At 32.9% G+C, this 115343-nt stretch carries 92 protein-coding genes, 1 tRNA gene, 1 other RNA gene and 2 pseudogenes (1 of these 96 running past the window's edge); 44 read left to right on the forward strand and 52 right to left on the reverse strand.

Annotation, left to right across the window (positions count from 1 at the left end):
- Positions 1 to 154, reverse strand: a pseudogene (locus Q4548_RS11445) (transposase); the annotation flags it as partial.
- Between the two features lie 361 nt (positions 155 to 515).
- Here Q4548_RS11445 and Q4548_RS11450 point away from each other — a divergent pair.
- The 8 genes from Q4548_RS11450 (at position 516) to Q4548_RS11485 (ending at position 12227) form a co-directional block, all read left to right on the forward strand.
- Positions 516 to 3053 (forward strand): M1 family aminopeptidase, encoded by a 2538-nt coding sequence (locus Q4548_RS11450; RefSeq protein ID WP_303455109.1) that lies wholly within the window; start codon positions 516 to 518, stop codon positions 3051 to 3053.
- A gap of 136 nt (positions 3054 to 3189) precedes the next feature.
- A complete protein-coding gene (rlmF, locus tag Q4548_RS11455; protein WP_303455112.1) occupies positions 3190 to 4131 on the forward strand; it encodes a 23S rRNA (adenine(1618)-N(6))-methyltransferase RlmF in 942 nt (313 codons plus the stop codon).
- 23 nt (positions 4132 to 4154) lie between these two features.
- Complete coding sequence (locus Q4548_RS11460) at positions 4155 to 5159, forward strand: bifunctional oligoribonuclease/PAP phosphatase NrnA (protein ID WP_303455113.1); 1005 nt, start codon at positions 4155 to 4157, stop codon at positions 5157 to 5159.
- A 42-nt stretch (positions 5160 to 5201) separates the two neighbouring features.
- The gene (locus tag Q4548_RS11465) at positions 5202 to 5528 is read left to right on the forward strand and encodes a hypothetical protein (RefSeq protein WP_303455116.1); all 327 of its coding nucleotides are present in this window, start codon (positions 5202 to 5204) and stop codon (positions 5526 to 5528) included.
- Positions 5529 to 5900: 372 nt separating this feature from the next.
- Positions 5901 to 7097, forward strand: coding sequence for a hypothetical protein (locus tag Q4548_RS11470; RefSeq protein WP_303455117.1), 1197 nt, complete (start codon positions 5901 to 5903; stop codon positions 7095 to 7097).
- 6 nt (positions 7098 to 7103) lie between these two features.
- Positions 7104 to 7676 (forward strand): condensin complex protein MksE, encoded by a 573-nt coding sequence (locus Q4548_RS11475; RefSeq protein WP_303455120.1) that lies wholly within the window; start codon positions 7104 to 7106, stop codon positions 7674 to 7676.
- The gene (locus tag Q4548_RS11480) at positions 7660 to 11373 is read left to right on the forward strand and encodes an ATP-binding protein (RefSeq protein ID WP_303455122.1); all 3714 of its coding nucleotides are present in this window, start codon (positions 7660 to 7662) and stop codon (positions 11371 to 11373) included. The genes Q4548_RS11475 and Q4548_RS11480 overlap by 17 nt, the downstream gene beginning before the upstream one ends.
- On the forward strand, positions 11373 to 12227 hold the full coding sequence (locus Q4548_RS11485; protein ID WP_303455125.1) for a hypothetical protein: 855 nt from the start codon (positions 11373 to 11375) through the stop codon (positions 12225 to 12227). Before Q4548_RS11480 ends, Q4548_RS11485 begins: the two co-directional genes overlap by 1 nt.
- A 292-nt stretch (positions 12228 to 12519) precedes the next feature.
- On the opposite strand, the pseudogene Q4548_RS11490 reads toward Q4548_RS11485, so the two are convergent.
- Positions 12520 to 12849, reverse strand: a pseudogene (locus Q4548_RS11490) (transposase); the annotation flags it as partial.
- A 170-nt stretch (positions 12850 to 13019) separates the two neighbouring features.
- Here Q4548_RS11490 and Q4548_RS11495 point away from each other — a divergent pair.
- The 3 genes from Q4548_RS11495 to Q4548_RS11505 all read left to right on the forward strand — a co-directional run bounded on the left by Q4548_RS11495 (position 13020) and on the right by Q4548_RS11505 (position 14659).
- A complete protein-coding gene (locus tag Q4548_RS11495; RefSeq protein WP_303455127.1) occupies positions 13020 to 13625 on the forward strand; it encodes a TetR/AcrR family transcriptional regulator in 606 nt (201 codons plus the stop codon).
- 58 nt (positions 13626 to 13683) lie between these two features.
- The gene (locus Q4548_RS11500) at positions 13684 to 14088 is read left to right on the forward strand and encodes an OsmC family protein (protein ID WP_303455129.1); all 405 of its coding nucleotides are present in this window, start codon (positions 13684 to 13686) and stop codon (positions 14086 to 14088) included.
- Between the two features lie 136 nt (positions 14089 to 14224).
- Entirely contained in the window at positions 14225 to 14659 is a 435-nt protein-coding gene (locus Q4548_RS11505) for an RbsD/FucU family protein (protein ID WP_303455131.1), read from the forward strand.
- Between the two features lie 179 nt (positions 14660 to 14838).
- Here Q4548_RS11505 and Q4548_RS11510 read toward each other — a convergent pair whose 3' ends face one another.
- The 8 genes from Q4548_RS11510 to Q4548_RS11545 form a co-directional block, all read right to left on the reverse strand.
- The gene (locus Q4548_RS11510; RefSeq protein WP_303455134.1) at positions 14839 to 16089 is read right to left on the reverse strand and encodes a glycoside hydrolase; all 1251 of its coding nucleotides are present in this window, start codon (positions 16087 to 16089) and stop codon (positions 14839 to 14841) included.
- A gap of 133 nt (positions 16090 to 16222) precedes the next feature.
- On the reverse strand, positions 16223 to 17818 hold the full coding sequence (locus Q4548_RS11515) for a sulfatase (RefSeq protein ID WP_303455137.1): 1596 nt from the start codon (positions 17816 to 17818) through the stop codon (positions 16223 to 16225).
- 33 nt (positions 17819 to 17851) lie between these two features.
- A complete protein-coding gene (locus Q4548_RS11520; RefSeq protein ID WP_303455139.1) occupies positions 17852 to 18961 on the reverse strand; it encodes a glycoside hydrolase family protein in 1110 nt (369 codons plus the stop codon).
- A gap of 144 nt (positions 18962 to 19105) precedes the next feature.
- Complete coding sequence (locus tag Q4548_RS11525) at positions 19106 to 20422, reverse strand: TolC family protein (RefSeq protein ID WP_303455140.1); 1317 nt, start codon at positions 20420 to 20422, stop codon at positions 19106 to 19108.
- Between the two features lies 1 nt (position 20423).
- Positions 20424 to 21539 (reverse strand): efflux RND transporter periplasmic adaptor subunit, encoded by a 1116-nt coding sequence (locus Q4548_RS11530; RefSeq protein WP_303455142.1) that lies wholly within the window; start codon positions 21537 to 21539, stop codon positions 20424 to 20426.
- Positions 21540 to 21548: 9 nt separating this feature from the next.
- Positions 21549 to 22808, reverse strand: coding sequence for an ABC transporter permease (locus Q4548_RS11535; protein WP_303455145.1), 1260 nt, complete (start codon positions 22806 to 22808; stop codon positions 21549 to 21551).
- Entirely contained in the window at positions 22801 to 24048 is a 1248-nt protein-coding gene (locus Q4548_RS11540) for an ABC transporter permease (protein ID WP_303455148.1), read from the reverse strand. The genes Q4548_RS11535 and Q4548_RS11540 overlap by 8 nt, the downstream gene beginning before the upstream one ends.
- The gene (locus Q4548_RS11545) at positions 24041 to 24742 is read right to left on the reverse strand and encodes an ABC transporter ATP-binding protein (protein ID WP_303455151.1); all 702 of its coding nucleotides are present in this window, start codon (positions 24740 to 24742) and stop codon (positions 24041 to 24043) included. The genes Q4548_RS11540 and Q4548_RS11545 overlap by 8 nt, the downstream gene beginning before the upstream one ends.
- Before the next feature lie 411 nt (positions 24743 to 25153).
- Here Q4548_RS11545 and Q4548_RS11550 point away from each other — a divergent pair, with 411 nt between their 5' ends.
- From Q4548_RS11550 to Q4548_RS11575, 6 genes are all read left to right on the forward strand, one after another.
- Positions 25154 to 26224, forward strand: a complete 1071-nt coding sequence (locus Q4548_RS11550) for an ABC transporter permease (protein WP_303455154.1) — start codon at positions 25154 to 25156, stop codon at positions 26222 to 26224.
- A gap of 5 nt (positions 26225 to 26229) precedes the next feature.
- Positions 26230 to 26730 (forward strand): thioredoxin family protein, encoded by a 501-nt coding sequence (locus Q4548_RS11555; protein ID WP_303455157.1) that lies wholly within the window; start codon positions 26230 to 26232, stop codon positions 26728 to 26730.
- A 6-nt stretch (positions 26731 to 26736) separates the two neighbouring features.
- On the forward strand, positions 26737 to 27495 hold the full coding sequence (gene tpiA, locus Q4548_RS11560; protein ID WP_303455160.1) for a triose-phosphate isomerase: 759 nt from the start codon (positions 26737 to 26739) through the stop codon (positions 27493 to 27495).
- An 80-nt stretch (positions 27496 to 27575) separates the two neighbouring features.
- The gene (gene prmA, locus Q4548_RS11565; protein WP_303455163.1) at positions 27576 to 28403 is read left to right on the forward strand and encodes a 50S ribosomal protein L11 methyltransferase; all 828 of its coding nucleotides are present in this window, start codon (positions 27576 to 27578) and stop codon (positions 28401 to 28403) included.
- Between the two features lie 20 nt (positions 28404 to 28423).
- A complete protein-coding gene (locus Q4548_RS11570; RefSeq protein ID WP_303455166.1) occupies positions 28424 to 28699 on the forward strand; it encodes an ATP-dependent Clp protease adaptor ClpS in 276 nt (91 codons plus the stop codon).
- 1 nt (position 28700) lies between these two features.
- Positions 28701 to 28973 (forward strand): hypothetical protein, encoded by a 273-nt coding sequence (locus Q4548_RS11575; protein ID WP_303455169.1) that lies wholly within the window; start codon positions 28701 to 28703, stop codon positions 28971 to 28973.
- Here the strand turns inward: Q4548_RS11575 and Q4548_RS11580 are convergent.
- From Q4548_RS11580 to Q4548_RS11590, 3 genes are all read right to left on the reverse strand, one after another.
- The gene (locus tag Q4548_RS11580; protein ID WP_303455172.1) at positions 28970 to 29890 is read right to left on the reverse strand and encodes a phosphatase PAP2 family protein; all 921 of its coding nucleotides are present in this window, start codon (positions 29888 to 29890) and stop codon (positions 28970 to 28972) included. The two genes, Q4548_RS11575 and Q4548_RS11580, sit on opposite strands and share 4 nt — an antisense overlap.
- A 15-nt stretch (positions 29891 to 29905) precedes the next feature.
- A complete protein-coding gene (locus Q4548_RS11585) occupies positions 29906 to 30823 on the reverse strand; it encodes a phosphatase PAP2 family protein (RefSeq protein WP_303455174.1) in 918 nt (305 codons plus the stop codon).
- Positions 30824 to 30920: 97 nt separating this feature from the next.
- Positions 30921 to 30994 (reverse strand) — tRNA-Arg (locus Q4548_RS11590).
- 252 nt (positions 30995 to 31246) lie between these two features.
- On the opposite strand from Q4548_RS11590, the gene Q4548_RS11600 reads away from it, so the two are divergent.
- Positions 31247 to 32191: a calcium/sodium antiporter gene (locus Q4548_RS11600; RefSeq protein ID WP_303455176.1), complete on the forward strand. Its 945-nt coding sequence runs from the start codon at positions 31247 to 31249 to the stop codon at positions 32189 to 32191.
- A gap of 74 nt (positions 32192 to 32265) precedes the next feature.
- Here Q4548_RS11600 and Q4548_RS11605 read toward each other — a convergent pair whose 3' ends face one another.
- Positions 32266 to 33363, reverse strand: a complete 1098-nt coding sequence (locus tag Q4548_RS11605; protein WP_303455178.1) for an OmpA family protein — start codon at positions 33361 to 33363, stop codon at positions 32266 to 32268.
- Between the two features lie 309 nt (positions 33364 to 33672).
- On the opposite strand from Q4548_RS11605, the gene Q4548_RS11610 reads away from it, so the two are divergent.
- On the forward strand, positions 33673 to 34080 hold the full coding sequence (locus Q4548_RS11610; protein WP_303455180.1) for a group III truncated hemoglobin: 408 nt from the start codon (positions 33673 to 33675) through the stop codon (positions 34078 to 34080).
- A gap of 3 nt (positions 34081 to 34083) precedes the next feature.
- On the opposite strand, the gene Q4548_RS11615 is transcribed toward Q4548_RS11610, so the two are convergent.
- Together Q4548_RS11615 and Q4548_RS11620 are read right to left on the reverse strand one after the other, a co-directional pair.
- The gene (locus Q4548_RS11615) at positions 34084 to 35631 is read right to left on the reverse strand and encodes an SDR family NAD(P)-dependent oxidoreductase (protein ID WP_303455183.1); all 1548 of its coding nucleotides are present in this window, start codon (positions 35629 to 35631) and stop codon (positions 34084 to 34086) included.
- 147 nt (positions 35632 to 35778) lie between these two features.
- Positions 35779 to 36453, reverse strand: coding sequence for a class I SAM-dependent methyltransferase (locus tag Q4548_RS11620; protein WP_303455185.1), 675 nt, complete (start codon positions 36451 to 36453; stop codon positions 35779 to 35781).
- Positions 36454 to 36644: 191 nt separating this feature from the next.
- Between Q4548_RS11620 and Q4548_RS11625 the strand changes: the two genes are divergently transcribed.
- The gene (locus Q4548_RS11625) at positions 36645 to 38774 is read left to right on the forward strand and encodes a M3 family metallopeptidase (RefSeq protein ID WP_303455187.1); all 2130 of its coding nucleotides are present in this window, start codon (positions 36645 to 36647) and stop codon (positions 38772 to 38774) included.
- An 82-nt stretch (positions 38775 to 38856) separates the two neighbouring features.
- Here the strand turns inward: Q4548_RS11625 and Q4548_RS11630 are convergent, their stop codons facing one another.
- The 8 genes from Q4548_RS11630 to Q4548_RS11665 all read right to left on the reverse strand — a co-directional run bounded on the left by Q4548_RS11630 (position 38857) and on the right by Q4548_RS11665 (position 51407).
- A complete protein-coding gene (locus Q4548_RS11630; RefSeq protein WP_303455190.1) occupies positions 38857 to 39495 on the reverse strand; it encodes a hypothetical protein in 639 nt (212 codons plus the stop codon).
- 85 nt (positions 39496 to 39580) lie between these two features.
- Entirely contained in the window at positions 39581 to 40645 is a 1065-nt protein-coding gene (locus Q4548_RS11635; RefSeq protein ID WP_303455192.1) for a DUF6242 domain-containing protein, read from the reverse strand.
- Positions 40646 to 40730: 85 nt separating this feature from the next.
- Complete coding sequence (locus tag Q4548_RS11640; RefSeq protein ID WP_303455194.1) at positions 40731 to 42047, reverse strand: RagB/SusD family nutrient uptake outer membrane protein; 1317 nt, start codon at positions 42045 to 42047, stop codon at positions 40731 to 40733.
- A 13-nt stretch (positions 42048 to 42060) separates the two neighbouring features.
- Positions 42061 to 45354 carry a SusC/RagA family TonB-linked outer membrane protein gene (locus Q4548_RS11645; protein WP_303455196.1) on the reverse strand — a complete coding sequence of 1098 codons (3294 nt, stop codon included), beginning with the start codon at positions 45352 to 45354 and terminating at the stop codon, positions 42061 to 42063.
- Between the two features lie 3 nt (positions 45355 to 45357).
- Entirely contained in the window at positions 45358 to 47919 is a 2562-nt protein-coding gene (locus Q4548_RS11650) for a zinc-dependent metalloprotease (protein WP_303455198.1), read from the reverse strand.
- Between the two features lie 90 nt (positions 47920 to 48009).
- On the reverse strand, positions 48010 to 49647 hold the full coding sequence (locus Q4548_RS11655) for a histidine kinase (protein ID WP_303455201.1): 1638 nt from the start codon (positions 49645 to 49647) through the stop codon (positions 48010 to 48012).
- Between the two features lies 1 nt (position 49648).
- Positions 49649 to 50422, reverse strand: coding sequence for a LytTR family DNA-binding domain-containing protein (locus Q4548_RS11660; RefSeq protein WP_303455203.1), 774 nt, complete (start codon positions 50420 to 50422; stop codon positions 49649 to 49651).
- A gap of 115 nt (positions 50423 to 50537) precedes the next feature.
- Positions 50538 to 51407, reverse strand: coding sequence for an AraC family transcriptional regulator (locus Q4548_RS11665; RefSeq protein ID WP_303455205.1), 870 nt, complete (start codon positions 51405 to 51407; stop codon positions 50538 to 50540).
- Between the two features lie 127 nt (positions 51408 to 51534).
- Here Q4548_RS11665 and Q4548_RS11670 point away from each other — a divergent pair, with 127 nt between their 5' ends.
- The 6 genes from Q4548_RS11670 (at position 51535) to Q4548_RS11695 (ending at position 62116) form a co-directional block, all read left to right on the forward strand.
- Entirely contained in the window at positions 51535 to 54774 is a 3240-nt protein-coding gene (locus tag Q4548_RS11670; protein ID WP_303455208.1) for a DUF1553 domain-containing protein, read from the forward strand.
- A 27-nt stretch (positions 54775 to 54801) separates the two neighbouring features.
- On the forward strand, positions 54802 to 56319 hold the full coding sequence (locus tag Q4548_RS11675) for a DUF1501 domain-containing protein (protein WP_303455210.1): 1518 nt from the start codon (positions 54802 to 54804) through the stop codon (positions 56317 to 56319).
- A 25-nt stretch (positions 56320 to 56344) separates the two neighbouring features.
- Complete coding sequence (locus Q4548_RS11680) at positions 56345 to 57454, forward strand: twin-arginine translocation signal domain-containing protein (protein ID WP_303455212.1); 1110 nt, start codon at positions 56345 to 56347, stop codon at positions 57452 to 57454.
- Positions 57455 to 57543: 89 nt separating this feature from the next.
- Positions 57544 to 58926, forward strand: a complete 1383-nt coding sequence (locus Q4548_RS11685; RefSeq protein ID WP_303455215.1) for a c-type cytochrome domain-containing protein — start codon at positions 57544 to 57546, stop codon at positions 58924 to 58926.
- Positions 58927 to 60084 (forward strand): cytochrome-c peroxidase, encoded by a 1158-nt coding sequence (locus Q4548_RS11690; RefSeq protein ID WP_303455217.1) that lies wholly within the window; start codon positions 58927 to 58929, stop codon positions 60082 to 60084. It begins immediately after the preceding gene.
- Positions 60085 to 60196: 112 nt separating this feature from the next.
- Positions 60197 to 62116 carry a mechanosensitive ion channel domain-containing protein gene (locus Q4548_RS11695; protein WP_303455219.1) on the forward strand — a complete coding sequence of 640 codons (1920 nt, stop codon included), beginning with the start codon at positions 60197 to 60199 and terminating at the stop codon, positions 62114 to 62116.
- Between the two features lie 108 nt (positions 62117 to 62224).
- On the opposite strand, the gene Q4548_RS11700 is transcribed toward Q4548_RS11695, so the two are convergent.
- Positions 62225 to 63394 (reverse strand): class I SAM-dependent RNA methyltransferase, encoded by a 1170-nt coding sequence (locus Q4548_RS11700; protein WP_303455222.1) that lies wholly within the window; start codon positions 63392 to 63394, stop codon positions 62225 to 62227.
- 103 nt (positions 63395 to 63497) lie between these two features.
- Here Q4548_RS11700 and Q4548_RS11705 point away from each other — a divergent pair, with 103 nt between their 5' ends.
- From Q4548_RS11705 to modA, 4 genes are all read left to right on the forward strand, one after another.
- On the forward strand, positions 63498 to 64229 hold the full coding sequence (locus Q4548_RS11705) for a bifunctional 2-polyprenyl-6-hydroxyphenol methylase/3-demethylubiquinol 3-O-methyltransferase UbiG (RefSeq protein ID WP_303455225.1): 732 nt from the start codon (positions 63498 to 63500) through the stop codon (positions 64227 to 64229).
- Positions 64226 to 64933, forward strand: coding sequence for a ZIP family metal transporter (locus tag Q4548_RS11710; RefSeq protein WP_303455227.1), 708 nt, complete (start codon positions 64226 to 64228; stop codon positions 64931 to 64933). Before Q4548_RS11705 ends, Q4548_RS11710 begins: the two co-directional genes overlap by 4 nt.
- 106 nt (positions 64934 to 65039) lie before the next feature.
- Positions 65040 to 66308: an alginate export family protein gene (locus tag Q4548_RS11715; protein ID WP_303455230.1), complete on the forward strand. Its 1269-nt coding sequence runs from the start codon at positions 65040 to 65042 to the stop codon at positions 66306 to 66308.
- Between the two features lie 88 nt (positions 66309 to 66396).
- Complete coding sequence (gene modA / locus Q4548_RS11720) at positions 66397 to 67062, forward strand: molybdate ABC transporter substrate-binding protein (RefSeq protein WP_303455233.1); 666 nt, start codon at positions 66397 to 66399, stop codon at positions 67060 to 67062.
- A gap of 16 nt (positions 67063 to 67078) precedes the next feature.
- Here modA and Q4548_RS11725 read toward each other — a convergent pair whose 3' ends face one another.
- The 5 genes from Q4548_RS11725 to Q4548_RS11745 form a co-directional block, all read right to left on the reverse strand.
- Complete coding sequence (locus tag Q4548_RS11725; protein ID WP_303455235.1) at positions 67079 to 67732, reverse strand: HPP family protein; 654 nt, start codon at positions 67730 to 67732, stop codon at positions 67079 to 67081.
- 210 nt (positions 67733 to 67942) lie between these two features.
- Entirely contained in the window at positions 67943 to 68500 is a 558-nt protein-coding gene (locus Q4548_RS11730) for a YbhB/YbcL family Raf kinase inhibitor-like protein (RefSeq protein WP_303455237.1), read from the reverse strand.
- Positions 68501 to 68571: 71 nt separating this feature from the next.
- Positions 68572 to 70797, reverse strand: a complete 2226-nt coding sequence (locus Q4548_RS11735; RefSeq protein ID WP_303455239.1) for a S9 family peptidase — start codon at positions 70795 to 70797, stop codon at positions 68572 to 68574.
- 133 nt (positions 70798 to 70930) lie between these two features.
- On the reverse strand, positions 70931 to 71800 hold the full coding sequence (locus Q4548_RS11740; RefSeq protein ID WP_303455241.1) for a cation diffusion facilitator family transporter: 870 nt from the start codon (positions 71798 to 71800) through the stop codon (positions 70931 to 70933).
- 187 nt (positions 71801 to 71987) lie between these two features.
- Complete coding sequence (locus Q4548_RS11745) at positions 71988 to 72182, reverse strand: KTSC domain-containing protein (RefSeq protein ID WP_303455242.1); 195 nt, start codon at positions 72180 to 72182, stop codon at positions 71988 to 71990.
- Positions 72183 to 72550: 368 nt separating this feature from the next.
- Here Q4548_RS11745 and Q4548_RS11750 point away from each other — a divergent pair, with 368 nt between their 5' ends.
- Positions 72551 to 73939, forward strand: a complete 1389-nt coding sequence (locus tag Q4548_RS11750; RefSeq protein ID WP_303455244.1) for a GH1 family beta-glucosidase — start codon at positions 72551 to 72553, stop codon at positions 73937 to 73939.
- On the opposite strand, the gene Q4548_RS11755 is transcribed toward Q4548_RS11750, so the two are convergent.
- Both Q4548_RS11755 and nadC read right to left on the reverse strand, forming a co-directional pair.
- Entirely contained in the window at positions 73928 to 74899 is a 972-nt protein-coding gene (locus Q4548_RS11755) for a YihY/virulence factor BrkB family protein (protein ID WP_303455246.1), read from the reverse strand. The genes Q4548_RS11750 and Q4548_RS11755 overlap by 12 nt on opposite strands.
- A gap of 4 nt (positions 74900 to 74903) precedes the next feature.
- Entirely contained in the window at positions 74904 to 75764 is an 861-nt protein-coding gene (nadC, locus tag Q4548_RS11760) for a carboxylating nicotinate-nucleotide diphosphorylase (RefSeq protein WP_303455247.1), read from the reverse strand.
- A gap of 169 nt (positions 75765 to 75933) precedes the next feature.
- Between nadC and Q4548_RS11765 the strand changes: the two genes are divergently transcribed.
- The 5 genes from Q4548_RS11765 to Q4548_RS11785 are packed head-to-tail and all read left to right on the forward strand — an operon-like array spanning position 75934 to position 79249.
- Positions 75934 to 76308 (forward strand): SnoaL-like domain-containing protein, encoded by a 375-nt coding sequence (locus Q4548_RS11765; protein ID WP_303455250.1) that lies wholly within the window; start codon positions 75934 to 75936, stop codon positions 76306 to 76308.
- Positions 76309 to 76361: 53 nt separating this feature from the next.
- Entirely contained in the window at positions 76362 to 76835 is a 474-nt protein-coding gene (gene rlmH / locus Q4548_RS11770) for a 23S rRNA (pseudouridine(1915)-N(3))-methyltransferase RlmH (RefSeq protein WP_303455252.1), read from the forward strand.
- Positions 76836 to 76873: 38 nt separating this feature from the next.
- Positions 76874 to 77446: a non-canonical purine NTP diphosphatase gene (locus tag Q4548_RS11775; protein WP_303455255.1), complete on the forward strand. Its 573-nt coding sequence runs from the start codon at positions 76874 to 76876 to the stop codon at positions 77444 to 77446.
- 7 nt (positions 77447 to 77453) lie between these two features.
- A complete protein-coding gene (locus Q4548_RS11780; RefSeq protein WP_303455338.1) occupies positions 77454 to 78476 on the forward strand; it encodes an iron ABC transporter permease in 1023 nt (340 codons plus the stop codon).
- Positions 78473 to 79249 (forward strand): ABC transporter ATP-binding protein, encoded by a 777-nt coding sequence (locus Q4548_RS11785; protein WP_303455258.1) that lies wholly within the window; start codon positions 78473 to 78475, stop codon positions 79247 to 79249. Before Q4548_RS11780 ends, Q4548_RS11785 begins: the two co-directional genes overlap by 4 nt.
- A gap of 102 nt (positions 79250 to 79351) precedes the next feature.
- Here Q4548_RS11785 and Q4548_RS11790 read toward each other — a convergent pair whose 3' ends face one another.
- The 6 genes from Q4548_RS11790 to holA form a co-directional block, all read right to left on the reverse strand.
- Positions 79352 to 81622, reverse strand: coding sequence for an aconitate hydratase (locus Q4548_RS11790; protein ID WP_303455260.1), 2271 nt, complete (start codon positions 81620 to 81622; stop codon positions 79352 to 79354).
- Positions 81623 to 81866: 244 nt separating this feature from the next.
- Entirely contained in the window at positions 81867 to 84644 is a 2778-nt protein-coding gene (locus Q4548_RS11795) for a bifunctional aconitate hydratase 2/2-methylisocitrate dehydratase (RefSeq protein WP_303455262.1), read from the reverse strand.
- A gap of 245 nt (positions 84645 to 84889) precedes the next feature.
- Positions 84890 to 85221: RNase P RNA component class A (rnpB, locus tag Q4548_RS11800), an RNA gene on the reverse strand.
- 171 nt (positions 85222 to 85392) lie between these two features.
- Positions 85393 to 86526 (reverse strand): molecular chaperone DnaJ, encoded by a 1134-nt coding sequence (dnaJ, locus tag Q4548_RS11805; protein WP_303455264.1) that lies wholly within the window; start codon positions 86524 to 86526, stop codon positions 85393 to 85395.
- A gap of 137 nt (positions 86527 to 86663) precedes the next feature.
- On the reverse strand, positions 86664 to 87215 hold the full coding sequence (locus tag Q4548_RS11810) for a nucleotide exchange factor GrpE (RefSeq protein WP_303455269.1): 552 nt from the start codon (positions 87213 to 87215) through the stop codon (positions 86664 to 86666).
- 172 nt (positions 87216 to 87387) lie between these two features.
- Positions 87388 to 88392 (reverse strand): DNA polymerase III subunit delta, encoded by a 1005-nt coding sequence (gene holA / locus Q4548_RS11815; RefSeq protein WP_303455270.1) that lies wholly within the window; start codon positions 88390 to 88392, stop codon positions 87388 to 87390.
- A 52-nt stretch (positions 88393 to 88444) separates the two neighbouring features.
- Here holA and Q4548_RS11820 point away from each other — a divergent pair, with 52 nt between their 5' ends.
- Genes Q4548_RS11820 through rluF form a run of 3 tightly spaced genes read left to right on the forward strand, consistent with a single transcriptional unit; the run spans position 88445 to position 90606 of the window.
- Complete coding sequence (locus Q4548_RS11820) at positions 88445 to 88894, forward strand: type I restriction enzyme HsdR N-terminal domain-containing protein (RefSeq protein ID WP_303455273.1); 450 nt, start codon at positions 88445 to 88447, stop codon at positions 88892 to 88894.
- Entirely contained in the window at positions 88891 to 89874 is a 984-nt protein-coding gene (locus tag Q4548_RS11825; RefSeq protein ID WP_303455275.1) for a glycosyltransferase family 2 protein, read from the forward strand. The genes Q4548_RS11820 and Q4548_RS11825 overlap by 4 nt, the downstream gene beginning before the upstream one ends.
- A gap of 3 nt (positions 89875 to 89877) precedes the next feature.
- Positions 89878 to 90606 carry a 23S rRNA pseudouridine(2604) synthase RluF gene (gene rluF / locus Q4548_RS11830; RefSeq protein WP_303455278.1) on the forward strand — a complete coding sequence of 243 codons (729 nt, stop codon included), beginning with the start codon at positions 89878 to 89880 and terminating at the stop codon, positions 90604 to 90606.
- Positions 90607 to 90659: 53 nt separating this feature from the next.
- On the opposite strand, the gene Q4548_RS11835 is transcribed toward rluF, so the two are convergent.
- The 9 genes from Q4548_RS11835 to Q4548_RS11875 all read right to left on the reverse strand — a co-directional run bounded on the left by Q4548_RS11835 (position 90660) and on the right by Q4548_RS11875 (position 102772).
- Positions 90660 to 94040, reverse strand: a complete 3381-nt coding sequence (locus Q4548_RS11835; RefSeq protein ID WP_303455282.1) for a bifunctional proline dehydrogenase/L-glutamate gamma-semialdehyde dehydrogenase — start codon at positions 94038 to 94040, stop codon at positions 90660 to 90662.
- A 137-nt stretch (positions 94041 to 94177) separates the two neighbouring features.
- Complete coding sequence (locus tag Q4548_RS11840) at positions 94178 to 95125, reverse strand: arginase (RefSeq protein ID WP_303455285.1); 948 nt, start codon at positions 95123 to 95125, stop codon at positions 94178 to 94180.
- Complete coding sequence (gene rocD, locus Q4548_RS11845) at positions 95126 to 96358, reverse strand: ornithine--oxo-acid transaminase (protein ID WP_303455288.1); 1233 nt, start codon at positions 96356 to 96358, stop codon at positions 95126 to 95128. It lies immediately after the preceding gene.
- Positions 96359 to 96978: 620 nt separating this feature from the next.
- Complete coding sequence (locus Q4548_RS11850) at positions 96979 to 98325, reverse strand: DEAD/DEAH box helicase (protein WP_303455290.1); 1347 nt, start codon at positions 98323 to 98325, stop codon at positions 96979 to 96981.
- A gap of 109 nt (positions 98326 to 98434) precedes the next feature.
- Entirely contained in the window at positions 98435 to 99055 is a 621-nt protein-coding gene (locus Q4548_RS11855) for an L-threonylcarbamoyladenylate synthase (protein WP_303455293.1), read from the reverse strand.
- A 79-nt stretch (positions 99056 to 99134) separates the two neighbouring features.
- Positions 99135 to 99362: a hypothetical protein gene (locus tag Q4548_RS11860; protein ID WP_303455295.1), complete on the reverse strand. Its 228-nt coding sequence runs from the start codon at positions 99360 to 99362 to the stop codon at positions 99135 to 99137.
- A gap of 21 nt (positions 99363 to 99383) precedes the next feature.
- Positions 99384 to 100736, reverse strand: a complete 1353-nt coding sequence (locus Q4548_RS11865; RefSeq protein ID WP_303455298.1) for an MATE family efflux transporter — start codon at positions 100734 to 100736, stop codon at positions 99384 to 99386.
- Between the two features lie 106 nt (positions 100737 to 100842).
- Positions 100843 to 101178, reverse strand: coding sequence for a tRNA-binding protein (locus Q4548_RS11870; RefSeq protein ID WP_303455302.1), 336 nt, complete (start codon positions 101176 to 101178; stop codon positions 100843 to 100845).
- Positions 101156 to 102772 carry an ABC transporter substrate-binding protein gene (locus Q4548_RS11875; RefSeq protein ID WP_303455305.1) on the reverse strand — a complete coding sequence of 539 codons (1617 nt, stop codon included), beginning with the start codon at positions 102770 to 102772 and terminating at the stop codon, positions 101156 to 101158. Before Q4548_RS11875 ends, Q4548_RS11870 begins: the two co-directional genes overlap by 23 nt.
- Before the next feature lie 119 nt (positions 102773 to 102891).
- On the opposite strand from Q4548_RS11875, the gene mtaB reads away from it, so the two are divergent.
- From mtaB to Q4548_RS11900, 5 genes are all read left to right on the forward strand, one after another.
- Positions 102892 to 104250 (forward strand): tRNA (N(6)-L-threonylcarbamoyladenosine(37)-C(2))-methylthiotransferase MtaB, encoded by a 1359-nt coding sequence (gene mtaB / locus Q4548_RS11880; protein ID WP_303455307.1) that lies wholly within the window; start codon positions 102892 to 102894, stop codon positions 104248 to 104250.
- Between the two features lie 8 nt (positions 104251 to 104258).
- The gene (locus tag Q4548_RS11885; protein WP_303455309.1) at positions 104259 to 104909 is read left to right on the forward strand and encodes an alpha/beta hydrolase; all 651 of its coding nucleotides are present in this window, start codon (positions 104259 to 104261) and stop codon (positions 104907 to 104909) included.
- 30 nt (positions 104910 to 104939) lie between these two features.
- A complete protein-coding gene (locus Q4548_RS11890) occupies positions 104940 to 105836 on the forward strand; it encodes a lytic transglycosylase domain-containing protein (RefSeq protein ID WP_303455311.1) in 897 nt (298 codons plus the stop codon).
- Positions 105837 to 106014: 178 nt separating this feature from the next.
- Positions 106015 to 106716, forward strand: a complete 702-nt coding sequence (locus Q4548_RS11895; protein WP_303455314.1) for a fibronectin type III domain-containing protein — start codon at positions 106015 to 106017, stop codon at positions 106714 to 106716.
- A 38-nt stretch (positions 106717 to 106754) separates the two neighbouring features.
- Positions 106755 to 109394: a T9SS type A sorting domain-containing protein gene (locus Q4548_RS11900; protein ID WP_303455317.1), complete on the forward strand. Its 2640-nt coding sequence runs from the start codon at positions 106755 to 106757 to the stop codon at positions 109392 to 109394.
- Positions 109395 to 109402: 8 nt separating this feature from the next.
- Here Q4548_RS11900 and Q4548_RS11905 read toward each other — a convergent pair whose 3' ends face one another.
- The 5 genes from Q4548_RS11905 to Q4548_RS11925 all read right to left on the reverse strand — a co-directional run.
- A complete protein-coding gene (locus Q4548_RS11905) occupies positions 109403 to 109870 on the reverse strand; it encodes a DUF1456 family protein (RefSeq protein WP_303455320.1) in 468 nt (155 codons plus the stop codon).
- A 1-nt stretch (position 109871) separates the two neighbouring features.
- Entirely contained in the window at positions 109872 to 110813 is a 942-nt protein-coding gene (locus tag Q4548_RS11910) for a nitronate monooxygenase family protein (protein WP_303455322.1), read from the reverse strand.
- A complete protein-coding gene (locus Q4548_RS11915; protein ID WP_303455324.1) occupies positions 110813 to 112450 on the reverse strand; it encodes a S8 family serine peptidase in 1638 nt (545 codons plus the stop codon). Before Q4548_RS11915 ends, Q4548_RS11910 begins: the two co-directional genes overlap by 1 nt.
- Positions 112451 to 112482: 32 nt before the next feature.
- The gene (gene mnmA / locus Q4548_RS11920; RefSeq protein WP_303455327.1) at positions 112483 to 113673 is read right to left on the reverse strand and encodes a tRNA 2-thiouridine(34) synthase MnmA; all 1191 of its coding nucleotides are present in this window, start codon (positions 113671 to 113673) and stop codon (positions 112483 to 112485) included.
- 112 nt (positions 113674 to 113785) lie between these two features.
- On the reverse strand, positions 113786 to 115343 hold the 3' portion of the coding sequence (locus Q4548_RS11925; RefSeq protein WP_303455330.1) for a hypothetical protein. Its footprint extends 146 nt past the window's final position; 1558 of the gene's 1704 nt are visible here — the last part of the coding sequence; the start codon falls outside the window, past its right edge; its stop codon occupies positions 113786 to 113788.

Below are 115343 nucleotides of genomic sequence, written 5' to 3' on the forward strand. Positions count from 1 at the left end.
TACAGGCATTAAAACTACACATAAATAATAAATCCCGTAGTTTTTGATTTCCTATTTTACTGATCCTACTTCTACCACTTACACTGCTTCCACTTTTCCTAATTATAGGTGTTAATCCAGCATAACTGCATAATTCACCACCACTACTAAATCTTCAAATCATGTTGATATGGCTTTGTGAAATCCAGAAGGCAGACTTTTTAGTCAATGAAATATTATATAAAAGAATTTAAAACCACTAAAAGTATAAAATTAAAAGGATTCAAGATGAAATCTAAAACCCTATAACAAACTACATCACTGAATGCTAATAAATTAGAAACAAAAAAGTAATGGATATATAAATTAAAAAATCAGTACACTCCTATCCTCCCCTAATGTTTTTTCTTATTTTTATATTTCTGAGTAGGTGCTATAAAAACATGGTTTTTTGAACTTTACATCTACATACTCTGATCATTATTAATACATTACAAATGCTAAAAAAATATTATCTAAAAATAATTTTAGTTTACATGCCATTCCTATTATTTGTGTCGTGTAACAAACAAGTAAATCACGAGTTTCCATTGAAAAAAGGAGTTTCAAAAAAACTTGCAGACTACCGTAAGACTCAAGTATCTAATGTTAAATACCATCTTTTCTTTAATCTTCCTAAAACCAAAGAGGATCCTATTGATTCTAAACTCATTTTAGACTTGGCAATCCATGATCTAAACCAACCTTTGTACTTAGATTTTAAATCCAATCATGAAACTCCAAAATCAGCAATAGTTAATGGACAAATGGTTCCCATTCAGTATCAGAATGAACATTTAATCATATCGGATAAAAATTTAGTTTTAGGAAAAAATAATATTGAAATAGAATTTATAGCTGGAGATGCAGCATTGAATAGGAATACCGATTATTTATTTACCTTGTTTGTACCAGCTAGAGCAAGAACTGCCTTTCCTTGTTTTGACCAACCCAATATAAAAGCAAACTACTCCCTTAGTATGAGTGTACCTAAAGATTGGACTGTTTTATGTGGCTCAAAGTTAAAGAGTACACAAAATAAAGGTGATTTTATAGCATATAAGTATCAAGAATCTGACAAAATGAGTACGTATTTGTTCTCCTTTGTTGCAGGAAAATACGATATCATCAACTCAGCCGATACAAAATTTAACATGTCTTTGTACCATCAAGAAAAAGACAGTACTAAAATTCAACTAAGCAGTTCTAAAATCTTTCAGCTACATCAACAATCCAATAATTTTTTAGAGAATTACACCAAATATCCTTTTTCATTTCAAAAATTAGACTACGCTGCCATCTATAGCCACCCTTATGGGGGAATGGAGCATACAGGAGCCATTCAATACCGACAATCTCAACTATTTTTAGACACTAGTGCCACGCTCAATCAAAAATTGAGACGTGCTAAATTAATAGCCCATGAAACAGCACACATGTGGTTTGGAAATCTAGTCACTATGAAATGGTTTAACGATGTTTGGCTAAAAGAAGTGTTTGCAAATTTTATGGCAGACAAAATTGTAAATCCACAGTTTGAAAGTATCAACCACGAACTTTCTTTCTTTATTGATCATTATCCAGCTGCTTTTAAAGTAGATCGTACCAAAGGAGCAAACCCAATTAGACAAAGTCTTGATAATTTAAACAATGCTGGATCTCTTTATGGAAATATTATTTATCATAAAGCTCCCATTATGATGAGACAATTGGAAACATTGATAGGGAAAGATCAGTTTCAGAAAGGAATCATTGAGTATATAAAAACATACCAAAATAACAATGCAGATTGGAACGATCTTATCCATATTTTAGATAAAAACACGGACTTAGATTTAAAAGAATGGAGTCAGGTTTGGGTACATTCTCCTGGACGACCTATTATAGAAAGTAACATTACTTATGATGATGTTAACAACATAACCTCCTTTTTTATAGAACAGCAATCAGAAGATACTTCTGATAAAATTTGGCCTCAAGTATTCGAAATAGCATTGATGTATCCAGATCGTATACAAGTACTTAAAGTAGATTTAAAAAACAAGAAGAATAGGCTTATAGCTGCAGAAGGCTTGGCAAAACCAAACTTTATTGTGTACAATAGCAATGGACTAGGATACGGGGTTTTTCCTACAACAAATATAGAGCTGGACTTAGTTCCAAACATTAAAAATGAAATTTCTAGAGCTGCTATCTACGTAAACTACTATGAAAATGCCTTGAACGGAAATATACCAATGGAGAAGGCTATGGATCTTTTTCAGGAAGGATTGAAAGAAGAAAAAAACGAGTTGATCTTATCATTGCTTTCTCATCAAATAGCTCATGTATTCTGGACTTATTTAGACGAAGATAAACGTGTAGAACGACAACATAAAATAGAAGAAACCTTATTTACCAGACTTCAATTAGACGAGGAACCGAGCATTAAAAAAACGCTGTTCAATTCATTTCTATCTTTTGCTTATACAGGAACAGCCAGAGAGGAGTTGTACAATATTTGGCATAAAGAATTAGAAATACCCAACTTAATTCTAAATCAAGATGACTTTGTAAATATAGCCATGCATTTAGCTCTTTATCAGCACGAGAAAGCATCTGTAATACTAACAGAAGCCAAAACTGACATAAAAGATCCTAACAAAATAAAAAGGTTTGATTTTCTGATGCCTGCATTATCACAAGACCCTAAAATTAGAAATGATTTTTTTAAATCTTTCGCAAATCAAGAGCATCGAGAAAAGGAAAATTGGGTACTCACCGCTTGTTATTATATACATCATCCATTACGTCAAAAAACAGCGATTGAATCCTTAGAACTTAGTTTAGCACTCTTGGATGAAATTCAGAAAACTGGAGATATCTTTTTTCCAAAAGGATGGTTAAGCAATACCATCGGTAGGTATTCATCCTATGAGGCATTTGTTATGGTAACAGAATTTCTCCAAGCAAATCCAAATTTAAATCCTCAACTAAGATTAAAGCTGTTACAAGCCACAGATGATTTGTTTAGAATTCACCAATCCTTAGAATGAATGGAACACTCCTCTACTCTTTAACTATTAAAACCTTCTTAAATTATCGTTTTTAAACATTTTCTATAACTGTGTTTGCTTTACGTACATTTGCAGTCGACTTATGTAAAGTCCTTATTCAACACAAAACAGCATCATGGCTAAAGAGAAAATGAAACCTATTAGAAATAAAACCCATGCTCGTAACAAAAATATAGATCGATATGATTTGCAAGCGTTGGTCAAAACAATTCCTAATTTGACCAACTATATACAGCCCAATGTAAAGGGAGAAGATACCATCGATTTTAAAAACCCTGTGGCTATCAAAACCCTTAACACCGCATTGTTAAAGTATTATTACGGAATTGAATACTGGGTTTTTCCAGATACGTTTATCTGTCCTTCCATTCCTAACAAGGCAGATTATGTACATCACATGGCAGATGTATTGATGGAAAGTAATTTTGGAACTTTACCTCAAGGAAATAAAATCACCTGTTTTGATTTAGGTATGGGAGCTTCTTGTATTTATCCTATTATAGGTATTACAGAATACGATTGGAACTTTGTAGGTTCTGATATTGATGAAAAATCAATCATAGCGGCACAAGCCATTGTGAACAAAAACAAGGTTTTAAAAAACAAGATGGAGTGCAAAATACAAGCAAATCCTAAAGATTTTTTTTACAGCATTATTGACAAAGAAACAAAAGTAGATTTGGCCATTTGCAATCCTCCTTTGTATGCCAATCTAAAAGATGCCCAAACGGAAACACAAAAAAAGAGTGCTCCTTTTACGGTTGCTGAAATAGGAGATGAAATTATATACGAAGGTGGAGAAACTGGTTTTTTACAACGTTATGTAAAAGAAAGTAAAAAATTCTCTGAAAACTGTTTTTGGTTTTCTGCCTTGGTTCACAAATCCTCTAACCAAAAAGGAATGGTGGAATTTTTAGACGAATTAGGAGCCACACAAACCAAAGCCATCCCAATGGGACTTGGAAATAAAGCCAGTCAAATTATTGCTTGGACATTTTTGAACAAAACAGCACAGGTAGCATGGAAAAAAGAAAGATGGGACATTAAACAAGCCTAAACAAAGCATTTACAAAACAACACATGAATTTATACCAACAAATTGAAGCTGAAATTAAAGCCGCTTCTAACATAGTAATTACAGCACACAAATCTGCCGATGGAGATTCTATAGGATCTTCTTTAGGGTTATTGCATTTTATAGAAAAACTAGGAAAAAAAGCCACCATTTGTCACCCAGACAAAGCTCCTGATTTTTTGTATTGGTTAGATACTTCTGACATTTTATTAATGGATGAAACCCCAGAACAAGTTACAAAAACAATGCAACAAGCCGATTTAATTTTCTGTTTGGATTACAATGCCACCAACCGTGTTGGACCAGATATGCAAGCCTTGTTAGAAGCTGCTCCGTGCAAAAAAATAATGATAGACCATCATTTAAACCCCCAAGATTTTCCTTTCATTACCGTATCAGAAACCAGCATTTGTTCTACTTCTCAGTTAATTGTAGAATTGATAGAACAATCTGGACACCTTAATTTGTTAGACGAGAAAATAGGAACTCCTTTATATTTAGGAATTCTTACCGATACTGGTAATTTTAGATTTCCTTCCGTACAACCTAGAACGCACGAAGTTTTGGCAAAACTCTTAACCGCAGGAGTACCACATCATATCATTCATGAAAAACTGAGTGATAACAATACTGAAAGTCGTTTGCGTTTGCAAGGGTATGCCATGAGTAAAAAACTAGAGGTTTTGTATGAGTACCATGTAGCCATTATTTCTTTGTCTAAAGAAGAACTAGCGGAATACAACTACAAAAAAGGAGACACAGATAGTTTGGCCAATTTGATCTTATCTATCAAAGGAATGAAAGCGGCTATTGTATTTACTGAAAGAGATGGTATTATGAAAATTTCTTTCCGTTCTAAAGGAGCAGAAAATCCTATAAACATGCTAGCTTCAGAACATTTTAATGGTGGTGGACATGCCAATGCTGCTGGTGGAATGAGTGATTTAACCGTTGCTGAAACCCTTACTAAACTAAGAGAAGTAATTCCTCTATATTTTGTTAAAGAATAATAAAAACAAATTGATAGCGATTTAAACAATACATTTACCATTATGACACAACAAGAATTTTTAGATGAAAACGTTTTTAAAACGCAACAAAACACTACGATTGATAACGACCCTACTACCTTATACTTTACTGAAGGAGGGTTTTCTGAAGTTTTAAACAAGGCAGAACATTACGGAATTGCTATTTATGATATTAAATCTACTTTAGATGGTGAAACTGGTAAATCTGCAAATCACGAAAAGTTTAAGAAAAAAGCAACAGATCCTACTTGGTACAAAGCAGTCTTTAAATCGTTAAAAAATGACCAAAAAGATTATCTGTATGCTGCTACCTATAAAGTTTCTAAAAAATTATTGAATAGAAAATAATCGATCAACACTTCATGTATCAAACAAAAAAATAGCTAGAGACTCTAGCTATTTTTTTGTTTTTAGTGGTTATGAGAGTATCTATGACTTCAAAAATTAAAAGAATTCATTCCTCAATATTTTAATAAAGAAGCTTAAAAGTATATAGTTTATTGCTGACTTTTCGCCTACTTACAAAAGTCCTCTCGGACTTTCTTGGTCAGTAATTATTTACTAAATTAGTTACTTGAAACACGCAACATCTGTACAAAAATTGAACATTTGAACTAAAAACGTCAACGCACAAACAGCACATTAATTTTTTGTCAACACGAAAAGCCAATACTAAAAAAATAAAAGAGCTGTTTCTTGCCAACGCTCAGAACCAAAAGAATGAACACTTTCAATGACATAAAAGAATTAGTTACCGCTTTGAAAAGAGAGGAAAAACTAATATCTGAAATGTTTAGCAAAAGGAAATCCATTGATTACAAGTTGAGTGATGCTTTAGATCTTGTTGATTATGAAGAAAGTCGTATTGACTTATTAATTCAAAAATCCGTGATAAGAGAAAATGGAGGTTTTTTGGAACTTGATGGGCAATTTTTAGAGTTTTTTGAACAAGTGTTATTTGTTAGCGAAGAAATCAACCTTTCATATATTGACGAAAATATAAAAAGCATAAAAGAAAACATTGTTTACTTTTTAAATGAACATAGCGAAACCAGAAGATATACCTACTTGCGATTTATTAAAAAAACATTTCGCAGTATGGGGCTTATCACACTTAGAAGTGTCGTGGATTTAAGACGTAATATTGAAAATACCTTTAAAAACGAATCTAACTATAAAATCAAACAATTAAAGCTAGAAAACCTTGATGAGAAAAGAACAGTAATTACAAACTTGATACATCAGACATTGTCACTTATTAATGAGGAGGAACTAACCTTTTTTAATAGAGCTTTAGACGAAGAGTTAAATAGAGTAATTATTGAACTTAAAAGTCAATTAGGCGAATGTTCACATAACCTAATTGAAATAGAAAAACAGATAATAGATTACCTCAACCAAATAAAACAACAAGGTAAATTTTTAGAAAAACTGAGACAACTCAAATATCTAAAAGACAATTTTACTATTGAAGCAGAAACCGACATCAAACAGATAGTTTCAAACAAGAATCAAGTCATTTTTGAAACAAAAATCAATGAGTCAATAAACTTATCCATCAACTTCCTTAGAGAGGACGAGCGAGCTTTTGAAGCAATTAAAAGAATTGCTAAAAATCACAGAAAAAGACTACTTTTTAAACCAGAAATAGCTGAGCGTATTTCCAATGACTATCTAGACAATAATGTTGAAGAAGAGATAATGATAAATCTGGAAGAAGTAAAAAACCGTTTCATTGCAACAAGTGATAATTTATTCAATTTTGTTTTAAACTATGACTTTTTGAAAGAGGTAGAGTTTAATGAAAGAGTCACTATTTTTTGTCAAATTATTTCTCAATATGAAGAAGAATTGCAAATACAAGATAATTACCTAACCACCAATGGTATTGAATATGCTATGGTGTATTCAAAATAAATTTTAATGATAACAAAATATACATCAGAAATATTTAACGTGCTTCGCAAAGGGCAATTCATCTGTTCAAATAGTCCCAATGATGATATAAAAAAACTTTACGAAGTTTTAGAAGACGAAGACACTTTTGAAGACCTATACGAATATTTTAATCAAATTAATTACATCTTAGAACAAGGGAATGAATATTATTATTTCAGTCGAAAAGAAAATAATGCAGACCTAGATAGAAAACTTGAAAAAGCGTTTAATTGGATTGATATCCTAGACTTTTTTAAAACTTTCGACACCTCTTTTGATGTAGGCTTTAGATTTTCATCATCAGACATTGTAAATCAATTAAAAAATAATGCTGATTTAAAAACGAAATTAGAAAAGCTAAAACGAGTAAGTGGAGATAAAAAGACAAATTCTGAACGAATCAAAAAAATCATTGAAAAACTAGAAAAAGATAATTTCATAACCTTAGAAAATGAAATAACTGAAACATACAAAGTTCTTACCTCTTTTAATTATTTGAAAGAGATCATAACAACTATCAATATTCCTGAAGAAATAGAAAATGAGATACCTGAATAAAATAGTTTTTATAAATAGTGCATCTATACAATATGCAGAAATCGAACTAGATGGAAATGTTCATTTAATTGGAACACAGGGTGTAGGAAAAAGCACACTACTTCGTGCTATATTATTTTTTTACAATGCCAATAAAACCAAACTAGGAATTCCGAAACAAAAGAAAGGATTTGACGATTACTATTTTCAGTATCAGAACTCTTATATTGTTTATGAAATACTAAAAGACAATATACCCTTTTGCGTTTTGGCCTACAAAGTAAATGGGAAAGTTGCCTTCCGTTTTTTTAATTCTGCCTATAAGAAAGAATTATTTATAGACAACAAAAACAGAGCTTTTGAAAGTTGGGACAATATCAGAAATGCATTTGGAAGAGAAATTTATTATACAAACCTCATAAAGGGCTATGACGAGTATCGTAGAATTATTTATGGAGATAATAGTGGTTTAAAACCTGAGTTCAAAAAGTATGCACTAGTAGAAAGCAAACAATATCAAAATATACCAAGAACTATTCAAAATGTACTTCTAAACACCAACCTAGAAGCACAATTTATTAAAGACACCATCATAAATTCTTTAAATGATGATGAGTTTGTAATTGATATTGAGAATTATGCAAAAAATCATTTACGAGATTTTGAAACACAAATCAACGATATCAAAATATGGTTTAAAGAAAACAGAAAAGGACTGATTGTTGTTAGAAAGCAAGCTGATAAAATAGTTGACCGATATAGAGCTTACAATTTTCTCAAAAGAGAAACAAAGGAGTTGGCTTATCAGTTAGCTACTAGAATGAATTTTATAGAAAACGAAAAACCTCTTTTGAATTCTAGTTATTCCAAAGAAAACAATGAATTAAGTGTTTTAACAAAAAAAAGAGAAAACTTAGTAAAAACACATCGTAGAAGAGAGCAAGATATCGTTTCTGATATAAAATTAATTACAACAGAATTAGCAAAAGCTAAACAAAAACTAACAGAATACCAAAATCAAAACATTAAAGAAATAATTTCAAAAGTTTCAAAAAAAGACACGCTAACTATTGAGCAAAGGACTTTAGAAGACGAAAAAAATCTACTCACCTCGAAATTTGCAGAAATTAGTCAAAAATTTGAAGCTCTTATAAAACAACTTCAAAACCAACAGCAGGAGTTTACAAACAAACAGAACTCAGACATTCTTAAAATAAAAAGCGATTTCGGAGAACATAAGTCTTCAATATTTGATAAGTACCAAAAACTAATTACTCAAATCAATGATGAAAACAAAGACGAAATAGATTCCGTAAATAATGATTTAGAGAATATAAAAGAGAATGAAAATAGGGTAAATAGACAAAAATCGGAATTAAAATATAAAACCTTTTTCTCGACTGAGATTGAAAAATGTAAAGCGAATAAAAAAACACTTGATGATAAAATTTCAAGCTCAAAAAACAAGATTACAAATGCACAAAACGAAACAAAAACAATTCGAAAAGAATGGGAATTAGAAACAAAAGAAGTAGAAAGAAACTTTAATTCTTCCGTTGAGAAAAAAAACGAAGCGAGTAAAAAACTAGCTTTAAAAATTGGGGAAATTGAAAACAAAATTCGGCAAAACAAATCTTCACTTTATGGCTGGTTAAACGATAACATTAACAATTGGCAAAATACAATAGGGAAAGTAATTGACGAAGAAAATGTACTTTTCAACACAGAGCTAAATCCAAAACTAATTGATAGTAATTCGGCTACTCTATTTGGTGTAGAGTTAAACTTAAACACTTTAAAAAACAGAATTAAATCAGTAAAAGAATACCAACAAGAAATTGAAGAATACAAATTTAAGGTTAATGAAATCCAAAATAGTATTCAACAGCTAAATACTAATAAAGAAAATAGTTTACAAAAACTGAAGACAAAATTCGGTAAAAAACTAAAGGACTTTAAAGACCTTGTTGCAGAAAATGAATATATCATACCTCAAAGCCAAGAGAAATTAAAAAGCAATAAAATTGATTTAGACGAATGGATTCTAAAAGCAAAATCAGAAAAGGAAACTGTTCTACAAAAACTAGAAGATGATTTAAATGAAATTGCATCAAAGAAATTAAAAGCCGAAGAAGTTTTAAACAACATTAATAAAGGAATAAAGCGAAAAATAAGCCTAAAGGAAAAAGAGCGACATACAGAAATTAACGTTTTAGAAGAAACTAAGAATGAGAAAATTTCTGAAATAAACAGTGCTATCTCAAAGGCAAAACTAGCATCTGATAAAAGGGTTCAAGAATTAAAAAAAGAGCAGAATTCTGAATTAGAAAACAAAGGAGCTGACACAAAAAGGCTTAACCATATTGAAAGTAGATTAAGCAAAATTAAAACAGACCTAGGATACATAAAAGAGAATGAAACGCTTGTTATAGAATACAATAAAGACAAAAGGGAACTATTTGACAAAGTACCACAATTAAAAGTTGACAAGACAAGTTTAGAGAAAAAGCAAATTTCAATAATTAGTGAACATAAAATGGAGTTGAATAAAATCAACACAAAATATGCGAAACAAGAGGGATTTGTTAAGTCCATACAAATCAAAATGGAGAAATTTGATAGTGACTTGAAAGAACTTGAAAGTTTTAAGCTTTCAGATGCATTTTTAAGCGTCAAAAACTATTATGATACCCCTAAACCAAATGTTGATGTTGATTTTGATAATCAAAACAAAGCTACAGCTATCATTACTGAAATCAACAGCAAATACTACAAAGGAATCGAAACTTTTAAAGAGCTTCAACAATCCGTTAATGCTTTCACGGGTAATTTTGGTGAACAGAATGTTTTTAAGTTTAAAGTGAAACTAAACGAAGATTCAGAGTTTCTAAATTTTGCATTTGAGCTTAAAGAATTTATTGAAGAAGATAAAATTAAAGAATATGGAAAACGTGTAAATGATAGGTTTGCGCACATCATTCACTTAATTGGTAGAGAAACCACAGAACTAAACTCAAAACAAGGAGAAATTGAAAAAATAATTAAAAAAATCAATGATGATTTCCTTGGTAAAAATTTTATTGAAGCTATCAAGACAATGGAAATAAGAACGCTAGAAAGTTCAAACCCTATTGTAAAACTATTGCTTAAAATAAAAGAGTTTAATGATGAAAATAGTCTTGTTTTAGGAGAGTCAAATCTTTTTACTTCTTCAGAAAGTAACACTAAAAATCAAAAAGCGGTTGACTTACTCAAGCAACTGGTGAAAGAGTTAGACAGATCAAAAAACAAGAATTTAACACTGTCAGAATCTTTTGATCTACAATTTAGAATCATAGAGAATGATAACGACTCTGGTTGGGTGGAAAAGCTTTCTAATGTAGGAAGTAATGGTACAGATATTTTAGTTAAAGCCATGATTAATATTTCGTTATTGAATGTTTTTAAAATTGATGCTTCAAAGAAATTTAAAGATTTTAAACTTCATTGTATGATGGACGAAATAGGCACACTTCATCCTATAAACCAAAAAGGAATTTTGAGATTTGCCAATCAAAGAAATATTTTACTCATCAATGGTTCGCCAACAAGTCAAAATGCTACCGATTATAAATACACCTATAAATTAGCAAAAGAACAATCTAAAACCAATTCAAAAAAATACATAACTAAGATTAATAGATTGATTAAAAAAGTAGATAATAGAGTTCATAATTAATGAAGTTAAACTTAAAAATAGCAAAAGTATTAGTACAACTAATCAATGGTGAATCAATTCCAAATAGTTTAGCTAAAGGAAGATTAATAGATGATTTAGTTGCTGAAAATATTATTTACAGAAAAGGGAAGCATAAAAAATCTTTAGAGTTAGTAAATGAAAAGGGTTTACATATCTATCTAGCAAATCAATTACAGATTAATGATTTGTATGATTACATTATTTTAAAAGAGAATCCAAATTCTACGCGTGCCGAATCAACTAAAATAACAACAGACTCTAAGGTTTCAAAGGAGAGAGCATTTAAAGGTTTTTTAGTCAATAGTTATAATTCTATAACGGCTGAACTAAACAACAATGCTATAATCATTAACCCTCAAAAAGGAAGTTTTATTTTTATTTATGATTATGAATCTTTTAAAATACCAAAAGAGATAACAGTTGTTGGCGTTGAGAACACAAAAAATTTTAGTGAGATTCATAAACAGAAATACTTGTTTAAAAACCTTAATCCCTTATTCATATCACGTTATCCTCAAAATCAAAATAGGGACTTTATAAAATGGATGAATTCTATACCAAATAATTATTTACACTTTGGAGATTTTGATTTTGCAGGAATTGGAATTTATCTTAATGAATATAAAAAACATTTATCGGAAAAAGCGACCTTGTTTATTCCTAAAAATATTAGAAGTGATATAAAAAAAGGAAATAGAGAACGCTTTGATAAACAAAGAATAAGTTTTGAGATAGACGAAATACAAGAACCAGAAATTAGAGAGTTAGTTCAGTTAATCAAAAAAGAAAAAAAAGGTTTAGACCAAGAATATTATATAGAAACAGATAGATAGCCAATGCTCAAAGCCATACACATTTGCAATTAGCTTATGCCACCACACAAACCAAAAATCGCAAAAGAGTATGTCTTTCCAACAGCACACATTTTAACTGAAAAAAAACATCGGAAAACCAAGCTGAACGTAAAAGCACTATGCATAACAAAGAATTGAGGTAAAAAACAACCTTTTTATTCGTTAAATTTAGGCACTATCTATTGAGACTCAAAAGTCAGTAATTTGATTTTTAAGCTTATATATTTTTTTATTTTTCAATCTATCATAATTTTGAAACGTATGTTTCATCTTAGGGTTTACTAGATTTTGCGATAGCAAAACATTGTTTGAGTAGCTTATTACAAACAGTTATTAATACTAGTTTTTTACGCTTTCCTTTGGCTACAATTCGTTCGTATATTGCGCTACAAGCTTTGTTATATTTACAGGCATTAAAACTACACATAAATAATAAATTCCGTAGTTTTTGATTTCCTATTTTACTGATCCTACTTCTACCATTTACACTGCTTCCACTCTTCCTTATTATAGGTGTTAATCCAGCATAACTGCATAATTCACCACCACTATTAAATCGTTTAAAACTGTCTGTTAGAACCACTAACATTAATACGGATTTTGGTGCTTTCTCATAGTTTTGTACACAATTACTAAGTCGTCAAATCATGTTGTTATTGCTTTGTGAAACCAAGCTAACAAGTCCAAACAAAAGCTTAGCTAAAGACTTAGTAATAAGAACACATACAAAAACATACTTATATGAATGTTTTTAATTAAATTTGTTAAGTAATGAAACAAAAAATTAAATCCGAAATAACACAACAGTTGATCATTGAAGAATCTTTTAAGCTGTTTTATAAAAACGGTTATTCTAAAACAAGTATTCCTGAAATAATGAGTAAAACGGGGCTTTCAAAAGGAGCTTTTTACCACCATTTTGAAAGTAAACATGAATTAGGAAAGCAAGTAATAAAAGATATAGTAAGAAAAAGAATATATGACAGCATGATTACTCCTCTTAATAATTATAAAAAAGAAAATGTAATTAACTTGCTATGTAGAATATTTACCGAAAGAATCAAAAGCTTTTCAATAGAAGAGAAAAGACTTGGCTGTCCTGCAAACAATTTAATTAATGAAATAGGTTGTTCAGATGATGTTTTCAGGAATATTCTTAAACAATTAATCAATGATTGGAAATCTATGTTAATCAAAGTTTTAGAAGAAGGAAAGTTAAAAAAAGAAATTAAAAAAGATGTAAATTCATCGGCTGTTGCAATTTATCTGATAAGTGGATTTGAAGGAGTACGTGGAATTAGAAAGGTATTTGATGATGATAAAATTCTCTTTGAATATTTAGAAACTCTGAAAAAACACATTCACCAATTAGGTTAAAAAAATTTAACCAAAAACATACCTATAGGAATGTTTTATAATCAAAATAAATAAAATTATGAGTAACTTAAAAATTCACCTTAAACAATGTTCTAAAAGTGCAATGGAACTAGAAAATAACAAATTAAAAATAATCATAGACCGTCCAATCGAAAATGGTGGAGAAGGAAAAGGAATTTTAGGAGGAGAATATCTACTTACAGGTATAGGTGGCTGTTATAGTAGTAATTTATTTGCAGCCGCACAATCAAGAAATATCAATATTGAAGGCTTAGCTCTAGAAATTACTGCTACTATAAGTCAAGATATTCCCAAGCGTTTTTCAAAAATAGATATTGCAGTTTCTTATGAATCATGTTCTGATGAGCAAGTATTTGACAAACTAATGGCTATTGCCGAAAGAGCCTGTATTTCTGTTAATACTGTTAAAAATGGTTTGATATTAAATACAAATAAGAAATAAACATTGAAGAGAAAGCCTTTTACTAACAACAGTTAACAATAATACTGTTTTTAGTGCTTACTTAAATTTTATTCTTTTACTATCTATGCTAAAATTATTTGATTATTTTAGGTAACCATCATTAAAAGAGAATTTTATGCTAAAAACTCCGATAATACATCCAACAATTATGGAAGTACTTGCGCGTTCAGGACATTTTGCACAAGTTGTCATTGCTGACGGAAATTTACCCGTAGCTGCCATGAGAGGTCCTAATTCTACCACTGTACATCTCAACTTTCGCCCAGGACTATTGGATGCGCTTACAGTACTAGAAGGCATATTAGAAGTTTGCCCTATTCAGGGTGCAATAGTCATGGAAAAGCCAGCTGGAGCAAATGCCGAAATACACGAAGGCTATAAAACACTTTTGGGTGATGTAACTTGGGATGTAATGGAACGTTGGTCTTTTTACGAAAAGATAAGAGAACCTGCTACCACATTAATTATTCAAACTGGTGAACAACGTAGGTTTGCTAATCTAATTTTAACTGTTGGTGTAGTAAAAATGGCAGAAGAAAATAACTTTTAAAAACTCCCAAAAAACTCAACCTATTTCAGGTGATACATTTCTTCTAATTAGAATCAACATAAAAACATATTTAAAAGGAAAAAATGAATCAAGACAAGTTTACAATTTTTCAATCAAACTACTAAGAACAAAAAAACTGTCACTAAAAGGACAGTTTTTTGTTTGAAATAATATCAACTTTATTTTTTGTTTAGTTGTTCATTTTCTTCAGCAATACGTTTTTTCTGTGCAGCGGTCAATCCCATTTTATAGAAGAACTCAGGTCTTAAATATACATGGTTTTTTTTCATATTAGGATCGTTTACATCTTGACTCAAATCACAATCAAAACGAGACAATATTGCATGATTGGTACTCCATCCATTTACAGCTGTAAAATGAGACAATCCCCAAGTAATTCCTCTACCATCTTTTGTATTTGTGTACGCATCTGGAATAAAAGGACCTGCAGCATTTGGCATAAACTCAACATTTGCTGCCACATCAAAGTTAACTCCGTCTTTTGCAAATTGAACAGTATTGTGTTCGTTACCGTCTCTAATCACCAAAGCAGCAATTCCATCTTTAAAAGGGAACATTGTTGTTTCATGCCCAGAACCAATTACAGGGTTTAAAGGATGCTTTTTAAAAGGTCCTAAAGGATTATCTGCCGTTGCCAAACCTTGCATTCTGATATAATCTCCATTGTTTTTAGAATCCGACTTATAATACAGGTAAATTTTTCCTTTGTATACTAATGGGTATGGATCGTGAATAGAAAACTGATCCCATTCTCCTTCTGCTCCATTCGGAATTACAATTTTGTTGTAAGGAACCCAAGGCCCATCAGGAGAATCTGCATACGAAACCGCTACAGGACAGTCATCCCCTTTTTTACCACTAATTTCTAAGAAACCTTGATAGTATAAATAATATTTTCCTTTCCATTCTAAAATATCTGTAGTCGTTACAGATCTCCATCCCACTGCTGGTTTAGGAGGTCTTGGCACAGCTACTCCTTGCTCTTCCCATGTAAAACCATCTTTACTTGTTGCATACCAAATTTCTGACAAATCCCAATCTGCTGATGGAATGGTATCATTGGCTTTAGCAGCTCCTTTAGGTGATGTTGTTGTATTTCTGTATGTATACCAAACGTAATATTTTCCGTTTTTAAAAATGATTTTAGAAGGATCTCTACGAGAAATAGTTCCATCATGACCATGATAATCAAAACCTTTTAACTCTGTATATTTAAACTGTGTATACAGCTCGTTTGCTTGTGGAGTAGCTCCATATTTATCGTAACTACGCTCCATTCCTAGACTTAAAGGTCTATCTGGTTTTTCTGCAGGCAATTCATAAGGAAAACCTTTTGATTTCTTTTGAGCAGAAACACTCAATGCCATCAAACATAAAACAGCAACACTTGTTAATTTGATTCTATACATTTCTTTATTTTTAATAATCTAATTACAAATAGACATTATTAATTCAAAAGCTGGAAACACAAATCTTTATTTATACAAACCATATGATTAAACAGTGTTTTTATGGTAAAAAAAAAACTAGACAACACCTGTACTAATCCTTTGTTTGCTTACTTCCCCACCAATCTGCATTGGGTTTAAAATCTTCTTTTAAAAACTGTAAACGTTGTTTTTCTAAACTTTGTAATTTCTTAGTTGCTATTTTTTCTAAATGTATTTTTTCTTTTTGCGCATCGTAAATAGGATCTTGTTCTGGGAAATTTGCATTTACACTATTTAAATAATCAAAAAGTTGTTTGTTTAATGTAGTAACTACCTCTGGATGTTCTTTAGACACCTCATATTGTTCTTCTGTATCAGTAACAAGATTGAATAATTCATTTCTTCCATCTTCGTAATAATGAATCAATTTCCAATCTCCTAACCTAATTATTGATGAAGGCTCTCCTCCTTGATTTCCATAATGTGGATAATGCCAAACCAAAGGTCTGTTTGCAATTTCTTTTCCTTCTAAAACTGGTTTTAAACTCACTCCATCTTGATGCTCGTTTGGTTTCAATTTAGCTCCCACCAAATCCAATAACGTTGGATAAAAATCTACTCCAGACACAGGTACATTAGTTTCTTTAATTTGATTTTTTATCCAAGGAACTTTGACGAAATAAGGTTCTCTAATCCCACCTTCATACTGATATCCCTTTCCTCCTCTTAAAGGTAAATTAGACGTAGAAAAAGAATCTCCTGCAGACACCCCTCCATTATCTGATGTAAAGACAACAATCGTGTTTTCATCCAATCCTAAATCTTTCAATCCTTTTAAAACAACTCCCACAGCATCATCCATAGTTTCTACCAAGCCAGCATATATAGGATTGTCTTGAGTCTGTCTAATGGGTAAAAATTTCCCCATTCTGTAAGCTGTTTCCTCAATTCCATTGTCAATGGCTTTTTTTCTGTATTTAGCCCATTTTTCTTGAGTAGTTTCAATAGCTCCGTGCACTGCATAAAAAGACAAATAAGCATAAAACTGTTTGTCTTTGTTTTGTTTCATAAAACTTACTGTTTCATTTGCCAAACGCATACTTAAATTCTCTCCATCTTCATGATTTTCTAAATTTGGGTTTTTAAAAGGAGCGTAATATCCTCCTTTAGGTCCACCTGCATCGTACCCTCCTACATTGATATCAAATCCATGATCTTCTGGCCAAGAACCTTTTTCTCCCAAATGCCACTTTCCAGCAAAAAAGGTAGTATATCCTTCTTCTTTTAAAGCCTCTGGCAAAGTGATGAATTCCTTTTTTAAGGAATGTTCATATTCGGCAGGTAACAATTTAGAAAAACGTTTCTTTTCTCTCCATTTTTCTCCAGATCTAGCCCCAATCCAATCGGTAATACCATGCCTTGCCGGAAAAGTTCCTGTTAGAATACTTGCTCTTGAAGGACTACAAACTTGACAAGCTGCATATCCATCGTTAAAAACAGTTCCTTCTTTGGCTATTTGATCAATATTGGGGGTTTCATAAAATGTATTATTTCTATAACTTAAATCGTTATAACCATAATCATCTGCCAGAATAAATAAAATATTTTTGTGTTCTTTTTTTTCTACTTTGGATTTTTTTTTTGCATTATCACAAGCTAATAAACAGCTGATAACAGAAAACCCTAGTACTATTTTTTGAATCGTCATTGTTTGCAAATTTTGATTTAAATTTATATAATCTTAGTTGTTCCAGTTGATTGGAATGGCAATATTTCCATTTACATTTTTATCATAAACAGCCACATAAATTACAATGGGTTGTCCTTTATCATTGGTCAACACAAAAGGTCTTTCCACTCTTTTTGGTTTCCAAATAGTTCCATCAGAAAGTACAAATTCTTTTTTCATAAAAACACTTCTTTCATCTGCTTTCCAATTAAAACCATCTTTAGAACTAAACAAAGCCAATTCACTTTTCCCCATTACATGGCAAACCATATAATATTTTTTTATGATTTGATCGTACCACATACAAGCATCCTCTGTTTGTGCTTTTGCATATACTGGTTTTGGATTAAATTTAAAAGATCCTTCTGGATGCTTAGAACTTCCTACTAATTGAATTCTAAAAGGTTCTTTGTGACTCAAATCATCACCTTTCATAATCATTAAATATTCGTTGTCTTTATAAATAACCGCAGGATTTACTGCAATTTTTTTAAAGTTGACATTGTCTGGTTCTACCACTACTTGTTCAGAACGCACAAAAGGTCCAGATGGATTGTTTGCTACCGCTACTCCAATACGCTGACTGTCTCTAACCAACATTCGGTTTTCATCAAACCACTCTTGATTTGGGTAAGAAAGTTCTTGTGTAGGTTGAAATAGGTGATTGATGTCATTGGCAATGTAATACAAGCAAATTTTCCCGTTGGCTACTATTGCATAAGGGTTGTGGGAATTATTTGCATCCCATCCTCCTATTTTTTCACTCTCCAACACTACGTTTTCAAATACAAAAGGTCCTTCTGGAGCATCAGCAACCGCATGTGCAATTTCACAATTTGTCATCCAACCTTTGTGCTCGTATTCTTTTTTCCATCTAGAATAATATGCATGGTACTTATTGTTCCATTTTACTACCGAAAGTCCCCAAACATAATAACCTGGCTCTACTAAAACTTGTTTTTGAGTTTGATGATTGAAAAAACTTTCAACCACATTTGTAGACAAAGGTTCAAAAGTGATGTTTTTGTAGTTTTGGATTTCTATATCTTTTGACGATGTTTCTTTACAAGAACAAAAAACAAGGGCTAAAAAAGAAAAAGCTAAATACTTATAAATATTCATGAATACTGGTTTGATAGGTTTAAAACAATATTCAAAAATAACACAAACAAGATATAAACATGAGTCACTTTTTAGTCAATATGAAACACAAATGTTTTATTGATCATAAAATCAACTCCTTTTTATTAAAAAATTGAACCTTGATTAATTTAAACCGTAATATAAGTCCAAAATTTTCAATCGAAACAACAAATTGTATTTTACACGCAACAATTCCGTTTGGCTATTTTGATAATTGATTTTACTTTGTGTATAATCTAACAAATTGCTCTGCCCTACATCAAAACGTGTTTCTTGGTATTCAAAAGCTAATTTTTGCGCTTCGGTATTTTTTTGACTAGCTTCAAAGGTTTTGTACATTGCTTTCGCATTCAAATAAGCTTGATATACATCTTGGGTAACTTTTTGCTGTGTTTGTTTTAATGAGTTTTCACTTTTTAACACATTAATTTTACTCTTAGCGACTGCGTTTTTTGTTTGAAATCTATTAAAAACAGGAATGCTCAAACTAAAACCATATACAAATCCATAATTATTTTTTAATTGGTCAAAATATCCTAAATCAAAAATATCCGTTTCACGAGTATCAAAATTGATAAAACCTGACAAAGTAGGCAAATAAGCTCCTTTAGCAATATCAACTCCTTTTTTGGCAATATCAATATTTATTTCTGATAGTTTGATTTCGTTTCTATTGCTCATCACTTTTTCTACAATTTCATCTACAGGAGTTTCCAATCGTTTTCTGTCTAACAAACCAATTTCAACCTCTTTCAATTCCATTTCATCTGTCACTTCCATATTCAACAATCGTTTCAAACTCAACTTAGAAATAACAAGACTGTTTTCTGCTTCGGCTATTTTTTGCAAATCATTGGCTGCTGTAGCCTCTAATTGCAACACTTCTCCTTGTGCCAAAGTACCTGCATCAACTTGTTGTTTAGCCAAATTTAGTTGCTCTTTTGTCAAGCTATTTTGTGCTTTTAAAATGGCTATATTTTCTTGTTGCAACAATACCTCTAGATAAGCATTGGCCACATTCAACATCATGTCGTCTTTTACTTTTTCAATATTGAACTGAGCAGCTATTTCTTGCAATTTTGACTGTTGCAACGTGTAGTAATTTTGAAAACCATTGTAAATAGGAATGCTAGAGCTTACTCCATAACTAGAGTTTCTGGTTGTTTGATTGATCAAAACCCCCGTTGTTACATTCTGACTCAATCCGTTGTTCCATGAATTTCTGGCGGATACGTTCAAATTAGGCAAAAAAGATCCTTTTGCATTGCTAGTTGTTAGTTTGGCATCTTCTAATGCAAACAATTGCTGTTTTACCTCTAAATTATGATCTATTGCGTATTGAATACACTCTTCTAAACTCCATGTTTTTGTTTGAGCAAATCCAAACTGAACACAGCAAAACAAAAACAAAACTCTCAGTATATTTTTTTTCACCATCATCTTATTTTTTGTTTTTATTTTGAGGCACCACAGCATTCCAATCTTTCACTTTGTCTTCCTTTGTAATTCCTTCTTTTACCTCTACTGTAATTCCATCACTTATTCCTAAAACGACATCTTTACGTTCAAAATCTTGCTCATCAACCAACACCTCTACATATGTTTTTTTGGTTTCTTTATCATATTGTAACAACGATTCGTTAATAGTTAACACATCTACGGCCTTGTCTAAAATAATTGAAGCATTGGCACTCAAACCAGAACGAACTACTGTGTTTTTAGAAATTTTCACAGCAGCTTCTATATCAAACTGAACCGCTCCATTTTCTTCCACTCCTTTTGGAGAAATATAATCCAATATGGCTTCAAATTTTAAATCTGGCAATGCACCAATTTTAATCGTAATTGGCATTCCTTCTTTTATTTTTCCAACCTCACTCTCATCAACCGTACCTTTAAAAATCATTTTACGTACATCTGCAATGGTAGCCAATTCTGTTCCTGCATTAAAATTATTACTTGGTATTACCTGTACACCTTCTTCTACAGGCACTTGTAAAACAACCCCACTTACTGTAGCTCTAACCAAGGTGTTTGCTAAGTTTTTAAACCCTTTAGTGGTTCCTGTTTTGATAATTTCATAATTTTCTGTAGCAGAAATCCAACGCTGTTTTGCCTGTTGGTATGTTGCTTTGCTTTTGTCAAAATCATTGATAGAAATTACTCCTTTGTCAAATAGCAATTTTTGTCTGTCAAATATTTTTTGTTCTGTATCTAAATCTATTTTGGCACTAGAGACACTGTTTGCAGATGACTGCAAATTGTTAATGGTAGGAATTACTTTTATTTTTGCAATAGGATCACCTGCCGTAATGGTATCTCCTGCTTCCACATAAATTTCATCAATAATTCCAGGTATGTTTGGTCTAATCACAACTTCTTCTTTGGGTGTAATTTTTCCTGAAGCAACCGTACTTAACACCACTGTTTGAATACTCGCTTTTTTGGTGTTAAAAACCACTGGTTTTTTCTGATCTCTTCTCCATAAATATCCCAAAGCCAAAACAAAAGCAATGACAATGATTGAAAGGATTAAAATAGTTTTTGATTTTTTCATAAGATATGTTTATTCAGTTCTGATTGCGTTAATAGGTTTCATTTTTACAGCTTTTTGTGCAGGAATCATTCCCGCTAACAAACCAAAAATAATCAAGATGATAAAAATAATTAAAATGGTGGGCAACGGTACTATTGGGTTTAAAATCATGCTATCGTATGGATCTAAACTGTCTATTTTTAAATTGACTAAAAACAACAGAAACGAAGCAAAACTAACACCTGCCATTCCAGACAATAATGTTAAAAAGATAGATTCCGAGAGTATTTGTTTTTTTACCACATAAGGTGTTGCTCCCAAAGCACGTCTTATTCCTATTTCTTTAGTTCGTTCTTTAATAACAATCAGCATAATATTACTAATTCCAATAACTCCAGACAATAAAATCATCAAACCTACAAAAAACGAAACTGCTTTTAGGGTTACAAATAACATGTTAAATTTTTCAAACTGTTCATTCAAATCAAAATTCCCAATAGCTCTTTTGTCTTTTGGATTGATTTTATGACGTTTTTGCAACAATCCTATGATTTTTTCTTTCAGATCTGTTACAGATTGATTGTTGTCCGCAGTAATAAAAAAGTAACTAACTTTCTCTCCAAAATTAAATACTTGAGAAAACGTATTAAAGGGAATGTGAATGTTCTGTTGTGCTCTAATATTTCTCTGACCATCTATAGAGGTGTCTTTGTACACACCAACTACTTTAAAATTTACTCCTTTTATTCTGATGTAACTCCCAATAACAGTTTCTCCTTTCTCAAACAATTCATCAATCAATCCCCAACCTAAAATAGCTACTTTTCTTTTTTGATCAATGTCTTGTTGATTGATAAATCTCCCTTGTGTAAGTTTCAATGATTTTTGACCTAAAAATTCTGGAGCATTTCCTTCTACAGTGTAATCTCCATCTTTTAAATTGTGTTGTATTAGTGTGGTAAAGTTGTTCTGAGGAGATACTATTTTTAAACCTTTTACTTTGTCTTTGATAGATTTCGCATCTTGATTGTCAAAAAAATAAGACCTATTTTTAGACATCCCCTCATATTCCATAGAAGTTCTTTGAGCCCAAACAAACAATGAATTGGTTGCTATTCCCTGAAATTTGTGTTTGATTCCTGTTTCAAAACCTTTGGCTGCAGACAACAAAAGCACCATGATAAAAATTCCCCAAAACACTCCAAAAGAAGTCACCAAGGTTCTAGTTTTATTCGATTTTAAAGAGGATATAATCTCATTCCACAAATCTCTATTAAAAAAATTATTCATCTCTTAAAGCTATTATGGGTTTGATTTTAGATGCGTATTTTGCTGGAAAATAGCCAGCAACGGCTCCCGATATGACCAACAGTATAACTGTAGATATTGCAATGCTAAAATTTACTTTAGGATTTAAAATAAATTCTGTTTGTATTTGTCCTCCTATAATTTCCAAGACTACAAACCCTAATAACAAACCTATCATTCCGGAAATAGAGGTGATAAAAATAGCTTCGTGTAACACCATGGCTACAATTGCTTTGGGCTGTGCCCCTAATGCTTTTCGGATTCCAATTTCTTTGGTTCGTTCTTTCACTATAATCAACATAATATTACCCACACCTACAATTCCAGCAATCAGTGTTAAAATTCCAATCATCCAAAAAAACAGGTTCATACCTAAAATTAGCATGTAAATATCTTTGCTATTCTCTACAGCGTTGTTATACCTAATTGCTGTCAAATCATCAGGATGAACTTTATGTCTTTTCTGTAGTTTTTCTTTTACTTGTTTTGCAAATGCTTCTGTTTGAGCCAGTGCCAAATCATAATTAGCAATAGGATTTAAGGTAAATAAGAAACTACTTCCTGAATTGGTTGTATTGTAAAGTGTTGTTAACGTAGTATGTGGCAAATAAATACGAGCTTCATCCCTTTCTCCTCCTATATCTTGAAACACTCCTATTACTTTGTATTGTATTTTTCCAATACTAATTATTTTACCTATACCACTTTCTGGTTCTTTAAATAAATCTTCGGCTACAGGAATTCCTAAAACAGCAACTTTTAAAGAAGCTTCATAATCCCTTTGGTTCAAAAACCTACCTGCAACCAAAGTTGCATTTTCTAAAAACAATCTATCAGGCATAGTTCCTACCAACCGGTAAGTTCCCGATTCAGATTCATACGAAGTCGTTAAATTTCCTTTGCTAAAACCTGCAGCTTCATACTCCAAAACATCTTTGTACTGCTTGGTTATAATATCATAATCATAAATATCCATTTTTATTCTTCTACCAGAATTCATTCCATTGTATTCTTTAGAAGTTCTGTTAGACCAAAATTCAATCAATGTAGAGGCATCTCTACTAAACTGATGTTCTGTACCATTTTTAAAACCACTAGCAATCCCTAATAGAATAATTAGAATAAAAATTCCAGAACCTACAGAAACCCCTGTTAAAAATGTACGAAGCTTATTTTTTGAAATTGCTTCAAAAATTTCTTGCCACCGATCTATATTAAACATGCAGTTGAGGTCTTACCTGGTTAATAATAGTATCCCCAATAATCAATCCATCTTTCAACTCCACATTACGTTTTGTCATGGCAGCAATATCAGGTTCGTGCGTAACAATAATCAATGTTTTTCCTTCATCATTTATCTGCTGCAACAACTCCATTACACCATAAGACGTTTTGGTATCCAATGCCCCTGTAGGCTCATCTGCCAACAAAACTTTAGGATCAGAAGCCAATGCTCTAGCAATAGCAACACGTTGTTTTTGACCACCAGACAATTCACTAGGCAAATGTTTAGACCAATCTGCCAATCCTACTTTTTCTAAATAAAACAAAGCTCTTTCTTCTCGTTCTTTTCTAGAAACACCTTGATAATACAATGGAAGTGAAACATTGTCTACAGCAGTTTTGTAGTTGATTAAATTAAAAGATTGAAAAATAAAACCTAAAAATTTATTACGATATTTTGCAGCAATTTTTTCATTTAAATTCTTTACTTCAATGTTGTCCAAGTGATATGAACCTTCATCAGCTTCATCTAAAATTCCGATAATATTTAGCAATGTAGATTTTCCAGAACCCGATGACCCCATAATAGAAACCATTTCTCCTTCTTTAACATTAAAGTCTATCCCTTTTAAAACTGGCAAAGAATTACTACCTATTTGATAAGATTTGTGTAAGTTTTGAATCGCTATCATTGCTGCTATTTGTTCGTTTGTGTATTTTAACAAATCTAAAAGTCCCTTTTTTTAAGAATCTCATCGTAATTTTATTAAAGAGTAAATATAATAAATAGGATATTGAAAATCATATAACTAATAACAATCTTAAACCTGTTGCCCAACCATATAATTAACTTTAAGCTTCTTTTTGATTCCCATTTTTTTCTTGAAAACATTTATCAAATATTGTACCGAATAAACATCAATTCTAAGAAAAACTATAGATATTAAATTATGCTGTTTTTTAATTGATGTATCAAACTGTTCTTTGATTACCATCTTAATCACTCTAAAAAACAAAAACATTAAAGTTTATTCAAATATTTTTCTGATTCTTATTAGAAAAACTTCGTAACCATTATATTTGAAGAACCTAAAGGTAGTGTGTTGATAAATTTTATTTTAAAAAATATAGCCAAAGGATTTGTTAGCTTGTTTGGTGTAGCATCTCTTCTTTTTTTCTTATTCAACTTGTTAGGAGATCCTTCTAGAATGTTGTTGGATCAAAGAGAAGACGAGCAGCAACTAAAAAACATTAAAATTAAATACGGATTGAATTTACCTATGCACATTCAATACATGAACTATCTAAATGATTTATCACCAATTTCCTTTCACAGTACTAATCCTGATAATTATTCTTATTTGTCTCAAGAGAAATCAAAAATCACTTGGATGCGTACAGGAAATTTTATAGGAGTTTTAAAATTCCCAAATCTTAGAAACTCTTTTCAAAAAAATGATAAATCCGTTAGTAGTATTTTGTATGAAACGCTGCCAAATACAATGTTGCTAGCATCTACGGCTATATTGATTGCTTTATTTTTTGGTTTGCTTTTGGGTATTCTTTCTGCTTTAAAAGTGAATACTTTTTTGGACAAAAGCATTATGGTTGTTAGTACTTTAGGGATGAGTTTACCTTCTTTTTTCTCAGCAATTATTATTGCTTGGTTGTTTGGTTTTGTTTGGCACAAATACACAGGTTTGGGCATGACAGGAAATTTAGTAGAAGTTGATGATTTTGGAGAAGGAAGTAAAATAGTCTGGAAAAATGCCATATTGCCCAGTTTGGTTTTAGGAATTAGACCTTTGGCAGTTATTGTGCAATTAACCAGAAACTCCTTGTTAGATGTTCTGAATAAAGATTATATCAGAACTGCAAAATCTAAAGGACTGTCTACCTCAAAAATCATTAGAAAACACGCACTTAAAAATGCTTTAAACCCCGTAATCACAACTTTATCAGGTTGGTTTGCTTCTTTATTAGCTGGAGCTGTTTTTGTTGAATATATTTTTAATTGGAACGGTTTGGGAAAAGAAATTGTAAACGCACTCAATTCTTCCGACTTACCTGTCATATCAGGAAGTATCTTAATCATTGCTGCTTTTTTTATTCTATTGAATATTTTGGTAGATATTTCTTACAGCATTTTAGACCCAAGTGTAGAATTAAAATAAAAAACATGAAACAAATTACCGTATTATTATTTTTAAGTATTGCTTTTCTTAGTTGCAAACCACCAAAAGACAAACAATTTGACCCTAAAGTTTTGGCCGCTCCAATGATGGACGATAAAGGTGCAGAATTTACCTTTCAACAAGTATTAGATCAGTACAAAGGAGAAACAGTGCTGATATATGTTTGGGCATCTTGGTGTGTAGATTGCATCCAGGGATTGCCAAAATTAAAAGAAGTACAAAAAAAATATCCAAATATAGATTACGTATTTATTTCCTTAGACAAGGATCAACGTTCTTGGAAAAACGGAATCAAACGTTTTAGTATAAAAGGCAATCATTATTATGTAAATGGTGGTTGGAAAAGTATATTTGCTAAAAATATTGACTTGGATTGGATTCCAAGATACATTGTTGTAGATGCAACTGGTAAAGTGGTTTTATACAGAGCCATTCACGCAGATGATGAAAACATTATAAAACTATTAGATAAACCAAATAATTAAAATAAGATGAGAAGTAAAATCGTAGCAGGTAACTGGAAAATGAACAAAAATGTTACCGAATCAAAAGCATTGGCTGAGGAATTGGTAAGTGAATTAAGTGGTGTATCGTTAGAGAACACTAGAGTAATTGTATCACCAACATTTGTAAACTTAACAACAGTTTTGGCTGCTAGCGAAGGTTCTGCTGTAGAAGTTGCTGCTCAAAACATGCACCAAGAAGCTAAAGGGGCGTACACAGGAGAAATTTCTGCTAGTATGTTGAAAAGCATTGGTATCAAAACAGTAATTTTAGGACACTCTGAAAGACGTGAGTACTTTGGTGAAGACGAAGCTTTGTTAGCTAAAAAAGTAAATGCTGCCATGCAAACTGAATTAGAAGTAATTTACTGTTTTGGTGAAGTATTAGAAGAAAGAAAAAACAATACTCATTTTGATGTGGTAAAAGCACAAATTTCTGGAGCTTTATTTCATTTAAATACTGCTGCATGGTCTAACATTATATTGGCTTACGAACCAGTATGGGCTATTGGAACAGGAGAAACTGCTTCTGCAGATCAGGCACAAGAAATGCATGCATTCATCCGTGGATTGGTTGCTGACCAATACGGAGCTGAAGTAGCTGACAATGTTTCTATTTTATATGGAGGTTCTTGTAAACCATCTAATGCTGAAGAAATTTTCTCTAAACCAGATGTTGATGGTGGATTGATTGGTGGTGCTTCTTTAGTAGCTGCTGATTTTGCTGCTGTAATCAAAGCAATCTAAAAGCTTAAAAATATAATTTTAAAAATAGCCAAAAGCCTATGCTTTTGGCTATTTTTGTATTCCAAAATAATGATATTAAAATGAATTACACGGGCTATACCTTTACCATCTCTCCTCTACAACCTGCTACCGAAATTTTAATTGCTGAATTAGGACAGCTAGGTTTTGAAAGTTTTGAAGAAACTGAAACCGGTTTAGAAGCATATATCCAAACAAAAGATTGGTGTGAGACTATTTTAAATGATGTTTTTGCTTTACAATCTGCTGAATTTGAAATTTCTTATACTTTTAAGGAAATAGAGCAAGTGAATTGGAACTTGGAATGGGAAAAGAATTTTGAGCCTATTCATGTAGAAAATAGAGTGAGTGTTATAGCTCCATTTCATGAAAAAACAGGTATGGAATACGAAATTGTTATAGAACCTAAAATGAGTTTTGGAACAGGACATCATGAAACTACGCACTTAATGATTCAGCATTTGTTAGAATTGGATTTGACCAACAAAAGTGTTTTAGATATGGGAACTGGAACTGGAATTTTGGCCATTTTTGCAGAAATGAAAGAAGCACATCCCATTGATGCTATTGACATTGATGAATGGTGTTACATCAATACAAAAGAGAATGTAGAAAAAAACAATTGCAAACACATTACCGCTTATCAAGGAGATGCATCTTTGTTGACAAATCAAAAATACGATGTGATTATAGCCAACATCAATAGAAATATTTTATTGAATGATATGGATATTTATAACAACTGTTTAAATAAGGGTGGGAAATTACTGTTGAGCGGTTTTTACACACAAGATATTCCTTTTTTAGAAGAAAGAACAAAAGACTTAGGACTGACCATCCAAAAAACATTTACAAAAAATAACTGGGTAGGTTTACAATTAAATAAATAATTATTAATTTTGAACTGATTATGAGTACTATAGAAAAAACTTTAGAAAGTCTTGACATCCTTGAGCAATTGATTAAGGAATACGAGATTGTGTTGTACAACGATGATGTAAATACATTTGAATACGTTATTGATGCTTTGATAGACGTTTGTGACCACGATCCTATTCAAGCAGAACAATGTACGATGTTGGTTCATTATAAAGGTAAGTGTGCTGTAAAAACAGGATCTTACGAAGAATTAGAACCACGTTGTTCTAAATTATTAGAATTAGGCTTGTCTGCTGAAATACATTAACATGGAACAATTACTAGATTACTACAATTTTTCTGAATTTCAGAAAGACGAATCTCTTTTTTTTGACACCATCTCTTTTAGCTGGATCAAAGACAATTTATACATCATTCTTGAGAAAAAAGAAGATCGCTGCTACGTACACTTTACTAGTTATGATGAAAAGAATCACATTGGAAAACAAAAACCAACAGGAATCAACACTTTAATTGATGATTTTCAAATTGATGACAATGACCATCGAAAAACAATTCAACAATATTTAGATTACAACTAAAAAGTAGCTGTCAATCTAAATCCACTATATTGAGAAGAAATTGATGGAATACAATTAAAAGTAATTTCTTTTTCTTTATTGGGTAAAATTCCTCTTGCCCTCCAACTACTTCGCACAATAGATCTACCTATAATAGTTCCTACAATTCCACCAGCAACCATGTCAGAAACCCAATGTTGATGACCTTTTATATCTGCAAAAAAAACAATTCCAGCAAAAGAATATGGAATCCAATAATTGTCAAACTCCATCTGAAAAACTTTTGCCATCGCAAAAAAAGCAGTAGCGTGTAAAGAAGGCATTGCCGTACCATGTGGTCCAGAAAAGATATACTCCCCTTCTCTGCTATTAAAAAAATCAAAAGGATTATCTGTAGCTTCATTGCTAGCATTACTATTGTCTCCACTTAAGTTACTATAAGGCCTCTTTCTACCAAAAATGGTCTTTAATATTGTGTGAGAAATTAAAATGGAATACCCTAAAGCTTTAAAACCATTGATAGCTGCATATTGTCCTCTTTCATACCCTGTAAACAAAGATCCTAAATAAGTTCCAGACATCGCATAAAACAAATAAGCATCGTTACCACTTGTCCAAGGAAAATCATTATTATAGATAGATATATCAGGTAATTTATAATCTACTCTTGTTTCTATTTCATCTTGGTAAAACATTGTTACAGGCTTATCAACCACCATCAAAGCACCAATAATTCCGGTATACAAAGCTGTTTTTTTCCAATCTTCTGTTACATTTTTTCCCATGTAAGCAAAATCCGAAGGAATGGTTTTGAAAGACGTTTTTATAATGTTTCCTGCCAAATGCATTCTTGACGAGAACAAAGATTTGTCTGAACTCTGCTGTTGAGAAAACATATAAAGAGGAACAAATAACAATACACAAAAACACTTTTTCATAAAACAATTTTTGATTTAAAACGTAGCTACCAATTGAAATCCGCTGTAACTAGATGAAATTGTTGGAATACAATTAAAAGTAATTTCTTTTTCTTTATTGGGTAAAATTCCTCTTGCTCTCCAACTACTTCGCACAATAGATCTACCTATAATAGTTCCTACAATTCCACCAGCAACCATGTCAGAAACCCAATGTTGATGTCCTTTTATGTCTGATAGAAAAACAGCTGTCATAAATCCATAAGGTATCCAATAATTATCATACTCCATCTGAAAAACTTTCGCCATGGCAAAAAAAGCTGTTGCATGTAAAGAAGGCATTCCTGTTCCGTGTGGACTAGAAAAAATATACTCCCCTTGTCTACTATTAAAAAAATCAAAAGGATTATCTGTAGTTGTATCCGTGTTCTCGGAAACACCATTTCTTAAATCTGTCAAAGGTCTTTTTCTTCCAAAAATAGTTTTTAATACCGTATGAGAAATCAAAATAGAATATCCTAAAGCTTTGAAACCATTGATAGCTGCATATTGACTTTTTTCGTTTCCACTAAATAGTGAAGAAAGATAAACACCTGACATGGTATAAAACATATAAGCATCTACTCCAGAAGTCCAAGGGAAACTATTTTTATTTACTGTAATACTAGGCAAGCTATACTGTATTCGGGTTTCTACTTCTGATTGATAAAATTCAGTGACTGGTCTATCTACCAACATTAGCGCACCAACAATACCTGTATACAAGGCTGTTTTCTTCCAGTCTTCTGTTACATTTTTTCCCATGTAAGCAAAATCCGAAGGAATGGTTTTGAAAGACGTTTTTATAACGTTTCCTGCCAAATGCATTCTTGATGAGAACAATGATTTGTCTGAACTCTGCTGAGAAAACATCAACAAAGGAACAAATAAAAGAATCAAACAATACTTTTTCATAATTTTTATATCGATTTTATCTCTCTCAAAAGTAAGTAAAAAGGAATAGCTAATAAAAAAATAAGCTCATAATAAATTAATATTATGAGCTTTATTGTGACCTCGGAAGGATTCAAACCTTCAACCTCTTGAGCCGTAATCAAGTGCACTATTCAGTTATGCTACGAGGCCGATTTCGGATGCAAATATAGAGGTTTATTACATTGTGACAAAATTTAATTTATGTTTTTTTACAATGATTTTTTAGTCACATAACATCTCCATCCTATGATTAACATTTGAATTCTACTTGCTTTGCTCAAATCCATACCTTTACAGGAATATGAAGGTAAAAACATCCTATTAATTTTAGCTAAAAATCTAAAAAATCTTTTTTTCATCATCGTCTGAATTAGAAGTATATTTGCATTAAATATAACAAAAATGCATTTATTATTTATTATTACAGGGTTGGTACTCTTAATTTTTGGAGGGGATTGGTTGCTAAAAGCTTCTGTAAGTATCTCAACTAAGTTAAATATTTCTAAAATAGTCATTGGAATGACAGTGGTTTCTTTTGCTACTTCTGCCCCAGAATTGATCGTTAGTATTCAATCTGCTTTGGATGGTTTTCCAGATCTAGCTCTTGGCAATGTTATTGGTTCTAACATTGCCAATCTTGGACTGGTTTTAGGATTGACGGTCTGTTTGGGAAGGATTGATATTGATCGTTCCTTTTATAAAACGGATTGGCCTATTATGATACTTGCTTCTATTCTTTTATTCGTTTTTATCAAATTTGACCAAACACTTGACCGATTTGAGGGAATTATTTTGTTTTCTTTCTTAATTTTATTTTTAGTCTATCTATTATTTTTTCACAAAAAAAACAATCCTCAAGAAATATTGGACGAAATCCCTGTTGAAGAGTTATCTCTTTACAAAACTATTCTTTTTCTTAGCTTAGGAGGATTGTGCCTTTGGGGAGGTTCGGAGTTATTGATTAATGGTGCAGTAGGATTGGCTAATCGTATTGGAATTAGTGAGCGTATTATTGCTGTTACCATGGTTTCTGTAGGAACTAGTATTCCAGAATTGGCAGCATCTATCATTGCCGTCATCAAAAAAGAAAAAGCCATTTCTATAGGAAATTTAATTGGTTCCAACATTTTTAACATTCTAGCTGTTTTAGGAATCACTTCCATCATCAAACCTATTACTGTTGGTGATTTGGCGATTATCAACAACGATATTTATTGGATGTTAGGAATCTCTTTCATCATACTACCTTTGTGTTTTGTTCCTAAAAAAATGTGTTTCGGGTTGAAAGAAGGAATTTTACTACTAGCTTCCTACTTTATTTTTATCTACATCACTATTTTTAATTAAGTAAACAATATCATTACATAAAAAAAGCGAATCCAAATGGATTCGCTTTTTTTATATTTTGTACCAATTAAAAACTATTCTAACAATCTAAATTCTGTACGTCTATTTTCTTCATGTTTGCTTTCAGGACAATTGATATCGTCTGTACAGTCATTCTTCAACCTAGTTTCACCATAACCTATAGGTACTAATAAATTCTCTTGAATTCCTTTAGAGATCAAATAATCTGCAACAGCTTTTGCTCTCTTTTTAGACAACTGTTTGTTTGTTGAATTGTTTCCTCTTGAATCTGTATGAGAAGCAATCTCTAATCTAATTCCAGGATTGTAAATTAACACAGGCATCAATGTAGCATCAATTGTAGACTTGGCAATATCTGTTAAAACGGTACTATTAACATCCCAAGTAATAGGCAACGGTTGGTAATCTAATAAAGAACACTCAACTCCTTTCCAACTAACTTCTCCTCCTTTTTTCACCAATACTTTTTTGGTAATCAATTCTGTTTTTGCAGGAACAACTTCTTCAGTAACATAAGAGTCACTTATTAAAATTTTCTTTTTTACATCTTCATATTCAGCAGGTACAGTTACCTCTTCAACTCTAGCTGGTTGTAACAAAACTGAACGCTCGTAAGTTGAGTTAGATCTATTTCCAACCATTGTATTAAAACTCGCTTGCTGTACAACATACGTTGTTTCGTACTCTTCATACTTTGCGGGATATACTTTATATTTCCAAAACTTACAAGCATCTGGATCAGGCTCAAAACAATTAGGCTTTCTTCCACCTACTTCCCATCTACTAAAAGAAGGACTGGTTTCTATAGTATCTGTTTTTGTTTCAAAAATAGCAGGCTTTACTTCAATTACCGAAGCAGGATCTCGATCTGAAAAAGAAAAGGACTCTTTTCCCCAAACTTCGGGAACAATTACATATTTGGTATATGCTGGTTTTACCAAAACTCTTTTAGTAATTGTTTCATATTGAGCGGGCACTACACTTAAAACCTTGTGTTCTGGTTTCTTAACAATCTCTACATTTTTGTACTCATAAAGATCTTGTGACGTAACTTTGATATAACATTTAGCTGGATCTGGGTTTGTAGGAAAGTTTTGTCCTGTAGACACAAACCAACACAACAATAAGAATGAAAATAATATTTTTTTCATGTAAGAATAATTGAGTTATAATTTCACGTTAAGCCCCAAATATACAAAATGAATCTACAAATGTCATCAATTAATAGTTAATAATCCCATACATCTATAAACACACTAATTAACAAGCGTCTAAGACTAAAAACAAGGTATTCATCTAATAAAAAAACACTCTTTTAAGTGGTTTTTTTATTGCCAAATAGTAGTTATCAAAAACATCAATTCTCTTTATTTTCATAGCCAAAAACAATTCATCAATCCACACCAAATACTTCTGTATTTTTAGTAGCTTTAGTTTTTATTCTTTTAAGAAATAAAATCATGAAGCAAGACATCCAAAATAGAGCAGATATCAATCAACTTGTAAATCATTTTTATAGTAAAGTAAGAAAGGACAATTTGTTAGGCCCTATTTTTAACAGAATGATTCCAGAAAAAGCTTGGCCAGTACATTTAGAAAAATTGACTGATTTTTGGGAAACAAATTTGTTTGGAATTCCAAAATTCAAAGGCAATCCAACTCAAAAACATTTATTAACAGATGCTACTTTTGATCATGTCATCAACCAAGAACATTTTGACCATTGGTTGAGTCTTTGGAAAAATAGTATTGACGAATTGTACCAAGGAGATTTGGCTACAAGAGCACAAATGGCCGCTTATAGCATTGCTCAAATTCAGAATATGGTAATTGCTAGAAACAAACCTATAGCAACAGAAAAAATTTAAAGATTACCAATCAATAGGTTTGTAATCTTTTAAAAACTTACCACACCAATGTTTTCCAGTATTGATTCCATCAAACAATGGGTCTATAACTCTTGCTGCTCCATCAACAATGTCTAAAGGTGGTTGAAAATCATGAACTTCAACTTTCTTTTTAGACAATTCTGCTGGATCTTCATCCGTAACCCAACCTGTATCTACAGCATTCATAAAAATTCCGTCTTTTGCCAAAGTAGCTGCAGAAGTATGGGTTAGCATGTTTAGTGCTGCTTTTGCCATGTTGGTGTGTGGATGTCTGTCTTCTTTTTTAAATCGATAAAACTTACCTTCCATCGCAGATACATTGATGATGTGTTTTTTACCTGTATTGTCTTTTTTCATCAATTCTGACAAACGATTACACAACACAAAAGGTGCTACGGAATTTACCAACTGAACCTCTAACATTTCCGTAGTTTCTATTTCACCCAATTTCAATCTCCAACTGTTCGTTTTTCGCAAATCTACCTGTTGCAAATCCGCATCCAACTCTCCTTCTGGAAAAACCTCTGCTGTAGCCAAAGAATTGTCAAAACTATATGGAATTTGAGACAATTTGGCCGAAGCTCTCAATCCCACTCCAGGTTCTTCTCCGTGCCAAGTTACCGGCACATTTTTGTTATTGGCAACTACGGTTCCGCTCAATTGTTTTAATTCATCCAAACAATTATTGTGATCTTTTAACAACTCTTGAGCCAACACAGGCAATTTATTGATAGGTAATTCTTCTATTTCCATCATATGTGCATAAAAACCTGCGGGTCTACGCACAGTTTGAGCTGCATTATTGATTAAAATATCCAATCTATCGTATTTTTGCTCAATGTAATTACAAAAAATTTCTACACTTGGAATGTGTCTTAAATCCAAGCCGTGAATTTTTAAACGGTGTCCCCATTCATGAAAATCCTCTTCTTTAGCAAAACGAATGGCAGAATCAGCTGGAAAACGAGTTGTAGCAATAACCGTTGCTCCTGCTCTTAACATCATTAAAGTAATGTGATAACCAATTTTTAAACGAGAACCCGTCATAACAGCAACTTGTCCTTTTAAATCTGCATTTTGAAAACGCTTGGCATAATTAAAATCCCCACATTCGGTACACATACTATCGTAAAAATGATGCAACTTGGTGTACAATGTTTTACACACATAACAGTTTCTTGGTGTTTCCAATTCTGGTATATCCTCTTTCTTAACCTCTGTAAAAGTCAACATTTTAGGAGCTTCAAACACAGCAGATTCTCTAGCAGAACGAATTCCTGTTTCTTTTCTAGCATGTTTGTCTCTTTCTTGCTGTTTGCGTTTGGCTGCTTTTTTAGCATCTTTTCTACGTCTATCTTGCTCTTCTTTGGTTGGTCGGCTTAACAAGCCTGCAACTTTCATTAAAGCTACACGTTGCTCTTCGGGCATTTCAAACAGCTGATTTGTGTCTTGCAACAAAGACTCTATCGTATGGATGCACTGTTGTACGTCTGTATCTTTTACAGAATTATTTTTAGAATTTTCTGACATGTATTTGTGTAAAAATCAAGGGCAAATATACGATATTAAAGGATTTTAAAATTACTTATCCTAAAAACTTAGTTTTGATTCCCTTTTTAACTTTCTATTAATTGTTATGATTGATACTTTCTGGCTTTTTTTAATAAACTCAACACTTTAAAACACCTGATACAAAGTAGTGACAATTTTTCCTTTATGATTTGGTAACCGCACCGATGTGAGTTCTTTTTCTTGTTTTACTTTAAAATAAAATGGAGCAACCAATACATCCAAACCACTTTGCTTTTTAATTCGGATTCCTTGTCCAGAAATAATATCTTTATTCGGAACAAAATCACCATTTGGAATGTGTTCTGTTAAAACAACATATTGATAAGCTCTCAATTTATCCAATACACCTTGAACTTCTGCATTTGATAAATGTTGTAACACCTGTCTTACAATAGCACAATCTCCAGCTGGTAATACATCCTTGGCAATATCTAAACAATGAAATTCTAAGTTTTCTGTCTTATACTTTTCTTTGTTGTATTTGATAAGATTTTCAACAATGTCTACTGCAATGTACTTTTGGGTATGTGCGACCAGCTCTTTTCCAATGTTAAAATCTCCACATCCCAAATCACAAACAATCAAAGGATTTTTAAAAGAGGCTAAAAATAAAAGAACCGAATTTTTGTATGGATCAACTATTTCAGGATTATGTGATCCATCACCTGAATAAAAATCACATCCACTACCTCCCCAAAGTTTCTTTTCATAAATCTGACTCATTGCATCTTTTGTAGGCCAAGGAGTTTTTGTTTTTTTTGTATTGGTTTTGTTGTTCATTATACTTTTCTATTCGTTACTCAGTACAAAAATACGCTTAAAAAACAACTTCTCTTTTTTCACTTTTTACAAACCTGTTTTAAAACAGCACTAGCTCAATCAAATCATTCATTATACCTTGTTGATTTCTTTAATTTTGTGCAACTTAAATCTATTTATTAATCTAAAGAAAGAAACAATTTCTCATTGGTATGATCCAAAAAACACTTACCCTAATCGCTATTAGCGTGACATTAATTTGTTGTAAAAAAGAACAACAAAAACAGACAAACAACATTGTTTTACTTCAGGAATTTACCGGTCCCTACGGTGGTGTTCCTGCCTTTGATCAACTAAAAATAGATGATGTAAAACCAGCCATGCTTTTGGGAATGGAATTGCACCTTAAAGATATTGATGCAATTGTAAACAATTCTGAACCTGCTACTTTTAAAAACACCATAGAGGCTATGGAACGTGCAGGAAAAGAATTGAAAAATACTCAAGTTTATTACGGAATTTTAAGCAGTAATATTTCAACTCCAGAATTCCGAAAGATAAAATCTGAACTGGCTCCTATATTCTCAGATTTCAATTCCAAAATCACACAAAACTCAAAACTGTTTCATCGTATCAATACGGTGTATCAGGAATCGTTAAAAAATCCATTTCCAGCAGATCAACAGCGCGTAATTGAATTGATCTATAAACGATTTGAAATGAATGGTGCCAAGCTTAACAATTCTAAAAAAGAAACCTACGCAAACATCAACAAAGAATTGTCTAACTTATACACTCAATTTGCTAGTAATGTACTGCATGACGAAGAAAACTACATCACCTATTTGACCAAAGATGAATTGGGAGGTTTGTCTACAGGTTTTATAAAATCCGCAGCAAAAATTGCTGAAGACAAAGGTAAAAAAGGAAAATATGCTGTAACCAACACACGTTCTTCTATGGATCCTTTTTTAACCTATTCTACAAACAGAGTCTTACGTAAAAAAGTTTGGGAGAACTATTATTCTAGAGGAGACAATGGAGATGCTTATGACAACAATGATATTGTTGCACAAATTTTAAAATTAAGAAAGCAACGTGTGGCTCTTTTAGGACATCAAAATTATGCAGAATGGCGTTTGCAAAATAGAATGGCAAAAACTCCTGAAAATGCACTAAAATTGATGGAAGCTGTATGGCCTGCTGCCATAGCTCGTGTGTCAGAAGAAGTAAAAGACATGCAGTCATTGGCTCTTGCAACTGGCGAAAATATTACTATAGAACCGTGGGATTATAGATTTTATGCAGAAAAAGTTAGAAAATTAAAATATGATTTAGATTCTGATGAAGTGAAACAATACCTTCAACTAGACAAGCTTGTAGAAGCCATGCATTTTGTTGCAGGAAAATTATTTCATTTTAAATTTACTCCTGTGCCAGAAAACTCAGTTCCCGTATTTCATAAAGATGTAAAAGTTTGGGAAGTTACCCGTATTGATACCAATGAAAATATTGGACTTTGGTATTTTGATCCTTATGCAAGAGAAGGAAAACGTTCTGGTGCTTGGGCTACTACCTACAGAAGCCACACTACTTTTGATGGTAAAACAAATGTGTTAGGTTCTAACAACTCCAATTTTATAAAACCTGCTCCAGGTGAAGCTCTTTTGGTTTCTTGGGACGATGCCATTACTTGTTTTCATGAATTTGGTCATGCTTTGCACTTTTTCTCTTCCAATGTAAAATACCCTACATTGAGTAGTGGTGTTAGAGATTATACAGAGTTTCAATCTCAATTGTTAGAGCGTTGGTTGTCTACAGATTTGGTCATTCAAAACTATTTGTTACACTACCAAACAGGAAAACCTATGTCTCCTGAATTGATTTCAAAAATTAAAAAAGCAGCAACTTTTAACAAAGGTTTTGGCACTACAGAATATTTGGCTTCTGCACTAATGGACATGAAACTTCATTTGGCAGATCCTACTAACATTGATATTGATCAGTTTGAGCGCGAAACATTACTCTCCTTAAACATGCCTAAAGAATTGCCTATGAGACATAGAACACCACATTTTAATCATGTTTTTTCTGGAGAAGGTTATGCAACAGGATATTATGGTTATTTATGGGCTGATGTTTTAACCTCTGATGCTGCAGAAGCTTTTGCGAATGCCCCCAATGGTTTTTACGATGAAGAAATGGCAGAAAAATTGGTAAAATACTTATTTGCTCCTTCTAACTCTATGGATCCTGAACAAGCATATTTATTGTTTAGAGGGCAAAAAGCAACCATTGAACCTTTGATGAGAGATAGAGGTTTTCCTATTCCAAAAAAGTAATCTTTAAAAACAAAACACACGATTTATACTAAATATAAATCGTGTGTTTTACATAAAAATTAGACCGTTTATTCTTTAAAAATCAGTCCATATTCCAGAACTTAGCATACATTTCTTTAAAAGCAACTGTACTGTTGGTTTCTTTACTCAAAGCCAAATATTCATTAATGGCATTGATTCTCTCCGTCCCAGAAGGATGTGTATATGTACTTACTCCCAACAAACTTTCTAAATACTTAAAATTAGAAAGTAAACTCTCAAAATGCTCTGGTTGATGGATTTTGATCAAATAAATTGCAATCAAATCTGCCAAGTATTCTGCTTTTTTATAATCATTTGTTAGGGTTCCTTTGGGAATACTACCTTGATAGTTGAACAATTTAGCTTGAGACAAAGTAACAATATGAGCAACCTCATGAGAAAGTGCAAACAACTGCACACTTTCTTTTGATACATTTACCAAACCCATACTTATTTCTACATATCCAAAAGCAGCTCCTGCATTGATGCCTAAATCTTTTTCATCTATCACAAAGTCTGTTGGTATTACAACCTCTTTGTATTCTGCAAACAAAGGAATTACAGAAGTAGTATATAAATTGATGATTTTTTGTTCTTTGCTTAAAATAATTTCTTCTTGGTGACTTGTCTCATCTGTTGATGAATTATTATGACAAGAAAACAGCACTAAAATAAGTGCATAATATATATGTTTATTCATTCTTCATAACGTTGGTAAAAAACAAACACTCTTGATGAAAGAGTGTTTGTACAAATAAAAAGTAAGATAAAAAGTAAACAAAAAATTATTCCGCAGCGTAGTACGTAAATGTTTTATTAACAGTAGCAAATCCATCAAAGTAAGTATAAGCTGCTGTTAAAGGATATCCATCTGTATTATATTCATAAGTAACCGTATCATCTGCCAAAGTTCCTGAAATAGGATTGTTTGTATTTACCTCTTCAATTCCTACATTGATTGCAGCATAAGCAGCGGGATACATTCCTTTAAAAGGATTGTTTTTATCATCATAAGATGCTGTAAAAACATTTGATTGAGCAGTACCTGTAATAAGCTCAATTACATTGTTATTTTCATCATACTTGTATGTCTTTATATCATCTATTTCATCCTCATCTCCAGTATGATTTGTTCTTTCCACTCTAATTAAATTTCCTGATACTGCATCATAGTTATAAACATACGTATAAGTCAAAACATCTTCATATTTGTAAATTCCTTTCACAATTTGTCCAGCATCATTGTACTCATATATTGTACTTCCATTTTCAGTCGTCTTTTCTGTAACCTGATTTTTATCATTGTAAACTAATGTGTAAACCACTGTAGAAATATCTCCCCAAACATCCTCTTCTTTAGAAAAAGAACTTACAAAGTTAGCTTCATTATAAGTATAAGTTGTTGTTGAGTTTTCTCCGTATAAGTCTGCCAACACATACGTTTTCAATTTAAATCCACTTCCTACTTCAGCTTTTACGTTAACAGTAACCGTGTATTCTTTAGTAGTTTCACCATCTTCAGCTGTTACCGTAAAAGTTTTAGGTTCACCGTCTACAAAAGTTATTGATTCTCCAGAAGCAGGAGAAACAGTTGCGTTTTCAGCCAATTCAATCGTTGGTACCACTGCAGTTAAGCTAGTTCCAAAAGGTACAGAAACAGTAATGTTTGTTCCTAAATCATAAGTAATATCTGTTGTTGATACGTTTTCGATAGCAATTGAAAAATCATTGATACTTGCTAAAGTTGATAATGTTGGTTCTGTAATTTCATTGTCATCATTACTTGAACAAGAAACAGTAGCTATAGCAATTGCTATAAACATACTTAGAATTGAAATAATTTTCTTCATAATTAAAATATTTAAGGGTTATTTTTTTATCTTTTATATTTAATTATAGTCCGCAAGATAACAACGGATTATAACAGGATTTCGTTTATAAATCTGGATTGTTAATTACAGCATCGGTTGGAAATGGAATAACGTATCTTTCATCGTTTTTGTTTAGTTGATAAACCACTCCATCAAATGTTTTTATCAATTCTGGCTGCGTAGTTCTTCTTAAATCGTTCCATCGGTGACCTTCTATGGCAAATTCTCTTCTGCGCTCTTCTAATATCTCTGTTAATAAATCATCAGAATTCAAAGCATTTACTTTGATTTTAAAATTTTCCCATCCTGCATTTGTATATCGTTTTTGAGCAAAATTGACAAGGGTTTCTTTGGCTAAGTCTTCTTGTCCTAATTGTGCCAAAGCCTCTGCTAGATTCAAGTACAATTCTGACGTTCTGTAAGAAATTTTAAATTTGTTATCGGCACTTTTTTTAGAGCGATACGTTCCGTCAGTATTTTTTTCAAAATAAACAGCCAAACGTAAATCTTCTGTTGGATGATAAGCTTCAATCAAATCTGTAGCAATGGTTGCATAGGTTACCATATCAAAATGAGCTACGTTTTCTAAAGCCAAAATAGATTCTACAGAATTGTATTCTGATGGCATAATGGATACATCTGTATTCAAATCTTGTAGTTCTGAATGAATTGTCAAAGCTTCATTTATCAGATCTACTGAATTCTGCCATTCTTGCTGATACAAATACACTCGGGCTTTAAATGCTTTTACAGCCAATGTAGAAAACCTATAATTGTATCCTACCGCTTGTTTATTTGTCTGCATTAAAGCTTCTGCTTTGTCAAGATCGCTTAAAATTAAAGTATATACTTCTTCTACAGTGCTCACCGGATATTCTTTTTCAGAATCATAAACTGTTGTGATGGCTACACCTGCATCTGTACTTGCTGTGCTTTTGCTATAAGGCTTTGCATACAAATTGATCAACTCAAAATATTGCAACGCTCTTAACGCATAAGCTTCACTTATCAATTGTTGTTTTTCTAAAAGATCTCCTTCTATAACACTTTCACTATTAATAATATGATTCGCATAAAATATAGTATTGTAAACACTGGCATACGGAAAAGATGTAGTTAGAGGACTTGGGTTCAAATCATTCCAAACAAACAAATCTTCGTATTGCTCTACTCCTAATCCATCTTCTTCTAAAGACAACTCATCACCTCTGTAAGTAGTTAACACTTTGTGATTTTTTGAGATAGAATACGCAGAAGTTAAAAAGCTTCTAAATTCTTCTACCGATTTAGGAATAACTTGTCCAACTGGTTCAATGTCTAAATACTTATCACAAGAAATAAAAGTAAATGTGCTTAATAGTATGTATAGTATTTTTTTCATGGATTAATATTTTTTAAAAAGAAAGTTGAAATCCTGCTGAAACAATTTTAGGAATAGGTTGTGCATATATACTTCCGTAAGTTTCAGGGTCAAAAAAACCGTTGTAATCTGTTCCAAAAACAAATAGATTTCTTCCTTCTACATTAAAATTTAAACTTTCTATTTTCAATTTTTTCAATTGCTTTTTTGGCAATGCATAACTTAATTTGATGCTACTTACACGGATGTAAGAAATATCCTTTATCCAGATATCTAAATCATCGTAAGTTCTTCCGTCATCAGATGAATTGTACCAATTGTAGACCAAATCTGTATCAAAACCTGGAGTTGTAAAACCAATCAATGCAGGGAAATTACCTGTACCCGCTTTTAGAATATCCGTACTGTAATTGCTACCCGGTTGCGCTTGTGTTAAGTTGTAACTTGGAGCTGCTTTTACTGTTTGTTTGATATTGAAATTGGTCAACACACGCAAATCAAATTGTTTGTAACTAAAACTATTTCTAAAACCTCCACTAAATTTTGGAGTTCCATCACCTGCATACGAATACAAATTTCTATGCTCTTCTCTGGTCAACTGACTTCCGTTGGTTCCTTCTTCTAAGTTGAAAAAATCAACTGCTGAAACCTTTTTTCCATCTCTCCAAAACAAAGGCAAACCATTGCTATCCAATCCTGCTGTTTTGATGGCAAAAATGGCATTGGAACTGTATCCTTTTAACGATGGTTTAAAATCTTCTTCTCTAATTTCAATATCTTCCACTATGTTTTTATTGTGAGAAATATTGAAACTACTGGTCCATCTAAAATTTGGAGTTTGAATGTTAGTTGTGTTGATCATCAACTCAAATCCTTTGTTGCTTACTGTTGCCCAGTTGGTATTGATAAAATTGTATCCACTTTCTAACGGAACAGATCTCAAACCAATCAAATCTGTACTTCTTCTGTAGTAATAATCTCCTGTGATGTAAATTTTATTACGAAACAATCCTAAATCCAACCCAACGTTTGATGATACTGTTTTTTCCCATCTTAAATTTGCATTGGGTGCAGTGGTAGCTCTGATAATTTCTTCGGTAACACCTGGCAAAATTGTAGCTGTCTGATACTCACCAATTACAAAAGGAGACGTAGATTTATCTATATTTCCTTGTACTCCGTAAGAAGCTCTTAATTTTAAATCGCTAACAAAATCCAAATCAAACATAAAATCTTCGTTGTACACATTCCAAGACCCCGCAACCGACCACAACGGCAAGTACCTATATTTTGGATTGACTCCAAACAAATTAGATCCATCGTATCTTAAACTTGTAAACACGGTGTATTTTTTATTCAACGTATAAGAAGCTGTTCCAAAAAACGATGCATATGCATTTTCGTTGTAAGTTTTTCTATAAGTATCAAACAATGAATTGGTCAATGCTCTCTCATTTGTAATCGGAATTGTTGTTAGTGTATTGGCATTAAAACCAAATCCTTTGGTATGAACTTCTGTTTTTTTGTTTCTTCTAAATTCAGTACCTACCATCAAATCCAACTCGTGAATTTTATTGAAAGAGGTATTGTAATTTGCTGTTGTTTTCCAGTTGTATTGAAAAACATCTGCATTCCAGTTCTGGATAATCCCACCTTTTGGCATGTAATAAGCAGAACCTTCTGAAGTTACGTATTGAGATCTTTGCTCGTATTTTCGAGTATAGTAACTATTCTCATCACTCATTTTTTCAGTTTTGTCAAAATCTAACTGCAATCCTAATTGGCTATTGATTTGTATATCTTTACTCAGTTGATATTGAACATCCATGATTGATTTTAAAGAATTAGAAACCAGTTCATAATTGGTATTTTCTCTTTCTTCCAAAACATTGTAATTCAGATTCAGGTCCGATCTTTCTACCAAATCAGGATCGTACACATAATTTCCATTTTCATCTTTCAATTTTAAATACGGATTGGCATTTCTTGAATAATATGAAGGATTGGTATAAGCATCTGCTCCCGTAATGTAAGAGAAAGTTCTGTTCTGACTACCAAACAATGCCACACCAACTTTTAATTTATCATTGATAGAAAAATTGTCTTTTAAAGTAAGATTGTATCTTTTTTGTCCTGTTCCGATTGTTGTTCCTTTCTCATCAAAAATTCCTGTAGAAAAATAATAGTCATTTTTATCATTTCCACCAGAAATGCTCAAACTATATTGTTGGTTAATGGCCATTTGATACAGCTCATCTCCCCAATTGGTATTGGTATTTTTTAAATTGTTGATGGCATTTTGAGTTTCTGTAAAAATGCTCTCAAAACCATTGTCTCTAAAATTAGCATATTCTCCGTTTGCATTTAAAATTCTTGCTACGGCTCCTCTATCTTGTTGGTATCTTAAGTCTGACCTACCCGCTAAGTACAATTCAAAATCTACTTTTTCTGTAGAATTCATCAAATTCAACTTGCTTAAATCTGGCTTTTGGGTTACAAACATGTTAGCATTTACACGCACACGCATGCTTCCTTTTTCTCCTCTTTTACTTGTAATCACAATTACTCCGTTAGCTGCTCTTGCTCCATAAATAGAAGTTGCAGAAGCATCTTTTAACACAGTAATACTTTCTATATCTTCTGGGTTTAAACCTGCAATTGGGTACGATTGTAAATTGTCTATATTGTCTTTATCCCTATAATCACTAGGAATGTCATTACCTTCTAACGGAATACCATCCAAAACCCACAAAGGATCTGAAGAACCATTTAACGTAGAAGTTCCACGAATGGCAATTTTAGCAGGTGCACCAGGAGCACCGTTGGTGGATTGCACCAAAACTCCAGACATTTGTCCTGCCAACATTTGATCTACACTAGCAACTCCTGCTTGATCAATCTCCGATACTTTTATTTTAGAGTACGAAGAGGTCATTTTTCGTTTTTCTATTTTCTGATATCCCGTCAACACAACTTCCTCTAACGCTTCTGCACTTTCTTTTAAAAGAACAGAAATGGAAGTAGTATTTTTAGAAACCACAATCTTTTCCGTCTCAAAACCAATGTAAGAAACCAATATAGATTTGATGTCTTCTGCTATTTTTAATGAAAACTCTCCATCATAATTGGTGGTAGTTCCCAACATAGCACCAGCCAAAATTCCTTCGGTTTTGGTTTTATTCCCAATAATGGCAGACGACACATACACAGATGCACCTACAATTGGCATTTGCGTTGCTTGATCTATCACTTTACCTGTTATTACTTTTTGACGTTGTGCAAGAAGTAAACTGGGGATAAAAATTAATAAGTATATTAATTTTCTCATAATTTAGTTTTTCAAATTGTACGTTATTCTGGCAATCAAATCACTGTAATGTGCTTGTGTTGCTCTGTCTCCTTTTTTTCTTTTTTTCTCTAAAAGCACTAATACTTTTTCTAAGGCAGCTCTTTTGTTTGTTCCAATATCCGCAACTCTAGGTAAATAAGAAAAATGTATATTTTTATAGTATTCAGAGTTATTTACGGACTTTTTCTCTTTTGTTTTTTCCAACAGTTTATTTCTATCCACCGTTAACACATCTATATAATTTTTCTGTGTGATGCGTTCAAACATATCCAAAGATTTTCCTTTTTGTGTTTTCTTAAAAATGGTTTCAAATAATTTATCAAATAAATATTGTTCTGTAAATACTTCGTCGTCTTTTTGATTCAAAATTTCATTTTCTGTAATTCTCATCAATCGGTCTGTATGAATCAATCTATAAATAACATTTGTCTGATAAATACGTAACATTGATATTGGAGAGTAGTAACGTTCTCCATCTGGAGCATCTCTTACTGCAAAAACATTGTTGTTAATTTCTGGCGTAAACAACCATTTTTGTGGTAAAATAGCATTCTCTATCAAATAATTTAGAGCTTCTTTTTGAAGCTGTGCTGGCACGGGACTGTACGTGTTTTTTCCATCTCCATAAACAGTATTGTTTACATACATTCCACCAATATTTGCCATTACATGATTGTTGTACAATTCCCACTGATCAATTACAGATTTGTACAATTTTGATGCTTTATAATAATCCTGTCCCTCTTCTTCTGTCCAAGACAAAATATTAGGCATAATTCTTTTCAAATTTTGAAGTCCATAGGTACTTGCTTTTACAGCATTGTCTCCCAAATCTTCACTTTGAGACCTAGGATCTATTACATTTCCACCTGGTTGTTGTGGTCCATAAAAATACATTGGGTCATTTTCGTGTTTTCTAATCCATTGGTTCAAAACTGGCAATTCCTCATGTGCAGATTTATTTTCCATCCATCTGTACCCCCAATCAATTGCATATTTATCATACACTCCAATTTTAGGAGTAATATCTGTTACCTCATCTTCGGGTTGTGCTACATAATTAAAACGAGCATAATCCATAATAGACGGAGCCGTACCTCCCATTCTAGCTGTAAATGTTTTGGATCTTAAAGAATCTACCGGATAACTAAAAGAAGCTCCCATATTGTGTTTCAATCCAAATGTATGCCCTACTTCATGAGAAGAAACAAAACGAATGGCTTCTCCCATGTGTTCGTCAGAAAATTTATTTGCTCTTGCTTTTTCATCTATAGGTCCTGTTTGCACACGAATCCAAGAATGCAATCCTTTCATTAAATTGTGCCACCATATAATATCTGATTCTAAAATTTGTCCACTTCTAGGATCTACAATAGAAGGTCCCATGGCATTTTGTTTTTCAGAGGCAGCGTAGGTAATTACTGAATATCGAACATCGTCCGCATCAAAATCTACATCTTTGTCAGAAGGAAATTTAACTTTTATTGCATTTTTAAATCCCGCAGCTTCAAAAGCTACATTCCAATCATAAACCCCTTGCTTTATGTAAGGTCTCCATTGTTTTGGAGTGGCAGGATCTAAATAATAAACAATCGGCTCTTTAGGCTCTACCAACTCTCCTTTTTTGTATTTTTCTATATCTTCTTTCTTGGGTTCTAAATTCCAACGAGTAATCATGTGCCTAGTTTCCACCTGATGCTGGCTGTCTGAATAATACTCCATTGGAATGCTAAAAAAACCAATACGTTTGTCAGAAAAACGAGGTTTCATCACTTGGGTTGGTAACAAAACAATATTGGTTGTTACTCCAATAGACAATGGCAATGCAGGTCCTTTTCCTTCACTTACCGAGGTGGTTAACAATGATTTTACCACTATGTTTTTTGGGAAAGATTTTATTTTCTCTAAAATTGACAAATTGGTTTTGATGCTTCCTCCCAATCCTATATTGGTCAATACATCGCTAAAACTTTTTTCTTTACCGTTAAATATTTTATTGACTTTGATAAAAACCGCTGTAGAATCTTCATTTTTTGCCTCAATACTAAACTCTTCTATAATAGACTCTTTAAAATTGTCTTTTACAGAAAGTGTAATTGCATCATTTTCAGGAGACTGTACTCTAGGGTTGATAGTTTTCACCCAAACTTTATTCAAAACTGTATCTCTATAAAAACGAACCAATTTGGTTTCAAAAGTCATCCCTTTGTTCAAACCATGACCATTTAATTCATAAGGAACGCTCGATACTTTATTGACCACCAACAAATCTCTAGACATTAGAGAGTCTGGAATTTCAAAATAATAATCTTCTTTTAAGGTATATACATTAAAAAGTCCTTTTTTAACATTTCCTTCTTTTACAAATTTTTGATAATTCAACTCTTTAGAATCCGCAGACTTAATGCTATCTTTTTTTTCTGTTTCTTCTTTATCATCTTTTTCTATTTTATCTTGAGAAAAACCGACAAGACCTGTCGACACCAAAACAAGGAGAATTAGAAATTGACCAAAAAAATTACCTTTCAATGAGGACCTTTTCATAAATAATGTGATTGATTCCTCAAATTTCCATCAAATCAAGGTTTTACCAAAACAGAATGGAGTGAAGTCCAAAAAAAAGGGAGTGAACTTCTATTTTACGGTAATAAAGGGTAGCGTACACTTAAAATTCCCATCCACAACCTCGGTTTTAAAGGAATCTATTTGGTAATATTTGTAAGTATTTTCCAAATAATTCAACCCAATATTATGACTATTTTTGTCTTTCTTTTTTCTAGGTGTAAAATTATTTACAACTGTAATGCCTTTTTTAGAAATGATTACTTTAATAAGTAATGGATTCTCTTTGGTAATTTCATTATGCTTAATGGCATTTTCTACCAACGTTTCTAAGGATAGAAAAGGAATTTTTTGAAGGAGAATTTTATCATTGCATTTGTTGATGATTGATACATTTAAACTGTTGTTAAATCTTATTTCTTGTAAAAAGACATATTGCTCTAAAAAGGTAATTTCTTTTTTTACGGTGATCAAATTTCCATCTCTATCTTCCAGAAGATATCGGTACACATCTGCCAACTTTAAAACAAATTGTTGCGATAAATCTGGATTCAAATCAATCAAAACATGCAAGGAGTTCAAACTATTGAATAAAAAATGAGGATTCATCTTTTTCTTAAGCTGATTCAACTGCAAGACAGCATTTTCTTTTTGGTATTTTTCATTTACATACACCAACTGCTCTTTTTCTTCTACCACTCTTAAATTGTCTAAATATTCTTTTTTCAACTGCAATCTAGACACTATTAATATAAGCATAAACGTGGCAAAAGCTAAAAAACTAATCCATGAAAAATAACGTTGTATGTTTCCGGTAGTTTCTTTTAAATGAATGTCTACAGGAAAACTCACCACAACAATAAAAGGAGTTTCTCCAATTTTAACCGTGTCATAATAACGTAAAACCTCCAAACCTATAAACTCTGATAATGCTTTCTCTTTTAGCACATTGGTATAGTTTGGCACATAGTATCCGTTAATTTTAATAGAATTTTGTAAGACTTTTTTTATGGAAATTTCATCAAAATAACCTTCTAATTTTTTACCAATGTATTTAGTTTCTGGATGCAACATACAAATTCCTTCTTTGTTGGCTACCACCGTATAACCACCATCTCCTTTATACTTTTCAGAAAAAATTTCCCAAAACGCAAGCAAATCTACATCGTAACCAACGGCAACAGTTGTATTGTTCTCTAATATTTGAATGTAAATTTTTCTATTTACAACACTATTGGCTTTGGTAATGATGGTATCAACAACAAATTTTTGAGATAATTTATTTGCTTTTAAATAAAAATCTATTTCACTTTTGTACAAAGAATCTTGTTTGGCTCCGTAAAACTCAGAAGTTTGATCTGCATTTAAAAAATATACAAAACTGTTAGAAATAGCTAAGTTAGATACTGCTAAATCTGAAGTAAATAGTAATTTTTCTTTATACGATTTGACAGAAGTAGCTATAGAATTTTGAATGATTTTTTTAGCATTTACCAAATAACTATCCAATTGATTGAACTCATAAACAATAATATTTTCCTTGGATTTTAAATTTCCTTGAATCAGATCTTCAATCAAATCTTCAGTTACCGAAGTAATTTTTGGTGTAATTAAGGAGCTTCCTATAAAAAAAATAGCAATGAACAAAATACTAATGTACAAGTATTGTCTGTGTTCTTTAAATCTTGTAAAAAAATTCTTTGACAGCATATTAACGATTTAACCAATCTTTAAAAGTATTGATGTAATTAGAGCTTACCAAAATTAAATCTTTGGTATTGGGTGAAGGTTGCAATTCAATTTTTAACCTATTCTGACTGTATTTTACAATGGTCTTGATGGCATTGTGACCTACAATGTACTTTCTGTTTATTTTAAAAAAATTCTTTTTGGATAGTTTATGCTCTAAACTAGAAATGGTATCATCATACAAATAACTATCTCCTGCTGTAGTAAACAAAAAAAGAGATTTGTTTTCTGCCATGAAATATGCAATTTCATCACTATTTATAGAAATTAATTTTTCTCCTCTAGATACCAAAAAACGTTCTTGTTCAGTTATATTTTCAGGAGTATTTTTTAATTGTACCAATAATTTTTCTATACGACTGTAATCATTTACAGGAGTTGTTGCGCTATAATTGATGTACTTTTTAATGGCATTGTTCAACTTTACTTTGTCATACGGTTTTAGTAAATAGTCTATGGCAAAAAATTGAAAAGACTGAATGGCATATTGATCAAAAGCCGTTGTGAAAATAATCGGAATTTTTATTTTTAAAGCTTCAAAAATCTCAAAACTTTCCCCATCTCCAAGATGAATATCACTCAAAATAAGATCACAAGTATTGTTTTCAAACCACTTTAGAGACTGTTCTACACTCTCTAAACGTTTTTTTACCACAACAGTGTGTTCTATTTTTAGCAACATTTTTTCTAAAGATTCTGCTGCCAAATCTTCATCTTCTATAATAACGATGTCCATCTGAGAATTGTTAAATCTATTTTATTGATCGTTGATACAAACTGTAACAGAGTACAAAGTACGCTAAAAACATCTAGGTAATAAATATTTTGGACAACTACTTACAGTCTTTCTCCTATACTTTTCTCCTTTCTTTTCTATATTGTAAAGGACTTTTTCCTGTTTCTTTTTTAAAAACTCTAGAAAAATAAGACAGGTTTGAAAAACCAATTGTGTCAGAAATATCTTGCAAACTTGTATCTGTAGCAATCAATAGCAACTGCGCTCTTTCTATTCGTTTTTTTTGAATGTAAACTATAGGTCGCATTCCAAAAACTTCTTTAAACAATCTTGAAAAGTAATCTACATTCAAACTTTGCGAATTTGCCAAATCTTGCACTGTTAAGTCTGTATGCAAATTTACATTGATAAAATTTTGAACAGAATTCAATTTTGCATTCTTTTTCAATGCTATTCTATCATTCTTATAACCAATAACAAACTTAGAAATTAATGCTTTCAACAATCCTGTTGTTTCTAAATAAGAGCTTTCAGATAATTTTTGATTTTCAACCCTAAAAGAAGTCAATCCTTGTTCGTTGTCATATACTTTAGGATCATCTCTTTTTATAGATCTATTAGGGTTCAATTCCAAAATTCTTTTAAAATACACCAAACTAATATGATCAGCTTTTACCTCATAAATAAAATTAGTTTTAGAAAAAATTGACATTCCCGTTTCGGAAACTTCTATAGCACTAATGTAAAACTGAGTCATAGAAACATCACATTTGTAACGACTAAATGTAAAACTTGGAATCAGATACATGTATCCTGGCTTTAAGATATATGTTTGTTGATGGTGAAAAACTTTTGCTTCACCATCGGTTATGTAATACAATCTAAAAAAAGGACTCATTACATTTTTATAATCCCAACTACTATTTAAATTAACATATCCTACATTTAACAACGACAATGATACATTTTCGATAGTTTTATACATTAAAAAGTAAATTTTTCATGTAAATATAAATACAAATGTCGGATTTATACCACAAATAGTCTTCTAAGTACAAATTCTCAACAAGTCTCAACGATTATTTTTGTAAAACACAGAAATTAATCAAAAAATGAAACACTTTTTTTACACTCTTAGTACATTTTTAATCATTTCTTGTGGAGCTAAAATTCCAGAAGAAGTAAAGATAGTCTATAAGGATTTACCTAACAAATTAGACTTTAACCAAGATGTAAAACCTATCTTATCGGATAAATGTTTTTTATGTCATGGTCCCGATAAAGGAAAAATATCAGCGGGTTTGCAATTACACACTGCTAAAACTGCCTATAGTGAACTTCCTGAAACTCCAGGGAAATTTGCCATTACTCCAAAAAGTTTAAAAAATTCAGAAGTTTTTTATAGAATTATTTCTGATGACCCTAAACAAATCATGCCTACTCCAGGCTCACATTTAACCTTAAGCAATTATGAAAAAGCCGTATTGGTAAAGTGGATTGAGCAAGGGGCTGAATACAAAGAACATTGGGCTTTTGAGGCTCCAACAAAACCAGAAACCCCTAAAGTTAAAAACAAAGAGTTGGTTCATAATGACATCGACAATTTTGTATTAGCCAAATTGGAACAAAAAAAGTTAACTCCTTCTAAAATTGCTGACAAAGAAATTTTATTAAGAAGAGCTTCTTTAGATTTAATAGGACTACCTCCTACCGAAGAAGAGTTAAATGCTTTTGTAAAGGATACTTCTGAAAATGCTTTTGAAAAACAAATTGATAGATTGTTGGCATCTCCTCATTATGGAGAACGTATGACCTTGGATTGGATGGACGTAGCACGTTATGCAGACACTCACGGATATAGTAACGATAGATATAGAGACACATCTCCATGGAGAGACTGGGTTATTGAATCTTTTAACAATAACAGACCTTATAATGAATTTTTAACTTGGCAAATTGCAGGAGACATGCTTCCTAACGCAACTCGTGAACAAAAACTAGCAACTACATTTAATAGATTACACCCTCAAAATTTAGAAGGTGGAATTATTGACGAAGAATTTAGATCTGAATATGTAGCCGATAGAACAGCCACTGTAAGTCAGGGAATATTAGGATTGTCTTATGCTTGTGCAAAGTGTCACGATCATAAATACGACCCTATTTCTCAAAAAGATTATTACGAAATGTACAGTTTCTTTAATAATATTGATGAAACAGGTTTAATCCCTTGGGATTTAGCAACCCCTGTACCTGCCATGTTACTACCTACCAAACAACAAGAAGATGTATTGGCTTACTTAAAAGGAATTGTAAACGATACTGAAGAAAAACTTAAAAAAACAATCAACGAAGAAAGCCCTAAGGTAGAACAATGGATTAGTGCTAAAGGATACAAAAGTATTCTTAGCAAAACCAAACCAAAAGGCTTAGTGGCTGAATTTAATTTTGACCAAAAGAAGTTAGTAAATGCTGCTGGTGGAAACGGTAAAAATAAAATTCAAATGAGACAGCAGTTTGTACAAAACGAGCCTGCTATCTATAAAAAAGGAGCCAACGGACACGGATTGGCTATGAACGGAGATACTTGGTTAGACCTAGATAATATTGGAATTTTTAAACGTAACCAACCTTTTAGTATTGGAATTAGCGTATTTATTCCAGAGGAATTAACCGATGGTGTTATTTTCCATAAAATGAATAGTCCAGAGCTACATAGTTTTAGAGGATATCATTTAAAAGTAAAAGACAATAAAATTGAAGCTTTATTAGCTCACGTATACCCAGACAACGCTATTGTGGTTCAGTCTGTAAAAGACATGCCAAAGAACAAATGGGTTCATTTAACCATGACCTACAATGGTTCTAGTAAAGCAAATGGAGTTTCTATCTATATGGATGGAGAAAAATTAGCAACTCAAACTGTTTTTGACAACCTATACAAAGACATTGTTTTTAATGGCTTAAGATTATACGGACCTAAAAGCAAACGTTTAGAACCAGGTTTACGTATTGGTGCCGTTTGGAGAGGTAAAGGTATTGGAGGTTCTGTTGTAGATGATTTATTAGTCTTTAACAAAGAATTGAGTGAAATTGAAGTAATGCAAATTGCCAATCCAAAACTGGTAGAGCAATTAAAAACAAAAGCATATACCGATCTAAACAATTCAGAAAAACAATTATTTACCAATTATTATTTATCTACAAATTCTTCTAAATACAAGACTGTTAACAAAGAATTAGAAAACAAAAGAAAAGTATTGGTAGATAGTGTCGAAAAGGTCAAGCAAATTATGGTGATGAAAGAACGTAAAACACCAAGACAAGCTTATATTTTTGACAGAGGAGTTTACGATCAATACAAAGAAAAAGTATATCCAGGAGTTCCTGATTTAATTTTCCCAATGGATGAAAGCCTGCCTAAAAACAGATTAGGTTTAGCGCAATGGATTACAGATAAAAAGAATCCTTTAACAGCAAGAGTAGCTGTTAACAGATATTGGCAAAACCTATTTGGTAGAGGTATTGTTGTTTCTTCTGAAGATTTTGGAAACCAAGGAGACATTCCTACACATCCAAAATTATTAGACTGGTTGGCAACTACTTTTATGGAATCTAACTGGGATGTAAAAGCTTTACACAAAACCATTATGATGTCTCGCACATATCAGCAAAGTTCTACCATTACAAAAGAATTAGCAGCTGTAGACATGGAAAACAAATGGATTGCAAGAGGGCCATCGGTAAGATTGTCTGGAGAAATGTTAAGAGACAATGCTTTATTTGCTGCTGGCTTGTTAAACAAACAAATTGGTGGAGAAAGTGTAAGACCTTACCAACCTAAAGGGTTATGGAAAGTAAACGGAGACACCTACGTACAAGATGGTATGGAAGGTTTGTTCAGAAGAAGTATGTATACCATTTGGAAACGTAGTGTTCCTAACCCTACCATTGCTACTTTTGATGCTCCCACTAGAGATTTATGTTCTTCTAGAAGACAAAAAACCAACACACCTTTACAAGCTTTAGTCGTGCTTAACGATCCTACTTATGTAGAAGCTTCTAGGTTAATTGGTAAACAAATGAGTGATGCTTCTAATGCAACCGAAGGAATTAGCAAAGCTTTTAGAAAGTTAACAGGTAGAACCATTACCCAACAAGAGTTAACCTTACTAAGTAAATTACAAGAATCAGAATATGAAAAATTCCAAAAAAATCCTGAAAAAGCAAAAGGTTGGCTAAACACAGGGGAGTTTAAAATTAAAGATATTAAAGACAAAGCATTGGTAGCATCAAATGCGGTAGTTGCAAGTACCATTATGAATTCTGATGCTACTATTACCAAAAGATAATTGTAAAACCTCAAAATAAAAATCAGTATGTGTGATAATCATGAACATAAAAAATTAAGGTCTAACAATAGAGATTTACAAGAAATTGAAAAACAAATTGATAGAAGACACTTTTTGAAAAAAACCTCTTTAGGTTTGGGTGCCTTGGCTTTTAGTAGTCTTTTGGGTACCGAAAAACTATGGGCAAACATCAATGCAGAAAGTAGTCCCGAAGAAATATTAAACGCTTACAATAAAAATAGATTAGGTTTACCTCATCATTTACCTAAAGCAAAAAGAATTATCTACTTGTTCCAAAGTGGAGGTCCTTCGCAAATGGACTTATTTGATTACAAACCTAAATTAACAGACATGTTTGGAAAAGAATTACCAGAGTCTGTAATTGGAGGTCAAAAATTAACAGGAATGAGTGGTGCGCAAAGTACACTACCTATTGCTCCTTCTACCTTTAAATTTCAACAGTACGGAGAATCTAGAGCTTGGGTTAGTGATGCCATGCCTTATTTATCGGAAGTTGTAGATGAGTTGTGTTTTATCAAAGGAATGCAAACAGATCAAATTAACCACACTCCTGCCATTACATTTATGCAAACAGGAAATCAATTACCGGGTAGACCTTCTATTGGTTCTTGGTTAAGCTATGGGTTAGGATCTGACAATGAGAATCTACCCACCTTTATTACTTTAGTTTCTAAAAACGGAAAAGGACAGCCTTTAAAAGCAAGTTTATGGGGGAATGGATTTTTACCTACAGAACATCAAGGAGTTCAATTTAGATCTGGAAAAGATCCTGTATTGTACTTAAGTGATCCTGAAAATTATGACGGACACGACAGAAGACATATGCTAGATTATTTAAGTCATTTAAATGATTTACAAACCGATTCTTACGGAGATCCAGAAATTCAAGCAAGAATGGCTCAGTACGAAATGGCCTTTAAAATGCAAACTTCTGTACCCGAAGTAACAGATATTAGTGACGAACCAGAACATATTTTTGATATGTATGGTAAAGACAGTAGAGACCCTGGAACTTATGCAGCTAACTGTTTAATGGCTAGAAAGCTATTAGAAAAAGGAGTAAAATTTGTGCAATTGTATCACCAAGGTTGGGATCAACATACCTATTGTCCAGGCGGTGTGAAAAATCAATCTAAAAAAACAGATCAAGCAACAGCTGCTTTAATTAAAGATTTAAAGCAACGTGGTATGTTAGAAGATACTTTAGTCGTTTGGGGTGGAGAGTTTGGTAGAACCATTTATTCTCAAGGACAACTAACAGAAACTAACTATGGTAGAGATCATCATCCTAAAGCATTTACCATGTGGATGGCAGGTGCAGGTGTAAAACCTGGATTTAGCTACGGAGAAACAGATGACTTTAGTTACAACGTAGTAAAAGATCCTGTACATGTACACGATTTTCACGCTACCCTACTCCATTTATTTGGTGTAGATCACGAAAAGTTAACTTTTAAACATCAAGGAAGACGATATCGATTAACCGATGTACACGGAAATGTAGTAAAAGATTTATTGACCTAACAGACAGTTTTTAAACAAAAAACAGATGAACAATACAAGACGAGACTTTATAAAGAAATCTGCCATTGCTGGTGTTGGTTTGGCTACCTTACCTTCTTTTGGTTTTCATATGGTTAAAAAATCAACAAAAAATGACATCATATTAGGTCATGGAGATTACCAATACAAACTAATTAGAGATTGGGCTCAAATGAGTTCTATAGAAACCCCTTTACTAAATTGTCACGAAATGCAAATGGACAGCAAAGGAAGATTAATTATGATTGGTGATCATCCACAAAACAACATTCTTATTTTTGATAAATCTGGTAATGTATTAGATAGTTGGGGTACTGCCTACCCTGGAGGTCACGGTTTAACAATTTCCGATGAAGGTGGAGAGGAATTTTTATTCTTAGCAGATTCAGGTTGGTTTTTAAACAAAGTAGGAAAATGGACCAAACACAACGGTCGTATTTCTAAAACTACAATGGATGGACGTGTGTTGTTTGATATTGGACATCCACAAACAATTGGTGTTTACAAACCTGGAGAATCTTTTTGTCCTACCGAAACTGCCATTGGCCCAAACGGAGATATTTACGTTGCTGACGGATACGGAATGAGTAGAGTGATTCAATACGATTACAATGGGAAATACATTAGACATTGGGGAGGTCAAGACAATCCTGATCCAAGTTATGCTATTAAAAGTGCCCACGGTGTTGCCATTGACTATAGAGAGAAAGGAAACCCAATGGTTGTGGTTACCTCTAGAAACCAAGCTAGTTTTAAATGGTTTACTTTAGATGGAAAATATATCAAAACTTTACACTTGCCCAACATGCAAGTCTGTAGACCTGTTTTTGATGATAAAAATCTTTATGCCGGAGTTTGTTGGTCTCAACCTAAAGTTGGAAAAACAGATTGGACACAACCTACAGGATTTGTGACCATATTAGAAGGAGATAAAGTAGTCTCTAACCCTGGAGCTACCGCCCCTATTTATGTAGGTGGTGAATTGCAAAAATCATATCAATTGCAAAACAAACCCATTTCTCACGGTCATGATGTATGCGTTGACAATGACAAAAACATATACGTTTGTCAATGGAGAGCAGACAAAACACCTCCTTTAAAATTAGAAAGAATTTAAGAATCCATATCAGAAACTACATTTGGATTTATTTAGACACAGTACTAAAAAATAAACGAACGATTCCAAGAATCTACAACTAAACATATATGAACGAAGTACCAGATATTGTATTTTTTTTAGGGAGATTTCACCCCTTGGTAGTGCATTTACCTATCGGATTGATCCTTTTTGCTTTTTTATTAGAAATTTTAAGCAAGTGGCAAAACTTAAAGGAACTAAAAGTTGCCATTCCATACGCTTTGCTATTTGGAGCAATAACTGCAGCTACAGCCTGTGTGTTGGGTTACATGCTTTCTTTAAGTGGGGAATATGATGGCCCTATGCTAGACGGACATTTTTGGTTTGGAATTGCAACCACTCTATTGACTTTGATGGCTTGGTTGATTTCTGCTGATAAAATTAAATTCATCAAACTAAAAACATTCAAAGCTAATATTGCATCGTTGACATTATTGGTTGTTTTGGTGAGTGTTACGGGACATTATGGTGGTAATTTGACCCACGGTTCTGATTATTTAACCAAATACGCACCTTTTGGTGAAAAACCTAAAGAAACTATCAAGCCTAAAACAGTAGAAGAAGTGGTGGTTTTTGATCACATTGTTTATCCTATATTAGAAGACAAATGTATCAGTTGTCACAATCCTTCTAAGAAAAAAGGAGGCTTGTCTCTAGATACTGAAGAAAATATTTTAAAAGGAGGTAGAGAAGGAATTACCATCACACCTGGAGATCTTTCTAAATCAGATTTAATTCACAGAGTAACCTTAAACCCACACAACAAAGACTTTATGCCGCCTGAAGGGAAAAACCCTTTAACGGAAGAAGAAATTCAATTGTTGAGTTTTTGGATTGAAAATAACAAAGCTGACTTTAAAATAAAACTGGTAGATTCTGAAAAAAAGGATGAAATTCTAAAAACTGCTTTGGCTTATTTGGAACTAGGTACTGAAAATGTAACTGAAAAAATCCCAAAATTAAAACCCGTAGACAGTCTACTTATTGGAACATTAAAAAGTAAAGGTTTTGCTATAAGAGAACTTGTTTACAATGCAAATATTTTTGATGTTGTCTTGCCTTCTAAAACAGCAAAAAGTCCTGAAGAAGCTAAAGCATTGTTGCAAGAATTGGCTAAAATAAAAGATCATATTTATTGGTTGTCTTTAGAAAACAATGCTATCACAGATCAAGAATTAACAACCATTGCTACATTTACCAACTTAAGACAATTGCACTTGAATAAAAATGCAATAAGCAATGCGGGTATCGAAAAACTGAAGGCTATTTCAACTTTAAACTCTCTGAATTTGTACGGAACTAAAGTAGATCAAAATTGTTTTGCTTCTCTTCTTGAATTTAAAAATTTGGAAAAAGTATATTTATGGCAAACAGCGATCACCTCTGAGCATGTAAAGGAATTTACTGCAATAAACAAAAAACCATTATTAATTTCAGGAGTTGTCAAATAAATGAATAACCCGTATATATACGTTCTTATTTTCTTATGCTTTTATGCTTGTCAACAGAAAAGAGCGAATTTTAAAAAAGAAGATACCAACGTATATATACCTTTGCCAAAGGTTTTACACCCTAAAAACAACCTTTCATCACCTGAAAAAATTCATTTAGGAAAGTTATTGTTTTACGACCCTATTTTATCTGGAAACAAAGACATTGCTTGTGCTACCTGTCACCATCCTAATTACGCGTATGCAGAAAACATTGATCTATCTATAGGAACCAATGCTACAGGTTTGGGTAGTAAAAGAAAGTTTAAAAAACCAAATAGCATTCCTCTGGTAAAAAGAAATGCACATACTATATTAAACACTGCTTATAACGGAATAAACATTAAGGGAACTTACAACCCTGAAAAAGCACCAATGTTTTGGGACAATAGAGCTAAGAGTTTAGAAGAACAAGCTTTGATGCCCATCACCACTCTAGAAGAAATGAGAGGACAAACAATTGATGAAAACATTATTTTAGACACAGTGATTCATCGGTTGAAAAACATTCCAGAATACCGTTTTTTGTTTCAAAAAGCATTTCCTAACAACCCCGTAATTACAACAAGCAACTTAAGCAAAGCCATTGCTTGTTTTGAAAGAACTTTATCTAGTAACAATTCACGTTTTGACAACTATTTAAAAGGAGAAACCAATGCTATTTCCGAAACAGAAAAAGAAGGATTTCGATTGTTTAAAAAAGCAAAATGTAACCAATGTCATTCTGGCCCTATGTTTAGTGATTATAAAATCCACACACTTGGGCTACCAGACAACCAAAAACTAAACATTTCCGATGATGGTTTTAAAAAAAATTATGGATTTAGAACCCCCACTCTTAGAAATTTAAGGCATACTGGTCCGTATATGCATAACGGAACATTAAAAACATTATTACAAGTTCTTGAGTTTTACGAAGACATTTCTACAGGAAAGCCACAAAACCCTTTGGTAGCCCCCTCAAAAACAGATCCTTTAGCAAAGGAAATCCGTCTAAAAGTAAAAGACATGTCCTTTATTATTTCTTTTTTTAATACGCTAAACAATGAGGATATTGACAACGAAACACCTAAACAAGTACCCAGTGGTTTGACAGTAGGTGGAGCTATTTACAACTAAGTGATATTTTCTTTTTTTTGATAGGTATTGTTTTTTAGATTACATTTATTCTAATTCGTCCTAAAAAAGTAATTGCTTTTACAACGACGGATTTAATATTTCGACGAACATTATGATCAAAAAGATTTTATTTTTTTTAGTGATTTGCACACTTTGTAGCAACACCTTTACACATGCTCAAACGGATTCGCATAAGGACAGCCTTAGCTTAAATATTCAAAAAGACAGCATCAATAACAACAATCTTTTAAAAGACAGCATCAATAGTAGTCTTTTAAAAGAGTTCAATCAGAAGATTTCTGAAATACAAGAACAACGCAAGCAAGACTCTATCAAAAAAATTGAGTTGGAAAAAACCTTGCAATCTTTAAAAACAACTGACAATTTAAAAAAAGAAGAACTGTTAAATCAATTGAAAGAAATTGAAGAAAGTGAAACCAAAAGAATTACAGAAAAAAAAGCTAGAATTGACGCTTTAAGAAATACCGCCAAAGGTTTTCCTGTAACAGGAGTTATGAACGACACACTGTTTTTGATTTTTGCCAAAATTGGTTCTTCTACAGCTGCAGAAAGAGCACAAAACATTTCTAAAAAAATTGAAAAGTTGTACAACGATGATTTTCTAAAAATAGATCAAATCAATGTACATCCTTTTGAAAATACGTTTGATATAGTGTACAATGAAATCATCTTGATGAGCATTTCAGAAGCCGATGCTATTTGGTACAATCAATCTGTTGAAAGCAGCGCTGAATTGTTTAAAGAAAATATCAAAACAGCCATTGCAAAAGCAAAAGAGGAAAACAGTTTGAAAAAAATAGCCATGCGTTCCGGATTGGTTTTACTAGTTATTTTCATTATTTGGTTTGTCATAAAAATGATGACCAAATTATTTATAAAACTAGACCTGATTATTAAAATAAAACAAGAATCTTGGTTAAAAGACATCAAATACAATGATTATGTAATTGTTTCTACAGAACAAGCACTGGTCTTAGTTTCTTACATTACCAAAGCTGTAAAAATTGTTGTGTATGCTTTAATTTTATACATTACACTGCCCATCCTTTTTAGTATTTTTCCATTTACAAGAGACTGGGCAAGTACACTTTTTAATTTAATTTGGGATCCTTTAAAAGGAGTTTTTATCAATATTATTTCCTTTTTACCTAACTTATTTAGCATTATTGTTATCTATGTAGTGATGCGATATTTTATACGATTTGTAAAGTATATTTTTAGTGAAATTAAAAACGAAAAATTAAAAATTAATGGTTTTCATCCTGATTGGGCCATGCCTACTTTTGGAATTGTAAAAGTTTTGTTATACGCTTTTACCATTGTCTTAATTTTCCCTCATTTGCCAGGAAATGATTCCAAAGTATTTCAAGGAGTTTCTGTTTTTGTTGGGGTTTTGTTCTCTTTAGGTTCTTCTACAGCCATTTCTAACATGGTTGCTGGTTTGGTTATTACTTATATGCGATCTTTTAAAATTGGTGACCGTATAAAATTTGGAGATATTAAAGGAGATGTGATAGAAAAAACGTTATTAATTACACGTTTAAAAACTGTTAAAAACGAAATTATTACGGTTCCAAACTCTACTATTTTAGCAAGTAACATTGTAAATTACACCAGTATTGCAGATGAAAACGGATTGATATTACACACAACGGTTACTTTAGGTTACGATGTACCTTGGAAGTTGGTACACAAAAGTTTGATAGAAGCTGCCATTAGAACAGAAGCAATTTCTAATGCTCCTAGTCCCTTTGTTTTACAAACAAGTTTAGATGATTATTACGTTTCTTATGAGTTGAATGCCTACACCAAAATAGTTGCCAAACAAGCAATTATTTATTCTGAATTACACCAAAACATTCAAGATGTGTGTAATGAAAACGGTATAGAAATTTTATCTCCTCATTACAGAGCTACCAGAGATGGAAACATGATTACCATTCCAAAAGATTATTTAGACAAAGATTACAAAGCTCCTAGTTTTAATGTAAATATTCAAAAAGAAGAATAGTCAATTTTAGTCTAGATTGTAAATAAAAATTAAAACACCGTTACTTTTATTTAGAAGCAACGGTGTTTTTTATGTAAAAAATCAAATTAAGAATAATATAAAATTCAACTAGTAATCGTTTTTCTTCGCTTTCTTACTTCCTTCATAAATTTCATACTTCACAAACTTACAATCCAAATCACTATTTTTTATAGCAATTCTTCTACTGGTTTTCAAACCTACAAATTTTAGAGCTTCAACATCCGATGTAATAAACCAAGCTGATGAATTGTGGTAATGATGTTTTAATGTATCTCCAATGCTTCTATAAAATCCTTCGGTATCGTCTAATTTCAAACGCTCTCCATAAGGTGGATTGAACAAAATAGTTGTGGGTCCAAAAACTTCTTTCTTAGAGTTGAAAAAGTTTACATGGTGTACTCCTATAAATTCTTCTAAATTGGCATTCTGAATATTTTCATTTGCTTTTACAACAGCAGATGGAGCTTTGTCAAACCCCATAATTTTACATTTAGGATCTCTAATTCTCTTGATCAAAGAGTCTTGAATGGCAAAAAACAAATTCTCATTGTAATCATTCCATTTCTCAAAAGCAAATTCTTTTCTGTTGATGTTTGCAGGAATGTTACAAGCAATCATTGCAGCTTCTATCAAAAGTGTTCCAGAACCACACATAGGATCTATAAAATTCTGATCTCCATTATACCCTGACAACAAAATCAATCCAGCTGCTAAAACTTCATTGATTGGTGCAATATTGGTGTTCAATCTATATCCTCTTTTGTGCAAAGAATCTCCAGAACTGTCTAATGAAACGGTACAAACTCCATGTCTATCAATATGAACGTTGACTTTTAGGTCTGGATGTTTTACATCCACATTAGGTCTTTCTTCATACTTGGCCATAAAATAATCTGCAATAGCATCTTTGGTTCTCAAAGCCAAATAATGCGTATTGTCTGTCATTCCCGTAAATTGATTGGTTCCTTTGGTGGCAAAAGTTCCTTTAACACCTACATATTTTTCCCAACGAATTTTTAAGAGATTTTTATAAAAATCATCTTCGTTGCGTACTTTAAACTTTACAATAGGTTTTAAAATTCTGATAGCCGTTCTTAAATACAAATTTGCTTTGTACATAAATCCCTCATCACCAACAAACTCCACCATTCTAACTCCTGATTTTACATCTTGAGCTCCCAATTGCTTTAACTCGTTTGACAAAACCTCTTCCAAACCTTGTAAGGTAATGGCTACCATTTTAAAATTATCTCCCATAAAACTTATTATTTCAGATTACAAAAGTACTTTTTTGTAATGTCATTTAAATAAAAACTACTAAAGAATAAATTAACTAAATTTGGGCTTCAATATTTTTTACATGAAACAAACAAAAACTTGGTTTAGTGAGTGGTTCAATACACATTACTATCACATATTATACAAACACCGAAACCACGAAGAAGCCAAAGTATTTATAGAAAATTTAACCACTTTTTTAGACATTCCAAAAACACATACCATTCTAGACTTGGCATGTGGAAAAGGAAGACATTCTATTTTTTTAAATTCCTTAGGTTATCCTGTAATTGGTGCGGATTTGTCCGAAAACAGTATTGAGTATGCCAATCAATTTGCCAACAAAAATCTAAAATTTGTAGTACAAGACATGCGCAAACCTTTTGCTGTAAAAGTAGATGCCGTTTTTAATATGTTTACCAGTTTTGGGTATTTTGATGACGACAATGATGATATTCAGGTGTTGAAAAACATTGCTGATGCCTTGCCTAAAAACGGTGTTGCTGTTATTGATTATATGAATGTTTCTAAAGTTGTTCCAAACTTAGTTGCTCAAGAAACCATACACAGAGACGGTCTTACTTTTGAAATTCAAAGAAGTGTAATTGATGGTTTTATTACCAAACAAATTGACTTGACAGATGCGGGAAAAGAATTCCATTTTTTAGAACGTGTAAAAACTATTGATTTGGAAAAATTCAAAGACTATTCTGTTCAATCTAATTTAAAAATTAAACATATCTTTGGCGACTATAATTTATCGAACTACAACAAAACAACTTCGGATAGATTGATCTTGATTTTAAGCAAATGATTTACTTGTATTTGATAGCCTCTGTATTGGTGAGTGTTCTTTTTGTGAGCATTGGACATCCTAAAAAAATGTTTATCCAATGTTTACTTTCTTTTAGTGGTGCCTATTTATTATCCATGACCATCAGTCACCTGTTGCCTGAGTCTTTTGGAATGTTAAACTCCAATCAACATACTCACAACACAGAACCCACCAACATAAAACTAATAGCGGCTTTTATTTTATTGGGAATTATTATTCAATTAGTTTTGGAATCTTTTTCTAAAGGTGCAGAACACGGACATGTACACATTCATGATCAAAAGAAACAATTTCCTTGGTTGTTGTTTGTCAGTTTGTGTTTGCATGCTTTTTCTGAAGGAATTCCTTTGGGATATGTAAATAACGAAGCTTTTTTATGGGCTATTGTAATTCACAAAGTACCTGTAGGAATTGTATTAACATCTTTCTTTCTGAAGCATAAATATGAAATTAAAAAGGTAATTTTCTTTATGAGTGCTTTTGCTTTGATGAGTCCGATTGGTAGTTTTCTAGCTTCTAAAATTCATTTTTTTCAAGATTATCAAAATTACATCACAGCAATTATCATTGGTATCTTTTTACACATTTCTACTGTAATTCTGTTTGAAAGTTCAGAGAATCATAAATTTAGTTTTCCAAAATTCATCGCCATCCTTTTAGGAATGGGAGTTGCTTTGCTATAGTATTCTTCCTATTTTCCTTAGGTTTGCATTTAAATATACTTTTTAGCCTATGTCTACTTTGAGAACAAAAATATTTTCCCTAACATTTATTCTTTTCATCTCGTGTTTGGGCACTAGTTATTCTCAAACAGAAACTTTTTTAAACAGTCCTTCTGACTTGGATATAGATATGGAGTACAGACCTAGAACCGAGTACCGAAGAGGGTATAGAACCTTACCTAATAATGAGAGTGATGCTGCTTTTTTCACCTCACATCGGGCTCGTATCAACGTAAACTACAGTTATAACGATCAATTTTTAATACACACAACCCTGCAAGACATTCGTATTTGGGGAGATACGGACACGCGAGATGCTAATGGAAAAGCTCAATTTTATGAATTTTATGTAGAGCCTAAAATCACTGATAAATTATCTGTTCGTGTAGGTAGACAGCGTATTAAATATGACAACCAAAGATTGTTTGCAGAAAACAATTGGAGACAAGCAGGAGGACAACACGATGCCGTAAGATTCATGTATCGTAATGACAAATTAGAAGCAGACTTGATTACTGCGTACAACCAAAATGACACCAGTGAGTTTGGTACAGATTACGATGTAGATTGGGATTTTTACAGAGGTATGGTTAGTAATTTTGTAAAATACCAAGCTACAGACAAACTTACTTTTACCTCCATCAATATTGCTGATGAATACACAGACCCTACCTCCGAAAACACAAAAGGGCATTGGAAATTTACCAACGGTGGACGTTTGGAGTTTCAAAACAACGACTTAACTTTTAACTTGGCTAGTTATTACCAATGGGGACACATAGAAAATGGAAAACAACACAATGCTTATTACCTAGAACCTGAAATAAAGTGGGATGCTAATTCCAAATACACTTTACGAATTGGAGCACAAATTTTTAGTGGTGACAAAAACTCAAATGATAACAAATCTAACGCTTTTCTAACTCAATACGGAGCTTTTCACAGGCACAATGGAGGAATGGATTATACACAAAAAACGGTAAGAACTTATGAGCATGAGGGAATTTTAAATCCGTATATTTTCCAAGATATTTCACTAAATAACAAACTACGATTGAACTGGCAAAGTCATCTTTTTGGTGCTACTACTCCACTTACAAAAGTAGAAAACGGAGCAACTGAAGACCTAAACAGAATTTATGCTTGGGAAAATGATTTCCGTTTTTTTTACCAACCTAACCATTATACAACCTTAGAAATGGCCTATCTTTTTCTAATTCCCGACGAAAGCATGTCTGTTATTCCTACAGGCAAAGATGGAAACACAAGTCAAATAGCTCAATTTGCTTACATCAGTATCAATTGGACTCCTAAAATATTAAACATTCATCGATAATATTTTGATCTCTCAAACCAGAATCCATATTTATTTAATCCTTTTATTGGGTTGTTGTCTATGTTGTAAAGCTCCTAAAGAAAATAAATTGACTATAGCCACGGCTGCCAACATGCAATTTGCCATGGAAGCTATCTGCAAAGAATTTACACAACAAACTGGAATTGAATGTCAACTGATTGTAAGTTCCTCGGGAAAATTGACCGCACAAATTCAAGCAGGAGCTCCCTATGATCTTTTTGTTTCTGCTGATATGAAATATCCTGAAACCTTGTATCAAAAAGGATTTGCAATTACCACTCCTAAAACCTATGCCAAAGGTAAATTGGTGTTATGGACTGTTCTAGACAGCCTTACTCCTGATTTGGAGAATTTAAAACTTCCTAATATCAAACACATTGCTTTGGCAAATCCTAAAACAGCACCCTATGGAAAAGCTGCCTTAGAAGTTTTACAAAACAATCATTTAGATACACTACAGTACAAATATGTATATGGTGAAAGTATTGCACAAACCAATCAATTTGTGCAATCAAAAGCTGCAGAAATAGGCTTTACGGCAATGTCTGTAGTTCTTTCTCCCAATGCTAAAAATAAAGGTGTGTGGATAGAAATACCAACCACACAATACCACCCTATAGAACAAGGAATTGTTCTATTAAAAAAACATCATGTAGATGCACAACGTTTTTATGACTTTGTATTCTCTAACAAAGCCAAAGAAACTTTAAAAGAATATGGTTACGATATTTAACTTGACACTGCTTTTTCTAGGCATTTTCTTCTTCATCCTTCAACAAACGTTTTTTAACAAACATTCGCTTCAACACTGTTCTCGTTTTGCTATCCATTGGATATTTTCTATGCTGAGTAACATTGTTAAAAACCAAAGCAACTATCAGTAAAATCAATGTTCCTGTAAAAACTGGTGACAACACATATACATAGCCCAAAGCCTTAATTTTTTCTGAACCAATAACTGCTATCAAAGCTGTAGCCCCTCCTGGCGGATGGAGCGTTTTGGTAATTTGCATTGCTACAATAGACAACGCAACCGCAAGTGGACCATTTATCCAAACAATGTCTGGCACTATTTTAAAAACAGTAACACCAATAATGGCAGAAATCACATGTCCCCCTATCAAGTTTCTAGGCTGAGCCAACGGACTTTGAATGGCACCATAAACCAAAACACAAGAGGCTCCAAACGAACCTATCAAAAAAACATTTTCTATTTTGGTCAACACATGACTTTGAAAAAAACCAATCAACGAAATCCCTACAAAAGCTCCTAAAAACGACCAAAAATGCTCTTTGTAATCAATCAGTGTTTCTTTGTAAAAAACATATTTAGAAACTCGGTATCCCCTGTCTATGGTTTCTCTAACTATTTTTTTCTGAGATTTGTTTTTTGTTGATTCCATTCTATAGTACTGTTAATTTTAAGCCTGCTGTACTCTTCCATTTTGACACAACAAACGTAAAACTATTTTTAATTTTGAGTACTATTTTTTCACGGTTAAAATTCCATTTCTACGTATTTTATTCCAACTCTCTGATTCCTTAAAAGGGCATAAAAAAAGGCTCTAACTATAAAGTTGAGCCTTTTGTATTTTGAAAATAGTACTAATTATTTATTTTTTCTCTTTTTGATAATAGGTTACAATGCTTGCTTTTGCTAAAGTATTGTTCCATAAATAATACCCAACCGTAGCAGGATTTGCATTTTCATCAAGTCCTAATTTGTCCGTTTTTAATGCATACACAGTAATGATGTATTGATGAAAACCGTGTCCTTCTGGTGGACAAGGACCTCCATATCCTTTGGCACCATAATCTGTCACACTCTGAATGGCTGTTTTGGGTGCTAAATTCAACGAAACATTTCCTGCTCCAGCAACCAATTCGTTCACGTTTTTTGGAATATCAAATACTACCCAGTGCCACCATCCACTTCCTGTAGGAGCATCTGGATCGTACATAGTAATTGCAAAACTTTTGGTTTCTTTAGGTGCATTTTTCCATGTCAATTGTGGAGATTGGTTTTTTCCTACGCAGCCAAAACCATTAAATTCTTCGGTCAAAGTAGCTTGTCCTCCTAAATCTTTACTGAACAGCGTAAATGTATTTTGAGAAAACAAAGCACTAGAAACAGTCAATAGAATTCCTAAAATAAAAATTGATTTTTTCATAAAATATATTTTTGATGATCTCTGTAAAATTAAGCTTTCAACTGTAGCATTCCTAAATAGAATCTTAGAATCTAATTTCTTGAGTCTGGAGTTATCTCTATCTTGTAATTTTTAGGAGGAGTAGCTTTCATCAAATGCTGTAAAAAATAATCCCATCTTCTGCGCATAATATAATTACTGTCTTTACCGTAGCCATGTCTTGCATTTGGCAACAAAATAAAATCAAAATCTTTATTTGCCTTGATCAATGCATCTACTAACAAATATGAATTGTAAGGAGGCACATTGTCATCCATTCCTCCGTGAATAATTAATAATTCCCCTTTTAAGTTTTCAGCATACATTTGATTGGCTTGCAGTTCATAATTAGAAACTCCCATGTTGTTTTTTGTTTCCAATCCTATGTATCGTTCTCCCCAATCGTCTTCGTAATTTCTATTGTCATGGTTTCCAGATTCGGAAATTCCCACCTTAAAAAAGTCTGGATATTTTAACAAAGCGGCTGCCGTTGCAAATCCACCTCCTGAATGTCCCCAGATTCCCACACGATCCAAATCCAAAAAAGGATAGTTTACTTTCAATTGTTTCAAGCCTGCAATTTGATCCGACAAGGTGTTTTCTGCCATGTTTCCGTAACAAGCATCGTGAAAAGACTTAGATCTATTTGGATTACAACTTCCTTCTATTTGCACCACTGCAAAGCCTAATTCTGCCAATGCTTGAGCATCAGAGCGTGCAGGTAAAAATCCCCAAGAAGCCACACTAATAGTTCCTCCTTGTGGCCCTGGATAAATTTGAACAATTACCGGTAATTTTTCATCTTTTTGCAGTTTTGTGGGTGTAAACAATAATCCGTACAAATCCCAAGATCCATCTGCAGATTTTACGGTAAAAGAAGTAGGTGCTTTCCATCCTGTTGCTTTCAATCTGCTAAGGTCTGTCTTTTCTAACAAGCTTATCAATTTACCATCTATCGTTTTTACTTGATGTACAGGAGGCACATCTGATTGAGAATACGAATCAATAAAATATGTGTTGTCTGGTGACAAACGAACCGTATGATTTCCTTCTTCTGGAGTTAATAATTTCAAATGTTTTCCAGAAAAATCTACTCGGTACAAATAACTATAATAAGGATTTCCTTTTCCCTTGTGATGACTTGCTGTAAAATAAATAAGACGTTTTTTCTCATCCACCTTCACCACTTCTCTAACTACATATTCTCCTGAAGTGATTTGATGTTTTAGCTTTCCATTTTTTGCATTGTACAAATACAAATGTCCCCAATCACTTCTTTCCGAATACCAAAGCAATTCATCCGTTTTAGAAAAATACTTCCAGTTGATAGCCCCTTGTCCTGATTCGTACTGAGTTGCTACCACTTCTTGAAAAACATCTTTCACAGCTCCTGTTTCTGTGTTGGCAATTCTCACATTTTCTTCTTTGTGATCTCTACTGGTAGACACAAAAGCCAGTTGTGATCCGTCTTCGCTCCAAGCCACATCATCAAAACCTCCTTCGCAAGAAATATCATCGCATAAGGTTCCTCTTCTTGCATCTGCATCCATGTGCAATTTTACAATTTTTGGAGTTGGATTGATGTGAATAATTACTCTGTGAATACGAATAATATCTTCATCTCCTGGCAACGGATATTTCCATTCAGACAATTCTGGTGTACCTACTTTTGTTTTTACCAAATACATATCACTCACATGTCTCTGATCTTGCTGAAATGTTGCTATTTTTTTAGAATCTGGTGACCAACTTAAAATAGGGCGATTGCTATGTTTCCATCCAGCATTGTCTGTAGCGTAACCAAAATTTTTGATTCCATCTGTGGTTAAAGCCGTTTCTTTATGTGTAGCAACTTCACGAATCCACAAATTCCAATCTCTGATAAACGCAACATATTTTTCATCTGGTGATAAAATTTCTGTGCGAGAACCTGCTTTTATTTTGATTTCTATGGCTCCTTTTTCTATCAATTCTCTTTGTGTGTCCGTAGTCAAAAGTTTCTTTTTTTCAGGATCATAAAGTTTGAATTCTTTTTTATTAGCTGTGTAAGAGAGGTACCAAACTCTACCATCTGGCAACCATTGAGGATAAATATTATTATCTATCAACTTGCTTGTATTTTGATAAAGCATGGCTGCTGCACGGTCATAATCAGCTGTTGTGTATGTCTTTCCCTTTTGTGCATAAGTAGTAATGCTAACAAGCAAAACCAAAATAAGACAGGCTATTAATAATTTATTTTTAAAAAGTTGAAAAGTTGAAATGATAGGTAGTTTCATTTGAATACGTTGGGGAGTTTTGTTGATTCTTTTTTTGATTCGCCTAATTTAAGATTTTACCTATTACAAATAGTACAAACATGTCAAAAGTGATTTAAAACAAATCTAAAGTTGCGAAAACACAAAACAACTCCTATTTATGAGGTTCTATATGAATAAGAATATGACCTAAATTAGGATTTTTTCTCATCAAAGTATCTTTTAACTTGTGAGCAATATCATGACCTTCTTTTACAGAAATATTTCCATCTACAATAGCATGCAAATCCACATTATATTTCATTCCTGCTTTTCTTACAAAACACTTTTCAGTTCCTAAAACACCATAAACCTTTACTGATTCATCTCTGATCTCAATAATAAGTTCATCGTATAATTGTTCATCCATAATTTCCCCCAAAGCAGGTCTTACAATCAAATAGCTATTGTATATGATAAATACAGAAGCTAGAAGTGCAGCCCAATCGTCGGCAGTTTCATAACCTTTACCAAAAAATACTGCTATAGAAATTCCTACAAAAGCAAGTATAGAAGTTATGGCATCACTTCTATGGTGCCATGCATCTGCTTTTAACGAAGAACTTTTGATTTCTTTACTTTTTTTGATAACTACTTGAAACGATATTTCTTTCCAAATAATAATAAATCCCAAAACAATCAAAGTCCAAGGTTTTGGAATTTTTTGAGGTGTCTGAATGTTATGAATGCTTTCTCTTGCAATTAATGTTGCTGAAATCACCAAAAAAGCTGCAATGGCAAATGTAATCAAAGGCTCTATTTTTCCATGTCCATAAGGATGATTTTCATCCGCTGGTCTTTTGGCATATTTAAAGCCCACAAATACCAAAAAAGAAGCAAAAACATCTGCTGTAGACTCTATCGCATCTGCCATCAAAGCATAAGAATTACCAAAAAAACCGGCTAATCCTTTTACAATAGCCAAACTTATATTTCCAATAATGCTAAAATAAGTAGTCTTTATGGCGGATTCTTCGTTCTTCATGGCAAGTACTGATAGTGTAAGACAATAAACTAAAAATTAAAAAAGCATATCTTTTACAGCAATAAAAAGATGGTAATGCATTTCATTTTTAGAGTATCAAACTTACTCCTTTTTTTACATGAAAACCCTAAATAAATTGGATTTATTACGAACTAAGAACAGGTAAAACTTCTTTTTTAAAATGATTTTAAATTTTTACTCTAGGGTATTTATCTTTAATTTCTTTTAAAAAGAATTTTCCTTTAGAATTTGATTTTACAAACTCAGTCCACAACAAATTAGGGACTTCTGAGTATTGCCAAATATCTCTATTTCTCTTAAATTCTATTTCTAATATTTCTTCACTGGTATTGTATCCTACACTTGCAATAATAGAAGACATTATTGGTTTTCTATCGCATTTTAACTTTGAAAATCTTCTAAATAACTTCCTCATAGTCCTAACATTAATCAATTTAACAAACAACAAAAAACAGTTAGCTAATGTTGTTGTAAATCCATAGCTTTTTTTTTAAAAATACAATTTAACAAAAACATAAGGAAATTTATATATCTATTTTGAAGTTTTTTTAAAAAAACCTATATAAATTTAAGATTACCAAATAAAAACAAAATGTAAAAGATTAAAAATTAATCATTTAAGAAAAATAAGCTTGAGAATTTATTAACATTATCATATTACAAAAACAACATTAAAAATTTCCAAATCGGGTACTTTAACCAACTTAATTTTTATTCAAAATAGTAGCAATGTCTTATCGAAAAATAAATGTCAACTCGTTTCCTTCCAATTTTAAATGGGGTGTAACAACTTCTGCTTATCAAAATGAAGGAGCTCATGACAAAGACGGAAAACAGGCTTCTATTTGGGACACATTTACCAATCATCCTAATTTTAAACATGGACATGGTAACGAGGCTACTAATTTTTATGAAAATTACAAAGAAGATATTTTAAAAATTAAAGAACTAAATTTAGAATGTTTTCGTTTTTCATTGTCTTGGTCTAGATTACTGCCAAAAGGTATAGGAAAAGTGAATGCTGATGGAATTAATTTTTACCACAAAGTAATTAATTATTGTCTAGAGTTAGACATAGAACCTTGGATTACTTTGTACCATTGGGATTTACCACAAGCATTAGAAAACAAAGGAGGTTGGACCAATAGAGACATTCTAAAATGGTTTGAAGAATACGTAGAACTTTGTTCTTACGAGTATGGTGACAAAGTAAAAAAATGGATTGTATTAAACGAACCTATGAGTTTTATAGGTTTGGGATATTTTACAGGACTGCACGCTCCTGGAAAAAAAGGAATCAACAACTTTTTACCTGCTGCACATCACGCTACTCTATGCCAAGCAATTGGTGGTAAAATCCTCCGAAAAAATGTAAAAGATGCTTATATTGGAACTACATTTTCTTGTTCACACGTATCCCCTGTTAACAGATTAGCCAAACATAAAAAAGCTGCTCAAAGAATAGATGCAATGCTCAATCGTTTTTTTATAGAACCCAGTTTGGGGTTGGGATATCCTAAAGATATAATTACAGGCTTGAGTGTTATTGAAAGTTATTTTGCTCCTGGAGATGATGAGTTGATGAAATTTGATTTTGATTTTATTGGGATTCAATATTACTTTAGAGTTGTAGCCAAATTTAGTTTGCTACCGCCTGTTTTATTTGCCACAGAAATTCCTGCAATTCAGAGAGATGTTAAGGTAAACAACATGGGGATGGAAATTTACCCAAAAGGACTGTTAAAAGTTCTTAAAAAATTCAGCGCATATAAAAACGTAAAAGATATCTATATTACAGAATCTGGGGTTTGTTTTGACGATGAAATTATCAAAGGAAAAATAAAGGACTCCAACCGTATAAAATATTTTAAAAAAACTTTTGAATTTACACTAAAAGCCATTGAGAAAGGAATTAATGTTAAAGGATATTTTGTGTGGACATTGGTGGATAATTTTGAATGGGCTGAAGGAACCAAAGCCAGATTTGGATTGATTCACAATGATTTTGTTACTCAAAAAAGAACTTTCAAAAAATCTGCTTTGTGGTTGCAATCTTTTTTGTCCAAAAACAAATCAACCGTAAAAAAGAAAGAGAAAAAATCGGAATTAAGCGTTTAATTTAGAAGCTTTAGCGGTTTTATGATCGTTTCTCAATCTGGTAATACTTGCATTCAATTCAAAACCTAAAAGCAAAATAATAGCGTTTAACCAAATAAACAACATCAATACCAACAAGGTACCAATAGAACCGTACAATTCATTGTATTTGGAAAATTTAACTACATAAATTCCAAAACCATAAAAGGTTAATAAAGACAAAATAGTAGTCAACACAGAACCTGCTGAAAAAAATCGGGTTTCTTTTCCTTCTGTTGTTCCAAAATAATACAACATAGAAACAGTGCAAAAAATCAAAAACATAAAGAGCAAATAACGCAAATTACTCAACCACATCATACTTTCAGAAATCCATCCATTTTCAGTTAGAAACGTAAATCCAAATTCAAAAAAAATAGTAGCTGCAACTGTCAAAATCAACATAAAAGACATGGTTAATGACGTTCCTAAAGAAATCAAATACTGCTTAAGAACATTTCTAATTTTTTGAACATGTACAGAATATTCAAAGGCAGCAAATACTGCATTTACACCATTGGTCATTAAAAAAATAGAAACTAAAAAACCAAAAGATAACAGTCCTCCATATTTATTTGTGGCAATATCCGCCAAAACAGAATCTACTGCTGTGAACGTTTTTGGAGGCAATACTTCAGAAATCAATCCTAAAAAATTCTCTTGAAATCCATCAATAGGAATGTAGGGAATTAAGGTTAACATAAACAGCATAAAAGGAAAAAGAGCCATAAAAAAACTATATGAAATCCCTCCTGCTCTAGATGTTAATGCTCCTTTTAAAATTCCTAAAGAATACATTTCTAACAAATCGTACAAACTCATCCCTTGCAACCCAGGAACAGGAATTCTTTTACCTGTAAGTACCAACCAATTAACAATTGGGACTCTTTTCAATTCTTTTTCTATAGAATCTTTTTTTTGAATTTCTTTAGTTTCTAACACGTTTTTATTCTACTGCTTTTAAACTTAAATCTAAATTGGAGACTGAGTGAGTCAACGCTCCCGAAGAAATGTACTGAACACCACATTCTGCATATTTCCTCAATGTTTCTTCATTAATTCCTCCCGAAGATTCTGTTCCTGCTTTGTTACCTATCAACTGAACCGCTTTTCGGGTATCATCGTAATTAAAGTTATCAATTAAAATTCTATGAATCCCTTCAAACTGAATAATTTCTTCTATTTCCTTTAAGTCTCTTGCTTCTACAATAATTTTTAAGTCTTTTTGCTTAGACTTTAGATACGTTTTTGTTTGCTGAATTGCTTGAGATACCCCCCCTGCAAAATCTATATGATTGTCTTTTAACATGATCATATCATACAAAGCAAACCGATGGTTTTCTCCACCTCCAATCTTTACAGCCCATTTTTCCAAAGCTCGTATTCCCGGTGTGGTTTTACGTGTGTCTAAAATTTTGGTTCCCGTACCTTCTAGTAATGTTACATAGTGTGCCGTTTTAGTTGCAATTGCACTCATACGCTGCATGGCATTCAACACCAATCTTTCCGCTTTTAATATGGACAAAGAAGACCCCGTTACGTACAAAACAACATCTCCATAAGCCACACTTTCTCCGTCTTTTATCAACACTTCTACTTTTAAAGCAGGATCTACATATTTAAAAACTTGAAGAGCAAATGCAACACCAGCAATAGTTCCTTCATCTTTTACCAACAACTTTGCTTTTCCCATAGCAGTGTTTGGAATACACGCTAACGATGAATGATCCCCATCACCTACATCTTCTCTAATGGCATTTTCTATGATCAACTTTATTTCCTCGTCAAATTGCTCTTGACTTATCATAATACATCTAATTTTAGAACAAATATAAACTTCTGTAGTCGATTTGTAAACTCATCAAAGGGATTAATTCTATAAAATAAATGCGAAAAAACAGTTTCACTAAGAACTTCTATCAGCAGTCAGGCATTTTTTTACAATTAATTTTAAGAAAAAATAGCTCCCTAAAAATATGACGACACAAGAAATTGCAGACAGACTGGTAGATCTTTGTAGAAGAGGACAAAACGCACTTGCTCAGGTTGAGTTGTACCATGACAACATTGAAAGTATAGAATCTCAAACTTCTAGGTACAGAAGGACCAAAGGAATTAAAAACGTACAAAAAAAAACGGCAATGTTCTTTGAAAGAGCAAAGACCATATATAAATATGAAATTTCTACACCACTAGTGGTAGAAGATCATATTTGTTTTAAAATGTCTCTAGATGTAGATATTAGAGGATTGGGTAGAGTACAATTAGAAGAGTTATGTATGTACCATTTAAAAGATGGTAAAATTATAAAAGAAGAATTTTATTACACTTCTGATTCTGAAACAGAGTAAACGTATAAATCAATCCTTCTTAGTACCTTTGTTTTTCACAAAGTACAAACCCTATGAAAATCCTTCTTTTAGCAGTTGGCAAAACGGATGACAAAAATTTAATTCAACTGATAGATATTTACCAAAATAGACTCAAACATTATATAAAGTTTGAATTGGATATTTTACCCGACATTAAAAATGTTAAAAATTTATCAGAAAGTGAACAGAAAGAAAAAGAAGGTCAGTTAATTTTAAAAAAACTGCAACCTACAGATCAATTGATATTATTAGATGAAAAAGGGAAGGAATTTACTTCCCTTTTATTTTCAAGTTTTTTACAGAAGAAAATGAATGCAGGCATCAAACAATTGGTTTTTGTTATTGGTGGCCCCTATGGTTTTTCTGATGAAGTTTATCAAAAAGCACAAGGAAAGATATCTTTATCAAAAATGACTTTTTCACACCAAATGATTCGTTTGTTTATGGTAGAGCAACTATACAGAGGTTTTACCATTCTAAAAAATGAACCCTATCATCACGAATAAGTTGTTTTATTGATTAGTTTTGTACCTAAAAACATCTCATGAAAATAGTTTTTGCTACACACAATAAAAACAAACTAAAAGAGGTTGCAGCTTTGTTGCCTCATATAGAATTGTTATCTCTAACAGACATTGGATGTACCGAAGAAATTCCTGAAACAGCAACAACACTGGAAGGGAATGCCATTATTAAAGCAAATTTTGTGACTGAGAAATATGGCTATGCATGCTTTGCAGATGATACTGGATTGCTCGTAAATGCTTTGGATGGAGCTCCGGGTGTTTATTCTGCTAGGTACGCAGGAGAACATGGTAATGCAGAAAAAAACATGGATTTGTTGTTGAAAAACTTAGAATCTAATTCTGATAGAACTGCTTGCTTTAAAACCCTTATTTGCTTAAACCTTAACAACCAACAACATTTGTTTGAAGGGGTTTGTAAAGGTGAAATATTAAAAGAAAGACATGGAGACGAAGGTTTTGGTTACGATCCTATTTTTAAACCTGCTGGATTTGACACTTCTTTTGCACAAATGACTTTAGACCAAAAAGGAAAAATAAGCCACAGAGGTTTGGCTGTTCAAAAATTGATTCATTTTTTACAAAGCCTGTAAAGTGCGTTTGTCTACCACAAAATATCCATATGCTTTTGCAACCTTAACGCTACTATTTATTGTCAGCGTTTTCATCAATGTAAATGTGGGGAGTATAAACATTCCTTTTAGCGATATTTGGCATAGTTTTACCAACCCTACTCTTGTAGACAAAAACTATCAATATATTATTACACAATACCGATTTCCGAAAACCATTACAAGTATTTTAACAGGAATTGGGTTGGGAGTTAGTGGTTTATTAATGCAAACTTTTTTTAGAAATCCATTAGCAGGCCCTTTTGTTTTGGGAATTAGTTCTGGGGCTAGCTTAGGAGTTGCACTTATGATTATGGGAGGTAGTTTGTTAGGAATCTCCTCTTTTTTACATTATTTCTCTATTCCTTTAGCTGCATGTTTGGGGGCTTTTTTAGTATTGAGCGTGGTAATGATTTCTGCTAAAAAGATAAAAAACATTTTGTCTATTTTAATTATTGGATTGATGTTTGGAAGCTTTACCACTGCCATGATTAGTATTTTGTCTTATTTTAGTACCGCCACAGAATTGCAACAATATATTTTTTGGAGTTTTGGGAGTTTGAGTAATTTACAATGGAGTGAAATAGCTTTGTTAACCGCTATTGTTTCTTTTAGTTGCTTTGGATTACTATTCATCATCAAACCTTTAGATGCTTTACTTTTGGGAGAAAATTATGCAAAAAGTCTCGGTATTTCCATTTCAAAAACACAAACCTTTATATTTATCATCACCAGTTTGCTAACAGGTAGTATTACTGCTTTTGTGGGGCCTATTGCATTTATCGGTTTGGCAATTCCACACATTTCTAAATTGATTTTTACAACTTCCAATCATCGAATTCTGATTCCCGCCGTGGCTATTATAGGTGCTTTGGTTATGCTGTGGTGTGATACCATTTCTCATATTCCTTTAAGTGGTAAAAACTTACCCATCAACGCAATTACATCTTTGTTAGGTGCACCCGTTGTTATCTGGCTCTTATTGTTTAAATCCAATCGCATCCACTCATGAAGACAATAATTCTACAAACCACCCAACTTGCTATTGGATACAAACAGGGTAAAAAAACCCTTCCGATTTGTGAACATATTGATTTAAAAATCCATCAAGGAGAATTGTTGTGTTTGCTAGGAAGAAACGGATCGGGAAAATCAACCTTATTAAAAACTTTAGCAAACATGATTCCTGCTTTAGAAGGAACGTTGCAAATCAACCAAAACGCATATACTGATTTATCTACCAAAAATTTCGCAAAAAATATAGCTGTCGTATTGACAGAAAGTTTGCCCGAAAATTCACTAACAGTATATGAAACCATTGCTTTAGGAAGACAACCTTACACCAATTGGTTAGGAACCATCACCACAAAAGACCAAGAAATCGTAAAAAATGCGATGAAACTTACAAGTACTCATGATCTGCAATCACAATACATTCATCAATTGAGTGATGGGCAGTTGCAGAGAGTGATGATTGCTAGAGCTTTGGCACAAGATACTCCTATCATTTTGTTAGACGAACCCACTTCTCACCTAGATATTCATCACAAGTTGAACATTTTTAAAATCTTACAGAAGATTAGCAAAGAAACGCAGAAAACTATTTTAATTTCAACGCACGAAATCAATTTGGCTTTAAAAACATCTGATCGTCTTATGTTGATCCATAAAAACTTAATAACTTTAGGGAAGGTTGATGAAGAAATAGTACAAAACAAATTGAAAGACATTTTCAACTCTCAAGACATCCATTACGATGCAAAAACTCGACAATTTATTTTTTAGTTTACCGATTTATTTTCTATAAAAAATTTCAGTAATTGACATAAAAAAACTTCCTAAGAAATGATTCTTAGAAAGTTTTTAAAATTTAAAACTATTTATCAATTAAGCAGCATTTTCTTTTTTTATCAAGTTCAAAGCAGAACCTTCTTTGTACCAAGCAATTTGACTTGCATTGTAAGTGTGATTCAGTTTAATTTCATCTGTAGATCCATCAGCATGTGTAACTTCTAATGTTAATGGTTTATTTGGAGTAAAATCTGCTAAATCTGTAAAAGTAAACGTATCATCTTCTTGAATTAAATCGTAATCTGCTTCATTTGCAAAGGTCAATCCTAACATTCCTTGCTTTTTCAAGTTTGTTTCGTGAATACGTGCAAAAGATTTTACAATTACAGCAGCCACTCCTAAATGACGAGGCTCCATAGCTGCATGTTCCCTAGAAGAACCTTCTCCATAATTGTGATCTCCAACAACAATAGAAGGAACGCCAGCAGCTTTATAAGCTCTTGCTGTAGCAGGTACAGCACCATACTCCCCTGTCAATTGATTTTTAACCATGTCTGTTTTTTGATTGAATGCATTTACAGCACCAATCAAACAGTTGTTAGAAATATTGTCTAAATGTCCACGGAAACGCAACCAAGGTCCCGCCATAGAAATATGATCCGTCGTACATTTCCCAAAGGCTTTGATCAATAATTTTGCATCTTTAATATCTGAACCTAAAGGTTTAAAAGGTTCTAACAATTGTAATCTGTCTGATTCTAGAGAAACAGCAATTTCAATACCCGATCCATCTTCTACTGGAGATTGATATCCTGCATCTTCTACAGCAAATCCTTTTGTTGGCAATTCATCACCTGTTGGTTCATCAAACATTACAGATTCCCCGTTTTTGTTAATCAATGAATCCTTTGTGGGATCAAAATCCAAACGACCAGAAATAGCAATCGCTGCCACCAATTCTGGAGACGTTACAAATGCATGGGTATTTGGATTTCCATCGGCACGTTTTGCAAAGTTTCTATTAAAAGAATGTACAATAGAATTTTTAGGTGCATTTTTAGGATCGGAATAACGAGCCCATTGACCAATACATGGTCCACAAGCATTGGTAAATATCGTAGCTCCTAATTTCTCAAAAGTACCTAACAAACCATCTCTATCTGCTGTATAACGTACTTGTTCGGAACCTGGATTGATTCCAAAATCAGCTTTTACTTCTATCCCCTTATCTAATGCCTGTTTCGCAATAGATGCTGCTCTTGATAAATCTTCGTAAGAAGAATTGGTACAAGAACCTATCAACCCCCATTCAACATCTAAAGGCCATCCTTCGGCTTCTGCTTTTGCTCTAACATCTGCACCTGCTTCAGAAGCTAAATCTGGAGAAAAAGGTCCGTTGATATGTGGTTTTAATTCGTCTAAGTTGATTTCAATTACTTGATCAAAATATTCTTCTGGGTTAGCATATACCTCGTCATCTCCTGTTAAGTAAGAAGCAACTTGGTTTGCTGCATCTGCCACATCGGCTCTGTCTGTAGCACGTAAATAACGATCCATAGATTCATCATAACCAAAAGTAGAAGTAGTAGCTCCAATTTCAGCTCCCATGTTACAAATAGTCCCTTTTCCTGTTGCCGAAAGATTTTTAGCTCCTTCTCCAAAATATTCTACAATAGCACCTGTTCCTCCTTTTACAGTTAAAATTCCAGCTACTTTTAAAATCACATCCTTAGATGCTGTCCATCCTGATAATTTACCTGCTAATTTAACTCCAATTAGTTTTGGAAATTTCAACTCCCAAGCCATACCTGCCATTACATCTACAGCATCGGCACCACCAACTCCAATAGCAACCATTCCTAATCCACCAGCATTTACGGTGTGAGAATCGGTACCAATCATCATTCCTCCTGGAAATGCATAATTTTCTAACACAACTTGATGTATGATACCCGCTCCTGGTTTCCAAAATCCGATTCCGTATTTATTAGATACAGAAGATAAAAAATCAAACACCTCTGCACTTGTTTTGTTTGCAAATTGCAAATCTTTAGCAGCTCCTTCTTTCGCTTGAATTAAGTGATCACAATGTACTGTTGTAGGTACTGCTACTTTGGTTTTACCAGCTTGCATAAATTGCAACAATGCCATTTGTGCAGTTGCATCTTGACAAGCAATTCTATCGGGTGCAAAATTCACATAATCTACTCCCCTTTTAAAAGCTTCCGTAGCTTTTCCATCCCAAAGATGGTTATACAAGATTTTCTCAGCTAAAGTTAAAGGTTTTCCTACTACTTTTCTTGCAGTGTCTACTCGTTCGGTCATACGAGCATAAACCTCTTTTATCATTTCAATATCGAATGCCATAAGATTTATTTTATTATTAGTTATTTGTTTTCTTAGCTAAATATACAAAATATAGAAGCGACATAAAAGTATTTCTTCTGTTGTAATGTCTCAAACAAGAGTTCTTAACTCAAGAAAAAAAGCTAAGTGATCAATATTAATTATGATTGATCTACAAAGAATACATTATAATTAAGACCTAAAAAATCCCGAGCCTATTTAATACTCGGGATTTTTACAATATGTTATTTTTATAATCTTATGATTATTTAATCAACTGCTTTAAAGAAGGAGTGAATTTAGTTAACACAATTCCTTCTACTGCTGCTTCGTATTCAGCCATTGTAGGAGTTCTACCTAAAACAGTAGATAAAACAACCACTGGAGTAGAAGACAATAATGATTCTCCTTTTTTCTCACCAGAATCTTTTACAACTCTTCCTTGGAACAAACGGGTAGACGTAGCCATTACAGTATCTCCTGGTTCTGCTTTTTCTTGATTCCCCATACAAAGGTTACATCCTGGACGTTCTAAGTACAATATATTCTCATACTTGGTACGAGCAGCTGCTTTAGGATCGTTATCATTAAACTCAAAACCTGAGTATTTAGTTAACACATCCCAATCTCCTTCTGCTTTTAATTCATCAACAATGTTATAAGTAGGTGGTGCCACTACTAATGGTGCCTTAAATTCTACTTTACCTTGTTGTGCTTCAATGTTTTTTAACATTTGAGCCAAAATTTTCATATCTCCTTTGTGAACCATACAAGAACCAATAAACCCTAAGTCTACTTTTTTAGTTCCTCCATAGTAAGACAATGGTCTAATCGTATCGTGTGTATAACGTTTAGAAACATCATCGTTGTTTACATCTGGATCTGCAATCATTGGTTCTGCAACCTCATCTAAATCGATGACAACCTCAGCATGATATTTTGCATTTGCATCTGGTCTTAACGCTGGTTTTTCTCCAGATTTAATTTCAGCAATTCTCTTATCTGCTTTTTCAATCAACCCTTGTAAAACGTTTAGGTGATTGTCCATTCCTTTGTCAATCATGATCTGGATTCTACCTTTTGCAATCTCTAAAGATTCAATTAAAGTAGCATCCTCAGAAATACAGATAGAAGCTTTTGCTTTCATTTCTGCTGTCCAATCTGTAAATGTAAAAGCTTGATCGGCAGTTAATGTTCCTAAGTGAACTTCAATAATTCTACCTTGGAATACATTTTCTCCACCAAATTGCTTCAACATTTGTTGTTGTGTAGCGTGTACCACATCACGGAAATCCATAAAAGATTTCATCACTCCTTTAAAAGTAACTTTTACCGATTGTGGAATTGGCATAGAAGCTTCTCCAGTAGCCAATGCCAAAGCAACGGTACCTGAATCTGCTCCAAAAGCAACACCTTTAGACATACGTGTATGAGAATCTCCACCAATAATAATGTCCCAATCTCCTACTGTAATATCATTTAATACTTTATGAATAACGTCTGTCATTGCTGGATATTGACCTTTAGGGTCACGAGCAGTAATCAAACCAAAGTCATTCATAAATTTCATCAATCTAGGGATATTCGCCTTAGATTTATCATCCCAAACCGAAGCTGTGTGACATCCTGATTGGTAAGCACCATCAACAATTGGAGAAATAACGGTAGCCGCCATAGACTCTAATTCTTGAGAAGTCATCAACCCTGTGGTATCTTGAGAACCTACAATGTTTACTTCTACACGAACATCAGAACCTGCATGTAATGTTTTACCCGGAGTATTACCTACAGCATTTTTATTGAATATTTTTTCAACAGCAGTTAAACCTTGTCCTTCTACAGAAATTTCCTTAGATGGAGCGTATACTAAAGGAATATCCATTCCTAAAGTTTTACATGCAAATGTTTGTAATTTTTTACCAAATACAACTGCATAAGAACCTCCAGCTTTCATAAACTCTACCTTTTGAGGTGTAAAAGCATCAGAAATATCTTTCAATTCTTGGTCTCCTTTATATAATTTTTTTGTCTTAGTGTTTATTGTTAAAACAGTACCTGTTTCTACTGAATATGTTTCTTCTAAAACGGGTTCTCCATCTGCATCAAAAATCACATTTCCTTCTGCATCTGTTTTCTTTACCCAGTTTTTCAAGTCTAATCCAATACCTCCAGTTACTCCAACCGTAGTTAAGAAAATTGGAGAAATTCCATTTGTTCCAGCAATTACTGGAGCAATGTTGATAAATGGCACATATGGGCTCGCTTGAATACCTGTCCACAAAGCTACATTGTTTACTCCAGACATTCTAGAAGAACCAACTCCCATTGTTCCTCTCTCTGCCACTAACATTACACGCTTATCTGGGTGTTGTTGTTTTAAAGCAGAAAGCTCTTTTTGCATATCTTTATTGTGCTCAAAAATACATTGACCATGTAATTCACGATCTGAACGAGAGTGAGCATCTGCACCTGGAGACAATAAATCCGTAGAAATATCTCCAACTCCTGCTATATACGTAACTATTTCAATTTCTTCTTCAACCTCTGGTAATGTTGTAAAGAATTCTGCTTTTGCATAACTTTCTAAAAGTTCTTTAGCAACAGCGTTACCCCCTTTATAAGCAGCCTCTAAACGATCCATATCTGCTTCGTAAAGATAAACTTGTGTTTTTAAAACCTTAGTTACATCCTTTGCAATAGCAGCATCATTTCCTAAAGCTAAATCTAATAAAACCTCTACCGAAGGCCCCCCTTTCATATGAGACAATAACTCTAAAGCAAAACTTGGTGCAATTTCTTTCACTATAGATTCCCCAAGAATAATCTCTTTTAAAAACTTAGCTTTTACAATTGCAGCGCTTGTAGTACCTGGTACAACGTTATAAATAAAGAATTTTAGAGAGTCTTCTCTATGTTCATTCTTTAAATCTTTAATTTGCTCAATGATTTCACTTAGCAATTCTGAACCATCAATTGGTTTTGGATGAAGCCCTTGGTCTTTTCGTTCTTCAATCTCCTTTAGGTAATCGTTATAGATATTCATACGATCTGTTATAGTTAATTTAATTGTTCTTTATTTAGTTAGGCAAGATACAAAATAAGAGTACCATTTTAAAAGTGGAAATCAATAGGATTTCAAAAACGAATGATTTTTAACAAAATCACATTTTTATATTTATTTTACCACACAAAACTACGTATTATTACGTAGTAATTTTTAAATTAGCACTTAAAATATTCGTAGCCGTATTAGTTTTTTTCAAATTTAAACAAATAACATAAAAAATAGAAAAAAGTAGATCTATAAGCCGAGTTCTGTATCTTGAAATAAGATCAAGATTCTTATCATTTATCTAGGGTTACTGTTGCCAATAACTTCTATCTGTCTACCCCTTGGAATTGAGCGAACAACTCTTACCTATAAATGGGACTCCAATATACATGACATTGCACCGCATAGAGTTTACCTGGTTTCACTACAGCCGAACTGTACTTGCTTTCTGTTGCACTTGTCCTCTCCTAAAATAAATTAGAATGACGGATGTTATCCGCTATGCTGTTCTATAGTGCTCGGACTTTCCTCCTTGAATCAAATTCACGGCGATAAGACAACCTACTTTTATTCTATTTTTATTTGTTTCAAAAAAAAACCCACCTAGTAAACCAGGTGGGAAAAATTGCTATGAAAAAGAAAAAGTGTGTTATAAATAACACAACGATTCAAAGATACATACTTTCTTTGTTCCAACAAAAAAAAAATACTTTTTTTTTGTTTTTTTTTACATTCCCTTTTAAGAGAACATATCTTTCACCTTTTCAAAAAATGATTTGTCTGATTTAGTTGGGCTTGGCTTAAAATTATCGTGCTCCATGTTCGATTCAAAAAACTTTACTTGTTCTTTGTTTAACTCTTGTGGAGTCCAAATATTTACATGCACCAACAAATCTCCAGTACCGTATCCTTCAATATTTGGCAACCCTTTACCTTTCAACCTTAAAATTTTACCAGAGTGCGTACCTCCTTCAATTTTAATTTTAACTTTTCCAGTAACTGTTTCTATTTCTTTACCTACTCCTAATACCGCTTCAGAAAAACTTATGTACAAATCTGTATGTAAGTTGATCCCTTCTCTCGTCAATGTATCGTGCGCAACCTCTTCTATCAACACCAACAAATCTCCAGCTATAGAATTGTTACCTGGAGCTTCGTTTCCTTTTCCAGAAACTTTTAATTGCACCCCGTCTGTAACTCCTGCTGGAATGTTAATAGTTACCGTTTCTTCTTCTACAATCAAACCTTGTGCATCTGCTCCATTAGGTTTGTTTTTCATCGTTTCTCCTGCACCTCCACAAGTATTACATGTAGCTGCAGTTTGCATTCTACCTAAAATTGTGTTGGTAACCTGCATAACTTGTCCAGCTCCATTACAGGTAGGACACGTAGAATAAGTAACTCCTTTGGCTTGCTTTTTTCTACGGACTTTTATTTTTTTATCAACTCCATTTGCAATTTCTTCCAACGTTAATTTAACACGAATACGCATGTTAGATCCTTTTACCATGGCTCTACGTCCACCGCCACGTTGACCACCTCCGCCAAAACCACCAAAGCCACCACCAAAGATGTCTCCGAATTGACTGAAAATGTCATCCATATCCATACCGCCAAAGCCACCTCTACCGCCACCACCTTGACCTCCTTCAAAGGCTTGGTGTCCGTATTGATCGTATCTAGCTTTTTTGTTTTCATCACTTAAAACTTCATAAGCCTCTGCTGCTAGTTTGAATTTTTCTTCCGCTTCTTGATCACCTGGATTTTTATCTGGGTGGTATTTTACTGCCATTTTACGGTATCCTTTTTTAATTTCGGCCGCACTAGCACCCTTAGAAATTCCTAATACCTCGTAAAAATCTTGTTTTGCCATAATATTCTCAATTTGCAATTAACAATTTGCAATTAACAATAGCTTTCGCTATTCATAAAACAATTTGAAAGTTGTATGTTTTAATTCTCTTCTATTTTTATATCTGTACCGTGTTAATTGTACCTTGTCAATTGTATCTATGCTTGTCCTATTACTACTTTTGGAAAACGAATAATAGTATCTCCCAATTTGTATCCTTTTTCAACTACATCAATAATTTTTCCTTTCAAATCTTCTGTAGGTGCAGGAATCTGAGTGATGGCTTCGTGTGTATCTGCATCAAAAGTATCTCCTTGATTTACTTCTACGACTGTCAATCCTTTTTGCTCTAGGGTTTTGATCAATTTGTCTTGAATCAACGCAACTCCTTTTACCAATTCTTCATCTTCACTCTTACTGATCTCAACCATTCCTCTATCAAAATCATCTACAACTGGTAACATAGACACGATAATGTCTTTTCCTGCAGTTTTAAACAACTCTATACGTTCTTTAGTTGTACGTTTTTTGTAATTTTCAAACTCTGCAAACAAACGTAAATACTTGTCTTTTTCTGCTTTCACTAATTCTTCTACAGTAGGTTCCGCAATTTCTTCTTTCGTTTCTTCAACATTTCCTTCTGCTTGCTCTATAGTTGCATTTTCTTCTACAGTGTTTTCTTCTTGTTGAATATCTTCTTTCTTACTCATGGTGAATATTTATCAATATGTTTGGTTTGGTTATGGCAAAATATTTGCCAATTGTATTACAGGTGTCAAAATGACACTATTTTTAAAAACGTGGCAAAAATACAACTTTAGCCAACTAATCGAAAATTAAAAACGGAAGATTCTAAAAAGTGTCAGTACGGGTGTTTTTTAGCTAATGAAGAATTTTAAACAACAATTCCTTTAACAAATCTGCGTGAGAAATATTAGAAGCTCCTACCCCTTTGCTTTTTACATCTGCTTCTCTTAAATAATTAATGATTTGTGATACTTTACGCATGGGATAATTTTTACCAGCCAGTACATAGTCATCCACAAAATAAGGACTGACACGTAAGGCTCTTGCAACATTGGCTTTGGACTTATCTTTCAATCCATGATACATTAAAAGTTGTGTAAAATAACTATTGATCAGAGAAATAGTCATGATTAAAGGATTGCTCTTCGGATTTTCTGCAAAATAATTGATGATTTGATTGCTTTTTAAAATGTCTTTTTTCCCGATAGCTTTTCTCAATTCAAACACATTAAAATCTTTACTAATACCAATATTGTCTTCAATATGTTTTGGAGTAATGACAGTTTCCTTCGGCAAAACCAACATCAGTTTGTCAAGTTCATTGCTAATCTTACTTAAATCCGTTCCTAAAAACTCTACCAACATGTGGATTGCTTTGGGATCTATTTGGTACTTCTTTCCTTTTAAAATACCCGAAATCCAATCGCCAACCTGATTCTCATACAGCTTTTTAGATTCAAAAACCACTCCTTTTTTAGCTATGGATTTGATCAATTTTTTACGTTTGTCCAACGTTTTATATTTGTAACAAAGTACCAAAACTGTACTCTCTAAAGGATTTTCTACATAAGAAACTAAATTTTCAATAGTTCTAGACAAATCTTGTGCTTCTTTTACAATCACCACCGTTCTTTCTGACATCATAGGAAAACACTTAGCTTGTCCCACAATTTCTTCTATAGTAGTATCTCTACCGTAAACAACGGTTTGATTGAAACCTTTTTCATCCTCCGTAAGCACCTTGTTTTCAATAAACTCCGAAATCTTATCAATATAATAAGGTTCCTCTCCCATTAAAAAATATACGGGTTTGATATTTCCATTGTTAATATCTGTCACTAGTTGTTTTACTTCTACCATAAACCTTGAAAATTGTGCGTATAATCCTTAAAAAGAATGTTTATTTTTGAGCATGCAAAAATTAAACCTTCCCAGCGTTGATTTGAAAATCAAAAGTAAAGAAAATAAGCTGTTTATTTTTGACCCTTTCAGAAAAAAGGAAATCCTATTAACACCCGAAGAATGGGTGAGACAACATGTTGCTAATTATTTAGTTTATCATAAAAATTATCCTATTTCTTTAACGGTTTTAGAAAGAGAACTCATTTTAAACAACACCAAAAAAAGAACAGATATTGTTATCTACAATACTTTAGGAACTCCTGAAATTATTGTAGAATGCAAAGCTTCTTCTGTAAAAATAACACAACAAGTATTTGACCAAATAGCTAGGTACAATTTAAAATTAAACGCAAACTATTTAATTGTGACAAATGGTTTAGAACATTACTTTTGCCAAATGGATTTTAAAAACGAACGATATGTATTTTTAAAAGACATCCCAAACTATACAACTAAATGAATATTGCCCTTGTAATTTTAAACTGGAATGGTAAAAAACTTTTGGAAACATTTTTACCAACAATGGTTGCCAACAGTCCTGATGCTGAAATTGTTTTGGTAGACAATGCTTCTGAAGACAATTCTATTACTTATGTAGAAGAGAATTTCCCTGAAGTTACCATCTTAAAACATGCAGAAAACTTTGGTTTTGCAAAAGGATACAATGTGGCTTTGTCTAAAATAAAAGCTGATGTCTTTTGTTTGATCAATTCTGATATAGAAGTTACACCCAATTGGTTACAACCTATTTCTAAATTTTACAATGAGAATAAAAATTCAGGAATTGTACAACCCAAAATCTTAGACTATAAAAACAAAGATTTTTTTGAATATGCTGGAGCTGCAGGGGGGTACATAGACAAATATGGTTACGCTTATTGTAGAGGTAGAATTTTTGAAACGCTTGAAAAAGACCAAAATCAATATGAATCCACCTCTATTTCTTGGGCTTCTGGTGCTTGTTTTTTTATCAAATCTACCGATTATGAATTGCTAGGTGGTTTGGATGAAGATTTTTTTGCGCATTATGAAGAAATAGATTTGTGCTGGAGAGCCATCAACAATGGTGTTCATATACATTACATTGCAGAAAGTACTGTGTACCATGTTGGGGGAGCTACTTTGAACAAAGTAAATCCTTTCAAAACTTTTTTGAATTTTAGAAATTCACTTTTCACATTGCTTAAAAATTTACCGAGAAGAAAAATAATTCCCATAATTTTTACAAGAATGGTTTTAGACGGTTTGGCAGGAGTTTTATTTTTATTGCAAGGAAAACCTAAACACGTTCTTAGCATTCTAAAAGCTCATGTTTCTTTTTACCTTCATTTTTCTTTAATGCGTTTTAAAAGAGGAAATTATCAAACCCGAAACTACTATCAAACCAAAAGTATTGTTTGGAATTATTACATAAAAAAACAACGAATATTTAAAGCATAGAAGATGAGCGAGGAATTAAAAAGAATCAATAAATATTTAAGCGAAATAGGTTATTGCTCTCGTAGAGCTGCAGATAAGTTGATAGATGAAGGACGTGTGACCATCAATGGAAAAGTTCCTGAAATGGGGACAAAAATAACATCCGATGACGAGGTAAAAGTGGATGGGAAATTAGTTACAACTCCTACCGAAGCTCACACCTACATTGCTTTTAACAAACCCGTTGGAATTGTTTGTACTACAGATCAACAAAGAGAAAGAAATAATATCATTGATTACATCAAACATCCCAAACGTATTTTTCCTATCGGAAGATTAGACAAACCTAGTGAAGGGTTGATATTTTTAACCAGCGACGGGGATATTGTCAATAAAATATTACGTGCTAGCAACAACCATCAAAAAGAATATTTGGTAAGAGTTGACAGACCCATTACTGAAGAGTTTATCACCAAAATGGGAAATGGAATTCCAATTCTAGGAACTGTAACTAAAAAATGTACGGTAGAAAAAATAAACAATTACGAGTTTAAAATTACTCTGACACAAGGTTTGAATAGACAAATTAGACGTATGTGTGAATATTTGGAATACGATGTGAAAAAATTAAAACGTATTCGTATCATGAATATCTACCTAGACATTCCCGTGGGACGATGGAGAGATTTGACCAAGGCTGAATTGAAGGAATTGAATGAACTCACATCAGACTCTAACAAGCATTACGAGTAAAACCCTGTAATTTTTTACTTTTACAGGGCATGGTTTCTACTTTTTTAAATTAATTACAATTGTACAGATTGTTCTCCCATTAAATTCCCATAACGATGGTAATTGATTGAACGATTTTGCTCTGTTAAATAATTCAACAACTCATAACGACCATAATTACTTGGTTCTTCATGATAGATGTGAATATTTTTTTGGTGACATAGTTTTAAAAATTCATCATCCAATCCATCGTAGTTCAATGCTCTAAAAACAGTATCGTGACCTAACAACGCAGCTATTTCTTGCCACTGAGTAATAACAATGCATTCTGCCAAACCATCCACCAATTCAGTAGCATAAAAAGAAACTGGAATTTTTAAAATTTCTGCAACCTTTTTTACTTTAAAAATAGCTTCTGTTGTTACTTTAGCATCTATTGTAGCAACAATCATTCTTGGCTTTAAATATACATTTGTATTGTGTTGGCCTCTAAGTTTTACATAATCTATCGCTTTAGAAAAATGACTATCATAAGCTTTTTGATAAGACTCACTAATGGTTTTTAAGTCTAATTTCTCTTCAATTCTATCTAGAAATTGAACTACATAATTAGGACCTCCTGCTTTCATTCCAAAACCGTAACAAGAAGCTTTCATTCCACCAAAAGGTTGACGTTGTACAATAGCTCCTGTAGTAGATCTGTTTGCATAAAGATTTCCTGCTTTGATTTTTTTAACCCAAAAATCTACTTCTGAAGGATCTAAACTCTCAATACCACTTGTCAGTCCATAATCTAAATTGTTCACCAATCTAACTGCTTGTTTTAGGTTTTTTGCTTTCATTACACATAAAATAGGTCCAAAAAGCTCTTGATTGTATTCATAATCCTCTTTTGTAATTCCCCATTTGATACCCGGAGACAGAAAGAAATCACCTTTTAATATAGGTTTTACAAGCCATTGTTTTTCGGGAGTATTCTCCAACACATATTTCAACTTCTCATTTATTTTTACAGCCAAAGGTCCAATATCTGTATGCAAATTCCACGGAGAGCCATGTGTTTTACTTTCTGTGGCATCTTTTAGCAATTGTTTGAAATGAGCATCGTTAAACACTTCTTCTTCAAGAATCAATAAGGAAGTTGCTGAACATTTTTGTCCTGTATTTCCAAAAGCAGATTGCACTACATTTTTAATACCCTGCTCTCTGTCTGACAAAGCAGTAATAATTGTTGTATTTTTCCCACCTGTTTCTGCAAAAAGCTTTAGTTTGGGAGTTCTATTGAGTAAAAATTTAGCCGTATCCGTCCCTCCTGTTAGAATCACAGCATCAAAAACTTCTGAATCCGTTAAAAAAGGGTCTAAAACAGTTTCATCTGTCGGTAAAAAGGCAAAAGCACTTTTTGGAATTCCAGCATCCCACAATGTTTTGGCAATCAAATACCCACAAGCAGCAGCGTTTTGTGAAGGTTTTAAAATGACACGCTTACCCGCTGCCAAAGAAGCCAACACTCCACCAATAGGAATGGCAATTGGAAAATTCCATGGAGACAACACCAAATTGATGCCTTTTGATTGACACGTAATTCCTTCTTTATGAACTAAATCCAATGAATTTTGAGCGTAATAATTGGCAAAATCAATCGCTTCAGAAACTTCTACATCCACCTCAGCAACCGTTTTCCCCAACTCTGCAACAGCAACACCAATCAAATCTGCTCTGTTTTTTTCCATTTCTACAGCCGCTGCACGTAACAATTCTGCTCTTTGTGCTACTGAAAAATCATACCAATCAGAACCTGCAGCTATCACTTGTTTGTAATCCTCTACATCTGCAATTTCATACGTCCAAGGTTGCATGCCATTCCACCCTTCTAATTGAATTTGTTTTCTCTCCTTATTAGCAACTTCTGCAACTACTGGAATTGTGTTTCCTAAAATAGATAGTGGATTTTCCCAGCGAATTTTCATTTCTGAAATCCATTTTCTATTGGCAGACAATACCCAATCTGTATTAGGCACGTTTGAAAATTCAGTTTGAGGTTTTGGTTTTTCAACAACTCTATTTTGATTTCTATGAGTTTCATCCGAAACTGTTTCAATACGCTCTATACTTTGAATGAATTGTTGCTCTATAGATTTCCATTTTTCAGAATTCAATTGCAACTGAAACCCTTCTTTTAAAAAATTTCCTGACTGAGTACCTTCATCCAATCTTCTGACCAAGTAAGCAATGGCACTGTTGTAATTTTCTTTTTTTACAATAGGCGTATACAGCAACAAATTCACATTGTGTTTCAACAATTCGTACACAGTTTCGTTTGCCATTCCTTCTAGCATCTCAAAATCTACAAAAGAGGCTATTTCCTGCTCTTTCACCAAATTCAACCCAAATGCCAAATCAAAAATATTGTGTGATGCAATTCCAACATTTAGTGCTTTTGCTGACTCTGAACGAAGCATTTGCAACAACATTTTTTTATAATTTGCATCCACATCCAATTTTGAATTGTAAGTTGCCAATGGCCAGTCTTCAAAAGAAGCTTCTGTCTTTTCCATTTCTAGATTTGCTCCTTTTACCAATCTAACTTTGACTGGAGCCCCTCCATTTTCAACACGTGTTAATGCCCATTTTTGCAAACGGAGCATTGCTTTGTATGAATCTGGCAAATAAGCCTGTAAAACAATCCCAGCTCTTAAATTTTTAAATTCAGGCAAATCCAATGTATTCATAAAAGTAGCAAGTGTAATCTCTAAATCTCGATATTCTTCCATGTCTAGATTTACAAATTTCACCCTCCCCGTTTCTTGCTCTATTTTTAAAATTTCATGATATAAAACAGACAGTTTTTCTACCAAAATAGCTACTGTTTTTTCAAATTCAATCGGTTTTATTTGTGACGAAATGGTAGAAGCTTTGATAGAAATATAATCCACATCTTCTTGACGTAACAAGCTACAATAGTTTTCTATGCGCTGTTTAGCCTCTTCCTCTCCAATCAATGCTTCACCGATAAGATTCACGTTTAAAACCACGCCTTCTGATTTTCTTTTTTGAGCTTGTTTTATAAATTTTGTATCTCCTACAAAAAATAGAATAGGCTGAGTCACACTTTTTATTTGTCCCAACATTAAGGGAATACTAATAGTTGGAAACTTATTCCCGATGCTATTATAAAGACCAATAAGAACCTTCTCAAATCCGCTAAAAATTCGGTAGGATTCTTTATTATTATTTAATAATTTGGTTACATACTCCGAAACTCTACTATAATTAGAAGATCTAAAAGAGGTATCCATCATACGAATTAAAAATGTTTTTGCTTCTGGGGCTTCAATAATAGGTCCTATACGTTTTGAGAAAAGGTTAGGAACACTATTTTGCTGCGGTTCTTGTAATCTTCTTGCTAGAATTAAGCTTTTCTCTAGCTGTTTTTGGGTAGTTTTTACAGACATATGATTGATATTTAAATGCGAAGTGTCAGAATCAACGTATTCAATTACACAACGTTTTTTAATTTTTATAAAACTTTTCTTTGTTTTATGGCTAATTTTTTAATCGTCTTATTACAGCTTTTTTTATGTAAAATGAATTAGCTATTCAGAGCAAATTCTAATATTTCTAAAGCCGTTTCGGCCATTTTATTTCCTTTGTTATCTAAAAGAGGATTGATTTCTGTAACTTCTAAAGCAATGACTTTATTCCAAGATAAAAAGGCTTTTAAAATCTTTTTCACCTCTTCTACAAACAATCCATTTTCTACAGGAGTTCCTGTTCCAGTACTTACAATATTGCTATCCAAACTATCTACATCAAAGGATACGTATACGATATCACAGTCCGCTAACAACTCTTCTTTAATTTCTAACAAAGTAGCTTCTACTCCTTTCTCTCTTAATATTTCTGGAGTAAAATTCACGATTCCGTGTTTTTCTATCAAATAATCTTCTTCCTTTTCTGTATCTCTAACGCCTATAAAAACAATATCTGTAGGAAGTGCTTTAGGCTTGACTCCTCCAACATTTTTCAATTTTTCCCACTCAATTTTGGTAGACTCATCCACATCGTCCAATTCAAACTTTAGGTTGTCCTCATTTATAATTGTTGCAATGGGCATTCCATGAACATTTCCTGAAGGTGATGTATAAGGAGAATGAAGATCCGCATGAGCATCTATCCAAATAAGTCCCAATCTTTTTTCAGGAAAAGCTTTTTTAATTCCAGCAACACTCCCCCCTGACGAAGCATGATCTCCAGAAATAATCAACGGGAAATTTTCTTTTTGAAGCACTTGACAAACGGTATCACAAACCTCTTCATAAATTCCAATCAATCCATCAATATGTTTTGCCCATTTATGATTGCTCGGAACCGTTAAAATGTGATTTTTATCGTTGATAGCTTGTGAGGGTGTGTCTCTAAAAAATGTACTTCCTTTTTTGGTAGCCTCCATCAAAAGCGCATCTATACCTATACTAGAACCTCTAGTACCTGCACCAATTTCCGAACGATTGTAAATTAAATTGATATTGTTTTTCATTTAAAAAGTTTTGACCGTTTTTTCAATAATCTCCACACATTCTAACAACTGTTTTTCTGTAATAACCAAAGGCGGAGCAAAACGAATTTTGTTTCCGTGAGTAGGTTTGGCCAACAATCCATTGTCTCTCAATTTCAAACAAATATCCCAAGCCAAAGATGAAGATTCATCACTATTGATGACAATTGCATTCAACAATCCTTTTCCTCTAACACTCACCAGCACGTCATACCTATCTACTAGTTCTTGAATTTTTTCTCTGAACAACAGCCCTAATTTCAATGCATTTTCGGCTAGTTTTTCATCAAGAACAACCTGCAGAGCTGATTTTGCAACCGCAGCCGCTACTGGGTTTCCTCCAAATGTTGAACCGTGCTGTCCTGGTTTGATTACTTCCATAATAGCTTCATTTGCCAAAACTGCAGAAACAGGATAAACCCCTCCAGATATTGCTTTCCCCAAAATAAGTACATCTGCCTTTACATTTTCATGGTCTATAGCCAGCATTTTTCCTGTTCTTGCAATACCTGTTTGTATTTCGTCTGCTATAAATAATACATTGTATTGCTCACATGTTTTTTTTGCTTCTGCTAAATACCCCTCAGACGGCACGTAAACTCCTGCTTCTCCCTGAATGGGTTCCACTAGAAACCCAGCAATATTTTTATTTGTACTCAAAAGAGTTTCAAAAGCAGCAAGATTGTTATAAGGAATTGATACAAAGCCTGGTGTGTAAGGTCCAAAATTGTTACGAGCATTTTCATCGTTAGAAAATGAAGTTATGGTTGTTGTTCTTCCGTGAAAATTGCCATCGCAAACAACTATTTCTGCTGTATTTAGTGCAATCCCTTTTTTCTCATATGCCCATTTTCTACAAATTTTAAGAGCTGTTTCTACAGCCTCTGCCCCTGTATTCATTGGCAAAACTCTATCAAAACCAAATAATTTTGTAATAAATTCTTCATAATCTCCTAACTGACTGTTGTAAAAAGCTCTTGATGACAATGTCAATTTTTTAGATTGATTGATCAATGCTTCTATAATTTTTGGATGGCAATGTCCTTGATTGACCGCAGAGTATGCAGAAAGAAAATCATAATACTTTCTATTGTCAACATCCCAAACATAAACACCTTCACCACGATCCAAAACAACAGGTAATGGCTGGTAATTATGAGCTCCAAACTGCTCTTCTTTCTCAATACATAAAATTGATTTTTCCAATAATTTCATCGTAATTTTTGCTTTAAAAAATAATTAAGTAATCTACCCTAAGAGAAATGAATAAATAAAAATAGTTGTGTGTTGATTGAACAGCTTCAAAACACGTAAATACTGCAACAAGTAAATCAACTGCTATCAAAGTTCTCTGATATTGATTAGAAACTAGACCATTGAAAAATGTACATCTAATTCAAATCAACTTTATAACATATTTATCGATTGCAAACTATCTTGAAAATTCTCGTAAAATATACATTCCTCAAAATTGCAATACTTATATTGTAAAATAGTTACTATAAAACGTGAAAACAGTTGATAAAAAACAGATTCTTCAATTTCCAGATTCAGTATCAAAAAAACTGACGGTTGTTGTTTATCAATTACGGTTATTTTCTTAGAATTCTAAGTATATGGGAGTTCCAAAAGACAAAGTTGTTATCCTCTGTTTGATAGTATTGTGGTAGAAAAATAACTACTTATACCTTTTCTTTGAAAGACAGTTGTAACAATCAAAAAAGGTATTTAAATGATGGGTTGCGAAGAGATTTGTTAAAGGGACTTAACATTGAATCACTCTACATATATCAAAAAATCCTCTCTAACTAGTTGTTTGGAGAGGATTTTAGATTTTATTTCTTTTTTATTTTCTTGATAGGTTTCTCTTTTGTCAACAAATCGGCTACTTTGTTTTCTGACAAGTAATTAGCCAAAACTTTATCTACCAATTCCTCTTTGGTCAAGTGATGAAATACTGTTTTTACCTTAGCTTTCAACTCTTGTGAAATCTGATTGTTTGGTTTGGTTTTGAAAACTTTTTTAGCCCACAAAATAGTGTTGTTTTCTTCAATACTCAAAACACTCGGTTTTTGATATTCCTGAACATCCAACTCATATTCTTGTTCCAAGAACTTCATTTTCTCTATTTCATCTGCTTGTAAAATAGACATTGATAATCCTTTGGCTCCAGCTCTAGCCGTTCTACCACTTCTATGAATGTAGGTTTCTACAGCATCTGGCAAATGGTAATGTACTACGTAAGAAATAGCAGGAATGTCTATACCACGGGCAGCTACATCAGTTGCAACTAAAGTATCAATGTATCCGTTACGGAATTGCTCCATAATACGATCACGAATTCCCTGTGTCAAACTACCGTGAATGGCTCCTGATGATATTTTATTAATGGCTAAGTTTTTTGCCAACTTGTTTACTGCTGCTTTGGTTTTACAGAAAATAATTCCTTGTTTTCCCTCTTTACTTGCCAAAAAGTGCAACAAAACATCTAATTTTTCAATTGGCTCTACAACAACATACTCGTGAGTAATTCCCTCATTGGTTAAATTGACCACCGCTGCGTTGATTTGAACCACATGTTTAGACATGTAATTCTGAATCAATTGTTTGATGGTTCCTGGCATGGTTGCAGAAAACAGCAATGTTCTGATCTTTTTGGGCATTGCAGCAACAATCTTATCCAAACCTTCTTTTAAGGTTAAGACCATTTCATCTGCCTCATCCAAAACAAAGTAACCTACAGAAGACAAATCTATTTTTTGTCTTTGTATCAAATCTATCAAACGACCAGGAGTTGCAACTACCAAATGTGTAGGACTAGCCAACCGCTCAATTTGTTCTTTTATAGGATTTCCTCCACAAACAACAGCTGTTGATATAGCGGGTGAATTTTTAGAAAATGCAACAATGTTGGTGTAAATTTGTTGACCTAACTCTCTTGTAGGAACCAATACAACCACTTGTACCTGTGCTAAATATGTATCTATTAAATCTAACAAAGGCAATACAAAAGCTGCTGTTTTACCTGTACCTGTTTGTGCCAAGCCAACAACATCATCCATTTGATTTAAAATTACAGGAATTGCTTTTTCTTGAATTTCTGTAGGAATGGTCATTTCTAATTCCGTTAAACTAGAAACCAACGCTTCTGAAAGACCTAACGATGAAAACGATTGTGGCATATATTTATTTTTTTGACAAAGGTACTAAGGATATCAGTAGAAATACGAGGAAATATGCTATAGATGCAGTCTTAAAAAAGTATCTTAAAGAAAGATAGAGTTTTAAAAACTATAAAACATCCAAACTTCCTTTTCCTTCTCTTAATACTACAGGTTCTGCATCACTTAAATCAATTACGGTAGAAGCTACATTGTCTCCATAACCACCATCAATCACAATGTCTACCAAATCATCCCATTTTTCGTAAATCAACTCTGGATCTGTTGTGTATTCTATCACTTCATCTTCATCATAAATAGAAGTCGAAACAATAGGGCTTCCTAAAAACTTGACAAGTTCTCTAACAATATTGTTATCTGGAACACGAATTCCTACTGTCTTACGTTTTTTAAATCCTTTAGGTAAATTATTGATTGCAGGCAGTATAAAAGTATAGGGACCTGGCAAAGCACGTTTTAAAATTTTAAAAGTACTTGTATCTATCGGTTTTACATAATCGGAAAGATGGCTCAAATCGTTACAAACAAAAGAAAACGTATTTTTTTCTAATTTGATTCCTTTGATTTTTGCTATTCTCTCCATTGCTTTGGTATTGGTAATATCACAGCCCAAAGCGTAAACTGTATCTGATGGGTAAATAATGACTCCACCATCTCTAAGCACCTCTACAACTTTTAGAATTTCTCTCTCGTTGGGGTTTTCAGGATATATTTTGATTAGTTTTGCCATGTTGTATCTTGTTTAGTAATTGGTCACTAGTACAAAGTAAATCTTACAAAATTGTATTCTCCGTACTTTTTACGTTGTACTAATCAGTATATTTGTCCATTTCTTCATCATAAAAAGCAGATGCTTCTTCAATGTATTGAGCAACTTGTAAAGAAAGTTCTTCTTCATCTGTTCCTTCCAAATCATCCCATAATTCTATATCATCATCCTTTAAGTTAATGATAAATCTTGGGAATTCCGTATGAATAACAAAAATATCTTCTGGATTGTTGGTATTGTCACCTAATAGAAACCTTGGTAATTCCATAGTTCTTGTTTTTTTTAATTGTTATGAATTTTCTGACAAAAGTAATCTTTTTGTCAGATGTTGAAACCTTAGAAACAATAAGATTGAGGAAACTGTTAACCCGACTAACAAACCAATCCAAATACCAAAAGTTCCCAAATCTGTTAAAATTCCTAAATAATAACAAACAGGAAAACCAATGATCCAATAGGAAATAAAAACCAACCACATAGGAATCACCATATCTTGCAAACCTCTTAAAGCTCCTAAAACAACAACTTGTATTCCGTCAGAAATTTGAAACAACCCTGCAATAATCAACAATTTAGAGGCTATATCTGCAACTTCTTTGTCGTCAATATAAATCCAAGGCAAATAAGCTCTCAAGCTCATAAAACCAATAGCCGCAATAATGGCAATGATAATCATTAACCAAATGGTAGAAACCGCAATTCTTTTTAGATTGAAATAATCTTTCAGCCCTTTTTGATTTGCCACTCTAATGGTTGCCGTAACACTCATACCTGTAGCCACCATAAACGTCATAGTAGACAAATTCAGTGCTATTTGATTTGCTGCTTGTTCTTGTGTTCCTAACATTCCTGCCAACAAAACTCCCGATGCAAAAATTCCAATTTCGAAAAACATTTGTAAAGCTGCAGGATATCCTAATTTCACAATTTTTAATACACGCTCTTTTTCTATATTCCACCAAGAAACAGCCATATTGTATGGAGCAAATTCCTTCTTTTTAGCAATAAAATACAACAATATAAAAATCATCAAAATACGTGATACCAATGTTCCATATGCAGCACCATCTATTCCCAACATTGGAGCTCCTAACTTACCATAAATCAACATGTAATTTAACAAAATATTGATGGAATTGGCTCCCAGAATTGCAATCATAGCATATTTGGTTTGACTCAGTCCGTCTGTAAATTGTTTGATGGCTTGAAAAATTAAAAGAGGCACCATAGAGTACGCTATAATTTCATAATACGGCAATGCCAACGTAACCACTTCTTCTGGCTGATTCATCAATTTCATCATAGGTTGCAACAACAATAATATAGCCGTCAGAACCACTCCTATAATGGTTAATAGTACCACTCCGTGTTGATAATTTTTTTTACCGTCTAAGTAATTCTCAGCACTGTCAGACTCCGCTATTAAAGGAGTAATGGCAAAGGAAAAACCAACTCCAAGTCCCATTAAAATAAAGAATATTGAATTTGCCAAAGACACTGCTGCCAAAGCAGGAGCACCCAATTCTCCTACCATAATATTGTCTGCAAACCCCACCAATACATTTCCTAGCTGTCCTAACATAATAGGAACTGCTATAACTATATTCGTTTTAAATTCTTTTGTGTATTGCGTGAAATTCATGTGAGGTTGCGAATAAATTTGCGCAAATATACAAACTTACTTATGCGGAATCCTAAACTAATTATAAGAACTCTTGTTTTAACAAAAGCTTAAAACTAAAGGAATCTTACGCTATTTTTGTTCCGTTTTTCACAGCTCTTTCAGACTGTAACAACGTTACTTCTTTCTCTCCACTCAAACCACCTAAAACCAAGCATTCACTCATCATATTTGCTATTTGTTTGGGAGGAAAATTAACAACAGCAACTATTTGTTTTCCAATTAAACCTTGAGGTTGGTACAGTTTGGTTATTTGTGCAGAAGATTTTTTCATTCCTAAATCACCAAAATCAATCAACAACTTATAAGCTGGATTTTTAGCTTCTTTAAAGATTTCTGCTTTTACAATCGTTCCAATGCGCATGTCTACTTTGGCAAAATCACTCCACGAAAGGTTTTCCATTTTTTTTTGTTTTGTATACTTTTTTCAAATTCAATAAATTGGTTGGATTGGTTGTCAATCCTTTGACATTCTTGTGTTTGAATCGAACAATTTCATCATAAAACAGAGAAACTACAGGTACTTCTACATTAATGATACTGTCCATTTTTTTATACACTTCAATACGTTTTTGTCTGTCTGTTAATGCCAAAGACTCTTCATAGAACTTGTCATATTCTGGATTGCTATAATGAGAATAATTGGGGCCTTGAGGTGAAAAATTTTTGCTGTAAAAAAGTGATAAAAAGTTTTCAGCATCCGGATAATCTGCAATCCACCCTACTCTAAATGTTAGCAAGTTTCCATTGGCTTTCTTTTGTCTCAAAACAGGCGATGGTAAAATATCCAATTCAATTGTAAGTCCAACTCCTTGCAATTCACGCTGTATAAACTCAAACAAATCTGTATAACTAGAATTGGTGGCAATTTTTACGGTAGGATGTTCATCTCCTGTTTCTTGTTTGTATTTTTCTATGTATGTTTTTGCTTTTTCTGGATAGTAGGTTTGTAAAGTATCTCCGTAATAAGAAGGCAACCCTTTGGGAATAAATCCTGTGGCTGGCTGACCAATATTATTCCTTAAATATCGTAACATTTTGGCTCTATCAAAACCACAATTGATGGCTTTTCTAATGTAAGGGTGATTGTCTACAGTTTGGCCTTCCATAAAAAAAGCAATGTATTCCGTAATCAAATAGGGACTTTTGTCTAACAACAACTTATCTTGATATTTAGGTAATAAACTTCCTATAGGAGATAATAATTCGTCTTTATAAGATGTGTGTAAATCGTTCAACACATCTGATTTTCCTTGAATAAATTGCATAAACTCTGTCTGTTTATCCGCATAAAAAGTAACTGCAATAGCTTCTAAATAAGGAAGCTGTTTTCCCTCTTCATCTTTTTCAAAATACAAAGGATTTCTACGAAACACCAATTTGGTATTCTCAATCCATATTTTAAACTGAAAAGGACCTGTTCCCACGGGATTTGAACGGAATTCACTTCCGTAAAACTCTATAGCTTCTTTAGGAACTACGGAACAATACTGCATAGACAACAATCCTAAAAAAGGTGGAAAAGCTTGGTGCAAATCAATTCTAAAAATAGAATCGTTAATGGCTTTAAAACTTTTTACATTTTGCATAACCCATCTTCCTGACGAAGCCACTTTTGGATCCATCAACCTTGTAAAACTGTATTCAAAATCTGATGCAGTTACCGTTCGAGTACTATCTTTTCCAAAAACAGCATTTTTATGAAAATAGACATCCTTTCTTAACGTAAATTGATATGTTTTATTTTCATTACTTATTTCCCAAGATTTTGCAATGCACGGCTCTACATTCAATTTGTCATCAAAAACCACCAAACCATTAAAAAGTTGATTTGTAGCCCAATATATCGGTTCATTTTTAGCAAAAGCAGGATCTAAAGTGGTGATATTGTCTTTTTCATTGTAGCGAAATACCTGAGTATCATCGTATGTCCGTACTTCTTCCCGACAAGAGATCAAGGATAAGATCAAAACTAAAAAACTGATTATTTTTTTCATTGTGGAATTAATTTATTACAAATGAATCTATTACCATTTGTCTCGCCTAAAAATCAAGCTTCATCATAAAGTACTTATCATGAAAAAAAACTACCTTTGTGCCCCGTAAATTTACAAGAATGAGTCCGCAAAAAAAAGTTGCTTTTTATACATTAGGCTGTAAACTTAATTTTTCTGAAACTTCTACCATCGCTAGAAACTTTCAAGACGAAGGTTTTACACGTGTTGATTTTGAGGAACAAGCTGATATTTATGTCATTAACACTTGTTCTGTTACCGACAATGCTGACAAGCGTTTCAAAACAATTGTGAAAAACGCGTTGAAAAAAAATGAAAATGCTTTTTTAATTGCTGTTGGTTGTTATGCACAATTAAAACCCGAAGAATTGGCTGCTGTAGATGGAGTGGATCTGGTTTTAGGTGCAACAGAAAAATTTAAAGTAACTGATTACATCAATGATTTGTCAAAAAATGACTTGGGAGAAATTCATTCTTGCGAAATTGAAGATGCCGATTTTTATGTGGGATCTTATTCTATTGGAGACCGAACTCGTGCCTTTCTAAAAGTACAAGACGGCTGTGACTACAAATGCACGTATTGCACCATTCCCCTAGCTCGTGGAATTTCTAGAAGTGATACTTTGGAAAATGTTTTGAAAAATGCAAAAGAAATTTCTAAGAAAGGTATCAAAGAAATTGTGTTGACTGGAGTGAATATTGGTGATTACGGAAAAGGTGAATTTGGAAATAAAAAACATGAACATACTTTTTACGAATTGGTTCAGGAATTGGATAAAGTTGATGGAATTCACCGTTTGCGAATTTCTTCTATTGAACCCAATTTGTTAAAAGATGAAACCATTCAGTTTGTGAGTACTTCTAACAGTTTTGTGCCTCATTTTCACATTCCATTGCAAAGTGGTAGTGACGAAATTCTAAAAAAAATGAAACGTCGTTATTTGAGTGATATCTATGTGAATAGAGTAAATCGCATCAAAGAAACCATGCCAAATGCTTGTATTGGTGTTGATGTTATTGTTGGTTTTCCTGGCGAAACGGATGAATTGTTTTTAAAAACCTATCACTTTTTAAACGAATTAGACATATCTTATTTACACGTTTTCACTTATTCAGAGCGTGACAATACAGAAGCTGCAAACATGGCTGGAGTGGTTCCTAAAAATGTTCGTGCCAAACGTAGCAAGATGTTGCGTGGTTTGTCTGTAAAAAAACGTAGAGCTTTTTACGAAAGTCAGTTAGGAACTACACACACTGTTTTGTTTGAGAGTGAAAACAAAGACGGTTACATCAACGGATTTACTGAAAACTACGTAAAAGTAAGAACACCTTGGAATCCTAGTTTGGTGAATGAATTGCATCAAGTAACCCTTACTGAAATAGACGAAGATGGATGTGTTCGTTTTGATTGGATACAAAAACCTATCGAAAAAAATGTAAATTTGAGCGAACTGCTTTAAGATTCATTTTGAAAAAAAACGTTTACTTGATTCCTGGAATGTCTGCCAGCTCATTAATATTTGAGCGCATTCATTTCCCAGAAGAAGATTACCATGTACATTCCTTAGAGTGGCTATTGCCTCTGTCTAAAAATGAACCTTTGGAACAATATGTAACTCGTTTTGCTAAATTGATTACAGAGCCCAATCCTATTTTGATTGGTGTTTCCTTTGGTGGCATCATTGCCCAAGAACTAGGAAAAATAATCGATAATTCTAAAGTCATCATTATTTCTAGTATCAAACACGAACAAGAACAAAGACCTCTTTTCCAATTTTTAAGAAAAACCAAATTGTACAGATTGTATTCTCCTAATTTTGTCAACACATTAGAGAAACTGACCTACCAATTGGCACCCAAAAAAATTAAAAATAGTCTGATTCTTTATAGAAAGTATTTACCTGTTCGCAATCCTATTTATACACAATGGGCTATTCGTACTTTTTTAAACTGGCAACAATCTAAAAATCAAAATATCATGCACTTTCATGGTGATAAAGATCCTATTCTCCCTGTTCAATACCTCTCTAATTTTAAAGTAATACCCAAAGGTACTCATGCCATGATTCTTACTCAAAGTACTATCCTACAACGTGAAATTCTACGTAGTTTGGCTTAATTATTGTACCTTTGTATCAAATTTAACTTTATGAAAAAATATGTTTCTTTACTTTTAGGTATTGTTGTAATTGGTGCTTTTGTTCCGTTTTTTATAAAGGCAACACCTTCTACCAAAAAAACAGGAGAAACGTATATCATCAAAGCCATTAAAACACCTGAAAATTTAACGTTTGCTCAAGAAGTAGTGCCTTTACACAAACAAGACATTGTTGAACGACTAGACAGAGAATTGTTGGTAAATACTTATTGGCAATCCAATGGGTTGTTATTGATCAAAAGAGCTCACAAATACTTTCCTATTATTGAACCTATTTTAGCAAAACACAACATCCCTAATGATTTTAAATATTTAGCGGTGATAGAAAGTGGTTTGCAAAATGTTACGTCTCCCGCAGGAGCTAGAGGTTTTTGGCAATTGTTAGCAACCACAGCCAAAGAATATGGGTTGGAAGTAAATGACAATGTGGACGAACGATATCATTTGGAAAAAGCTACGGAAGCAGCTTGTCAATATTTGTTAAAAGCCAAAGAGAAATTTGGGACTTGGACAGAAGCAGCAGCTGCATACAATATTGGTATTCAAGGTTTATCTAGAAGGTTGATTGAGCAACAAGTTACCTCATATTACGATTTGTTATTGCCTGACGAGACCTCTCGCTACGTTCCTAGAATTATTGCGATCAAAGAAATATTGAGCAAACCTTACGATTTTGGATTTGTATACGACAAAAACGATTTGTACAAACTACCTCAATACAGAAGTGTAAAAATAGACACAGCCATTACCAACATTGCTAGTTTCGCTAAAAAATTTGACACCAATTACAAAGAAATAAAATTATTGAATCCTTGGTTGAGAGAAAATGTTTTGAACAATCGTTCTAGAAAAATGTACGAAATTAAACTACTTACCCAAGAAGAATAATTCGCATAAAAACTCAATATTCATTAAGGTATTTACAATCAATACACAAATACAATAACACTTTCTTATTAAAAACTAAAAACAAATAAAAACTATTTGTTTCACACTTCAAGCCCTGTGTGTTGTCAAAACAATTACTTAGACATTAAATTTGAACTTCAACTAATGAGTTTAAATTATGAAAAGTAAATTGTTAAAATGTGTATTTTTTATTTGTATCAGTTTTGCCATTTCTTGTGGTGGTGGAGGCGGAAGTGATAAAATTGAACCTGTTCAACCTGCGAAAGCAATCTTAATTTCTCCTGCAAAAGACGAACCTTGTAACCAAGGAAGTGTATTAGATAACAGCACACTAAGTACCGTTACTTTTAACTGGAAAGCCTCTGAAGACACCGATAGCTACACACTGATCCTAAAAAATTTAGAAGACAATACTACCACTCAAAACAACAGTACCAGCAACAGTCTGGAATTGAATATAAAAAGAGGAATTAATTACTCTTGGTTCGTTATTTCAAAATCTTCAGAAAGTACACTGACTAATGACAGCGAAACGTGGAACTTTTACAATGCTGCAGAAGGAACTGTAAACCACATTCCATATCCTGCAACCCTAGTAAACCCAACTATGAATGCTACTTCAGCTTCTAAAAATGTAACGTTACAATGGACAACTTCAGATCTAGATAGTGACATTTCTGGATACGATGTCTATATTGGAACAGCTGAAAACAACTTGACAAAGCAAAACACGGTAAACACCAATCAACTTAGTTTGTCTTTAGAAGCAGATACCTTTTACTATTGGAGAGTATACACCAAAGATGCTGTAGGAAATATTTCTATTTCTTCTGTATTTGAGTTTAAAACGGGAGTTTAATTCTATCTCATTTGTTGTAATCAACAAAAAATTTGGCTATGAAAAAAATTACATCCTATTTATTTTTTATATCAGTAATCGGGCTACAACCCTTATCTGCACAAGACATTGTAGACATCAACTTAGACACCAAACATGAAGTAGATGGTGTTTCAGAGTTTGATAGAGAAAAGTACATATTGCTTCACGCAGGTTTGGACGATAACGAATGGCCTAATGAAGCATACAAACAAGATGTTTTAGAAAATTATGATATCTATTTAGGTCGTAACAATGGTTCTTTGCCATGGATTTACAACAATGTAAAACAAGATCCAAACAAATCTGGATGGCCAAGTATAGATAACTTGCAAACAGAAGGACAAAAGAACATCAACAACTACATTAGCAACGTTTCGGAACACAAATATGAAAATCGACTGGCTCGTTACATGATGGGTGGACAAGAAGGAATGTACCCTAACGAAGAACACGAAATAGGTTCTAAGAATGCAAAATGGATCATGGCAAAAGAGAACTATGCTCCTATTGCTGAATTTTATGCCAATTATTTTAAATATTTTTTTGGAACTGGGGGAACGAACGGACAGCCAAAACCGACCTATGTAGAAGTAATGAACGAACCTTTTGTAAAAGCAACTAGTATTGGAACAACAAGAGCTGATATCTCTGAAATGTTTCGAGTTGTTGCCAAACGCATCAAAGAACTAAACCCTGAAATAAAAGTAGGTGGTTACAGCGCTGCACATCCTGCGTACGAAGCTGCTGACTTTGGCCATTGGGATAAAAACTGGAAAACTTTTATAGATATTGCAGGTGAAGAGATGGATTTTTTCTCTTTGCATTTGTACGACAATGTTCAGAAAGTTTCTGAAGAAGGACAATATAGAGCTGGTAGTAATATTGAGGCAATTTTAGACATGGTAGAACATTATGAGATTCTGAAATTGGGGAAAATAAAACCTTTTTGTTTGTCTGAATACGGTTGTTTGAATACCGAAGGAGAAGTCTACACCAAAGAAAGAGATTGGAACAACATTCGCTCTTTTAACACAATGATTATGCAGTTTTTAGAAAGACCTAATGTGATAGAACAGGCTCTACCTTTTATGATTTTAAAAGCCAATTGGTGGAATCACCCTACTGATCCAGATATCAAATATGCACATAGATTGTTTCGTCAAAAAAAGGAATTGGCAGGAGAAACAGGTGAAGAATGGGTGTATACAGAATTGATAAAATTTTATGATTTTTGGAAAAATGTAAAAGGAACTAGAATAGACACCAAAGCAAGTAACTTAGACACGCAAGTAGATACTTATGTTGATGGAAACAAAGCTTATGTAATTGTTAACAACATGCACCACCAAGCTAGAACGGTAGATTTGAATCTAAAAGGACTGGGAGATGCTACCATTCAGTCCATACTTGTAAAACACCTACATGCTGAAAACAATGGAATTCCTACTCTGGATGAATACACCGTCAACAACATTAATTCTGTAAATATAGGTAGAGAAGCAAGTATTATTTTAGAATATACGTTTGACAAAAACGTTGTAATTCCAGAAGTTTCGAATGAAACTAAATATTATGCTACTACATACAATCAGAAAATAAATAGCAATCAAACTCTAAACTTCCACATCAACAATGTAAATGTAAATTCCTCTTATGGTGAAGCTACTTTGAGATTGGGAATAGGAAGAGCTCACGGAAAATCTTTAAAACCTTTGCTAAAAGTAAATGGAAATGACGTACTCGTTCCTGATAACTGGAGAGGAAATGACCAAAGTGGAAGAGATCAGTTTTTTGGAGTTTTGGAAATTCCTGTTCCTTATACCATCTTGTCACAAAACAATACCATTGCAGTAACATTTCCTGATGCTGGAGGAAACGTAAGTAGTGTCGCATTGCAGGTTCAATCTTTTGACAAAGAAATAATTAGAAGTATTGAGAAAGGAACGACCGTTGGTAATGACAACTTTAGCATTCGTGCTATTGGTAAAACTTGTGAGGGCAGCAATAATGGAATTCTTGAAATAACCGCTACTAAAGAATTGAACTATTTGGCCACTCTTAAAGAAACTAGTAGTAGTAAAAATTTCACACAAAACACTAGTTTTGAAAATCTAGCTTCAGGTTCTTATGAATTGACCATTACCAGTTCTGAACTGGCCAGTTTTGAACAAAAATTTATCATCAATATCCCTCAAGCTAACAAATTGAATGTTGCGAGTAATATCAATACCTCACAAAAAACAGTAACTTATTATTTATCCGGAGCAGAAAGATATACTGTTAATCTAAACAATCAACTATTTGCTACTTCAGATTCTAGTATTCAACTAGCTGTAAACAATGGTAAAAACTCGGTAGAAATATCAACAAATAAGGCTTGTCAAGAACCATATGTTCAACAATTTTATTATGAAAACAACATCCAAATAAGTCCAAATCCTTTCACAGATTCCATCGAAATAAATTTAGGTAAGGATGCTAGCAAAACAGCCGAAATTACAATAAACAGCATTGCAGGAGCACTTACACATCACAGCACACAAAACATTAGCAACAATATTTTGACTATACATACCCATCACCTTGCAAAAGGAGTGTATGTTTTATCTGTAAAAACGGACGAAACCTTGAAGAATATGAAGATTTATAAAAAATAAAAGCAATCTTATTTTTTAGGATTGTTTTTCAAATACAACGCATTTAAAAAGTTCCTAAGTACCTGATCTTGACATCTTTTATAATGATGGTGCCCTGGTTTTCTAAAAAACGCTGACAATTCTGATTTTCCAAAATTGAATTCAACCGTTTTTAGCAATGCTAAAATATCTGTATCTTTTAAATTTAAGGCAATCCTTAATTTTCTCAAGACAATATTATTGTTCAATTCTTTTTCTGCCACAGGAATCTCTCCTTCTTTTTTCCCTCTATAATGAATGATCAATCCATTCAAAAAATGCGCAAACTGCTCGTCTTCTAAAGACAAATTCTCTACTTCTTTCGTATCTTTTTCTAAGTACTTAGAAATTTGTTCTTTTTCTACCACAACTCCTACGTGATTGAAAAAGGAAATTAAGTCTTCTGGTGTATAATTGAAAGCATATTTCAATCTTCTAAACACATCATTATTTGTCATTCTATTCGCTTATTTTTTGTTTTACAGCATGGTATTCTGCAATCATTTCTTTCATAATATTGGTCACAGTATCCACATTGTGAATCAATCCTGTTACTTGTCCTATTTCCAGTTTTCCGTCTTCTACATCTCCTTCAAAAATACCAGTTTTTAACTTGGCATGGTCATAAAATGCCTGCAATGTTTCTTTGTCGGGATGAGTTTGGTACAAAGCTAGCAATTTTTGAAAATAATTATTTTTTACAATTCTAACTGGAGCCAATTCTTTAAAGGTCAACTGAGTCGTTCCATCTTGTAATTCCGTCATCAATTCTTTAAACTTTTGATGTGCAGAAGACTCTTGACTCACAGCAAATCTACTTCCTATCTGTACCCCATCAGCCCCTAAAACTTCTGCTGCTAAAATTCCTCTACCTGTAGCAATTCCTCCAGCAGCAATCAATGGAACTTGAATCTGTTCTTTCACCATAGGAATCAACGTAAATGTGGTTGTTTCTTCTCTTCCATTGTGTCCACCAGCTTCAAAACCTTCTGCAACTACAGCATCTACCCCAGCCTCTTGTGCCTTTAGAGCAAATTTAATACTGCTTACCACATGTATTACTTTTATGTCTTGTTCCTGTAACTTAGCTGTCCATAACTTAGGGTTTCCTGCAGAAGTAAACACAATTTTCACTCCTTCTTCGATCACAATTTTCATCAATTGGTCTATTGACGGATACATCAAGGGAATGTTGACTCCAAAAGGTTTGTCAGTTGCTTTTTTACATTTTTGAATATGTTCTCTAAAAATATTAGGATACATAGAACCTGCACCTAACAAGCCTAAACCTCCAGCATTACTAACAGCAGAAGCCAACTTATATCCACTTACCCAAACCATTCCACCTTGAATAATGGAATATTCTATTCCAAACAGTTTTGTTATTCTATTATCTTGCATTATTCTCCTTTAATTAACGTCATCAATTCATTATTTCCTTCAAACTGATATCTCAGATAATAAATACCACTTGCATAGTTATTTAATTGAATCAGATTATCTATTGGCGTGATTTTTTTATCTACCAAAACATTTCCTAATACAGAAAAAACCTGAACCTTTAACTCTTGCGGTTCTTCCTCATTGTAAAAATAAAAACCAATCACATTTCCATTGTGAAATGTAGTGATATAAAACGGGTATTCTAATTTCGTTTTTAGCAGTTCTGAAGCCAAACTCTCTATTCTTAAAATACCATATCCACCTTGATCTGTTGGCTCATAAAAATTCTCAGAATGTTCAATAATCATTTGTCTTATATCTAAATTGGTAGCCTTGGGATATGCTTGCCACAAACAAGCCACAGTCCCTGCTACAATAGGACTAGAAAACGATGTTCCGTTGGTCAAAACTACTTCGTTATTTTCATTAACCACGTACACACTTTCACCACATGCTAAGGTTTCTGGTTTGATTCTTTCATCTGCCGTAGGCCCAAAAGAGGAAAAAGAAGCCAAACTTTCATTCTTAGCTACCGCACCTACAGCAATACTATTTTTAGCATCGGCGGGAGCGATTAGATATTTCCACGTATTATTCCCTGAATTCCCTATAGAATTTACCAGCAACATTCCTTTTTCTATTGCAATATTGGCTCCTTTGGTGATAAAAGTAGTTTCTCCATCCATATCTTCATAAGAATAGTTGTACTTATCTTCGTCAAATTCATAGTATCCCAAAGAACTATTGATGATGTCTACTCCCAAACTATCGGCTCTCTCTGCTGCTTGCACCCATAGACTTTCTTCTAAAGGTGTTTCGCTAGTATCGTCTTCCGTTACAAACAAATAAAAACTAGCTTTAGGAGCCGTTCCTACAAACTCATTTTCTTTGATTGCAGCAATGGTAGACAATACTTGGGTTCCGTGAGTAACTCCCGTTTCTGTTGCTCTGTAAAAATTATTGTTTGAATGTACAAAATCATAACCTCCTAATATTTCTCCATTTTCTAGATTTGAATCCAACAAATGGCCAAAAGCATTAGCCGTTTTAACTCCAGAAAAACCAAGATCTAAAATAGCAATTTGCATTCCTTGTCCTTGGTAGCCTAGATTATGAAACATATCAGCACCTATCATTTTTATCTGATTTTCAGCAGCCCCATACGCATACTCAAATTGATTTTGAACCTTATTTATTTTTGATACTTTATTTTGAGACGTTACTTTTAAAGAAGTAGTTTCTACGTTTTTACTGGCAAACTGAATACTTGCCACAAAGGTTAAATTTAATAACTTGAAAATTGCTGTTTCACTTCCAAACACATGAACTGCATTCAACCATTTAGATGTGGCTTTAAGTGCAATGTCCTCACTATTTGCAACCTCTAAAATATAATTTGTATCAACAGGAACATCCCTCTCATCTAAAGCAATATTTTGTTTGGCTCTTCGTTCTAATGCCCTTGCAGAAAGCATTTTAGTAGGATTGTTTGTATACACCGATACATCAGGTTTGTCTTTAAAATAAACCCAAGCATGTTCTTGCCCTTGTGCATAACTGATTGTTATAAAAAGGAACAGCAAGAACTTTTTCATAAGTATTGTGTTTGTGGGGTTTCACTTCAAAATTAAGCAATTACTCCCGATCCTAAAAGCTCATCTTCCAAATGCCAAGCAACAAATTGTCCTTCTTGAATGGCAGATTGTGGATTTTCAAATTCTACATACATACCATCTTCTACTTGATACAAAGTTGCTTTTTCTAAAGGCTGACGGTAACGGATTCTTGCCAATACTTCCATAGAAGTTCCTATTTTCAATGACAAATCTTTTCGAATCCAGTGCAACTCTTCGTTACTAACAAACAACACTTTTCTATACAAACCAGGATGTTGTTTTCCTTCTCCTGCGTATATCACGTTTTCTACCACGTCAGTTTCTATCACAAACAAAGGTTCTTGTGTACCACCTACTGCCAAACCTTTACGTTGTCCTTTGGTAAAATAATGTGCTCCTTGATGTTTTGCTACCGTTTTTCCGCTATCTATAGTATATGTATATTTTTGACTGTAAAAAGCCAATTCTTCTTCTTTAGATGCAAAAGTGGGAATGTCTCTTTGATAAGCTTCAAAATCCTTAGCTATTTGTACAATTACCCCTTCTTTTGGTTGTAATTTTTGTTGCAAGAATTCTGGCAAACGTACTTTTCCAATAAAACACAATCCTTGGGAATCTTTTTTATCCGCAGTTACCAAGTCCAACTCTTTGGCAATTTCTCTAACTTCTGGCTTGGTTAATTCCCCAATTGGGAACAAAGCTTTGGACAATTGCTCTTGAGACAATTGACATAAAAAATACGATTGATCTTTGTTGTTGTCTACTCCTGCTTTTAGTTGATAGACTTCATTTCCTTGGGTATCTTGTGCAATTCCTCTTCGGCAATAATGCCCTGTAGCTACATAATCTGCTCCTAAGTCTAATGCTATTTTCATAAAAACATCAAACTTAATTTCTCTATTGCACAACACATCTGGATTTGGTGTTCTACCGCGTTCGTATTCTTGAAACATATAATCTACAATACGATCTTGGTATTCTGCACTCAAATCTACTACTTGAAAAGGGATTCCTAGTTTTTCTGCCACCAACATAGCATCGTTACTATCTTCCAACCAAGGACATTCGTTAGAAATGGTTACAGAATCGTCATGCCAATTCTTCATAAACAAACCAATCACCTCATATCCTTGTTGCTGTAACAAATACGCAGCTACACTACTATCTACTCCCCCTGAAAGTCCAACGACAACACGTTTCATATTCAAAAAAATTTAAGAGTACAAAGATAGTATAAAATTTAAGAGTTTGTTCTGAACTTTATTTAAGAAACATGAATGAAAAATTTGAGTTTGTAGCACAGATTACACCACCCTACTTTGTGCCATTTTTCTTCTTGATGTTTTCTAAAATTTCTTCGTCCGTTAGTTTCTTTACTTCTTCTGTAGTTTCTCCTTTTTTGCTTTTTATGTTTTCTAAGATTTCCTCATCCGTCAATTTTCTTTTGACAACGGGTGTTTTCTCTGCTTCTTTTTTCTTTCGGATGTTTTCTAAAATCTCAGCATCTTCTAATTTTTTATCTTCGATGAATTTCTCCATTTTAGAAGCTATGTTATCCAAAATCACATTGTCTTCTGGTTTGGTATAAGTAGGATTTTCTTCTTTGCGTTTTTCTTTAATGTTTGCTAAAATTTCTTCATCAGACATTTTAGAATAGTCAATTTCTTCTGAGTTCTGTTTCGCTTTTATGTTTTCTAAAATCTCTTCATCCGTCAATTTAGAAAACTCATTTTTCTCATAAGCAGCTCTTTTTGCTTGAATATTTTCTAAAATCTCCTCATCAGACAATTTAGAATAATCTGGCTCTACTATTTTTTGTTTGGTTCTTATATTGTTTAAAATCTCTTCATCGGACAATTTTACGTACTCTTTTTCATACGTTTTTCTTTTAGATTGAATGCTTTCTAAAATCTCATCGTCGGTCAATTTTGCGTATTCTGAGTCTTTTCCTTTGTGTTTTTTCTTGATGTTTTTCAAGATTTCTTCGTCTGTTAACTTGGCATATTCTTTTTCGTAAACATCACGTTTTTCTTGAATATTTTTCAGAATCTGATCGTCCGTCATTTTAGCATATTCTGGCTCCTTAGCAACTTGTTTTTTACGAATGTTTTCTAAAATTTCTTCATCCGTTAACTTTTCATATTCATTTTTCTCGTAAACTTCTCTTTTGGCTTGAATATTTGCTAGAATCTCTTCGTCAGACAATTTCTCATATTCTTGAATTTCTTTTTGCTTTGTTCTTATATTTTTCAAGATTTGCTCATCCGTTAACTTGGCATATTGAGGTCTATCTGGCTGATTTTTACTCTCAATACTTTTCATAATAGCCTCATCAGACGGTTTGTCTTTTTTCAAATTTGGCTCTTTATACCCCATGTATTCTCCATCAATGTAATAATCCCATCTACCGGCTTTGTAATCTTTGTAATACAGTCCAGATTCTTTTAAGTTTCCATTGGCTTCGTAAAAATTAGCACGACCGTGTAAAATTCCATTTTCATAGGTCATTTCAAACAGTTTGATTCCGTTTTCTGAATATCTAGTTGCTACTCCATTCAACTTGCCGTTGTTATACGTAGTTTCTTCTGCTAAAATTCCATCATCAAAATAGACAACACGCTTACCATCTAATAAATTATCTTTGTAATTTTCAGTCAAAATAAGATGTCCTTTGGCATCAAAAAACTCCCAAAGACCTTCTTTCTTTTTTCCATGCATCTGACCTTTGCTCATCACATTACCAAAAGCATTGTAAAACGTAACTTCTGCAATGTTAGAATTGGCTACAAATGTTTTTTTGATATCTGGGCGGTTGTTGATGTATTTGTTTTCATAAAAATAAAAATCACCTACTTCTTTACCATGCTCAAAT

This window comes from Wenyingzhuangia sp. 2_MG-2023, assembly GCF_030548295.1.
Taxonomy (GTDB): domain Bacteria; phylum Bacteroidota; class Bacteroidia; order Flavobacteriales; family Flavobacteriaceae; genus Wenyingzhuangia.

Excerpts from the sequence above, each read along its gene's own strand:
- Q4548_RS11450 (WP_303455109.1), top strand. The coding sequence starts at position 516 with ATGCCATTCCTATTATTTGTGTCGTGTAACAAACAAGTAAATCACGAG.
- rlmF (WP_303455112.1), top strand. The coding sequence starts at position 3,190 with ATGGCTAAAGAGAAAATGAAACCTATTAGAAATAAAACCCATGCTCGT.
- Q4548_RS11460 (WP_303455113.1), top strand. The coding sequence starts at position 4,155 with ATGAATTTATACCAACAAATTGAAGCTGAAATTAAAGCCGCTTCTAAC.
- Q4548_RS11465 (WP_303455116.1), top strand. The coding sequence starts at position 5,202 with ATGACACAACAAGAATTTTTAGATGAAAACGTTTTTAAAACGCAACAA.
- Q4548_RS11470 (WP_303455117.1), top strand. The coding sequence starts at position 5,901 with ATGAACACTTTCAATGACATAAAAGAATTAGTTACCGCTTTGAAAAGA.
- Q4548_RS11475 (WP_303455120.1), top strand. The coding sequence starts at position 7,104 with ATGATAACAAAATATACATCAGAAATATTTAACGTGCTTCGCAAAGGG.
- Q4548_RS11480 (WP_303455122.1), top strand. The coding sequence starts at position 7,660 with ATGAGATACCTGAATAAAATAGTTTTTATAAATAGTGCATCTATACAA.
- Q4548_RS11485 (WP_303455125.1), top strand. The coding sequence starts at position 11,373 with ATGAAGTTAAACTTAAAAATAGCAAAAGTATTAGTACAACTAATCAAT.
- Q4548_RS11495 (WP_303455127.1), top strand. The coding sequence starts at position 13,020 with ATGAAACAAAAAATTAAATCCGAAATAACACAACAGTTGATCATTGAA.
- Q4548_RS11500 (WP_303455129.1), top strand. The coding sequence starts at position 13,684 with ATGAGTAACTTAAAAATTCACCTTAAACAATGTTCTAAAAGTGCAATG.
- Q4548_RS11505 (WP_303455131.1), top strand. The coding sequence starts at position 14,225 with ATGCTAAAAACTCCGATAATACATCCAACAATTATGGAAGTACTTGCG.
- Q4548_RS11510 (WP_303455134.1), bottom strand. The coding sequence starts at position 16,089 with ATGTATAGAATCAAATTAACAAGTGTTGCTGTTTTATGTTTGATGGCA.
- Q4548_RS11515 (WP_303455137.1), bottom strand. The coding sequence starts at position 17,818 with ATGACGATTCAAAAAATAGTACTAGGGTTTTCTGTTATCAGCTGTTTA.
- Q4548_RS11520 (WP_303455139.1), bottom strand. The coding sequence starts at position 18,961 with ATGAATATTTATAAGTATTTAGCTTTTTCTTTTTTAGCCCTTGTTTTT.
- Q4548_RS11525 (WP_303455140.1), bottom strand. The coding sequence starts at position 20,422 with ATGATGGTGAAAAAAAATATACTGAGAGTTTTGTTTTTGTTTTGCTGT.
- Q4548_RS11530 (WP_303455142.1), bottom strand. The coding sequence starts at position 21,539 with ATGAAAAAATCAAAAACTATTTTAATCCTTTCAATCATTGTCATTGCT.
- Q4548_RS11535 (WP_303455145.1), bottom strand. The coding sequence starts at position 22,808 with ATGAATAATTTTTTTAATAGAGATTTGTGGAATGAGATTATATCCTCT.
- Q4548_RS11540 (WP_303455148.1), bottom strand. The coding sequence starts at position 24,048 with ATGTTTAATATAGATCGGTGGCAAGAAATTTTTGAAGCAATTTCAAAA.
- Q4548_RS11545 (WP_303455151.1), bottom strand. The coding sequence starts at position 24,742 with ATGATAGCGATTCAAAACTTACACAAATCTTATCAAATAGGTAGTAAT.
- Q4548_RS11555 (WP_303455157.1), top strand. The coding sequence starts at position 26,230 with ATGAAACAAATTACCGTATTATTATTTTTAAGTATTGCTTTTCTTAGT.
- tpiA (WP_303455160.1), top strand. The coding sequence starts at position 26,737 with ATGAGAAGTAAAATCGTAGCAGGTAACTGGAAAATGAACAAAAATGTT.
- prmA (WP_303455163.1), top strand. The coding sequence starts at position 27,576 with ATGAATTACACGGGCTATACCTTTACCATCTCTCCTCTACAACCTGCT.
- Q4548_RS11570 (WP_303455166.1), top strand. The coding sequence starts at position 28,424 with ATGAGTACTATAGAAAAAACTTTAGAAAGTCTTGACATCCTTGAGCAA.
- Q4548_RS11575 (WP_303455169.1), top strand. The coding sequence starts at position 28,701 with ATGGAACAATTACTAGATTACTACAATTTTTCTGAATTTCAGAAAGAC.
- Q4548_RS11580 (WP_303455172.1), bottom strand. The coding sequence starts at position 29,890 with ATGAAAAAGTGTTTTTGTGTATTGTTATTTGTTCCTCTTTATATGTTT.
- Q4548_RS11585 (WP_303455174.1), bottom strand. The coding sequence starts at position 30,823 with ATGAAAAAGTATTGTTTGATTCTTTTATTTGTTCCTTTGTTGATGTTT.
- Q4548_RS11600 (WP_303455176.1), top strand. The coding sequence starts at position 31,247 with ATGCATTTATTATTTATTATTACAGGGTTGGTACTCTTAATTTTTGGA.
- Q4548_RS11605 (WP_303455178.1), bottom strand. The coding sequence starts at position 33,363 with ATGAAAAAAATATTATTTTCATTCTTATTGTTGTGTTGGTTTGTGTCT.
- Q4548_RS11610 (WP_303455180.1), top strand. The coding sequence starts at position 33,673 with ATGAAGCAAGACATCCAAAATAGAGCAGATATCAATCAACTTGTAAAT.
- Q4548_RS11615 (WP_303455183.1), bottom strand. The coding sequence starts at position 35,631 with ATGTCAGAAAATTCTAAAAATAATTCTGTAAAAGATACAGACGTACAA.
- Q4548_RS11620 (WP_303455185.1), bottom strand. The coding sequence starts at position 36,453 with ATGAACAACAAAACCAATACAAAAAAAACAAAAACTCCTTGGCCTACA.
- Q4548_RS11625 (WP_303455187.1), top strand. The coding sequence starts at position 36,645 with ATGATCCAAAAAACACTTACCCTAATCGCTATTAGCGTGACATTAATT.
- Q4548_RS11630 (WP_303455190.1), bottom strand. The coding sequence starts at position 39,495 with ATGAATAAACATATATATTATGCACTTATTTTAGTGCTGTTTTCTTGT.
- Q4548_RS11635 (WP_303455192.1), bottom strand. The coding sequence starts at position 40,645 with ATGAAGAAAATTATTTCAATTCTAAGTATGTTTATAGCAATTGCTATA.
- Q4548_RS11640 (WP_303455194.1), bottom strand. The coding sequence starts at position 42,047 with ATGAAAAAAATACTATACATACTATTAAGCACATTTACTTTTATTTCT.
- Q4548_RS11645 (WP_303455196.1), bottom strand. The coding sequence starts at position 45,354 with ATGAGAAAATTAATATACTTATTAATTTTTATCCCCAGTTTACTTCTT.
- Q4548_RS11650 (WP_303455198.1), bottom strand. The coding sequence starts at position 47,919 with ATGAAAAGGTCCTCATTGAAAGGTAATTTTTTTGGTCAATTTCTAATT.
- Q4548_RS11655 (WP_303455201.1), bottom strand. The coding sequence starts at position 49,647 with ATGCTGTCAAAGAATTTTTTTACAAGATTTAAAGAACACAGACAATAC.
- Q4548_RS11660 (WP_303455203.1), bottom strand. The coding sequence starts at position 50,422 with ATGGACATCGTTATTATAGAAGATGAAGATTTGGCAGCAGAATCTTTA.
- Q4548_RS11665 (WP_303455205.1), bottom strand. The coding sequence starts at position 51,407 with ATGTATAAAACTATCGAAAATGTATCATTGTCGTTGTTAAATGTAGGA.
- Q4548_RS11670 (WP_303455208.1), top strand. The coding sequence starts at position 51,535 with ATGAAACACTTTTTTTACACTCTTAGTACATTTTTAATCATTTCTTGT.
- Q4548_RS11675 (WP_303455210.1), top strand. The coding sequence starts at position 54,802 with ATGTGTGATAATCATGAACATAAAAAATTAAGGTCTAACAATAGAGAT.
- Q4548_RS11680 (WP_303455212.1), top strand. The coding sequence starts at position 56,345 with ATGAACAATACAAGACGAGACTTTATAAAGAAATCTGCCATTGCTGGT.
- Q4548_RS11685 (WP_303455215.1), top strand. The coding sequence starts at position 57,544 with ATGAACGAAGTACCAGATATTGTATTTTTTTTAGGGAGATTTCACCCC.
- Q4548_RS11690 (WP_303455217.1), top strand. The coding sequence starts at position 58,927 with ATGAATAACCCGTATATATACGTTCTTATTTTCTTATGCTTTTATGCT.
- Q4548_RS11695 (WP_303455219.1), top strand. The coding sequence starts at position 60,197 with ATGATCAAAAAGATTTTATTTTTTTTAGTGATTTGCACACTTTGTAGC.
- Q4548_RS11700 (WP_303455222.1), bottom strand. The coding sequence starts at position 63,394 with ATGGGAGATAATTTTAAAATGGTAGCCATTACCTTACAAGGTTTGGAA.
- Q4548_RS11705 (WP_303455225.1), top strand. The coding sequence starts at position 63,498 with ATGAAACAAACAAAAACTTGGTTTAGTGAGTGGTTCAATACACATTAC.
- Q4548_RS11710 (WP_303455227.1), top strand. The coding sequence starts at position 64,226 with ATGATTTACTTGTATTTGATAGCCTCTGTATTGGTGAGTGTTCTTTTT.
- Q4548_RS11725 (WP_303455235.1), bottom strand. The coding sequence starts at position 67,732 with ATGGAATCAACAAAAAACAAATCTCAGAAAAAAATAGTTAGAGAAACC.
- Q4548_RS11730 (WP_303455237.1), bottom strand. The coding sequence starts at position 68,500 with ATGAAAAAATCAATTTTTATTTTAGGAATTCTATTGACTGTTTCTAGT.
- Q4548_RS11735 (WP_303455239.1), bottom strand. The coding sequence starts at position 70,797 with ATGAAACTACCTATCATTTCAACTTTTCAACTTTTTAAAAATAAATTA.
- Q4548_RS11740 (WP_303455241.1), bottom strand. The coding sequence starts at position 71,800 with ATGAAGAACGAAGAATCCGCCATAAAGACTACTTATTTTAGCATTATT.
- Q4548_RS11745 (WP_303455242.1), bottom strand. The coding sequence starts at position 72,182 with ATGTCTTCTATTATTGCAAGTGTAGGATACAATACCAGTGAAGAAATA.
- Q4548_RS11750 (WP_303455244.1), top strand. The coding sequence starts at position 72,551 with ATGTCTTATCGAAAAATAAATGTCAACTCGTTTCCTTCCAATTTTAAA.
- nadC (WP_303455247.1), bottom strand. The coding sequence starts at position 75,764 with ATGATAAGTCAAGAGCAATTTGACGAGGAAATAAAGTTGATCATAGAA.
- Q4548_RS11765 (WP_303455250.1), top strand. The coding sequence starts at position 75,934 with ATGACGACACAAGAAATTGCAGACAGACTGGTAGATCTTTGTAGAAGA.
- rlmH (WP_303455252.1), top strand. The coding sequence starts at position 76,362 with ATGAAAATCCTTCTTTTAGCAGTTGGCAAAACGGATGACAAAAATTTA.
- Q4548_RS11775 (WP_303455255.1), top strand. The coding sequence starts at position 76,874 with ATGAAAATAGTTTTTGCTACACACAATAAAAACAAACTAAAAGAGGTT.
- Q4548_RS11785 (WP_303455258.1), top strand. The coding sequence starts at position 78,473 with ATGAAGACAATAATTCTACAAACCACCCAACTTGCTATTGGATACAAA.
- Q4548_RS11790 (WP_303455260.1), bottom strand. The coding sequence starts at position 81,622 with ATGGCATTCGATATTGAAATGATAAAAGAGGTTTATGCTCGTATGACC.
- Q4548_RS11795 (WP_303455262.1), bottom strand. The coding sequence starts at position 84,644 with ATGAATATCTATAACGATTACCTAAAGGAGATTGAAGAACGAAAAGAC.
- dnaJ (WP_303455264.1), bottom strand. The coding sequence starts at position 86,526 with ATGGCAAAACAAGATTTTTACGAGGTATTAGGAATTTCTAAGGGTGCT.
- Q4548_RS11810 (WP_303455269.1), bottom strand. The coding sequence starts at position 87,215 with ATGAGTAAGAAAGAAGATATTCAACAAGAAGAAAACACTGTAGAAGAA.
- holA (WP_303455270.1), bottom strand. The coding sequence starts at position 88,392 with ATGGTAGAAGTAAAACAACTAGTGACAGATATTAACAATGGAAATATC.
- Q4548_RS11820 (WP_303455273.1), top strand. The coding sequence starts at position 88,445 with ATGCAAAAATTAAACCTTCCCAGCGTTGATTTGAAAATCAAAAGTAAA.
- Q4548_RS11825 (WP_303455275.1), top strand. The coding sequence starts at position 88,891 with ATGAATATTGCCCTTGTAATTTTAAACTGGAATGGTAAAAAACTTTTG.
- rluF (WP_303455278.1), top strand. The coding sequence starts at position 89,878 with ATGAGCGAGGAATTAAAAAGAATCAATAAATATTTAAGCGAAATAGGT.
- Q4548_RS11835 (WP_303455282.1), bottom strand. The coding sequence starts at position 94,040 with ATGTCTGTAAAAACTACCCAAAAACAGCTAGAGAAAAGCTTAATTCTA.
- Q4548_RS11840 (WP_303455285.1), bottom strand. The coding sequence starts at position 95,125 with ATGAAAAACAATATCAATTTAATTTACAATCGTTCGGAAATTGGTGCA.
- rocD (WP_303455288.1), bottom strand. The coding sequence starts at position 96,358 with ATGAAATTATTGGAAAAATCAATTTTATGTATTGAGAAAGAAGAGCAG.
- Q4548_RS11850 (WP_303455290.1), bottom strand. The coding sequence starts at position 98,325 with ATGCCACAATCGTTTTCATCGTTAGGTCTTTCAGAAGCGTTGGTTTCT.
- Q4548_RS11855 (WP_303455293.1), bottom strand. The coding sequence starts at position 99,055 with ATGGCAAAACTAATCAAAATATATCCTGAAAACCCCAACGAGAGAGAA.
- Q4548_RS11860 (WP_303455295.1), bottom strand. The coding sequence starts at position 99,362 with ATGGAATTACCAAGGTTTCTATTAGGTGACAATACCAACAATCCAGAA.
- Q4548_RS11865 (WP_303455298.1), bottom strand. The coding sequence starts at position 100,736 with ATGAATTTCACGCAATACACAAAAGAATTTAAAACGAATATAGTTATA.
- Q4548_RS11870 (WP_303455302.1), bottom strand. The coding sequence starts at position 101,178 with ATGGAAAACCTTTCGTGGAGTGATTTTGCCAAAGTAGACATGCGCATT.
- Q4548_RS11875 (WP_303455305.1), bottom strand. The coding sequence starts at position 102,772 with ATGAAAAAAATAATCAGTTTTTTAGTTTTGATCTTATCCTTGATCTCT.
- mtaB (WP_303455307.1), top strand. The coding sequence starts at position 102,892 with ATGAGTCCGCAAAAAAAAGTTGCTTTTTATACATTAGGCTGTAAACTT.
- Q4548_RS11890 (WP_303455311.1), top strand. The coding sequence starts at position 104,940 with ATGAAAAAATATGTTTCTTTACTTTTAGGTATTGTTGTAATTGGTGCT.
- Q4548_RS11895 (WP_303455314.1), top strand. The coding sequence starts at position 106,015 with ATGAAAAGTAAATTGTTAAAATGTGTATTTTTTATTTGTATCAGTTTT.
- Q4548_RS11900 (WP_303455317.1), top strand. The coding sequence starts at position 106,755 with ATGAAAAAAATTACATCCTATTTATTTTTTATATCAGTAATCGGGCTA.
- Q4548_RS11905 (WP_303455320.1), bottom strand. The coding sequence starts at position 109,870 with ATGACAAATAATGATGTGTTTAGAAGATTGAAATATGCTTTCAATTAT.
- Q4548_RS11910 (WP_303455322.1), bottom strand. The coding sequence starts at position 110,813 with ATGCAAGATAATAGAATAACAAAACTGTTTGGAATAGAATATTCCATT.
- Q4548_RS11915 (WP_303455324.1), bottom strand. The coding sequence starts at position 112,450 with ATGAAAAAGTTCTTGCTGTTCCTTTTTATAACAATCAGTTATGCACAA.
- mnmA (WP_303455327.1), bottom strand. The coding sequence starts at position 113,673 with ATGAAACGTGTTGTCGTTGGACTTTCAGGGGGAGTAGATAGTAGTGTA.